At 56.1% G+C, this 115,343-nt stretch carries 100 protein-coding genes, 5 tRNA genes, 8 rRNA genes and 2 pseudogenes (1 of these 115 only partly in view); 45 read left to right on the top strand and 70 right to left on the bottom strand.

The genetic code is table 11. From position 1 onward, the window contains the following. From QMQ05_RS01120 to QMQ05_RS01105, 4 genes are all read left to right on the top strand, one after another. Positions 1-325: the 3' portion of an Lrp/AsnC family transcriptional regulator gene (locus QMQ05_RS01120; RefSeq protein WP_345472288.1), read on the top strand. The gene continues 161 nt to the left of window position 1, outside the view; the window shows 325 of its 486 coding nt (coding positions 162-486); the start codon falls outside the window, past its left edge; the stop codon is at positions 323-325. An 82-nt stretch (positions 326-407) separates the two neighbouring features. Further along, positions 408-821 (top strand): hypothetical protein, encoded by a 414-nt coding sequence (locus QMQ05_RS01115; protein WP_345472286.1) that lies wholly within the window; start codon positions 408-410, stop codon positions 819-821. After that, complete coding sequence (locus tag QMQ05_RS01110; RefSeq protein ID WP_345472284.1) at positions 814-2,262, top strand: sensor histidine kinase; 1,449 nt, start codon at positions 814-816, stop codon at positions 2,260-2,262. Before QMQ05_RS01115 ends, QMQ05_RS01110 begins: the two co-directional genes overlap by 8 nt. Next, positions 2,259-2,927, top strand: coding sequence for a response regulator transcription factor (locus QMQ05_RS01105; protein WP_334121012.1), 669 nt, complete (start codon positions 2,259-2,261; stop codon positions 2,925-2,927). The genes QMQ05_RS01110 and QMQ05_RS01105 overlap by 4 nt, the downstream gene beginning before the upstream one ends. A 17-nt stretch (positions 2,928-2,944) precedes the next feature. Here QMQ05_RS01105 and QMQ05_RS01100 read toward each other — a convergent pair whose 3' ends face one another. The 6 genes from QMQ05_RS01100 to QMQ05_RS01075 all read right to left on the bottom strand — a co-directional run bounded on the left by QMQ05_RS01100 (position 2,945) and on the right by QMQ05_RS01075 (position 8,451). Further along, positions 2,945-3,763 (bottom strand): polyphosphate polymerase domain-containing protein, encoded by an 819-nt coding sequence (locus QMQ05_RS01100; RefSeq protein WP_345472280.1) that lies wholly within the window; start codon positions 3,761-3,763, stop codon positions 2,945-2,947. Between the two features lie 167 nt (positions 3,764-3,930). Next, on the bottom strand, positions 3,931-4,443 hold the full coding sequence (locus QMQ05_RS01095; RefSeq protein ID WP_345472278.1) for a DUF4956 domain-containing protein: 513 nt from the start codon (positions 4,441-4,443) through the stop codon (positions 3,931-3,933). A 184-nt stretch (positions 4,444-4,627) separates the two neighbouring features. After that, positions 4,628-5,044: a DUF3151 domain-containing protein gene (locus tag QMQ05_RS01090; RefSeq protein ID WP_345472276.1), complete on the bottom strand. Its 417-nt coding sequence runs from the start codon at positions 5,042-5,044 to the stop codon at positions 4,628-4,630. Between the two features lie 2 nt (positions 5,045-5,046). Further along, the gene (fbaA, locus tag QMQ05_RS01085) at positions 5,047-6,069 is read right to left on the bottom strand and encodes a class II fructose-bisphosphate aldolase (RefSeq protein ID WP_058256052.1); all 1,023 of its coding nucleotides are present in this window, start codon (positions 6,067-6,069) and stop codon (positions 5,047-5,049) included. A gap of 197 nt (positions 6,070-6,266) precedes the next feature. Next, complete coding sequence (locus QMQ05_RS01080) at positions 6,267-7,688, bottom strand: M23 family metallopeptidase (RefSeq protein ID WP_345472274.1); 1,422 nt, start codon at positions 7,686-7,688, stop codon at positions 6,267-6,269. Between the two features lie 106 nt (positions 7,689-7,794). Next, positions 7,795-8,451, bottom strand: a complete 657-nt coding sequence (locus QMQ05_RS01075) for a TrmH family RNA methyltransferase (protein WP_058256050.1) — start codon at positions 8,449-8,451, stop codon at positions 7,795-7,797. Between the two features lie 198 nt (positions 8,452-8,649). Between QMQ05_RS01075 and QMQ05_RS01070 the strand changes: the two are divergent. The 4 genes and pseudogenes from QMQ05_RS01070 to QMQ05_RS01055 all read left to right on the top strand — a co-directional run bounded on the left by QMQ05_RS01070 (position 8,650) and on the right by QMQ05_RS01055 (position 11,721). Beyond that, positions 8,650-9,433, top strand: a pseudogene (locus QMQ05_RS01070) (HAD-IIA family hydrolase). A 97-nt stretch (positions 9,434-9,530) separates the two neighbouring features. Beyond that, positions 9,531-10,169, top strand: coding sequence for a TetR/AcrR family transcriptional regulator (locus tag QMQ05_RS01065; RefSeq protein ID WP_345472271.1), 639 nt, complete (start codon positions 9,531-9,533; stop codon positions 10,167-10,169). Between the two features lie 35 nt (positions 10,170-10,204). Further along, positions 10,205-10,996 carry an ABC transporter ATP-binding protein gene (locus tag QMQ05_RS01060; RefSeq protein WP_345472269.1) on the top strand — a complete coding sequence of 264 codons (792 nt, stop codon included), beginning with the start codon at positions 10,205-10,207 and terminating at the stop codon, positions 10,994-10,996. Continuing rightward, positions 10,996-11,721 (top strand): ABC transporter permease, encoded by a 726-nt coding sequence (locus QMQ05_RS01055; protein ID WP_345474588.1) that lies wholly within the window; start codon positions 10,996-10,998, stop codon positions 11,719-11,721. Before QMQ05_RS01060 ends, QMQ05_RS01055 begins: the two co-directional genes overlap by 1 nt. Before the next feature lie 153 nt (positions 11,722-11,874). On the opposite strand, the gene pyrE is transcribed toward QMQ05_RS01055, so the two are convergent. After that, on the bottom strand, positions 11,875-12,432 hold the full coding sequence (pyrE, locus tag QMQ05_RS01050) for an orotate phosphoribosyltransferase (RefSeq protein ID WP_345472267.1): 558 nt from the start codon (positions 12,430-12,432) through the stop codon (positions 11,875-11,877). A gap of 39 nt (positions 12,433-12,471) precedes the next feature. Here pyrE and QMQ05_RS01045 point away from each other — a divergent pair, with 39 nt between their 5' ends. Both QMQ05_RS01045 and nadE read left to right on the top strand, forming a co-directional pair. Beyond that, entirely contained in the window at positions 12,472-12,909 is a 438-nt protein-coding gene (locus QMQ05_RS01045) for a MarR family winged helix-turn-helix transcriptional regulator (RefSeq protein WP_058256043.1), read from the top strand. Between the two features lie 99 nt (positions 12,910-13,008). Then, the gene (nadE, locus tag QMQ05_RS01040) at positions 13,009-13,833 is read left to right on the top strand and encodes an ammonia-dependent NAD(+) synthetase (RefSeq protein ID WP_345472265.1); all 825 of its coding nucleotides are present in this window, start codon (positions 13,009-13,011) and stop codon (positions 13,831-13,833) included. 3 nt (positions 13,834-13,836) lie between these two features. Here nadE and QMQ05_RS01035 read toward each other — a convergent pair whose 3' ends face one another. From QMQ05_RS01035 to QMQ05_RS01020, 4 genes are all read right to left on the bottom strand, one after another. Then, the gene (locus QMQ05_RS01035) at positions 13,837-14,136 is read right to left on the bottom strand and encodes a winged helix-turn-helix domain-containing protein (RefSeq protein ID WP_058256041.1); all 300 of its coding nucleotides are present in this window, start codon (positions 14,134-14,136) and stop codon (positions 13,837-13,839) included. Further along, positions 14,133-14,573 carry a hypothetical protein gene (locus QMQ05_RS01030; protein WP_345472263.1) on the bottom strand — a complete coding sequence of 147 codons (441 nt, stop codon included), beginning with the start codon at positions 14,571-14,573 and terminating at the stop codon, positions 14,133-14,135. Before QMQ05_RS01030 ends, QMQ05_RS01035 begins: the two co-directional genes overlap by 4 nt. Then, complete coding sequence (locus tag QMQ05_RS01025) at positions 14,570-14,773, bottom strand: hypothetical protein (RefSeq protein WP_345472261.1); 204 nt, start codon at positions 14,771-14,773, stop codon at positions 14,570-14,572. The genes QMQ05_RS01030 and QMQ05_RS01025 overlap by 4 nt, the downstream gene beginning before the upstream one ends. A gap of 110 nt (positions 14,774-14,883) precedes the next feature. Beyond that, positions 14,884-16,026 (bottom strand): acyl-CoA dehydrogenase family protein, encoded by a 1,143-nt coding sequence (locus tag QMQ05_RS01020; protein WP_345472260.1) that lies wholly within the window; start codon positions 16,024-16,026, stop codon positions 14,884-14,886. Positions 16,027-16,098: 72 nt separating this feature from the next. Between QMQ05_RS01020 and QMQ05_RS01015 the strand changes: the two genes are divergently transcribed. Then, positions 16,099-16,602 carry a MarR family winged helix-turn-helix transcriptional regulator gene (locus QMQ05_RS01015; protein WP_345472258.1) on the top strand — a complete coding sequence of 168 codons (504 nt, stop codon included), beginning with the start codon at positions 16,099-16,101 and terminating at the stop codon, positions 16,600-16,602. Here the strand turns inward: QMQ05_RS01015 and mmsB are convergent. Both mmsB and QMQ05_RS01005 read right to left on the bottom strand, forming a co-directional pair. Further along, a complete protein-coding gene (mmsB, locus tag QMQ05_RS01010) occupies positions 16,597-17,493 on the bottom strand; it encodes a 3-hydroxyisobutyrate dehydrogenase (protein ID WP_345472256.1) in 897 nt (298 codons plus the stop codon). The two genes, QMQ05_RS01015 and mmsB, sit on opposite strands and share 6 nt — an antisense overlap. Next, positions 17,490-18,545 (bottom strand): 3-hydroxyisobutyryl-CoA hydrolase, encoded by a 1,056-nt coding sequence (locus QMQ05_RS01005; RefSeq protein ID WP_345472254.1) that lies wholly within the window; start codon positions 18,543-18,545, stop codon positions 17,490-17,492. The genes mmsB and QMQ05_RS01005 overlap by 4 nt, the downstream gene beginning before the upstream one ends. 103 nt (positions 18,546-18,648) lie before the next feature. Here QMQ05_RS01005 and QMQ05_RS01000 point away from each other — a divergent pair, with 103 nt between their 5' ends. Together QMQ05_RS01000 and QMQ05_RS00995 are read left to right on the top strand one after the other, a co-directional pair. Continuing rightward, positions 18,649-19,449: an exodeoxyribonuclease III gene (locus QMQ05_RS01000; RefSeq protein ID WP_334120993.1), complete on the top strand. Its 801-nt coding sequence runs from the start codon at positions 18,649-18,651 to the stop codon at positions 19,447-19,449. A gap of 2 nt (positions 19,450-19,451) precedes the next feature. Continuing rightward, the gene (locus QMQ05_RS00995; protein ID WP_345472251.1) at positions 19,452-20,306 is read left to right on the top strand and encodes a hypothetical protein; all 855 of its coding nucleotides are present in this window, start codon (positions 19,452-19,454) and stop codon (positions 20,304-20,306) included. 62 nt (positions 20,307-20,368) lie between these two features. On the opposite strand, the gene QMQ05_RS00990 is transcribed toward QMQ05_RS00995, so the two are convergent. The 4 genes from QMQ05_RS00990 to QMQ05_RS00975 form a co-directional block, all read right to left on the bottom strand. After that, a tRNA-Asp gene (locus QMQ05_RS00990) sits at positions 20,369-20,445 on the bottom strand. Positions 20,446-20,505: 60 nt separating this feature from the next. Next, a tRNA-Phe gene (locus QMQ05_RS00985) sits at positions 20,506-20,578 on the bottom strand. Between the two features lie 49 nt (positions 20,579-20,627). Next, positions 20,628-20,701, bottom strand: a tRNA-Asp gene (locus QMQ05_RS00980). A 57-nt stretch (positions 20,702-20,758) separates the two neighbouring features. Continuing rightward, positions 20,759-20,831: transfer RNA gene (locus QMQ05_RS00975), tRNA-Glu, on the bottom strand. Between the two features lie 133 nt (positions 20,832-20,964). On the opposite strand from QMQ05_RS00975, the gene QMQ05_RS00970 reads away from it, so the two are divergent. Both QMQ05_RS00970 and QMQ05_RS00965 read left to right on the top strand, forming a co-directional pair. Beyond that, positions 20,965-21,336: a metallopeptidase family protein gene (locus QMQ05_RS00970; protein ID WP_345472249.1), complete on the top strand. Its 372-nt coding sequence runs from the start codon at positions 20,965-20,967 to the stop codon at positions 21,334-21,336. Between the two features lie 536 nt (positions 21,337-21,872). Continuing rightward, a complete protein-coding gene (locus QMQ05_RS00965) occupies positions 21,873-23,567 on the top strand; it encodes an NlpC/P60 family protein (RefSeq protein WP_334120990.1) in 1,695 nt (564 codons plus the stop codon). 85 nt (positions 23,568-23,652) lie between these two features. On the opposite strand, the gene QMQ05_RS00960 is transcribed toward QMQ05_RS00965, so the two are convergent. Beyond that, positions 23,653-24,627, bottom strand: a complete 975-nt coding sequence (locus QMQ05_RS00960) for a universal stress protein (protein WP_345472248.1) — start codon at positions 24,625-24,627, stop codon at positions 23,653-23,655. A 169-nt stretch (positions 24,628-24,796) separates the two neighbouring features. Here QMQ05_RS00960 and QMQ05_RS00955 point away from each other — a divergent pair, with 169 nt between their 5' ends. Continuing rightward, complete coding sequence (locus QMQ05_RS00955; protein ID WP_334120988.1) at positions 24,797-26,248, top strand: NCS2 family permease; 1,452 nt, start codon at positions 24,797-24,799, stop codon at positions 26,246-26,248. Between the two features lie 90 nt (positions 26,249-26,338). After that, complete coding sequence (locus QMQ05_RS00950) at positions 26,339-26,848, top strand: DUF2087 domain-containing protein (RefSeq protein WP_334120987.1); 510 nt, start codon at positions 26,339-26,341, stop codon at positions 26,846-26,848. Here the strand turns inward: QMQ05_RS00950 and QMQ05_RS00945 are convergent. Both QMQ05_RS00945 and QMQ05_RS00940 read right to left on the bottom strand, forming a co-directional pair. Continuing rightward, positions 26,845-27,669 carry a spermidine synthase gene (locus tag QMQ05_RS00945; RefSeq protein ID WP_345472246.1) on the bottom strand — a complete coding sequence of 275 codons (825 nt, stop codon included), beginning with the start codon at positions 27,667-27,669 and terminating at the stop codon, positions 26,845-26,847. The two genes, QMQ05_RS00950 and QMQ05_RS00945, sit on opposite strands and share 4 nt — an antisense overlap. Continuing rightward, a complete protein-coding gene (locus QMQ05_RS00940; RefSeq protein ID WP_345472245.1) occupies positions 27,662-28,168 on the bottom strand; it encodes a GNAT family N-acetyltransferase in 507 nt (168 codons plus the stop codon). The genes QMQ05_RS00945 and QMQ05_RS00940 overlap by 8 nt, the downstream gene beginning before the upstream one ends. Before the next feature lie 206 nt (positions 28,169-28,374). On the opposite strand from QMQ05_RS00940, the gene QMQ05_RS00935 reads away from it, so the two are divergent. Continuing rightward, complete coding sequence (locus QMQ05_RS00935; protein WP_058256028.1) at positions 28,375-28,704, top strand: hypothetical protein; 330 nt, start codon at positions 28,375-28,377, stop codon at positions 28,702-28,704. 15 nt (positions 28,705-28,719) lie between these two features. Here QMQ05_RS00935 and QMQ05_RS00930 read toward each other — a convergent pair whose 3' ends face one another. Beyond that, positions 28,720-29,409: an O-methyltransferase gene (locus QMQ05_RS00930; RefSeq protein WP_334120984.1), complete on the bottom strand. Its 690-nt coding sequence runs from the start codon at positions 29,407-29,409 to the stop codon at positions 28,720-28,722. Positions 29,410-29,953: 544 nt separating this feature from the next. Here QMQ05_RS00930 and QMQ05_RS00925 point away from each other — a divergent pair. Beyond that, positions 29,954-30,703: a hypothetical protein gene (locus tag QMQ05_RS00925; protein WP_345472242.1), complete on the top strand. Its 750-nt coding sequence runs from the start codon at positions 29,954-29,956 to the stop codon at positions 30,701-30,703. A gap of 105 nt (positions 30,704-30,808) precedes the next feature. Here QMQ05_RS00925 and QMQ05_RS00920 read toward each other — a convergent pair whose 3' ends face one another. The 9 genes from QMQ05_RS00920 to QMQ05_RS00880 form a co-directional block, all read right to left on the bottom strand. Continuing rightward, on the bottom strand, positions 30,809-31,114 hold the full coding sequence (locus QMQ05_RS00920; protein WP_345472240.1) for a helix-turn-helix transcriptional regulator: 306 nt from the start codon (positions 31,112-31,114) through the stop codon (positions 30,809-30,811). A gap of 5 nt (positions 31,115-31,119) precedes the next feature. Continuing rightward, positions 31,120-31,488, bottom strand: a complete 369-nt coding sequence (locus tag QMQ05_RS00915; RefSeq protein ID WP_345472238.1) for a type II toxin-antitoxin system RelE/ParE family toxin — start codon at positions 31,486-31,488, stop codon at positions 31,120-31,122. 179 nt (positions 31,489-31,667) lie between these two features. Beyond that, complete coding sequence (locus QMQ05_RS00910; protein ID WP_334120980.1) at positions 31,668-31,985, bottom strand: thiamine-binding protein; 318 nt, start codon at positions 31,983-31,985, stop codon at positions 31,668-31,670. A 52-nt stretch (positions 31,986-32,037) separates the two neighbouring features. After that, positions 32,038-32,355 (bottom strand): AzlD domain-containing protein, encoded by a 318-nt coding sequence (locus QMQ05_RS00905; protein WP_345472234.1) that lies wholly within the window; start codon positions 32,353-32,355, stop codon positions 32,038-32,040. Continuing rightward, the gene (locus QMQ05_RS00900) at positions 32,352-33,053 is read right to left on the bottom strand and encodes an AzlC family ABC transporter permease (protein ID WP_345474586.1); all 702 of its coding nucleotides are present in this window, start codon (positions 33,051-33,053) and stop codon (positions 32,352-32,354) included. The genes QMQ05_RS00905 and QMQ05_RS00900 overlap by 4 nt, the downstream gene beginning before the upstream one ends. A 22-nt stretch (positions 33,054-33,075) precedes the next feature. After that, positions 33,076-33,762 (bottom strand): hypothetical protein, encoded by a 687-nt coding sequence (locus QMQ05_RS00895; protein WP_345472233.1) that lies wholly within the window; start codon positions 33,760-33,762, stop codon positions 33,076-33,078. 4 nt (positions 33,763-33,766) lie between these two features. Further along, positions 33,767-34,636 carry a glycerophosphodiester phosphodiesterase gene (locus tag QMQ05_RS00890; RefSeq protein ID WP_345472232.1) on the bottom strand — a complete coding sequence of 290 codons (870 nt, stop codon included), beginning with the start codon at positions 34,634-34,636 and terminating at the stop codon, positions 33,767-33,769. A 26-nt stretch (positions 34,637-34,662) separates the two neighbouring features. Beyond that, entirely contained in the window at positions 34,663-36,051 is a 1,389-nt protein-coding gene (gene xylB / locus QMQ05_RS00885; protein ID WP_345472231.1) for a xylulokinase, read from the bottom strand. After that, positions 36,048-36,884, bottom strand: coding sequence for a DeoR/GlpR family DNA-binding transcription regulator (locus QMQ05_RS00880; RefSeq protein WP_345472229.1), 837 nt, complete (start codon positions 36,882-36,884; stop codon positions 36,048-36,050). The genes xylB and QMQ05_RS00880 overlap by 4 nt, the downstream gene beginning before the upstream one ends. Positions 36,885-37,024: 140 nt before the next feature. Between QMQ05_RS00880 and QMQ05_RS00875 the strand changes: the two genes are divergently transcribed. After that, the gene (locus QMQ05_RS00875) at positions 37,025-38,338 is read left to right on the top strand and encodes an MFS transporter (RefSeq protein WP_345472227.1); all 1,314 of its coding nucleotides are present in this window, start codon (positions 37,025-37,027) and stop codon (positions 38,336-38,338) included. 29 nt (positions 38,339-38,367) lie between these two features. Then, positions 38,368-39,855: a mannitol dehydrogenase family protein gene (locus QMQ05_RS00870; RefSeq protein WP_345472225.1), complete on the top strand. Its 1,488-nt coding sequence runs from the start codon at positions 38,368-38,370 to the stop codon at positions 39,853-39,855. A 99-nt stretch (positions 39,856-39,954) separates the two neighbouring features. Here QMQ05_RS00870 and QMQ05_RS00865 read toward each other — a convergent pair whose 3' ends face one another. The 10 genes from QMQ05_RS00865 to QMQ05_RS00820 all read right to left on the bottom strand — a co-directional run bounded on the left by QMQ05_RS00865 (position 39,955) and on the right by QMQ05_RS00820 (position 55,762). After that, complete coding sequence (locus tag QMQ05_RS00865; protein WP_345472223.1) at positions 39,955-40,470, bottom strand: dihydrofolate reductase family protein; 516 nt, start codon at positions 40,468-40,470, stop codon at positions 39,955-39,957. A gap of 165 nt (positions 40,471-40,635) precedes the next feature. After that, a 5S ribosomal RNA gene (gene rrf, locus QMQ05_RS00860) occupies positions 40,636-40,752 on the bottom strand. A 152-nt stretch (positions 40,753-40,904) separates the two neighbouring features. Next, positions 40,905-44,023 (bottom strand): 23S ribosomal RNA (locus QMQ05_RS00855). 619 nt (positions 44,024-44,642) lie between these two features. Continuing rightward, positions 44,643-46,168 (bottom strand): 16S ribosomal RNA (locus QMQ05_RS00850). The 16S, 23S and 5S rRNA genes sit together here, the layout of an rRNA operon. A 625-nt stretch (positions 46,169-46,793) precedes the next feature. After that, on the bottom strand, positions 46,794-47,558 hold the full coding sequence (locus QMQ05_RS00845) for a hypothetical protein (RefSeq protein ID WP_345472221.1): 765 nt from the start codon (positions 47,556-47,558) through the stop codon (positions 46,794-46,796). 323 nt (positions 47,559-47,881) lie between these two features. Further along, a complete protein-coding gene (locus QMQ05_RS00840) occupies positions 47,882-48,892 on the bottom strand; it encodes an endonuclease/exonuclease/phosphatase family protein (RefSeq protein WP_345472219.1) in 1,011 nt (336 codons plus the stop codon). Positions 48,893-48,933: 41 nt separating this feature from the next. After that, complete coding sequence (locus QMQ05_RS00835; protein WP_345472217.1) at positions 48,934-50,586, bottom strand: thiamine pyrophosphate-binding protein; 1,653 nt, start codon at positions 50,584-50,586, stop codon at positions 48,934-48,936. A gap of 221 nt (positions 50,587-50,807) precedes the next feature. After that, positions 50,808-52,007, bottom strand: a complete 1,200-nt coding sequence (locus tag QMQ05_RS00830) for an RtcB family protein (protein WP_345472215.1) — start codon at positions 52,005-52,007, stop codon at positions 50,808-50,810. 583 nt (positions 52,008-52,590) lie between these two features. Continuing rightward, complete coding sequence (locus QMQ05_RS00825) at positions 52,591-54,261, bottom strand: flavin monoamine oxidase family protein (protein WP_345472213.1); 1,671 nt, start codon at positions 54,259-54,261, stop codon at positions 52,591-52,593. A 16-nt stretch (positions 54,262-54,277) separates the two neighbouring features. Continuing rightward, on the bottom strand, positions 54,278-55,762 hold the full coding sequence (locus QMQ05_RS00820) for an amino acid permease (RefSeq protein ID WP_345472211.1): 1,485 nt from the start codon (positions 55,760-55,762) through the stop codon (positions 54,278-54,280). Between the two features lie 131 nt (positions 55,763-55,893). On the opposite strand from QMQ05_RS00820, the gene QMQ05_RS00815 reads away from it, so the two are divergent. Beyond that, complete coding sequence (locus tag QMQ05_RS00815) at positions 55,894-57,477, top strand: PucR family transcriptional regulator (protein WP_345472209.1); 1,584 nt, start codon at positions 55,894-55,896, stop codon at positions 57,475-57,477. A gap of 78 nt (positions 57,478-57,555) precedes the next feature. Continuing rightward, positions 57,556-59,016 (top strand): HNH endonuclease, encoded by a 1,461-nt coding sequence (locus tag QMQ05_RS00810; protein WP_345472207.1) that lies wholly within the window; start codon positions 57,556-57,558, stop codon positions 59,014-59,016. A 60-nt stretch (positions 59,017-59,076) separates the two neighbouring features. Here QMQ05_RS00810 and QMQ05_RS00805 read toward each other — a convergent pair whose 3' ends face one another. Next, positions 59,077-59,871 carry a carbon-nitrogen hydrolase family protein gene (locus QMQ05_RS00805; protein WP_345472205.1) on the bottom strand — a complete coding sequence of 265 codons (795 nt, stop codon included), beginning with the start codon at positions 59,869-59,871 and terminating at the stop codon, positions 59,077-59,079. Between the two features lie 157 nt (positions 59,872-60,028). Beyond that, positions 60,029-62,860 (bottom strand): FAD-binding and (Fe-S)-binding domain-containing protein, encoded by a 2,832-nt coding sequence (locus QMQ05_RS00800; protein ID WP_345472203.1) that lies wholly within the window; start codon positions 62,858-62,860, stop codon positions 60,029-60,031. Between the two features lie 130 nt (positions 62,861-62,990). On the opposite strand from QMQ05_RS00800, the gene QMQ05_RS00795 reads away from it, so the two are divergent. Further along, the gene (locus QMQ05_RS00795) at positions 62,991-63,662 is read left to right on the top strand and encodes a GntR family transcriptional regulator (protein ID WP_345472202.1); all 672 of its coding nucleotides are present in this window, start codon (positions 62,991-62,993) and stop codon (positions 63,660-63,662) included. Between the two features lie 10 nt (positions 63,663-63,672). Here QMQ05_RS00795 and QMQ05_RS00790 read toward each other — a convergent pair whose 3' ends face one another. Further along, complete coding sequence (locus tag QMQ05_RS00790) at positions 63,673-64,215, bottom strand: hypothetical protein (RefSeq protein WP_345472201.1); 543 nt, start codon at positions 64,213-64,215, stop codon at positions 63,673-63,675. Positions 64,216-64,328: 113 nt separating this feature from the next. Between QMQ05_RS00790 and QMQ05_RS00785 the strand changes: the two genes are divergently transcribed. Further along, positions 64,329-64,901, top strand: coding sequence for a TetR/AcrR family transcriptional regulator (locus QMQ05_RS00785; RefSeq protein ID WP_345472199.1), 573 nt, complete (start codon positions 64,329-64,331; stop codon positions 64,899-64,901). Here QMQ05_RS00785 and QMQ05_RS00780 read toward each other — a convergent pair. The 5 genes from QMQ05_RS00780 to QMQ05_RS00760 all read right to left on the bottom strand — a co-directional run bounded on the left by QMQ05_RS00780 (position 64,891) and on the right by QMQ05_RS00760 (position 69,978). Beyond that, positions 64,891-65,346 (bottom strand): pyrimidine dimer DNA glycosylase/endonuclease V, encoded by a 456-nt coding sequence (locus tag QMQ05_RS00780; protein WP_345472197.1) that lies wholly within the window; start codon positions 65,344-65,346, stop codon positions 64,891-64,893. The two genes, QMQ05_RS00785 and QMQ05_RS00780, sit on opposite strands and share 11 nt — an antisense overlap. A 9-nt stretch (positions 65,347-65,355) precedes the next feature. Then, positions 65,356-65,769 (bottom strand): DUF779 domain-containing protein, encoded by a 414-nt coding sequence (locus QMQ05_RS00775; RefSeq protein WP_345472194.1) that lies wholly within the window; start codon positions 65,767-65,769, stop codon positions 65,356-65,358. A gap of 161 nt (positions 65,770-65,930) precedes the next feature. Further along, on the bottom strand, positions 65,931-66,962 hold the full coding sequence (adhP, locus tag QMQ05_RS00770; RefSeq protein WP_345472192.1) for an alcohol dehydrogenase AdhP: 1,032 nt from the start codon (positions 66,960-66,962) through the stop codon (positions 65,931-65,933). Positions 66,963-67,110: 148 nt separating this feature from the next. Further along, complete coding sequence (gene adh, locus QMQ05_RS00765; protein WP_345472189.1) at positions 67,111-68,634, bottom strand: aldehyde dehydrogenase; 1,524 nt, start codon at positions 68,632-68,634, stop codon at positions 67,111-67,113. A 123-nt stretch (positions 68,635-68,757) separates the two neighbouring features. Continuing rightward, complete coding sequence (locus tag QMQ05_RS00760) at positions 68,758-69,978, bottom strand: GAF domain-containing protein (RefSeq protein ID WP_345472187.1); 1,221 nt, start codon at positions 69,976-69,978, stop codon at positions 68,758-68,760. A gap of 219 nt (positions 69,979-70,197) precedes the next feature. Between QMQ05_RS00760 and QMQ05_RS00755 the strand changes: the two genes are divergently transcribed. The 6 genes from QMQ05_RS00755 to QMQ05_RS00730 all read left to right on the top strand — a co-directional run bounded on the left by QMQ05_RS00755 (position 70,198) and on the right by QMQ05_RS00730 (position 75,089). Continuing rightward, positions 70,198-70,536: an ArsR/SmtB family transcription factor gene (locus QMQ05_RS00755; RefSeq protein WP_345472184.1), complete on the top strand. Its 339-nt coding sequence runs from the start codon at positions 70,198-70,200 to the stop codon at positions 70,534-70,536. Between the two features lie 11 nt (positions 70,537-70,547). After that, on the top strand, positions 70,548-71,519 hold the full coding sequence (locus QMQ05_RS00750) for an SRPBCC family protein (RefSeq protein WP_345472181.1): 972 nt from the start codon (positions 70,548-70,550) through the stop codon (positions 71,517-71,519). Positions 71,520-71,578: 59 nt separating this feature from the next. Continuing rightward, a complete protein-coding gene (locus tag QMQ05_RS00745) occupies positions 71,579-72,280 on the top strand; it encodes a class I SAM-dependent methyltransferase (protein ID WP_345472180.1) in 702 nt (233 codons plus the stop codon). Positions 72,281-72,546: 266 nt separating this feature from the next. Then, the gene (locus QMQ05_RS00740) at positions 72,547-74,151 is read left to right on the top strand and encodes an ABC-F family ATP-binding cassette domain-containing protein (protein ID WP_345472177.1); all 1,605 of its coding nucleotides are present in this window, start codon (positions 72,547-72,549) and stop codon (positions 74,149-74,151) included. A gap of 75 nt (positions 74,152-74,226) precedes the next feature. Next, the gene (locus tag QMQ05_RS00735; protein ID WP_058257003.1) at positions 74,227-74,478 is read left to right on the top strand and encodes a hypothetical protein; all 252 of its coding nucleotides are present in this window, start codon (positions 74,227-74,229) and stop codon (positions 74,476-74,478) included. A gap of 20 nt (positions 74,479-74,498) precedes the next feature. Beyond that, on the top strand, positions 74,499-75,089 hold the full coding sequence (locus QMQ05_RS00730; protein ID WP_345472175.1) for a dienelactone hydrolase family protein: 591 nt from the start codon (positions 74,499-74,501) through the stop codon (positions 75,087-75,089). 84 nt (positions 75,090-75,173) lie between these two features. Here the strand turns inward: QMQ05_RS00730 and QMQ05_RS00725 are convergent. Further along, positions 75,174-75,249: transfer RNA gene (locus QMQ05_RS00725), tRNA-Lys, on the bottom strand. Between the two features lie 126 nt (positions 75,250-75,375). Between QMQ05_RS00725 and QMQ05_RS00720 the strand changes: the two genes are divergently transcribed. The 4 genes from QMQ05_RS00720 to QMQ05_RS00705 all read left to right on the top strand — a co-directional run bounded on the left by QMQ05_RS00720 (position 75,376) and on the right by QMQ05_RS00705 (position 79,203). After that, positions 75,376-76,041 carry a hypothetical protein gene (locus tag QMQ05_RS00720; RefSeq protein ID WP_334122874.1) on the top strand — a complete coding sequence of 222 codons (666 nt, stop codon included), beginning with the start codon at positions 75,376-75,378 and terminating at the stop codon, positions 76,039-76,041. Between the two features lie 62 nt (positions 76,042-76,103). Beyond that, positions 76,104-77,315 (top strand): MFS transporter, encoded by a 1,212-nt coding sequence (locus QMQ05_RS00715; RefSeq protein ID WP_345472173.1) that lies wholly within the window; start codon positions 76,104-76,106, stop codon positions 77,313-77,315. A gap of 239 nt (positions 77,316-77,554) precedes the next feature. Further along, on the top strand, positions 77,555-78,169 hold the full coding sequence (locus tag QMQ05_RS00710) for a hypothetical protein (protein ID WP_345472171.1): 615 nt from the start codon (positions 77,555-77,557) through the stop codon (positions 78,167-78,169). A 5-nt stretch (positions 78,170-78,174) separates the two neighbouring features. Beyond that, the gene (locus tag QMQ05_RS00705; protein ID WP_345472170.1) at positions 78,175-79,203 is read left to right on the top strand and encodes an inorganic phosphate transporter; all 1,029 of its coding nucleotides are present in this window, start codon (positions 78,175-78,177) and stop codon (positions 79,201-79,203) included. Here QMQ05_RS00705 and QMQ05_RS00700 read toward each other — a convergent pair. The 6 genes from QMQ05_RS00700 to pstS form a co-directional block, all read right to left on the bottom strand. Then, positions 79,200-79,397: a helix-turn-helix transcriptional regulator gene (locus tag QMQ05_RS00700; protein WP_345472167.1), complete on the bottom strand. Its 198-nt coding sequence runs from the start codon at positions 79,395-79,397 to the stop codon at positions 79,200-79,202. The genes QMQ05_RS00705 and QMQ05_RS00700 overlap by 4 nt on opposite strands. Beyond that, positions 79,397-79,861, bottom strand: a complete 465-nt coding sequence (locus QMQ05_RS00695; protein WP_345472165.1) for a hypothetical protein — start codon at positions 79,859-79,861, stop codon at positions 79,397-79,399. Before QMQ05_RS00695 ends, QMQ05_RS00700 begins: the two co-directional genes overlap by 1 nt. Before the next feature lie 214 nt (positions 79,862-80,075). Further along, complete coding sequence (gene pstB, locus QMQ05_RS00690) at positions 80,076-80,855, bottom strand: phosphate ABC transporter ATP-binding protein PstB (protein ID WP_058257010.1); 780 nt, start codon at positions 80,853-80,855, stop codon at positions 80,076-80,078. A 46-nt stretch (positions 80,856-80,901) separates the two neighbouring features. Then, on the bottom strand, positions 80,902-82,044 hold the full coding sequence (gene pstA, locus QMQ05_RS00685; protein ID WP_345472163.1) for a phosphate ABC transporter permease PstA: 1,143 nt from the start codon (positions 82,042-82,044) through the stop codon (positions 80,902-80,904). Beyond that, a complete protein-coding gene (gene pstC / locus QMQ05_RS00680) occupies positions 82,044-82,979 on the bottom strand; it encodes a phosphate ABC transporter permease subunit PstC (RefSeq protein ID WP_345472161.1) in 936 nt (311 codons plus the stop codon). The genes pstA and pstC overlap by 1 nt, the downstream gene beginning before the upstream one ends. A gap of 117 nt (positions 82,980-83,096) precedes the next feature. After that, entirely contained in the window at positions 83,097-84,209 is a 1,113-nt protein-coding gene (gene pstS, locus QMQ05_RS00675) for a phosphate ABC transporter substrate-binding protein PstS (RefSeq protein ID WP_345472159.1), read from the bottom strand. A gap of 217 nt (positions 84,210-84,426) precedes the next feature. On the opposite strand from pstS, the gene QMQ05_RS00670 reads away from it, so the two are divergent. Genes QMQ05_RS00670 through disA form a run of 3 tightly spaced genes read left to right on the top strand, consistent with a single transcriptional unit; the run spans position 84,427 to position 88,119 of the window. Next, the gene (locus QMQ05_RS00670; protein ID WP_345472158.1) at positions 84,427-85,581 is read left to right on the top strand and encodes an FUSC family protein; all 1,155 of its coding nucleotides are present in this window, start codon (positions 84,427-84,429) and stop codon (positions 85,579-85,581) included. A gap of 35 nt (positions 85,582-85,616) precedes the next feature. Next, positions 85,617-87,011: a DNA repair protein RadA gene (gene radA, locus QMQ05_RS00665; protein WP_058257015.1), complete on the top strand. Its 1,395-nt coding sequence runs from the start codon at positions 85,617-85,619 to the stop codon at positions 87,009-87,011. A gap of 34 nt (positions 87,012-87,045) precedes the next feature. Continuing rightward, complete coding sequence (disA, locus tag QMQ05_RS00660) at positions 87,046-88,119, top strand: DNA integrity scanning diadenylate cyclase DisA (RefSeq protein WP_434063163.1); 1,074 nt, start codon at positions 87,046-87,048, stop codon at positions 88,117-88,119. A 4-nt stretch (positions 88,120-88,123) separates the two neighbouring features. Here disA and QMQ05_RS00655 read toward each other — a convergent pair whose 3' ends face one another. Beyond that, positions 88,124-88,729: a hypothetical protein gene (locus tag QMQ05_RS00655; protein ID WP_345472157.1), complete on the bottom strand. Its 606-nt coding sequence runs from the start codon at positions 88,727-88,729 to the stop codon at positions 88,124-88,126. 38 nt (positions 88,730-88,767) lie between these two features. Between QMQ05_RS00655 and QMQ05_RS00650 the strand changes: the two genes are divergently transcribed. Continuing rightward, on the top strand, positions 88,768-89,724 hold the full coding sequence (locus QMQ05_RS00650) for an A/G-specific adenine glycosylase (protein ID WP_345472155.1): 957 nt from the start codon (positions 88,768-88,770) through the stop codon (positions 89,722-89,724). A gap of 13 nt (positions 89,725-89,737) precedes the next feature. Continuing rightward, entirely contained in the window at positions 89,738-90,538 is an 801-nt protein-coding gene (locus QMQ05_RS00645) for a DUF1206 domain-containing protein (RefSeq protein ID WP_345472153.1), read from the top strand. Here QMQ05_RS00645 and QMQ05_RS00640 read toward each other — a convergent pair. Further along, the gene (locus QMQ05_RS00640) at positions 90,535-91,044 is read right to left on the bottom strand and encodes an amino-acid N-acetyltransferase (RefSeq protein WP_345472151.1); all 510 of its coding nucleotides are present in this window, start codon (positions 91,042-91,044) and stop codon (positions 90,535-90,537) included. The genes QMQ05_RS00645 and QMQ05_RS00640 overlap by 4 nt on opposite strands. Positions 91,045-91,172: 128 nt before the next feature. Here QMQ05_RS00640 and QMQ05_RS00635 point away from each other — a divergent pair, with 128 nt between their 5' ends. The 4 genes from QMQ05_RS00635 to QMQ05_RS00620 are packed head-to-tail and all read left to right on the top strand — an operon-like array spanning position 91,173 to position 93,714. Then, a complete protein-coding gene (locus QMQ05_RS00635; protein WP_345472149.1) occupies positions 91,173-92,399 on the top strand; it encodes an MFS transporter in 1,227 nt (408 codons plus the stop codon). A gap of 57 nt (positions 92,400-92,456) precedes the next feature. Further along, the gene (locus QMQ05_RS00630; protein WP_434063187.1) at positions 92,457-92,801 is read left to right on the top strand and encodes a helix-turn-helix transcriptional regulator; all 345 of its coding nucleotides are present in this window, start codon (positions 92,457-92,459) and stop codon (positions 92,799-92,801) included. A 47-nt stretch (positions 92,802-92,848) separates the two neighbouring features. After that, the gene (locus QMQ05_RS00625; RefSeq protein ID WP_345472147.1) at positions 92,849-93,265 is read left to right on the top strand and encodes a VOC family protein; all 417 of its coding nucleotides are present in this window, start codon (positions 92,849-92,851) and stop codon (positions 93,263-93,265) included. Between the two features lie 2 nt (positions 93,266-93,267). Next, positions 93,268-93,714 carry an iron chaperone gene (locus tag QMQ05_RS00620; RefSeq protein ID WP_345472145.1) on the top strand — a complete coding sequence of 149 codons (447 nt, stop codon included), beginning with the start codon at positions 93,268-93,270 and terminating at the stop codon, positions 93,712-93,714. Positions 93,715-93,887: 173 nt separating this feature from the next. Here QMQ05_RS00620 and QMQ05_RS00615 read toward each other — a convergent pair whose 3' ends face one another. From QMQ05_RS00615 to QMQ05_RS00575, 9 genes and pseudogenes are all read right to left on the bottom strand, one after another. Beyond that, a complete protein-coding gene (locus QMQ05_RS00615) occupies positions 93,888-94,352 on the bottom strand; it encodes a hypothetical protein (RefSeq protein ID WP_345472143.1) in 465 nt (154 codons plus the stop codon). A gap of 209 nt (positions 94,353-94,561) precedes the next feature. After that, complete coding sequence (locus QMQ05_RS00610) at positions 94,562-95,446, bottom strand: hypothetical protein (RefSeq protein WP_345472142.1); 885 nt, start codon at positions 95,444-95,446, stop codon at positions 94,562-94,564. A 202-nt stretch (positions 95,447-95,648) separates the two neighbouring features. Further along, positions 95,649-98,163: pseudogene (locus QMQ05_RS00605) on the bottom strand (ATP-dependent Clp protease ATP-binding subunit). Between the two features lie 267 nt (positions 98,164-98,430). Next, positions 98,431-98,751, bottom strand: a complete 321-nt coding sequence (locus tag QMQ05_RS00600; protein WP_334123755.1) for a histone-like nucleoid-structuring protein Lsr2 — start codon at positions 98,749-98,751, stop codon at positions 98,431-98,433. Positions 98,752-99,059: 308 nt separating this feature from the next. Continuing rightward, on the bottom strand, positions 99,060-100,544 hold the full coding sequence (gene lysS / locus QMQ05_RS00595; protein ID WP_370736835.1) for a lysine--tRNA ligase: 1,485 nt from the start codon (positions 100,542-100,544) through the stop codon (positions 99,060-99,062). A 168-nt stretch (positions 100,545-100,712) separates the two neighbouring features. Then, complete coding sequence (locus QMQ05_RS00590) at positions 100,713-102,686, bottom strand: M13 family metallopeptidase (protein WP_345472137.1); 1,974 nt, start codon at positions 102,684-102,686, stop codon at positions 100,713-100,715. Positions 102,687-102,848: 162 nt separating this feature from the next. Further along, positions 102,849-102,965: ribosomal RNA gene (gene rrf / locus QMQ05_RS00585) — 5S ribosomal RNA — on the bottom strand. Positions 102,966-103,117: 152 nt separating this feature from the next. Next, positions 103,118-106,244: ribosomal RNA gene (locus QMQ05_RS00580) — 23S ribosomal RNA — on the bottom strand. A gap of 619 nt (positions 106,245-106,863) precedes the next feature. After that, a 16S ribosomal RNA gene (locus QMQ05_RS00575) occupies positions 106,864-108,389 on the bottom strand. Between the two features lie 982 nt (positions 108,390-109,371). Between QMQ05_RS00575 and QMQ05_RS00570 the strand changes: the two genes are divergently transcribed. After that, complete coding sequence (locus QMQ05_RS00570) at positions 109,372-109,815, top strand: MepB family protein (RefSeq protein WP_345472135.1); 444 nt, start codon at positions 109,372-109,374, stop codon at positions 109,813-109,815. An 18-nt stretch (positions 109,816-109,833) separates the two neighbouring features. On the opposite strand, the gene QMQ05_RS00565 is transcribed toward QMQ05_RS00570, so the two are convergent. The 4 genes from QMQ05_RS00565 to QMQ05_RS00550 all read right to left on the bottom strand — a co-directional run bounded on the left by QMQ05_RS00565 (position 109,834) and on the right by QMQ05_RS00550 (position 115,096). Further along, positions 109,834-111,033, bottom strand: a complete 1,200-nt coding sequence (locus QMQ05_RS00565; protein ID WP_345472134.1) for a type II toxin-antitoxin system HipA family toxin — start codon at positions 111,031-111,033, stop codon at positions 109,834-109,836. Beyond that, a complete protein-coding gene (locus tag QMQ05_RS00560) occupies positions 111,030-111,230 on the bottom strand; it encodes a helix-turn-helix transcriptional regulator (protein ID WP_345472133.1) in 201 nt (66 codons plus the stop codon). Before QMQ05_RS00560 ends, QMQ05_RS00565 begins: the two co-directional genes overlap by 4 nt. Positions 111,231-111,701: 471 nt before the next feature. Continuing rightward, positions 111,702-111,818: ribosomal RNA gene (rrf, locus tag QMQ05_RS00555) — 5S ribosomal RNA — on the bottom strand. 152 nt (positions 111,819-111,970) lie between these two features. After that, positions 111,971-115,096 (bottom strand): 23S ribosomal RNA (locus QMQ05_RS00550). Positions 115,097-115,343 lie beyond the last annotated feature (247 nt).

Raw genomic sequence — 115,343 nt, 5'->3', positions numbered from 1 at the left:
GCGCGTCAAGGCTCTTCACACCGCCGGAGTCATCACCGGTTATCACGCGGCCATCAATGAGAAACTGCTCGGTGTGTCGGTTAATGCGATGGTTTCTATATTGGTCTCGCCTTCTGCACGTGACCGTCTGCTCGCTTCAGCAAAGTCTCTGCAGCAACTTCCAGAGGTCAAAGAAGTCTTCGTACTCGGCGGATCACCTGATTTGTTGGTCCGGGTAGCCACCAGAAGCATCGAAGATCTACGCACATTTGTTGCTACCCACTTGGGGGCCAACCGGGCGTTCTCTTCAACCCAAACGGCAATCATTTTTGAGCATCTGAGCTAAGCGCTTGCTCTAAATTTGGCTCCACACGTTCCGACTCGCGTCTCTCATCTGGATCTCATGTGTATCCGGAACAATGAGAAGCATGGGAAAGGAAACATTGCGCCGCGTTATGGCTTCACTGGCTGTCATAGCGGTCCTCTGTTTAGCCGTGGTCGGAGTCAGCCGTGTCTTAGGTGGTCCCTCGGATCAAGATCTTGGTGAGGGGTTTACTTTCAAAGAAGTTCCGCCCTCTCCGACCAGCGGTATACCTAATCGGCCGACACAGTCACCAAGTACCTCGGGATCCAAAACTGCAGAAGCAACTGCTAGCCCGACCCCCGCTGAAGAAACCAGCACTCCGCCAAAAACAGCAACGCCAACACCGTCGCGCACTGCCCCACCTAAAAAGACCGTCACTCCGTTGCCACCCTCGGGTACTCATACCTACGATGACGACGATGATGATGATGAGCTTGATGACGATGATGAGGCCGACGAACTAGATGACGATGACTAAGGCGCCCGAGCGGCGGTGGTCAATTCGTGCTCGAGTGCTCACCGGAATGCTGCTTCTGGTCGGTTTGGCGCTGGTGGCTGCCGGTACTGCCAGCTTTGCAGTACAACGACTCGAACTCAGTGAAAGGCTGGACGAGTCCCTTTCTCGTTCCGTTAAAGAATTCAAGGTACTCACGGAAACCGGAGTTGATCCCCAAACTACAAAGTCTTTTACCCATGCCGAAGACTTGTTGTATATCGCCATGCAACGCACCCTGCCCTCCCCAAAGCAAGGCATGCTCGCCTTAGTGGGTGACAAGGTACGGTGGACCGCGCCGGATATCGTAGGCACCAGGTTAGAAGACGATCCGGAATTCACCGCGTGGGCTTTCCAAGTTCAAGACAGTAATCGTATCCGTATCGGCACGGTAAAAACTGAGGTCACCACCTACCGCGCAGTGGTAGTTCCGGTGAGCTTACCCGCCGACCATGAGCGTGGCTCCTTCGTCTTGGCGTATGACTACTCTGCCGAGGCAGTCGCCAATGACCGGAACTTCATGATCTATATTGCCGTCGGAGCCTCGGTCATGCTCGTGGCGGCCCTGGCAGCATGGCTGATTGTGGGCAGAATGTTGGAGCCGATCCGCAAACTGCAAACTACGGCGCAACAGATCTCCGAGACCGACGTTTCGCAACGCATTGAAGTCTCCGGAAACGACGAATTCGCTGATCTGACTGTGACGGTTAATGAAATGTTGGATCGTCTCGACGGTGCCTTAAGTTCTCAACGTCAGTTGCTAGACGATGTGGGGCATGAGCTTCGCACACCAGTGACCATCATTAATGGCCACCTAGAGCTGATGGATCCTCATGACCCTCAGGATGTGCAGCAGAGCCGAGATATCGCAATGGACGAGTTGAACCGGATGTCTGTACTGATCAATGATCTGGTGACTCTTGCCAAGTCCAACCGCACGGATTTCCTACAGACTGAACCAGTCCAGGTGGGCAAGCTTCTTGACGACATCCTGGATAAGGCACGTGGTCTGGGACAACGTCAGTGGCGCATTGACTACCGAGCCGAAGCAACCGTCAGGTTGGATCCCATGCGCCTGACCCAGGCCATGTTGCAGCTCTGCGCCAATGCCGTGAAATTCTCTGAAGATGAAAGCCGCATTGCTTTGGGCAACGAGATTCTACGCGACGCTAATGGGGAGACGACCCTACGTTGGTGGGTTGCTGATGCCGGCGCAGGGATCCACTCAGATGACCTCGACCGCATCTTTGAGCGCTTTGGACGAGGACAGAATTCGGCGCGCTCTTCCGGTTCCGGACTGGGCCTGGCCATTGTGCAGGCCATCGCAGAGACGCACGGAGGACGTGTCTGGGTAAGCTCGGAACCCGATCAAGGTTCCACGTTCTACATTGATTTGCCACTAGCAACGGGAAGCAAGGAAGCATGAGCCAAATATTAATCGTAGAAGATGAACCTCGTATTAGCTCTTTCGTAGCCAAAGGCCTGCGTGCTGCTGGGTTGACTTCTTCCATCGCTGAAAGTGGCCACGATGGGTTCACTCAAGCTCTCAATGGGGAACACGAGTTAATCATCTTGGATCTGGGTTTACCAGATGAAGACGGTTTCTCGGTCTTACGCAGATTGCGGGCTGCCCAAATTACCACCCCGGTCATTATTCTGACCGCACGCGGGAGCGTTGAAGATACGGTTGCAGGATTGCAAAATGGTGCCGATGACTACATGGCCAAGCCCTTCCATTTTGATGAGCTGCTTGCCCGAGTCCGGCTGCGGTTACGCACCGACGACAGCACCCCGGAAGTCTCTTCCCTGTCTCATGAGAACCTGCACATGGACCTACTTCGCCGAAGAGTCACCGTTGATTCGGTCGAGGTAGATTTATCTGCCCGTGAATTCGCGTTAGCCGAAGCCTTCCTACGCAATCCTGGCCAGGTGCTGAGCCGTGAGCAATTACTCTCACGGGTTTGGGGCTACGATTTTGATCCCGGTTCAAACGTCGTTGACGTTTATGTCCGTTACCTTCGCAACAAGCTCGGCTCCTCGCGTTTCGAGACTGTCCGAGGGTTCGGCTACCGGCTAGCTGCCGTCAAATAGCTAGCCGGAGCCACGCCCTAGCTCACCCCCACTTCTGGGACAAAGCGTTGTTGCAACAACCTACTCCACCGGTTGGCAGGAAGTTGTGGATTCAGTAATGCCACACCGATGCAATACTTCGACATCGACACTTCTCGAATGCCTAGATCTGCCAGGGCCCTGTCCGAGGCCCCTCGACCATCAGCTGACTTCGTTTCAACAACGATGAGGTCCGGACCGCTGATGCGTCGTTGATCGTTTGCGTATTCCAGCTCAACGTCACAGGTTAGTCGTTCGGAATCGACGGGATTAACGAAGGTCGCTCTTGTATAGGCACTTTCGAGCACCGGCTGTAGTTCTGGGACTTGTTGCCCGTATTCACTGTCCAAAACTGTACTCAGAAATTCAAGATTGTCGTCGGTCAACTCCCCAGCATGGTTGAGTCGCTGTTGGATTCGGTGTTTCACCGTTGCTCCCCGCAAACCCTTGGTCTTGATCTCAAACATCGGCAGCCCAGTATCCGCGTAGGTCCTTGAACGGACCTTATAACGTCTGTGGCGTCCCTGCCGGTGCGCCCGATATTGGTCAAAATCTTCGGTATCAAAATACACAGATTCATACCGAAAGATCCGTCGAGCATCAATCTGCATGATCTTGAATTTCTTCCCTAGACGTTCTGATAACTGAGTGAACTGCTCCGGGGTCAGCAAGAATTTCTTATCAACACGCGTCTGAAGTGCAGCTTCGGAAACAACCTCTTTCAAACTGATTGGTTCACGGTCGGCCACCGCGTCTTCTAGGGCCGCACGGGCCATTGCCGAATCCTCAGCTTGCGTGAGGCTATCCAACGTAGACATTTAGGACCACGTCTCCTGCTTGGTCCCATGTTGCCTCGAAGAATTTTGACTTAGTCTTTGGTCTTTGGCCAGTTCGTAGGTACCCGTGTAGTTCTCTGCATGATTCTCGATGCTTTCCGCCTTGCTTGATGCGCCAGCGTGAGTGCGGAAGCGGACATCGACGATGGTCAGGTCACGGACCATGTCCAGTTCAACCACCACCGTGCGAAGAATTTTGGCATCCAATAGTTCTTCGAGCGCAGCATGTAGGTCTGTTGTCTTCGGGTAGGCCTTTCCAAGGTGACCGTCTGACGTTCAGTGCGTGGGGCGAAGCTAGGGTGATCCGCCAAGAACATCACCAGTACCAATGCTGCGGTGGCCGAAGGGGCCAGCCAGGCAGGCTCTGGGTGTAATCCGTTGACCAAACCTATGGCCAAAGAAATGAAGTAGTAGGCTACTTCTTCTTGTGTCAGAGTGTCCGAGCGAAGACGAATGATGGAAAGGATGCCGAAGAGTCCTAAGCCCAACCCCATACCCGCCCCGCTGCCAGAGAGCAGCAGCGTTACGGCGAAGATCCCCATGCTCAACGCGATGTAGGCAAGTACTAGGTCTCGTCGGAAGTGACGACGAAAGTAGACGAAGTACACCAACACGGTGATGCCAACGATGTTTGATGCTAGTCCTGTCCAGAACGACAACATTCTTATCCCTCTCTAAAGTGTGAAGCGATGATCCCTTCTAAGTGAACTTTAGGTAAATGAAATGAAGAGAGAAGTAGAACCAGATGAGAATGCGTTCATCTTTCCAACCGATGTCCCCACCTACGGCAAACGGCGGCCCGCCTCAAAATGAGACGAGCCGCCGTTGTGCGGTATTGATGCTGACTTACTTGCCAGCTTCGATTTCAGCCTTGGCCGAAGCATCCGAATCGTTCAGGAACTTTCCAATGCGATCCACTTCTTCAGCCTCACCGATGGCTGCGGCCGCACGGCCCAGCGCATAGAGCGAGCGTAGGAAGCCGCGGTTAGGCTCATGGCTCCAAGGAACTGGACCCTGTCCACGCCATCCGGCTTTACGCAACGTGTCCAGACCGCGGTGGTAGCCCACACGAGCAAACGCGTAAGACTCCACGGTGCGACCTTCACCGTGCGCTTCATCGGCCAGCAGTGCCCACACCAAAGAAGAGGAAGGGAACTTAGCTGCCAAATCCACTGGCTCATCGCCAGCTTCAAGGCGGGCTAGGACCTCAGATTCTTCGGGGAGCAGGGTTTCTGGAATGCCCAGCAGGTTTTCGCCGACCATATTTACTTCAGCGACTTTCCGGCCGAGCCCAGCTGACGAGCAGCTTCTACGATACGAGCAGCCATGGACTCTTCAGCCTTGGCACCCCAAACACGTGGGTCATAGGTCTTCTTGTTGCCGACTTCACCGTCGATCTTCAGTACGCCATCGTAGTTGCTGAGCATGTGGCCAGCTACTGGGCGGGTGAATGCGTACTGGGTGTCGGTGTCGATGTTCATCTTGATGACACCGTAGGAAACAGCATCAGCGATTTCCTTCTCGGAGGAGCCCGAACCGCCGTGGAATACCAGGTCGAATGGGTTTTCCTTGCCGATCTTGGCGCCAACCTGAGCCTGGATGTCCTTAAGGATCTCCGGACGCAGCTTCACGTTACCTGGCTTGTAGACGCCGTGGACGTTACCGAAGGTCAGTGCGGTGATGTAGCGGCCCTTTTCGCCGGCACCCAGTGCGTCGATGGTTGCCAGTGCATCTTCAACGGTGGAGTACAGCTTGTCGTTGATAGCGTTCTCAACACCATCTTCTTCGCCACCTACGGCGCCGATCTCTACTTCGAGGATCTGCTTGGCAGCTGCGGTGCGTGGCAGTAGTTCTGCAGCGATACGCAGGTTCTCTTCAAGGGTCTCTGCCGAGCCGTCCCACATGTGGGAGTTGAAGAATGGGTCGCGGCCTGCAGCAACTTCTGCTTCCGAAGCTGCCAGCAGTGGCAGCACGAAGCCATCGAGCTTGTCAGCTGGGCAGTGGTCGGTGTGCAGGGCGATGTTGACGCCGTAGTTCTTGGCTACTTCGCGGGCGAAAGCTGCGAAGCCCAAGGAACCTGCGACCATGTCCTTAACGGAGGCGCCGGACCAGTAGGCGGCACCGCCGGTGGAGACCTGGATAATGCCGTCTGATTCAGCTTCAGCGAAGCCACGGATTGCGGCATTCAGGGTCTGTGAGCTGGTCACGTTCACTGCTGGGAAGGCGTAGCCGCCTGCCTTGGCAGCGTCGATCATGGCATTGTACTTATCGGGGGTTGCGATAGGCATGCTTCACTCCTGGTGATTAGCGAGGTTTCGCGTCTCCATTGACGGCGGTTCGCCATCCATCCTATCGCCTAGGTCACTATCTCTAGCTAAAATCTCATATCGTGACACGGTCATGAAGCACTATTTGCAATGACGACGGCCGCCTGAAAGCGAGTAGTACACTCGCCGCAGACGGCCGTAGAACAGAGCGTTGATTCTTATTCAGTGATTGACGCCGACAGGCTGGCACTTCCTGAACTGCTTGCGGAAGTATCAGTCGAGGTCGAACTCGAACCAGAAGAAGATGCTCCCCCAGTGGATTCGGTTGATCCTGTCGATTCCTTTCCAGATGGAGAATGCGTCTTCGTCGAGTCAGAACCGGTCGACTTTTCCGTTCCCGATTCTTCGGTCGACCCACCTGGAGGAGTCGACGAATCTCCTGTCGGTCCTTCAGTCGATGGATCCTGTGATGGTGCTTCCGTTGGCGAAGGCTTCTGCGTAGGCTTCGTGGATGTTGACGGAGTATCCGACGGAGTCTCAGATTCATTCTCGGATGGCGAGGTGGATCCGCTCGGGCTCTTTGAACTACTTGGGCTCTTTGAACTACTTGGGCTCTTCGAAGCGCTTGGGCTTTCACTTTCACTCTGACTTGGACTTGGTTTTGTCGTCTTCGTCGGGCTTGGCTTCGGCGCAGGAATATGTGGGGTGTTGTTCTCGGGAACGATGATGTCCGGATCCGGTGCGTTGTTGGACTGACCGGAGTTCTGTGAGCCGTTGCCCTTAGGTGCGCTGTTCGCGTTGACGGTCAGGCGCTGCGAATCGATCATGGCCTGACGCTGTCCTGGGATCAGCGGCAGGTAGTTGCGAGGGTCATGCCAACGCCCATCAATAATGACCTCAAAGTGCACGTGACAGCCGGTGGAGTTACCAGTGGTTCCGGCCAGGGCAATCAATTCACCCTGCTTCACCTGCTGGCCAACCTTGGCGATGAGCTTGGAGTTATGGCTGTACCCGGTTTGCACGTTGTAGCCGTGATCAATGGTCACGCGCATGCCGGAGTGTCCGGCCCACCCTGAAACGGTGACAGTTCCGTCCTCAGAAGCGTAAACAGGAGAGCCGCAAGAAATTGGGTAGTCCTGGCCGATATGGATCTGGTTACCGGGGCCCGTGGGGTTTGCGCGCCAACCGTAAGGACTGGAAATTCGGCGGCTTGTCACCGGGTGCATCAGCTGCAAGTCACCGGGAAGTTTGCCTAGTTCGCCCACCGTGCCCGCGAGCAAAGCGGTTGATTCTTCATTGGAACTGCTGCTTGTTTCGGTGCTCTCCGCAGCATCTTTCACCATGCCTACGGGGCGTCCATCAATGGCAAGCTCCTTGCCCGAACCACCGAAGGCGTTCAGTGGCGCGTCACCACTGACAAAGACCGGGCCGTCTCCGATTGAATAGTCAGCGACGGCTTCCATCGATACCTGGACATCACCCTGGCGTGAATCAGCGGGCTGCGCCACGATCGGAATCGCCAACGCTGCGGTAAGCCCCAAGGCTGCCACAATCGAGGTCGACCAGATGACCACGGGATTCTTGCGTCGGGGCAGCCCGAGCAGCAATAAGTCGTGGTTCACTTGATGACGTCGCTTCACGGCCACTCGCTCCCAGATCACATTTTCATAACCGATTAACAGCGTAGGCCTAAAAATCCAACTAATCCAGATGCTCGACTAATACTCTTGAGTATTAATTTCCTCGTTAACCTACCGTTTGCCCAAAAACGTGTCTGCGGATCCATGCATGCATGGCAATTCCGGCAGCAGAGGCCGCGTTAATGGAGCGCGTAGAACCGAATTGTTCAATTGACAAGGTGTCCTTAGCCGCCGCATGAACTTCCGGACTTAAACCGGGTCCTTCTTGGCCAAACACCAAAACGCAGTTCTTTGGAATGTCATAAGTTTCCAGCGGCACGGAATCCGGGAAGATGTCGATTCCCAAAATGGTGAGCCCCTCAGACTCAGCCCAGGTCACGAAATCCTCCACGGTTGGGTGATGACGCACGTGCTGGTAACGATCTGTAACCATGGCGCCGCGTCGATTCCATCGACGGCGTCCAATGATATGTACTTCTTTAGCCAAGAAAGCATTGGCGCTACGGACCACCGTGCCGATATTCATGTCATGCTGCCAATTTTCAATGGCGATGTGGAAGTCGTGGCGGCGCTCATCTAGGTCGGCAATGATGGCGTCCATTTTCCAGTAACGGTATTTGTCGGCAACATTGCGTCGGTCACCCTCGGCTAGCAGCTCCGGATCATACTTATCATCGGTCGGTAGCTCGCCTTCCCAGGGGCCCACTCCGATGACATGCTGCTCGCTGGGGTCGTTAACTGGCTCATGCGTTTCTTGATTCACGCTATTAAGCGTAGTTCTTTCTCATCGTGCCCTTGTTCACGGCGCAATCGCCCAAGTCTGTGTAGTCTTTCTAGTAGCAGGGGAATCTTTCAATGCAGATAGCTCCCACCACAATTTCATCAGGGAGGACTTCACCTCGTGACGACTACCAACCGCGCTGCTCGTACCGTCCATGACATCAAGTGCTGGCTTACTGATATGGACGGTGTTCTCGTCCACGAAAATCAGGCAGTTAAAGGCGCCGCAGAGTTGATGGGGTACTGGCGTGAAAACAATCTGCGTTTCCTCGTCCTGACCAACAACTCCATCTTTACCCCTCGTGACCTTCGTGCCCGTTTGTTGGCCTCAGGCTTGGACGTTCCAGAGGAAAACATCTGGACCTCAGCCATGGCCACTGCGGAGTTCTTGGCTCGTCAACGTCCAGGTGGTCGCACCTTCGTGATTGGCGAGGCGGGCCTAACCACCGCGTTGCACGAAGCTGGCTTCATCATGACCGACCAGAACCCTGACTACGTCGTTCTGGGCGAGACCCGCAACTATTCTTTCGAAGCGATCACCAAGGCCATCCGCCTCATCGAAGGTGGCGCCAAGTTTATCGCCACCAACCCTGATGCAACGGGACCATCTGCCGAAGGCCTCCTGCCTGCAACCGGTGCGATTGCTGCACTGATCTCGCGTGCAACCAACCGCGAACCATATGTTGTCGGCAAGCCAAACCCTATGATGTTCCGCTCCGCGTTGAACCGGATCGATGCGCATTCGGAAACCACCGCAATGATCGGTGACCGTATGGACACCGACATCGTTGCAGGCATGGAAGCTGGTCTGCTGACCGCTCTGGTCTTCACCCGGCATCACTTCCCGAGATGACATGGACACTTTCCCATTCCGTCCTGACCTGCAGTACCCATCCGTCGCAAACCTGCACGCGGAACTGGCTAAGGGCGCACAACCGGCACAGGCCCCCGCAGCAAAGAAGTAACTCTCCACACCCAAGAATGAGGTCGGGCGTCTGCCCGGCCTCATTCTGTTCCTCAGCGCACCAACCAATCGGCCTACCCGCGTCGTATGCTAAAGCAGTGAGTGAGCCTGTACCCAACGAAGTTCCCGGAGCCCGAAAACGCGGACGCCCTAAGGGAAGCACGACTGGATCAACAAGAATCAAGATCCTCAAAGCCGCGTCCAAAGAGTTTGCCCATGCCGGCTTCGAAGGGACGAGTCTGCGTTCGGTAGCCCGCAGAGCTTCAGTTGATCCTGCCTTGGTACACCACTACTTCAAGGATAAAAGCGACCTGTTTATCCAGACCATGAACATCCCGGTCGATCCGGGAGATGTCGTTGGTCAGGCCATCAATGCACCCTTAGATGAATTGGGTTACGCACTAACCAAGGCTCTGATTACCACCTGGCAAAAACCCGCTTTTCGGTCGCCCGCGGTGGCCATGGTGCGCGGACTAATCTCCAGTAATACTGCCGCGAAAATCCTGAAACCCTTCATCCAGAAGGAGATTTTCTCGCGCATTGGCTCGCGCCTGCCTGAAGAGTCTGCCGAGGAACGGATCGCTCTGGTGGCTAGCCAATTTATTGGCCTGATTATCACCCGTTATGTTGTTTCCTTGGAGCCCATAGCTTCCATGAGCGAAGATCAGCTCATCGAACTGGTTGCTCCCACCATTCAGCGTTATCTCACCGAAGATCTTCCGCTTCAAAAGCATTGACTTGCCTGCCGTATGGGTCTCTAATTCATTATGTGATGAATAAATCAGTATGCATCGACGTGCAAGATCTCAGCGTCAAGAGAGGCAAAAGTCTGGTCTTGGACCAGTTGAGCTTCCAGCTTGAAGCGGGCAAAATCATCGGCCTTCTGGGCCCCAGCGGAAGTGGTAAGAGCACACTCCTGCGCAGCATCGTTGGCAACCAGATCATCACCAGCGGTTCGGTCACCGCGCTCGGCCAGTCAGCCGGAAGCAAATCCTTAAGACGCAAGGTCGGCTACATGACTCAGGCAGCCAGCGTCTATGACGACTTAACGGTTAGACAGAACATCACCTATTTCGCCAATATTCTTGGGCTCAGCACCGATGAAGTGAATCGTGTCATCCAAGGTACAGATCTTGCTGAGCAGGCATCACGCTTGGTCATCGATCTTTCTGGTGGCCAACGCAATCGTGTCTCCTTGGCTATTGCCCTCCTCGGCAACCCAGAAATCGTCATCCTTGATGAGCCCACTGTCGGGCTTGACCCAGTACTGCGCGCGGATCTTTGGGATCTCTTCGCGCGCCTAGCTTCCACCGGAATCTGCTTGGTAGTTTCTAGTCACGTTATGGACGAGGCCATGCGTTGCGATCAAATCTTGCTACTCCGCGAAGGAAAAATACTCGCCCAGCTATCGCCCTTCGAGCTCATGAAACGTACTGGCGCGACCGATCCTGAGGGAGCTTTTTTGAAACTCATTGATTCAGGAACTTCAGATCCGCAAAGTGACGCACCATCCGCCCCAGTTTCAGCGCCTCGACACCGCGCCACAGCGGAAGAGAGCAAATGATGCGCAGAACATTAGCCACAGCAGGCAGGGTCTTGAACCAAGTACGTCATGACCCGCGCACCATTGCTTTAATGCTCGTGGTCCCCAGCCTGCTGATAGGCCTGATTGCTTGGATATTTACCGATACTCCAGCTTTCCAGCGGATCGGCCCGTCCATGATCGCGCTGTTTCCTTTTGTGGTGATGTTTCTCGTGACGAGCATTGCCACACTTCGGGAACGACGCAGTGGCACACTTGAACGGCTTCTGAGCCTGCCGTTGGCCAAGGGAGAATTCATCTTTGGCTACGCGCTAGCTTTCACTCTCATTGCCATCGTTCAAACCCTCATCGCCACAAGCTTCGCGATCTGGGTTTGTGGTCTAGAAATATCGGGAAGCTTCTGGCTGCTTTTCGCCGTTGCCGCGCTTGATGCACTGTTAGGGATCAGTCTGGGGCTCATGGCCAGTGCTTTCGCCCGCACCGAATTCCAAGTCGTGCAATTCATGCCGGCCCTCGTGATCCCGCAGTTTTTGTTAGCTGGAATTATTTTGCCCAGGAATCAGCTCCCTTCGGTCCTCGAATCTATTGGAGACTGGCTGCCGCTCTCCCACGCCATCGACGCCCTCTCGGACGTCGCGGCGGGGACAACAGATTCTGCTACTGGAATCAGCATGCTGGTAATCGTCGCGTGGATCGCGGTGGCACTTCTTGTTGGCTCGTTGACCCTACGCCGGCGAACTGCCTGACTACTATCCAATAATTACGGGTGTGTCCATCACTCGTCCTTCTCCGACTTCGCGGAGCTGTTCATACCTCTCCTGCACCGCGCAAAAACTAAAGCACAAAACCCACCATTGCAGACATTCACAATGATGGGTTTCGCCAGGATATCTTGCTGTTTACAGGCCCAGCTCGGTCTTGCCGTAGGCAAACAGGTAAGGAACTCCAGCTTCAGCTTCGATGCGTTCCTTAGCCCCGGTATCGCGATCCACGATCACGGCAACGGCAATCACGTTGCCACCGGCCTTGCGCACGCCTTCAACTGCAGTCAACGCCGAGCCACCGGTGGTGGAGGTATCTTCCAGCACGATCACGTCGCGTCCTTCAACGCTTGGCCCTTCGACCTGACGACCCATGCCGTAGGACTTCTGCGCCTTGCGCACAACGAAGGCGTCGATAGCGCGATCCTTAGCGCGGGCAGTGTGCATGATGGCGGTGCCGACCGGGTCAGCTCCCATGGTCAAGCCACCAACATTGGTGAATTCAAGATTTGCTTCATCGAACAGATCAAGCATGACTTCGCCGACCAACCCTGAGGCTTCCTGGTGCAGGGTAACTCGACGCAAATCGATGTAGTAGTCAGCTTCCTTGCCCGAAGACAAGATGACCTTGCCGCGCACAATGGCTAGTTCTTGGATTAGTTCTTTTAGTCGCTCACGGGCGCTGGTTTCGCTCATACCCTCGATTCTAGTCGGCATCATCGCTAGGCTGATTTTATGAACGCACAACGCCCCTTGGGTTACTGGTTAAAATTGGTGGATTCGCTGATTGACGAGCAGTTTGCAGCGACCTTAGAAGAGCATGGCGTGACACGCCGGCAATGGCAGGTGCTAAACCTGCTGGAACAACGTCCCGCCACCGAAGCGCAGCTCAATGCCGGCCTGTCGCCATTCTTTGCTTCAGAGGATGAGCCTCAGACCTTGAGCGAGCATCTGGCGGAGCTGGTGGAGTCAGGGTGGGTGACCACGAACGACGCAGAATATTCAATCACCGACCGCGGCCATATCTCCCTACTCAAACTCAGCGAGCTGGTAGAAAAGATTCGCACCCAGTTCGGCCAAGATCTCGACGGCTCCGAATATGACGCCGTCGTACAGACTCTGGAAAAGATGGCTCGCAATCTCGGTTGGGCACCGGAAGAAGAACAAGAGTAAACGTCAAACGCTACAGGGTATGTTGAGAACAGATTAACTTTCGAGGCAAACGCTGTATTCGGCGTTCTCGTCTCGTGCCCACTGCCTAGGATTAATGTCATGCGTGAATTGCAAGCAGAAATCATTAAAGAGTTGGGTGTACGCCCAGAAATCGACGCCGCGCAGGAGATCCGTCGTCGCGTCGACTTCCTCAAGGACTACCTCGCCGCCACCGGGGCTAAGGGTTTTGTTTTGGGGATTTCTGGCGGAATTGATTCCACCCTAGCCGGGCGCCTAGCGCAGCTGGCAGTCCAGGAAGTCCGCGAAGCCGGGGGCGAGGCACGTTTTGTTTCGGTACGCCTGCCACATGGGGTGCAGCACGATGCCGATGATGCTGCCGCGGCTATGGACTTTATTGGCGCCGACGAGCAATTTGAAGTTAATATCGCCAAGCCGGTCGCCGCACTCGACGAAGCCTTGGCCGATGCTGGACACCCGAAGATCAGCGACTTTAACCGTGGAAATGCTAAGGCACGCACCCGCATGATCGTGCAATATGCCATCGCTGGGGACCGTGGCATGTTGGTGTTGGGCACTGACCATGCGGCTGAATCCGTCACTGGGTTCTTCACCAAGTTTGGCGATGGCGGAGCTGACCTGTTGCCGTTGGCTGGACTGAACAAACGACAGAACCAGGCCCTGCTCCGTGAATTACAGGCCCCTGAACTGCTGTGGGCTAAGAAACCAACTGCTGACCTACTTGATGGCCAACCTCAACGCGCGGATGAAGAAGAACTCGGCCTGAGCTATGAACAGATTGATGACTATCTTGAGGGCCGTGAAATTGCTGTAGCGGCGGCCGAAGCCATTGAAAAACGCTTCCTTACTTCACGCCATAAGCGCGCAGTACCCGCCACCTACTGGGATCAGTGGTGGCGGGCCTAGAAGTTACATCAAGCCGGTGATTTCTTTCAGCGCTTGAACATGTTGTGCAAAGGCCTTGTGCCCGGTCGAAGTAAGCTTCGCCCAGGTACGAGGCCTTTTGCCTACGTACCCTTTTTTGATCTGGACATAGCCTCCGGCCTCCAGTGCGCTCAGATGTCGTGAAAGTACCGAGTCTGACGCACCAAGGGCTTCCTTGAGTGATTTAAAATCAGCCTCATCAACGGCTTGAAGAGATCCCATGATTGAAAGTCTGAGCGGGTTCGAAAAGTCATCGTTGAGCCGGTCGCGGGCATGAGCAATCATTTCCGTACCATCGCAATTCCGGTCACGCACAATGGTGCGGCGACGACAACACCGATGAGCAGCACGGTGGGCCACGCAAACGGTCCTGCGCTCATTATTGCCAGGGCTACCGCGTAGAGCACCATGCTGGCCACAAAACCTCGCAGGTACATTTTTGAGAATCCCCGCGGAAGCGAACGATACAGCTTTCCGTAGGCCAGCGACATTGCGATAACAGCTACGGCGAACAGGGAAATGATAACGATGAACCCAGCGAAGTTCTCATCGGGTCGGTAGATCTGCAAGAGAGCTGCAAGTCCTCCGATAAGAAGACCGAGCACGATGCAATAGGTCCCCATCAACTTTGCCCCGTATCCGGAGGCCTGATCCATGGCTTGCTGGGCCTTGCCCAGCGCAGCTAGTTGCTCCGCAGGATTCAGCTCCTTTTCCGAGTTCATTTGATTTCACCCTTGCTTGACTTGCGCTGACGCTGAGCCATGATGCTGGTCATGGTCATGGTGACCGCCAGGAACACTCCCAGGCCGACGTAGAGCAGAATTGTTTGTCCGGTGAAGTACACGCTCAGGGCGAGAGCAAAAAATGCGACTCCAGCCAAGATGATCGATGCGATGCACCAGGTGTTGAACGTTGCCTTCATGGTCTTTCTCCTTTGCTGTGAACCTTTGAACACCTCAACTCTAACAAGTACTTTCCAGATTGGAAAGTACTTGTTAGAAATTTTTTATTTGCTCTCCGGATCACTGCACACTAGACAAAAGCACTCACTCCAGTCAGCGCTCTGCCCACAATGAGCGAGTTGATTTCATAGGTGCCCTCATAGGTGTGCAGGATTTCGACATCACAGAACACCTTCCCCATTTCAAAATCACTGACCACACCATTGCCACCCATCAATGCCCTACCCAACGACGCAGATTCTCGCGCAAGCCGCGTTGCGGTGGACTTAGCCATGGCCGCATCAACCATCTGCAAGTCGCCACGCTCCTGCTTACGCGCAATATCACTCATCATGGATAGACAGAGGCTGAGGTTTCCTGCGATCTGCGCTAATGACTGTTGAATCAGCTGGAAGGAAGCAATGGGCTGGCCGAACTGCTGACGTTCAAGGGCATAGGCCTTGCAAATATCAAAAGTTGCCATCATCGCACCCACCGCCTGCCACCCGACCCACGCGCGGGATTGCATCAACAGCCCGTTAGCGGAAGAAAAACATGAAGCGCCAGGAAGCTTATTGGCCAGTGGGATACGTACCTGATCAAAGGTGATGTCCGCATTTTGTATGATTCGCAAACCGATCTTGTGTTCAATCTTGGTTGCGCAAAATCCGGGACGATCGGATTCCACGAGATAGGCTCCGAGCTCACCACTTTCTGCATCCTTGGCCCACAGTAAGGTGAAGTCGCTGAAGGTTCCCATGCCAATCCATCGCTTGGCGCCACTAATGACATATTCGTCACCGTCACGCTTAACGGAGCATTGGACTCCCCCGGCAATATCCGAACCGTGCTCGGGTTCAGTCAGGGCAAATGCGCCAAAGGCATCAAAAGCCGTGAGCTTGGGCAACCATCGAGCGCGTTGCTCTTCGGAACCGAGCTCATCGAGCATTCCGACCACCAGCTCATTGTGGATGCCCACCACCGAAGATAGTGAAATGTCCGCACGGGCGATTTCCGCGTGTATAAGGCCTCGCAAAAGATGCGAACACGACTCTAACTGGAGTCCTGCCAACCCTTGCTGGGCAAGTAGCTTCACCAGCTGAGCTGGAAACTCTTCGCGGTTCCAGTATTCGATGGACTGTTTACGGATCTTGTTCTGCACTAGTTCTCGCACTTCCAGCAGGCGTTCATGTTCGCGATCGCTCAGCTGTTGTGTCACTCCTAATAGGTCCATTGGGGTTCTCCTTCCAAACCTTAGGAAGTCCAAGTATATTGTTGGACTAGATCTTTTTATGGGGGTATATAAATGACTTCACCATTGCCACGCGACCCTATTGCGCAGGCCCGGGAACAGTGGATTTCACATGGATGGACAGCTCAAGCTGATTCCATGGCGGCTATCACCGCGGTAATGCGTACTGCTTCGATCTTTTTGCAACGGGCCGACGCCATCCTTAAACCGCACGGCCTAACCTTTGCCCGATTTGAGGTCCTTGCCCTCTTGGGATTCTCCAAGCGAGGCTCCCTGCCTATGAGTCAGGCCAGTGATTTGCTTCAGGTGCACGCCACCAGCCTGACCAACTCAGTTGACCGCTTGGAATCCACCGGCCTGGTGCGCCGCGTTGCGCACCCTACCGATGGCCGAACACGCTTGTTAGAGCTCACCAGTGAGGGCCAAAAAGTCCTCGATCTGGCTCGCAACGATCTCAATGAGAGTCTTTTTGCCCAGAGCAACCTCTCTGGACATGACGCAACCGAGCTCTTCGAGATTCTTGCGCGTTTCCGAAAAGCCTCGGGAGATTTTCTATAACGTACCCTCTCGAATGGCATTAATGATCCCCGAAAAGTCCGTGCCTGCATTGCCTTCATCGCTGAACTTTCGGTACAGGCTCGCAGCCAATGCTCCAAGCTGAGCATCCGTAGTAGTGTGCTCCAGCGCGCTGGTTGCCAAACCTAAATCCTTGGCCATCAACGCAGCAGCAAACCCTGGCTGATATTCGCGATTAGCCGGCGAGGTGGGCACCGGACCAGGTACTGGGCAGTTAGTAGTCACCGCCCAGCACTGCCCCGAGGCTGAAGAAATCACATCATAGAGGGCCTGGTGCTCCAGTCCTAAGCGCTCTCCGAGCACAAAGGCTTCGGCGGCACCGATCATCGAAATCCCCAACAACATGTTGTTGCAGACCTTGGCGGCCTGCCCCGCGCCATAACCACCGCAGTGCACGATTCTCTTTCCCATGTGTTCAAGTAGTGCAGTAATCTCCGCCAGATCTTCATCTTGTGCGCCGAGCATAAAGGTCAAGCTTCCAGCTTCTGCGCCGACGACTCCACCAGATACCGGTGCATCGGCGCTGCGATGACCGGCCGCCACCGCAAGTTCAGCGGCCTGCCTAGCTTGGGCGACATCGATGGTGGAACATTCTAGAAAAAGCGTATTGGGCTTGGCGCTTTGCAAAAGATGCTTCTCATACGCCTCAAGGACGTGTTTTCCGGAGGGGAACATCGTCAGAACTACATCTACATCAACCGCGGCGTCCTCTTGGGTATCCACCGTCTCAATCCCTGCTTCCTGCGCGGCTTGAACGGCAGCGGGGACCACATCGAATCCCTTTAACTTGTAGCCGGCACGATGCAGATTGATGGCCATGGGCAGACCCATATGTCCCAGGCCCAAAAAGCCGATGACTGGCTTGTCACTCATAGTTGACTCTTTTCTTCGAGGCCCGCACCTAGCAGGGCGTAATTCAATTCGGCACCGGGAAGTGGACCAAGATGTCTCTGGGTTCTTTGTTCATGGCTCAATCCGGGTATGACATCTACCCAGTGGGGTGTCCGGTCTTTGTCGATCACTGCTGCCCTGATGCCTTCAGCAAAGTCAGGGTCATCTAATCGGTGCAAGGCTGCTCGGAATTCACGTTGCAAATCCTTGCGCAGGTCATCACCTGCGAGTCGAATAAGCTCGCCCGTCAGCCATACTGAGCTGGGACACACGGTGCGTAGCGTCTGGGCCATCTCTTGAGCCTGCGGAACATCGCTACTTTGCAGGGTCAGGAGTACGGTGCGCAGATTCTCCTCGTCAAAGACCTGCACCCATGACTCATGTAAGAAACCCTGTTCAGGGTCTTCCGCATACCGGTCGATGACGTTCTGGGCCGGTTCGTGCTCCAGTTCTTCGAGTAATTGCGGGAGTTTCTGCTGCGGCACATATGTATCGGCCAAACCAAGCAGGATTGCATCGGCTGCACCAAATGTGGTTCCGGTCAGTGCTGCCAAGCGGCCGGCAGCACGTGGCGCCTTCGCTAATAGGTGGGTACCTCCGACATCAGGGAAAAATCCGATCCCAACTTCTGGCATTCCGCATCGACTGGTATCAGTAACGATGCGATGGCTTCCATGAGCAGAGATGCCTATTCCACCGCCCAAGACAATGCCGTCCATTAACGCAATGTACGGTTTGGGATACTCACTAATGAGGGCGTTGAGCTGGTACTCAATACGCCAGAATTCTTCAGAAGAACCGGTACGTTCTCGAATGTCCTGGTAAATGGCAACGATGTCACCACCGGCACACAGACCACGTTCCCCCGCTCCCTGTACTGCTACCTGGGAAATTTCAGGATCCTCACGCCAACTGAGCAAGGTCTCAAGAAATATCTGGCACATGTCGGTATTGAGGGCATTGAGTGCCCGAGGTCGGTTTAGCGTGATCAGACCCAGCTGGCCGCGACGTTCGGTCAGGATTTCAGGCAACATTGCCTCCTATTAGTGATTAGCGTCACCTTCTAGAACACGAATATACTCGGACTTCCAAGTAAATTGAAGTGGCGTCAGTCAGCAAACTTGATAGGTTGAACTTGTGAAGATTGCAACTTGGAATGTGAACTCGCTACGAGCCCGCGCCGACCGCGTTGAGGACTGGTTGCGACGCACCGACGTAGACGTCCTGGCCATTCAGGAAACAAAATGCAAAGACGAGAATTTTCCGTGGGAATTGTTCGAGAACAATGACTACGAGGTCGCCCACTTTGGCGTCAACCAGTGGAATGGCGTGGCCATTGCCTCTCGCGTAGGTCTGGAGAACGTGCAACGCACGTTCCCCGGACAGCCAGAATTTGGCAAGGGTGGAAAGAACCCGATTCAAGAGCCACGCGCTATTGCTGCAACCTGCGGAGGGGTTCAGGTGTGGAGCTTATATGTTCCCAATGGACGCGCCCTCGATGACGAACACATGGCCTACAAGCTCAACTGGCTAAATGAACTCAAGGAACGCTCCGGGCAGTGGCTGGCCGAAAACCCTGAGGCCCAGATCGCTTTGATGGGTGACTGGAATATTGCCCCGAAGGATGAAGATGTCTGGGATATCGATTTCTTCATAGAGAATAAGCTCACGCATGTTTCAGCTCCTGAACGTGCTGCGTTCACGGCTTTTGAGGACTTGGGCTTCAGTGATGTGGTCCGCCCCTACACCGAAGGCCAATATACCTACTGGGATTACACCCAGCTGCGCTTCCCCAAGGGCGAAGGCATGCGTATCGATTTCTCCCTCACCTCCCCCGCGCTGACCGCACGGGTCACTTCGGCAAGCATTGACCGCGAGGAGCGAAAGGGTAAGGGAGCCAGCGATCACGCACCGGTAATTGTGGAGCTCTCAGACTAACTATGACTACAAAATTGACTGGGCCCATCAGTGAGCTCACCTCGGCCACGGCATTCCTGCGTGTTTATGAACCGCTGGATACCTTTGAAGATTGGGCCCAGTCGATCATTCTTCGCACGCCACAGCGCACCGCCCAGCAATGGGACACGTTTGAAAATGAGCGGCTGTGGCAGCGCACGCTACGTGGCGTGTCCGATCCGTTTCCCCACAATGAGCCCGAGTTCTTCCGCTCCATTAAGACTTTGGATTATCAGGGTACGGAGCACACCCGCTATTGCCCCGGACAGTTGCAGGCTCGCAGCTTGTTAGCAGCGGAGCAAGCGGAAGAAGCTATCCGACCTGAAGTCTTCGACCTTCTAGTACCGCCGGCGTCCCGGAAAGCCAATGCACAACGCGTTGATCCAGACCGTCTCGCTGGAGACTTGACTCATCTGCATACCCGCACTTCTTCTTGGGGCATTCCGCTCAGCTGGTTTGCTCTGTTCCGCGAAGACGATGAGCACGAAGTGATCCATGACGGTGATCAACTCAAGACCGTGCGCATGTATATAGGTTTCGACCAAGCCGTTGAGCGGTTGGCGTGGGCTGTTCAAACTTTGGTGACGCACGCACCGCAGTCACAACTTTTTGAGGAGCTAGGAAGCCTTGGAAGTTGGCTTGAGTCCTTTGATAGCCGCGCCGTCATTGAACTGGACTACGGACTCTTGGCCGAAATCGTTTGGCCTGACGACTCACCTAATGACCTTTTAGATGGTCTGCAGGCCTTGGATGATGGCGATATGACCGGTGCGGCTGCTGCATATCGCCGACTAAGCAACCGTTGGTTGGGTCCGCGCCACTTAGGGCGAGCCAACTAGTGTGCGGAAGTAAATAACAGCAGAAACAGCAAATGCTCCGGGAAACCGGAGCATTTGTTTAATGGCGACCCTGACGGGACTTGAACCCGCGACCTCCGCCGTGACAGGGCGGCGCGCTAACCAACTGCGCTACAGGGCCTAGTGTTTTGAATAACCTTCAATACACACAGGAAAACCCTCGGTAAACCGAGGGCCTGCGTGGCTCCGACCGGCGTCGATCCGGTGACCTTTCGATTTTCAGTCGAACGCTCTACCAACTGAGCTACAGAGCCTGGCACCACTTAGTGGACACCAAATTTACTAATAGATTAGTAAATTGAGCGACCCTGACGGGACTTGAACCCGCGACCTCCGCCGTGACAGGGCGGCGCGCTAACCAACTGCGCTACAGGGCCTTGCTTTCGCAAGCCAATGGATTTTATCCATCTAACAACTAGTGAACTAGTTGTTTGTACCCCCAACGGGATTCGAACCCGTGCCGCCGCCGTGAAAGGGCGGTGTCCTAGGCCGCTAGACGATGGGGGCCTAAGTCGCTTCGGTTTCTTGCGTCTCCGTAGCGGACTCCAATAACTATACGTGGGTTTTTTTGTTTCGCAAAATCGGCCACTTGGTCCGTTTTGCCAGCCCCAAACTGACACTCCGCAGCTAGGCTGAAAACATGCTTTTAGAGATGAGCGATGACGAGTTTGAGCGGCTAGTTGAGCAAGCTATCGACGCCATCCCACAGGAAGTTTTCGCAATGATGGACAACGTCATTTTCTTCATCGAAGACGAGTACACGCCACAGCCCGGAGAGCCTAAAAACCTTGAGATTCTGGGGTTATACGAGGGTGTTGCACTCACGGAGCGAGATCTAGACTGGAGCGCTGGCGCGCTTCCTGACCGGATTACGATCTTCAAAAATCCAACACTCCGAGCCTGCCAAAACAGCGAAGAAGTTGTTCGCGAAATCGGCATCACGGTCATGCACGAGGTGGCCCATCACTTCGGTATCGACGACGAAAAATTGCACGATTTAGGGTGGTCCTGAGCGCAATTTTCAAAAACTTCTTTTGAGATCCGCCTCACAATTTGCGTCATATCTGCTGGCCAGAGCGGATTTCAAAGAGAGGCAGACCACATCGAATCATCGCGCGAAGTTGCGAATCAGCTTCGCCCATTCGGCCTTCGATTCAGGCGCTCTTAAAACGATCCCTTTTAAAGGCACCTTTTTATGCGGCGCTTCAACACCAGGATGATCCACCTCTATTTACGGCAACCACCTCGTTACCTAAGCTTCACGAAAAGAGACGCTAGATAACGACTCCCAATGTGAGCCAAAAAAATTTTCCAAGGTTTCTTTCAGGAAAATCGGCCCCTCTTATCTCACGTTCTCTCAGATCACCCCGCATAACCGCAAGTGAATTACACGTTTGGGATTTATGTGACTGGTGTGAACAGTGTTGCCAAGGATGTTCCAGTTAGCATAATGTGCTATTTGGAGTCTTGTCCTAATCGTGATCTTTCCACCGTTGGAAGTCACGGTTTCAACGCTCCCTGTCATCCAAGAACTTAGTGAGGAACGATATGGCTACTCGCCACACGCTCGGTGTCGCTGCTAGCACACTGGCCTTAGCGGCATCCTGCCTTGTAGGTGCTCTGCCCGCATCCGCATCAACTTCAACTACGTTCCCCGCATCTGTCTCCATCGCAGCTGCACCAAGTGCCTCAGATCTGCCAACCGATGCAGAGATCCAAGAGGCCAAGAAGAGCAAAGACTCCACCAACGCCATGATCGCTCGCATCGAGGCATCCCTGGAGTCAAGTCGCGCCGAACTGCAGCGGGTTGAAACAGAAGCTGCTCAGGCACAAGAATCACTGCTCTCCGCCGGCGAAGAACGCGATCTGCGCACCGCCGAAGCCGAGAAGGCAGTCAAGCAGCTCGATTACGCAAAGACTTACCTAACTCAGAGCCGCAAGGAACTGGGAGCCATCGCTTCGGATATCTACCGCAACGGTGCCAGCAACTCCACCCTTGGTCTTCTGCTGGATGACAGCAACGAAGGCGACCTCTTCTACAAGGCCGCCACCATGGACGCGCTGAGCCAACAGCAGGTCACCTCAGTCAACACTGCTTCTGAGGCAGAAGCCCTGGTTACCGCGTGGCAGGAATATGCTGACGCAGCTCAGAGTGCTTCTGAGGAAGCTGCAGCTAATTACGATGCTGCTGCCGCCACTGCTAACAGCACCCTGAAGACCTACGAGTCCGCTGTAGAGCCTGAGAAGAAGCTACGCAACGAACTCATCGGACACCTCTCCACCTTGCAGGAGCAGGAAGAAGCTGAAGTTCGCAAGGCTGTAGAGAAGAAGGAAGCCGAGGAACAGCAGGCGGCCCTTGATCAGGCCATCGCTACCGAAGACACCACTGAAGTTCCAGAAGAAAAGCCTGCGGCTGTTCAGCCACTTGCAGTAGCTGAACCACAGGAACTCGAACCGACCGAATCTGAAGATGAGTCGACGGTTAAGCCAAAGGCAGTAGAGCTCCAGACTGTCACTCCGACCGCCATGCCTGAGCTTCCAAGTGCTGAGCCAACGCAGTCTGCTGAGCCAACGCCAGAGCCAACCAAGAGCGCAGAGCCTACTCCTGAACCGACGAAGTCTGCCGAGCCTACGCCGGAGCCGACTAAGACCGCAGAGCCTCAGCCAACCAAAACGGCGGAGCCAAAGCCAACCAAGACGGCCACTCCTACGCCGACCAAGACCGCTGAGCCAAAGCCGACCAAGACTGCTACTCCTAAGCCAACTAAGACGGCGGAGCCAAAGCCAACCAAGACGGCTACTCCTAAGCCAACCAAGACCGCTGAGCCAAAGCCAACTAAAACGGCCGAACCAGAGCCAGAAACCGGTCGCAGCTACTCGGCTGCCATCGCTTGGGCTTTGAAGACCGCGGATGATCCGAGCAAGTACTACGTCTACGGTGGCAACGGCCCTAACGCTTTTGACTGCTCGAGCTTCTCGCAGCGCGCATTTGGTCAGTCGGGCATCAGCCTGCCACGCACCTCGACCCAGCAGTTCTTCAGCGCCCCACAGTATGTGTCGCTGAGCAACCTGCAACCTGGCGACCTGGTGTTCTCCACCTCTAACGGCGGATCATCGTTCTACCACGTAGCAATCTACATCGGTAACGGCAACGTTGTTCACGCTCGTAACCCAAATGCCGGCATTTCGGTGACGCCATTGAGCTGGGTCAACAACCTGTACTCAAAGGCAGCTCGCTACTAAAGGTAGCCAGTCACCTGCACTAACGAAGGCCACGCACCGTTTGGTGCGTGGCCTTCTGCGTACCTACCTTAGAGAACAGCTTTCGCTACTGCTCCTGGGCACGGGTGTCGAAGTTCTTTCGGTCCTCCAAGCGTGGATCCTCGGAATCAGGAACCACCATAACCGGTCCCTTGGAGTGGTGCAGTACACCCTGCGAGGTGGAGCCGAGCAACATGCCGGTAAAGCCACCACGACCTCGTGAACCGGTTACCGTCAACACAGCATGTTCGGACTCGCGGATCAGTATCTCAACCGGAGGTCCGGAGACCACGTCGGTTTCCATCTTCAGATCAGGATAGTGCGAACGCAGCCACTTGGTGCCCACGCTCATCTGGTACCGTACATCCTCCAAGACGGCTTCCTGATCAACGGTAGCTGGCATCCAGGCCAGCGCCGCTCCCACCGGAGGCACCGCACAAATCAGCCGCAACGTCAGGTCACTGGCGATCGCCGCCTCAGCAGCAGCTAGCACCGCTGAGCGTGCCCGGTCAGATCCGTCCACACCGACCACGATGCACTTTCGATCATTGACGGAGTCCGCAGGAGCTTCCTGTTCCTTCGACATGCATAGAGGCACAACGACCGTCGGGCACTTCGAGTGGGCCGGCAACGCCGAGGACACCGAACCAAGCAGGCGCCCCACAAAGCCGCCGCGCCCGCGAGTCCCGACGACAACCAGTTCAGCGTCCTGGCTCAAGTCCAGCAGGACTCCTGCAGGATCGCCCGATTCAATGTAGGTGCGGATCTGTGCAGTACTGCCTTCAAGATCAGCATGGGCCTGCCGAACAATCTCTTCGGCACCGCCTCGAATCAAGTCATCATCCAAGGTTGAGTAACCAGCGTCCATCGAGGACGCGGCAAAAACCGGGATGGTGTAGGCAGAAACGATATTCAGCACGCTGCCACGGCGTACCGCTTCACGTTCGGCCCAACGTAAAGCACATTTACTTTGCGCCGACCCATCAACGCCGACAACAATTCCTTCGATCTTTTCTGCTGCGACTGGCGCTTCATCACTCATCTGAATCGCTCCTTCATAACTCCAGATCAACATGGGTGTGATTTCCCTTACCTCCAATGTACTTGCTTTGGCAGTTCTTGGTGTGAGTTGGGTCTAAAGATTTTTAATTGCGCCTAGTTAGCTGAGAATTCAATATCAATCAGCCACGAAAACGACATAGAATTTTTCCATGTCCTCCTCCACAAACACCGCGCCCGGGACTTCTGCGGCCGCGCGCATCGACCGATACTTCAAAATTTCGGAACGACGTTCTACGTTCTCCACCGAAGTTCGCGGCGGTATCGCCACATTCTTCGCGATGAGCTACATCGTCGTCCTTAACCCACTGGTACTCTCCGGGGCCGACAGCTCCGGCGATGTACTGGGCATCCAGCGCGTTGCCGCGGTCACCGCTTTCGTGGCCGGTGTCCTGACCATCATCATGGGCATCTGGGCACGTCACCCCTTCGCCATGGCCACCGGCCTTGGTGTTAACGCTTTTGTGGCCATCACCGTAGCCACCAATCCGGAACTTACCTGGGCCGATGTCATGGGTCTGGTACTCATCGCCGGTGTCGTGATGTTTATTCTGGTGCTCACCGGTTTTAGAACCGCGGTCTTTAACGCTGTTCCGGCGGGCCTGAAAACCGCCATCGTGGTGGGCATCGGTATGTTCATCGCGCTGATCGGTCTGGTGAACGCTGGCTTCGTACAGCGTGTTCCGGACGCCGCGAACACCACCGTCCCTGTGGGGTTGGGCTTTGACGGCGAGCTAATGGGCTGGCCAATCCTGGTCTTCATCATCGGCCTGCTGCTGACCATGACCTTGGTCGTGCGCAAGGTCAAGGGCGCGATCCTGATCGGCATCGTCGTCTCCGCGATCCTGGCCAACATCCTTGAAGCCACCTTCCACATTGGTGAATTTGAGACCGGTAGCTGGTCCCTGGTGGTTCCTTCCATGCCGGAGTGGACCCTTCCTGACCTCTCGCTGATCGGCAATGTCAGCCTTGTCGGGGCCTTTAGCAAGCTCGGCTTCACCGCCGCATCGCTGTTGGCCTTCGTCATCCTGCTCTCGATCTTCTTCGACGCCATGGGCACCATGGTGGGCCTGGCTTCCGAGGCAGGCACCATGGACGAAAACGGGCAGATCCCCGATGTGGACAAGGTCCTGATGGTTGACGCTGCCGGCGCTATCGTCGGTGGCGGCACCTCAAGCTCCTCGGCGCAGATCTTTGTGGAGTCCGGCGCCGGTATTGGTGAAGGTGCACGCACCGGCCTTGCTTCGGTGGTCACCGGCCTGCTGATGATCGTAGCCATGTTCTTGAGCCCACTGATCTACCTGGTGCCTTTCGAAGCTGTAGCTCCGGCACTGGTCGTAGTTGGTTTCATGATGATCACCCAGGTCGCCAAGATCGACTGGAACGACTGGGGTATTGCACTACCAGCCTTCCTGACCTTCACCTTGATGCCATTCACCTACTCGATTGCCAACGGCATTGGTGCAGGGTTCATCTCCTACGTCTTCATCCGCGCAACCCAGGGTCGTGCCAAGGAGATCCACCCATTGATGTGGGTCGTCTCAGCGGCCTTCGTGCTGTTCTTCGGTATCGGACTCATTGAGATGTGGGCCGGGGTTAAGTAGCCTCTAGCTTCATCCGACAGCCCGTCATGACCTTGTCATGGCGGGCTGTTCGCGTCTTCTCCCACGGCAGTGTTGGTTAGGATGAGGAACATGAGCGATGCACAGAAGAGCACAGGTCAGTGGGTTCAGGTGGCTGCCGGGCTAAAAAATGCGAGCATGCGCCAGCTGTTAGGTGTTGTACTCGCCGGGGACAGCCTGCCTGAAGAGCTGAGTAAAACTCAGCAAAAAGACCTGGCTCGCTGGGAAAAGATCGGGTTACTTCGCAACGACGAGCATGGCTGGTCTCTGAATCATCAACTGCTGGATCAGACCCTGGCATCGGCCAGTGCGCACAAGGCCGATCGTAGTGGCATCCAAAGATTTTTCACCGGCGCACGGTTGCACACCCTACCGGCTAAACCCGGGGACCGGCACGAAGTGCTGGTGTACATTCGCGATGCGGTGATCAGCGGCGATGAGCAGCTGCGCGAAGAGCAACTCAATGAACGGCTTCGGGTCTTCCACCCCGACGTCGCACTGCTACGCCGCTACCTGGTTGATCATTCGTTGTTGCTGCGCGCTACCGATGGCTCCAGCTACCGGTTGGGCTCTGCAGCCTAGGAGATCGGGGTGGCACCGGTCGCAAATTTTTGCACCACGGAGCCAGAGACCAGCTGTGCTGGCAGTGGTGCGGTACGCAGATTACGCTCAAAACCCGCACCGAGCGAAAGCGGTTCATTGCTGGCCATAAAGACGATGTTGCCGTACCGTCGCCCCTTGAGCATTGGTGGGTCAGCAATCATCGCCACGTGTTCAAAAACCTCGAGTAGGGTGGCAGCTTCGGCTTTGGCCCCGGCCAGATCCGCGGTGTCGCCACAGTTCATGATGTACACGCCACCCTGATCCAGTACCCGTTGGGCCTGGCGGGCATAGTCCACCGTGGTCAACTCTCGCGGAGTAGTACTTCCGGCGAAGACGTCGCGGATAATCACATCGCGGCTGCCATCGCTCAGGGTGGGGAGCACCTGGCCAGCATCCCCCACGCGCAGTCGCACCAGCGGGGCCCGCGGCACGTCGAAAGAGGTGCGAACGAGTTCGGCCAGTTTGGCATCTAGTTCCACCACGACTTGCCGCGCGTTGTCGTAGCTTGCCGCGACCCAGCGAGCCATGGAACACCCGCCGCCGCCTAGATGTAGTACACGCAGTTTGCGGGCGCGCCCATCAAACTCATCGGCAGGGAAACCGTAGCTAAAAATCGGTTCCATCCAGCGCATATATTCGAAGTCCAGGTACGTCGGATCGTCCAGATCGACGTGTGATGATGGGACACCGTTAATTTTGAGAATGTAGCGGTTGCCGCCGTAGGGGTCCGCCTCAATGATGGCGCTGCCCGTGTCAATCGGGAATTCGCCGAGCAACACGTCTTTTGCGTCTTTAGCCATGTGCGCGCACCATCCGTCGCTCGGTGAGTCCCTGCCAGGTGCCAACCAGTGCTTCGGTGGTTCCATCGGCGGTGAACCCGTGTTTTTCAAAAAATCGTTGTGCCCGGTCGTTGCCTTCAATGACCCAGACCAGGGCGTCACGTTGGCCGAGCACTACTTCCATGAGGTGAGCGCCCAGTCCGCTACCGTAATACGCTTCGAGCACGTAGAGCATGCCCAGTTCGATGCCCACGCCGGCGTCCTGATCCTCTTCAATGGTGGGTGTGCCCCCTGCGAGCCCAATGATTCGGCCCTGAGCATCTTCAGCGATGAAGAATTGTGCTCCCGAGGCAAGGCCACGTTCCCACCAGGCAACCTGGCCGTCGAGTTCTTGCTCGTGGTGAGTGAAGAAGGCTGGCTCGCGTAGATCGGCATATGCTTCACGCCAGCATTGCAGTTTCATCTCAAGTGCTTCGCGCACATCGTGTTCGGTAGCCAGGCGGATTCGATAGTCGTTCATATGTGGCACATTTATACCCTACGGCAGTGCACTAATCTATTCCTGCCAACGCTCCCGGTACCCCTCCTACTTAAGTACGATTGCGGACTGTCAAAGTGTTTGAAAAAATACTTGTATTGGTTCGATCTATATGGGGCAGAAAAAGAGGCGAGAGTTTGCATCAAAATACGAAGTACGCGTGTTTAACCGCAGGACTCGTAGGCTCTTTGACCCTCACCATCAGCCTCTCCTCGACACTTTGGGTGATCCTCCTTGGCTGCATTATCTTAGCGGCCGGCTTCAGTCTGCTTTCCAAGCTTGAACGCTTTTGGGGACCAGCAGCTCCGGAGCATTACTACTACATCGTTCCGATGCTGATTGGACCAGTTGTCGCTGGTTTGGTTCGTAACACCGTGTACGCACTGTGGGTCGGTGCACCCGTCGCCTTAATCTGCGCCCTGGCAGTTCACTACTTCATCATCAAGTCTCCGCCGTTCAAGCACGAGGAAGACGCGGAATTTGAACAAGACATCCACGAGAACCACACAACGCGCTAACTGAAAACCGCTCAGTTACACAACCCTTGCCAGCGCAAACCCGTCCCAGCCCTTGGCTCCTAAAGTTTGCAGCGCGGTCACCGAAACCTGCGGATGGTCTCGGAGCCACAACAGTGACTCCTGAACCCCACGCACATCAGCTTCTTGATTACCCAATTGGCTTGGATCATCCAAGATGGCACCACCACGCACCACATTGTCCAGGACCAGCACCGTGCCCGGGTGCGAGAGTTTCAGCGCGCGCTCAAGGTAAACCACGTTATTGCGCTTGTCCGCATCGATAAAGATCAAGTCGAAGGCTTCGGCGCGTTTACTAATGAGAGTGTCCAAGGTTCCTTGGGCTGCCCCGAGTTTGATCTCGACTCGATCAGCTAGCCCGGAACGTTCCAGATTCTCTCGCGCGACTGAGGCATGTAACGGTTCAAATTCGCAGGTGATGACCTTGCCTGAAGCGCCGACACCCAGCGCCAACCAACTCGTGGAATAGCCACCGAGGGTCCCGATCTCCAGCACCCGGCGAGCGCCAATCATCTCGGTGAGTAATTGCAAGAACTTACCTTGGCCTGCACTGACTTCAATCGCAGGTAAACCAGCAGCTCGCGCGTGCTCGCGCCCCTTTTCTAGCGATTCAAGGTGAAGCCCGAGGGATTCCTCGAGGTACTGTTCAACCGCACCGGCCTCTCGGTCGGTTGAATGGTGAGTCATGACAATGCACTTCCCTGACTATCGTTGATGGCCTTTTCAAGCCGCTGAAGCTTCCCGTCGATCTCGCCTTGGTGACGTGCTAAACGACGTAGAAGTCCTCATCCTACTCTCCCTCGATTTCGGTGAACATCGTACTTCTAAGATTAGGGTAGCTATAAGCACAGACCCGCAGCAGTATGCCCACACGCATCGCAGCACCACTGAGGTGAGAAAAGCTCCGTAAAGACGCGGGGACGCCCTTCTCTCCTGCGTCGGACTAGAAATATGGTGACACTTACCGTAGCCAAGACAAAAGTACTGGCGACCACGGAAGTAGTTCTCGACGCTCCGTTCAAGGCCATGCATGATGGAAGAGAGGGAACTGCGGCTCAGCCACCACGCGTTTCACCTCGTGACGGTACGAGTGCTACACGAAGAATAACGGTACGGGCTACTGTGAGCTGAAGAACCGTGCCGAAGTTGCTCGCAAGCAATCCGCTGTGAAGTGTCGCGTCTTCTAAAACACGGACTCGAGAAAGAATCGTCTACAGAAGGTAGGAAAAAGATGTCTTCGGATTGTTCTGAGCCGATGTTCATTGGCGTGTGGGGTGCCCAAACTGGCCTATTGAACACGCCGCTGCCCGTTGACCCTTTCGGGTTCCTGGTCGACTACTCACAAGCGACGTGGGGCCCAGATGGTTCGGGAGCCCACCGAGCCTGGTCAACAAATGACGCAGGCGACTGGACAGGATTCGGAGACTCAGGGATTCCTCCTACGTTCTGGTTTCAGGTAGGCGTGCCGTCGTCGTCAGATGCTTACCCCTTGCCATGCTATCCACTGGCCGTCATGTCCGACATTTTTCGACGAACCGCTAATGCAACCGCGCTGACGCGAGTTGATTTCTCTGTACCACTGCACCAGCTGGAAATTTCTAGCACCGCAGCGCTGCCTTCTCGAAAGCTGGACTGGTTGTCGGGCTCTGATGCCTTGGCAGAGAGTACCGCAAAGGCGTCGATCGAGATTCAGTCGGGCATGGAAAACGCGTTCTGCGATGATGTACTCACAGCGCTGAAAGAAGTACTGGCCGATTGCTCGGACAGCGACCTTCAGTTCCACAGGAGCACTTCAGGTGAGCCAGCCGTCGTGTCCGACGGGATTTGGCAGGGCCCGGGCCGGTCGTTCTTGACGACATCTGCATCCGTATCGATCGGCTCTCTACCTCGTATCGGCTGGCGTACAGGACTGATCGCCGAGGCCCTCGCTTCTCGTGGGGTCAAGGATCCGGTCTACATCTCCTGGCGGCTGGAGCACTGATCGACCTGACAGGCGTTCCGCGCCGATCTGAATAACGCGATCTTGAAATCGCAGCTTTCAGTACGATAAGGGCCCCTTATCGTTCGGCCGCAGGCCGTCTTCCGGCTACGCTACCTGCACGCGCTGGTCACCCATCACGTACTCGATGGCCAGCCCGCCGCCGACGGCTTCGAGGTAGCTGCGGATCGTGCCAATCTTCGTGCTGTCCAGGTCACCGCGCTCGATCTTGGACACCTGGCGCTGCCCGACGCCGATGCGCTCGGCCAGCTGCGCTTGCGTGAAGCCTGCCTGCTCGCGCAGCTCACGCAACCGGTAGGCTCGCACCTCGGCGAGCATGCGCTCCTTGTGCGCCTCGACGCGCGCGCGGTCCACGGGGTGCTCGTCGAGGAAGTCTTTCAGGGTCATGGCCATCGTGATCATCGTCCTCTCTGTCTCTGCTGCGGCTTCAACGCCTTCAGATGGTCGTCAAACAAATCGTCGGCGACCGGGATGTTCTTCTTGTACCAGCGGGTCCAGTTGCCTGCCTTGTCGCCGGCGATCAGCAGGATCGCCGAACGCTCGGGATCGAAGGCGAACAACACCCTCAGTTCCGACCGGCCCGTCGAGCCGGGCCGCAGCTCCTTCATGTTGCTGTGCCGAGACAACGTCACCGTGTCTACGATGGGTCGTCCAAGCTGTGGACCTCGATCCTCAAGTAGCTCGATGGCGGCGATGACCTGCTCGCGTGATCCTTCGTCCAGTGAAGTCAGCCAACCCGCGATCAGCTCGATGTCGACGCTCCACATGCCACCAGTATAGACCGTGCAGGGTCTACGGGCAATGCAATTCAGCCACCATGGGCAATAAGAATCAGCCCGCGCCTTACGGCAACGGGCTGATCATGATGTCACAAATCTAACACGGTCATTCGCCCAGAACGATGATCACGAACACCTCGGTGATATACCCTTCGACTGAGCGCAGGCTACTGCCCTTCGCCACTGGCAATGGCACGTTCCAAACGCTGAAGCTTCCCATCGATCTCGCCTTGGTGCCCCGGACGAATATCGGCTTTGATCACCAGGGAGATCCTTGAACCAAACGGTGCGACGGCTTCAGTCGCGCGCTTAACTACGTCGAAGACTTCGTCCCATTCGCCCTCAATTTCGGTGAACATGCTGGAAGTCCGGTTAGGCAACCCAGAATCGCGCACGACCTTCACCGCTTCAGCCACGGCATCGTGCACCGAGCCGTCGGGGTTACTACCGGTACCGGAGGGGGCTACAGAAAAAGCTACAATCATGTCTCTACTTTCCCACCCGAATCCCGGCTTGTCATCTGTGCCCAGCAGCTCTTCAGGCGGCAAGCCCCGTAGCACGCAACAAGATCGCGGCAAGTGCCCCGACCAACACCACCACCAGATACGGTGCCTTAAAGACCAAGGCGATAATCGCAGCGCCCAAGGCACCGACACGAGCATCAATGACTAATTCTTGGCCCGAAGTGAAGGCATTCACGGTGACCAAGGAGGCCAGCAGCGCCACGGTCAGTGTCGAAGCCACATGGGACATGATCGGAGAATCGAGGACCTTGCGGGGAACAAAGTAGCCACAGAGTTTGATGGCATAGGCACTGAGGCAGGCTGCTAAAACCCACCAGCTCAATTCGCTCATTGTTCCTCCTGCCCCGGTTCTTGCTCCACGCTACGCAGTCGCCCATGTTCCGTCGCATTGGGCACCTTGCCGGAGGTAAAGACCGCAAAAATTGCAGCGCATACCGCGGTGATCAAAATGGGCATTCCCGGTGCGCTGACGGGCACCGCGAGTGCGGTCAGCACGGCGGCGGCCAGGGCGATCATGACCGGCTGAGCGGATTTCAGTCGCGGCCACAGCAGGCCAATGAAGGCCGCCACCGCTGCACCATCCAATCCCCACACAGCAGGATCCCCCATTTGCTCACCCAATAACGCGCCGAGCACGGTAAAGAGGTTCCACAGGATATAGATCCCGGTGCCGGCGGTGATAAACCCGCGACGCTTCTCAGCCATGCGGGCCTGGCCCAGGCTCACGGCCGTAGATTCATCAATGGTCAGCTGCGCCATCCACGGAACCTGCCGGCCTTGTGGACGCAGGCTCTGTTTAATCTGCATCCCATACACGGCATTACGCACGCCCAACAACGAGGCGGCCGAAAAAGCTGCAGACCCCGCCCCACCACCGGAAATTACCCCAATGAATGCAAACTGCGATCCACCGGTAAACATTAGGGCGCTCAAGGCCACGGTTTGCCAGAGGTTCAGCCCGGCGGCAATGGAGAGGGCGCCGAAGGAAATCCCATACAACCCGGTAGCGATCGAGATGGACAGACCCATCTTGGTCGCGGGGGTCAAAAACTTAGTCACTATGCTTGGCCTCGTAGCGCACCTTGTAGACTCCACGCTTGACCTTGGCCTCGCCGATGATGAACCCGGTGAGTTGGTCAACGTGGCTTACATGGGTCCCACCACAGGGTTCAGCATTAATGCCAGCAATGCTAACGGTCCGCACACCCTGGGCATCCATGACACTACTAATCGCCCCTCCCTGGGCCACCAGTTCATCAACCCGTTGTTGCAGCCAGGCCTTGGCAGCAGCGCGCTGCTCTTCCTCAGCCAACGGAAGATCAATGCTCTGCGGGTCAAAATCTAGGCGGGCTTGTCCCGGAAAGTGCGAATGTCCTCGGTGCTGCCAGCCCCGTGCTTCCCCAGCAAAACCGAGGATATGCCCGGCGGTGTGCAAGGCAGCATGCTGCAGGCGCACCGCGCGATCGATCTGCGTGTGCACCTGGGCTCCCACCGGCTGCTGTGCTGCCCCACGCAGGATGACCAGCCCGTTATCAAGACGTTGCACTTTCACCGGTTGATCATCAACGCTGCCCTCATCTTCGGGCTGACCACCACCGCGCGGGTGGAAAATGTTCGGGCTCACCGCCAGCCACGGGCCTTCGTCATCGGCGCCGGTAGCGATCACGCTGGCCTGCGCTTCAAAGGCGTAGGTGTCTTCCAGGTACAGGTTGAACTGCTCGGTTGCTTGGGCGATCATTTCTCTAGTACTGCTCCAATTCGCCGCGAAGTTCAACAGGTCGGTTGCTGGTCAGCTCCCCGACGCCCAACTCGATCAGGTATTGCGCGTCAGCCGCACGATCCACCGTCCAGATCCTGGCTTCTCGTCCTTCGTCCAGCCATTGGCGCACCAGGTGCTCATTGGCACGGGTCCACGCCACTCCGGAACCGATAATCCCGGCCCCACCAGCGTTAATCAGCTCAATGCCTTCGGCCACCGAACGGTAGAGCACCGAATACACCGCGGCCCGGCCAACCTGTCCCGAGTCCAAGAGCTCTTTCAGATACGCGGGATTAACCTCGGTCATCAGCTGGCATAACAGTTTTGGATTCACCGTTCGCCCCAGGTAGCGCAGCGAGTTCGGTTCAAAGCTCATCAGCGTCACCGAGATCTGCCCGGCACTCCCGGCCTTACCGGTTTCCGGGTCAAAATGATGGGCTTGCAGCACCTGCAACACCCGATCTTCGAGCATGAGCCCATAAGGGCTGGGATGCTTGATCTCCACGGCCAGTCCCACCGGCTTGCCGCGCTGCTCGATCAGTTCCAACAGCTCATCTAGGCTCAGTAGCTGCTCGTTTTCAGCCCCGTATTCGGCCGGGATTTCTGCCGGCACCACCCCGGTGAAGTCCAGTGCTTTGAGCTGTTGCAGGGTGTAGGCAGCAACCAACCCGGAGGCATCGGAGGTGCGGTCTACGGTGGGATCGTGATGGCACACCACTTGACCGTCCATGCTCAGGTGGACATCGCACTCGATCCCGTCCGCTCCCTCGTCAATGGCCTGCAGATAGGCGGCTCGGGTATTCTCCGAGTATTTATGGGAACTGCCGCGATGGGCGAAAAAGAGCGTATCCATAGTTCCTACGCTACGCGATACCCGCCCTATTTCCACCCTTCTGTCGCGTCACGTAGCGACGCGTAATGAGCGTAAATTTCCGGCCGTTCCTGGGCCTCGTATCGGGTCGACGCCGCAATATTCCACACCGGTGGTTCATCTTCACCGCTCAGCGCCCAGGCTGCCTGCCGAGCTGCCCCAAGGGCCACATATTCTGCGGTGCGTGGAACCTCCACTGCCACCCCAAAAACCTCGGGCGCGATCCTGCGTACCGCTTCGGCCCCGGCCCCTCCGCCGATGAGCAGGATCCGCGCGGTGGCCTGATGGGTATTGGCTTCCAGCGCGGCCACCGCGTCCTTCATGGAACACAGCAGTCCTTCCACATAGGCGCGGGCGATCTGCTCTCGCGTGGTGGTGGTGCGCAATCCTTGCAACAGACCGGTGGCTTCGGGGCGGTTGGGGGTGCGTTCCCCACCGAAGTAAGGCAACAGCACAACCCCGCCGGAACCCGGTTCGGCAGCCAGTGCCATATCGGAGAATTCTTGTTGCCCGACCCCGAGCATGCGCGCACCAAAATCTAAGACCGGTGCACCATTCAGGGTGCAGGCCAGCGGCAGGTATTTGTTGTTGGCGGAGACAAACCCGTTGACCATTCCGGTGCCATCATGCACGCTGTGCTCCACTACGGCCGAAGCTACCCCGGAGGTTCCGATGGAAATGCAGACATCCCCGGGTTGCAGGTCCAGCCCTAAGGCGGCGGCCATATTATCTCCGGTGCCAGCAGCAATAGCTGCCCCGCTGGCAGTACGCCCCACCACTTCGTTGGCTTCTGCCAGGCGGGGCAGTTTCACCGGATGGCCCAAGGCACTGGCAGCCAGTTCTGGCAGGAAGCGGCGGGCCGCCGGGTCGTAGTATCCGGTGCCCGAAGCATCCCCGTGGTCGCTGACCGCCTGCCCGCGTCCACTTAAATGCCAGGTCAGGTAGTCGTGGGGTAGCAGGACTTCGGTGGTGCGTTGCGCGTTGTGCGGTTCATGATCGCGTAGCCAGCGCAGTTTGCTCACGGTCAGTGAGGCCACCGGAACGCTACCGATCTTCTGAGCGCTGGCCTGGGCCCCACCGAGTTCCTCGGTCAGTTCGGCGGCCTGCGGGGCCGAGGACGTATCGTTCCACAGCATGGCTTCGCGCACCGGAACCCCGTGCTCATCCAGTGCCACCATGCCGTGCTGTTGTCCTGCGATGGAGACCGCTGCGGCGCGGGGCAACAGCTCTTCGGTGGCCTCTTCCATCGCGGTGATCCAGTGTTGCGGATCTACTTGGGTGCCTTGGGGGTGCCGCTGGCGGGCTTCGGCCACCACTTCGCCGGTGGCCGCGTCAACCAGTAGGGCCTTGCAGGACTGTGTCGATGAGTCGATGCCTAAGACATAGGTGGGGGTCATGAATGCGCCTTTGCAGAGGTGTTGACAATGTGGATGCGTGGGCCGAGGGTCCTAAGCTGGCTCATCAATTTCGGATCGAGTTGGTCGTCGATGACCACGTCGTCGATTTCGGATAGGTCCATCACGTGGTAGATGCCGGCGGACTCGTATTTGCTGGAGTCCACTACCAGGATTTTGCGCCGCCCCATCTTCAGTAGAGCGCGCTTGGTGCGGGCTGCCTCAGCATCCGGATGCAACAGTGCCTGGTCTTTGATCGCGGTGGTGGAGACAAAGACTGCGTCGGCCATCAGCCGCTCGGCCTGTTCCACCACAATCGAGCCGAGGAAGGAGTCGGTTTCGGCGTAGTACTGCCCGCCGAGCCCGACCATGTCGATGTGCGCCATGGCGGATACCGCCCCCATTAGCGCGAGCGAATGGGTGATCACGGTGGAGGGTTCGCGTTCTTCGAGGTAGTCACCCAGCGCACCAACGGTGGTGGAGTCATCCAGTGCGATCACAGAGTTACGTTCGATCAGTTGCGCGGCGGTGGCGGCTAGCTGCCCTTTGATTTCGGAGTTCAGGTGGCGACGCAGGCGGACATCGCGTTCGGCTAGGCGGGCGGTGATGGCGCGTGCCCCACCACGGATGCGTTGCAGCCGTCCTTCTTTGGCCAGTACGTCGAGGTCACGGTGGATAGTCATGGCGCTGACTGCGAAGATTTCGGCCAACTCCTCGACCCGGCAGCTGCGGGCCTTATTGACGTGCCCGGTGATTTGTTCGCGGCGCGCTTCGGGAGGCAGTCCCTGGGCGAGGCCGGGAACATCGTTCTTAACATCAGGTTCGTTATTTGCCACAACTTCGATGATAGATGCCGGGCGCAAACTCACAAAACATCAACTTTTCCAAGTTTTTAACAGAAAATATGTTGAATTTGTTTGTTTGGTGTTAGATTGGTTCAATCGATCACCCGGCAAGGCTGTCGCAAAGGAGCGCCATGACATCGACCCCAGTGCCCGCACCCAACTCACTGTTAGAGAAACTCGGGCTACCACGCCCACTACTGTGGGGATTTGTCGGCCTGATGATCTTCATGATCGGCGACGGCGTAGAAACCAATATCCTCGCCCCTTATCTGACCGGCGACCACGGTTTCTCCATTCCGCTAGCCGGAACCCTGGTCACCATCTACGGCGTAGCCGTCGCAATCGCCGCATTCCTCTCGGCCTCGCTGTCCGATCTATGGGGCCCACGCAAGGTCATGATGATCGGCGCCGGCATCTGGATCGTCTTCGAACTACTCTTTTTGGGCGTCGCGCTGAATACCTCGAGCATGCCGCTGATCTTCATCACCTATGCGCTGCGCGGCTTTGGCTACCCCTTCTTCGCCTACGGATTCCTGGTCTGGATTTCTGCCACCGCCAATGCCAAGCGCCTGGCGGTAGCCATCGGCTGGTTCTATGTCGCCTTCAGCGCCGGTCTACCCACCCTCGGTGCCCTGACTGCCAACGCCACTCTGGAAATTTTCTCCCTGAGCTACTACCAAACCCTCTGGGTATCCCTAGCGCTGGTGGTCATCGGTGCTGGGATCGCACTGATCGGCGTCAAGGAAAAGACCGGACGAGCCCCCTTGGTCAGCAACCCGGAACAGGTTTTCCAGACCATGAGCTTTGGGCTACGCCTGCTGATCAGTAACCGCAAGGCCCTGATGGTGATGCTCACCCGTACCATCAACTCGGTACCCACCTACGGCATGGCAATCTTCTTCCCAGCACTATTCACCGACCGCTTCGGCTGGAGTGTTGGCCAGTTTTTGATCCTGACTACCGTGATCTACGCGGTCAACATCCCCTTTAATCTCTTCTTCGGTGCCCTGGGCGACAAGCTGGGCTGGTCCAAGGTGGTCGTTTGGTTCGGCGCCGTACTCTGCGCGATCTCCATGGCAGCGCTCTACCTGGTTCCCGCCTGGGCCGTGGATCATGGGTACGCCTTCGCCTACCCACTGACCCTGCTCATTGGTGCGATCTTCGGCATCGGGTTGGCCGGCTTCGTGCCGCTTTCGGCGATCGCCGTCTCGCTGGCTCCCGAACATCCCGGAGCAGCCATGGCCTCCTATAACCTCGGCATCGGCGCCGCCGTCTTCGCCGGCCCGCTGCTCGTCGCCCTGCTATACAACGTGCTGGGAGCTGCCGGCATGGTCTTCCTCTTCGCCGCCCTCTACCTGGTCGCCGCGCTCATGTCGCACTCCCTGCGCGGAACCCAACCAGGCTTTCACGGCGTAGCACCCTCACCAGCAATCGCCACCCACTAAGCCAGATCCTGAGAAAGGAACCTAGAACTATGAAACTGAACAACCAGACACTCAGCCAGCTCGATCCACAGGTGGGCATCCCCCGCTATGACCGCAGCAAAGCTACCGCAGGCATCGTCCATTTCGGAGTGGGTGGCTTCCACCGCGCCCACCAGGCCATGTACCTGAACCGCCTGATGAATCAGGGCAAGGCGTTGGACTGGGGAATCATTGGCATGGGCGTCATGGAATCCGATCAGCGCATGCGCGATGTACTAAACGCCAGCGACGGGCTCTACACCCTCGTGGTGAAAAATCCTGACGGCTCCCGCGAGGTTGAGGTCATCGGCTCGATCCTCCAATTCCTCTACGCCCCCGATGACCTCACCGCAGCCATCGAACAGCTAGCCGATCCGGCGATCCGCATCGTCTCACTGACCGTCACCGAAGGTGGTTACAACGTCCACCCCGTGACCGGAGAATTCGACCTCAGTAATCCCGCCATCGCTGCGGACCTAGCCAATCCACAGGCCCCACGAACCACTTTCGGGTTGATCAGCGCCGGGCTGAAGCTACGTCGTGAACGCGGACTCGCGCCGTTCACCGTGATGAGCTGCGACAACATTCAGGGCAATGGCGAGGTCGCGCACAAGATGTTTGGTGCCTTCGCTAGCGCGCTGGATCCCGAATTCGGTGATTGGGTCCAAGAGAATGTTTCCTTCCCGAACTCCATGGTGGACCGCATTACCCCGGTCACCACCGATGCCGATCGGGCTGACGTGGCTCAGAACTACGGCATCGATGATGGCTGGCCGGTAGTCTGCGAAGACTTTGAGCAGTGGGTGCTCGAGGACAAGTTTGTGGCCGGTCGCCCACCCTATGAAGAGGCTGGCGTACAGCTGGTCGATGACGTGGTGCCCTATGAACTGATGAAGCTGCGACTGCTCAATGCCACCCACCAGGGCCTGTGCTACTTCGGCCACCTCGCCGGCTACCGTGCGGTGCACGATGTGGCACGCAACGAACTGTTCGCCCAGTTCCTGCTGAGCTACATGAAAAAAGAAGCCGAGCCTACCCTCCGCGCCCTGCCCGGGGTAGATCTGGATGCTTACCAGCACAAGCTCATCGAACGTTACAGCAACGAATACGTGGCCGATACCGTGGCCCGACTCTGCGCTGACTCCTCGGACCGCATCCCCAAGTGGCTAATGCCTGTAGTGCGTGAAAACCTCGCCGCCAACCGCGATGTCACGCTCTCGGCCGCCATTGTCGCTAGCTGGGCTCGCTACGCCGAGGGCACCGATGAGGATGGCGCGACCATCAACATCGTTGACCGCCTCGCCGAGGAAGTCCACGCTACAGCGTCCAAGCACCACGAAGATCCACTGGCCTTCCTACGTCAGCGCGACCTCTTCGGAGATGTGGTTGATGATGAACGTTTCACCACACCGTACCTGAAGACCTTAGAGTCCCTGCATGAACACGGATCTCTGGCGACCCTGGCTGAACTGACGGGACAGCAAGCGACCGCCCGCTAAATTATTCTTTACTGCCAAAGCCGGCCCGCTCGTGGAGTTTTCCACGAGCGGGTCGGCTTTATCGTGCGCGACGATAGTGCACCGCGATCACACCGTTACTCAGGTTCTGCGTTCCCGCAGTTCCATACGACGCTCACTTGGTAGCCCCAGTGTGTACAGTCGGGGACCATGACCGGCGATGATGGGATGGATAAGGAAGCGATATTCGTCGATCATCCCGAGGCGATCCAACTCAGTTGCGAGCTTGTTGCTTCCTAGCAGCACGCCCTTCGGTGTGCTTTCGACTAGCGCGTGGACTGCGGTTTTTAGATCACCGCTAAGGTGGCGACTATTTTTCCACGGGAATTCAACGCGTTGCGTGGAGACCACATATTTAGGTTTGTCTTCAATCATCATTGCCCAATGGCGCATTGCCGCAGGCGCTTCGATTTCTCCACTGGCCACTAGCGGCCAGTATTCTTCCATCATTTCGTACGTAGTACGACCCCACAGCATCGCTCCGTGTTGATCCATTAGGTCAGTAAAGTACTCATGGGTCTCATCGTCAGCGATCCCCACCCGATGATCAATACATCCATCCAGGGTGACATTGATGGCGAACGTTAGATGACTCATTGAAGAGTCCTCCTCGAGCAACAACGAATAGATGCGTTGACTCTAGAACTGCCTCGAACAGAGCGTCAAGAGATGCCAGATAGTCGCCAGCAACCTTGTTGGTTAAACAGGTGAGGCCCTGAACACCATAGTGTCCAGGGCCTCAAACCATATTCTTTAGGTTAAGTCCGGCGGTGACCTACTCTCCCACACCCTCACGAGTGCAGTACCATCGGCGCAATGGGCCTTAGCTTCCGGGTTCGGTATGGGACCGGGCGTTTCCCCCACGCTATGACCGCCGTAACAATCACGAAGCACACAAACCATTACTCTTGGTCATGTTTCCGGTGTTAAAACTTATCTCATGTTTTTATGGTTCGAGGTTGTTGTCTCGTAACCGCATAGTGAACGCGAACAGCATACTAACTTTGCTAGCAAATTATTGTTTTATAGTTGTGTTGAAAGTCATCGGCCTATAGTACAGTCAGCTACACAAGTCTTCAGTCCTTGCTTCCACATCCTGCCTATCAACCCAGTGGTCTAGCTGGGGGCCTCACACACAATAGTGCATGAAATCTCATCTCGAAGCAGGCTTCCCGCTTAGATGCTTTCAGCGGTTATCCCTTCCCAACGTAGCTAATCAGCGATGCACTTGGCAGTACAACTGACACACCAGAGGTTAGTCCGTCCCGGTCCTCTCGTACTAAGGACAGCCCTTCTCAAATTTCCAACGCGCGCAGCGGATAGGGACCGAACTGTCTCACGACGTTCTAAACCCAGCTCGCGTACCGCTTTAATGGGCGAACAGCCCAACCCTTGGGACCTACTCCAGCCCCAGGATGCGACGAGCCGACATCGAGGTGCCAAACCATGCCGTCGATATGGACTCTTGGGCAAGATCAGCCTGTTATCCCCGAGGTACCTTTTATCCGTTGAGCGACGGCCCTTCCACGAGGTGCCGCCGGATCACTAGTCCCGACTTTCGTCCCTGCTCGAGCTGTCACTCTCACAGTCAAGCTCCCTTGTGCACTTACACTCAACACCTGATTGCCAACCAGGCTGAGGGAACCTTTGGGCGCCTCCGTTACATTTTAGGAGGCAACCGCCCCAGTTAAACTACCCATCAGGCACTGTCCCTGAACCAGATCATGGTCCGAAGTTAGGTGACCGATACAGCCAGAGTGGTATTTCAACGATGACTCCACCTGAACTAGCGTCCAAGCTTCAAAGTCTCCCACCTATCCTACACAAGCTGCACCGAACACCAATACCAAACTATAGTAAAGGTCTCGGGGTCTTTCCGTCCTGCTGCGCGTAACGAGCATCTTTACTCGTACTGCAATTTCGCCGAGTTCATGGTTGAGACAGCGGGGAAGTCGTTACTCCATTCGTGCAGGTCGAACTTACCCGACAAGGAATTTCGCTACCTTAGGATGGTTATAGTTACCACCGCCGTTTACTGGGGCTTAAATTCCAGCTTCGCATTACTGCTAACCAGTCCTCTTAACCTTCCAGCACCGGGCAGGAGTCAGTCCGTATACATCGTCTTGCGACTTCGCACGGACCTGTGTTTTTAGTAAACAGTCGCTTCCCCTGGTCTCTGCGGCCCACACCCGCTCACAACTGCAAGAGCTGATCACGAGGCAGGCCCCCCTTCTTCCGAAGTTACGGGGGCATTTTGCCGAGTTCCTTAACCATGATTCTCTCGATCGCCTTAGTATTCTCTACCTGATCACCTGTGTCGGTTTGGGGTACGGGCGGACTGGGACCTCACGCCGATGCTTTTCTAGGCAGCATAGGATCACCGAATCACCCCACAAATGGGGCGCCTATCAGGTCTCAGAAACATGAGTGGCGGATTTGCCAACCACTCTTCCTACACCCTTGGACCAGGTCAATTCCATTGCCTGGCTCGGCTACCTTCCTGCGTCACACCTGTTAATACGCTGACCTCACTGCATCGGTTCCCACAACACCACACAACAAACAACCCGAAGGTCATCACGCCATGATCCGTCATGGTTAGCATCCACAGCTCAGTATGGGCGGTCCTTCGCCGGTACGGGAATATCAACCCGTTATCCATCGACTACGCCTGTCGGCCTCGCCTTAGGCCCCGACTAACCCAGGGCAGATTAGCTTAACCCTGGAACCCTTGATCATTCGGCGGACGGGTTTCTCACCCGTCATTCGCTACTCATGCCTGCATTCTCACTCGTATAGCGTCCACCGCTGGTTTCCTACCACCGCGACTTCACCCGCTATACGACGCTCCCCTACCCATCCAAACACCCAATCGAAACCGGGTTAATATTGAATGACGCAACTTCGGCGGTGTGCTTGAGCCCCGCTACATTATCGCGCGAATCACTTGACCAGTGAGCTATTACGCACTCTTTCAAGGGTGGCTGCTTCTAAGCCAACCTCCTGGTTGTCACAGCAACTCCACATCCTTTTCCACTTAGCACACGCTTAGGGGCCTTAGTTGGCGTTCTGGGCTGTTTCCCTCTCGACTATGAAGCTTATCCCCCACAGTCTCACTGCTACGCTCTCACTTACCGGCATTCGGAGTTTGCTAAGGTCAGTAACCTTGTAGGGCCCATCGCCTATCCAGTAGCTCTACCTCCAGCAAGAAACACGTAACGCTGCACCTAAATGCATTTCGGGAGAACCAGCTATCACGAAGTTTGATTGGCCTTTCACCCCTACCCACAGCTCATCCCCTCCATTTTCAACTGAAGTGGGTTCGGTCCTCCACACGCTCTTACACGCGCTTCAACCTGGCCATGGGTAGATCACTTCGCTTCGGGTCTAGACCGTGCCACTCAAACGCCCTATTCAGACTCGCTTTCGCTACGGCTACCCCACACGGGTTAACCTCGCGACACAGCACTAACTCGCAGGCTCATTCTTCAAAAGGCACGCCATCACAACCACAAGTGGCTGCTCTAACGGATTGTAAGCACACGGTTTCAGGTACTATTTCACTCCCCTCCCGGGGTACTTTTCACCATTCCCTCACGGTACTGATTCACTATCGGTCATCAAGTAGTATTCAGGCTTACCAGGTGGTCCTGGCAGATTCACACAAGGTTTCACGGGCCCCGTGCTACTCGGGTATCAACACTAGAACGGCAGACACGCATTACACCTACGGGACTATCACCCTCTATGGTCCGGCATTCCAACCGATTCACCTATACGCCTGCACCTCATCCCACCAGCAAGATAGCACTGGTACATGTTGACCCCACAACCCCGATGATGCAACGCCTATCCGCTATCACACACCAACCGGTTTAGCCCCATCCGCGTTCGCTCGCCACTACTAACGGAATCACTATTGTTTTCTCTTCCTGCGGGTACTGAGATGTTTCACTTCCCCGCGTTCCCTCCACACAGCCTATACATTCAGCTGCAGGTCACACCACATAACATGGTGCGGGGTTCCCCCATTCGGAAATCCTGGTCTCAACGTCCGGTTATCGACTCCACCAGGCTTATCGCAGATTCCCACGTCCTTCATCGGCTCTTGATGCCAAGGCATCCACCGTGCGCCCTTAAAAACTTCAACACAAAATCAAAGTTCCCAAAAATAATTGAGCAATAAAACAATCTAACAAAATCACACAGACAAGACTCAAACACCCAACAACCCCAGGAAAAGGATCATCAGACTCATCTCATCTGCAAGATGCTCGCGTTCACTATACAGTTCCCAAACAACAACCCCACACCCCCACAACAACACCCCAAACCAACACCAACCCAAAGGCCAGTATCAATCCACCAGGACATCACCGCAGCAAACACAGGACAAACACCGAAACACCAAGAACCCCAACACCACAACAACAACCCCAAAGGATCATCACCACGGTATTAGAGGCTTGTTGCCTCAAAACCCAACAGCATGCCAAACCATACAAACCACACACCACTCACACACCACGTTCCAACACCACCAACAACAACCCCCAAGAGGACCATCATCACCAGTGCGTACTAACAGCACACAAACACCATGCAGCCACAGCCAGTACCCCACACACACCACACAACCCCCATATAAAGGACTGATCAGGCATGCATGCTTTCCAGTACTGAGTTCATTGATATTCCACCCATGAGCAACCCACCCGTACAACACTCGTGCACAGACATGGGCAACCAAAAAATGGTTAGCTCCTTAGAAAGGAGGTGATCCAGCCGCACCTTCCGGTACGGCTACCTTGTTACGACTTAGTCCCAATCGCCAGTCCCACCTTCGACGACTCCCCCCACACAAGGTGGTTAGGCCATCGGCTTCGGGTGTTACCAACTTTCGTGACTTGACGGGCGGTGTGTACAAGGCCCGGGAACGTATTCACCGCAGCGTTGCTGATCTGCGATTACTAGCGACTCCGACTTCATGGGGTCGAGTTGCAGACCCCAATCCGAACTGAGACCGGCTTTTAGGGATTAGCTCCACCTCACAGTATCGCAACCCATTGTACCGGCCATTGTAGCATGCGTGAAGCCCAAGACATAAGGGGCATGATGATTTGACGTCATCCCCACCTTCCTCCGAGTTGACCCCGGCAGTCTCCCATGAGTCCCCACCACTACGTGCTGGCAACATGGAACGAGGGTTGCGCTCGTTGCGGGACTTAACCCAACATCTCACGACACGAGCTGACGACAACCATGCACCACCTGTGAACCAGCCCCGAAGGGAAAGACCATCTCTGATCCGGTCTGGCACATGTCAAGCCTTGGTAAGGTTCTTCGCGTTGCATCGAATTAATCCGCATGCTCCGCCGCTTGTGCGGGCCCCCGTCAATTCCTTTGAGTTTTAGCCTTGCGGCCGTACTCCCCAGGCGGGGCACTTAATGCGTTAGCTACGGCGCGGAAAACGTGGAATGTCCCCCACACCTAGTGCCCAACGTTTACGGCATGGACTACCAGGGTATCTAATCCTGTTCGCTCCCCATGCTTTCGCTCCTCAGCGTCAGTAAATGCCCAGAGACCTGCCTTCGCCATCGGTGTTCCTCCTGATATCTGCGCATTTCACCGCTACACCAGGAATTCCAGTCTCCCCTACATCACTCTAGTCTGCCCGTACCCACCGCAGATCCGAGGTTGAGCCTCGGACTTTCACGGCAGACGCGACAAACCGCCTACGAGCTCTTTACGCCCAATAAATCCGGATAACGCTTGCGCCCTACGTATTACCGCGGCTGCTGGCACGTAGTTAGCCGGCGCTTCTTCTGCAGGTACCGTCACTCTCGCTTCTTCCCTACTGAAAGAGGTTTACAACCCGAAGGCCGTCATCCCTCACGCGGCGTCGCTGCATCAGGCTTGCGCCCATTGTGCAATATTCCCCACTGCTGCCTCCCGTAGGAGTCTGGGCCGTGTCTCAGTCCCAGTGTGGCCGGTCACCCTCTCAGGCCGGCTACCCGTCGTCGCCTTGGTGAGCCATTACCTCACCAACAAGCTGATAGGCCGCGAGTCCATCCCCCACCGATAAATCTTTCAACAACCCACCATGCGGTAAGAAGTCATATCCGGTATTAGACCCAGTTTCCCGGGCTTATCCCAAAGTCGGGGGCAGGTTACTCACGTGTTACTCACCCGTTCGCCACTAATCCACCCTGCAAGCAGGGCTTCATCGTTCGACTTGCATGTGTTAAGCACGCCGCCAGCGTTCATCCTGAGCCAGGATCAAACTCTCCATAAAAAACAAAAAGCCACCGAAACCCCTCGGAAAATAAGGGAGAATCAATGAAAAAATCCTGGCGAATAAAAAACACTCAAGAACACTACACGGGGGTGTAATGCCTCAAGCAAATGTTATGTATTCACCAAATAAAAATAATTCGGTATCAACAAACTTGGCACACTATTGAGTTCTCAAACAACAAACACTTACCGGTTCTTTACCCACCATTTCAGGCGGTAATATCGTCCAGCGTTATATTCAAATCTTATCACCGTGAATTTCTGAAAGTCAAATCAATTGTTTGTGATTTGAATCAGTATTCTTGGTTCCCATTCTTCAATGATTCTTCCACAGTGACCTGTGTAAAACCGTTGATTTTCTGGGGTTTTGCCTCCGATTTGCATCCGGTTATTTGTTCCGTTTTGCTCTCGGCGACAAGGAAAAACTATACACAGGTTTTGGGGGTGGTGCAAATCGGGGACCTTGTTTTTCTGGGTGACCGTGCACACTTAATGACCGACGCGTTCCTTAATCCCCGGTTTCTCGCGGTTTAAACCCAAAAAGCGTCCGATAAAAACAGCTAAAACTATTCTTATCGGACGCTTCCCGGTCGCTTTCAGCCGCTCCGCGGAGGACTATCTTGCTATTCTTCTACGATTTCGGCTTCCAGAATCCGTGGATCATCCAACGGCAAAGCGCTTGGCACCACCGTAGGGATGCCAGCAAAAGCATCGGCGGCGTTTTCGATCACTCGTTTGGCAAGGTAACGGTTACCCGCTCCACCAATGACCGCGCCAACACCAAACGGAACCAAACGTCCAAGAACACTGGCAGCCTGGGTACCGATGATCTTGTGCAAGAACTTCGTCTGCATTGCGCGTTGGATACTCGCGTAGAAGCTGGTGGGCTTATTAGCACCGAAGGCCTTAGCCCATCCCTTCACCGGGCCTCCGCCACGACCGGCTGCCTGAGAGGTTAATCCGGCAATCATGGAACTGCCTTCTTCGCCCATCAAGATGCCCATGACCAACACACGAGAATGGTCGGGATTTTCGATAGCGATACCGTGCAGTTCTGCCAAGCTCTGAGCATAGAGGGCGGACGCTTCAAGGAACCCTAGGGTCGCTGCCACGGAAAGACCCAGCGCAACTCCGGTGCCGATAGCTGGGACCGCAGCCGTACCACCAACCGCTGCTCCCGATCCGGTGGCGATACGCAGGTAGTCCCGTTCAACGATGGCAGCCAGTTCAGCGGTGTCTGCTTCCGGGTGCTTTTTACGAAGGCGCTTGATGTACGCCAGTACCAACGGCCGTTGCACACCGATGCCCTTCAGAATGGCCTGCTGCACGCCGGAACGAGGCTTGCCATCTTTGCCAATGAAAGTCATCGAAATTGGATCGTTTTTCATGATGCCCCCAGCTTATCTATATGACCCTGAAAGTTACCTTGATACTGCCGGGAATTATTCTCGGCTACCAGCGGCCACGAAAGCATGTGGAATCTCTTCCACAGAAGCCGGTCGATACAAAGCTACAAACCAACGGGCACTTATGATCAGCCGAAAGCCCCACCGATAGTTTCGGATGCCAGATGAAGCGGACTAGATCGCCCTGCGCGAACAGTTGGAGATGGCGATAACTGCGCCCAATGAGTTAGTTGGTAGAGCTTAGAACTCGACGTCGGTCCAGATTAGCGATCCCGGTTCTTCACCAGAATCCGGAATTGCTTCACCTAGTGCGGTTCGCTCTGTTCGATACGTCCCTGGCCAGTAATCTGCCATGAGGAATCAGGGATCAAGTAGCTCCCCGAATCGTTTAATGCATCCTCACGTGCAAAGCCATTGAGGAATGACTTTATGCCATTTTCAGAAGAATCCTGAAGATCCAGCGCACCGGCTACGACAAACTTTTCATCGCCTACGCCTGCAGCTGGGCGTCCGTTATCGGTAAGGACGTAGTCCTTTCCAGCGATGTAATCTGAAATGACTTTCAGTTCATCATTGTGGCGGGCTTGGGAAAAATCTTCGTTCTCCCCTTCAGGCTCGGTCTGCGTGGCGACCACATGGACTTGCTGTCCACGGAACTCTATGGGGATATCCCATAATCCGGTGTTCATTACCGGGATGGAAGCAGCCAGCACGCCTGATAAACCAGTATGGTTCTGCTGACCGTTCTCAACGTCTTGCCATTTAAGTTTTGAAACGGCGGTAATCTTCGTTTCGTCCACTGGGTACTTGGAAAGCACCACCACGGAGCCTTGCTCTTCAAAAGCACCTTGGCCCCAGGCGTCTTCGGCACTGCCGATCACACCATCAGAGTTCAAATCAGCACCGCTCTGCATACCCTTAGAGCCAACGGCAAGGTAAGAATACGGATAGTTAACGTCAAGACGATTATCTGCAACGTTATTCAGGTACTGATCCTTGAAAGTATCAACTGCACCCTGCTCGGCATCCATATTAGTTAGGACAACAACATCGGCATCGGCTGCGGAAATACTGTCGGCCACCTGATTGGCCTGCAGGTTGTTTCCACCCATCAATTTTGCCTCTAAACCACCAGAAGACGCGGCGGTGAGGTTGGCCTGAATGGTAGCCACACGCAAAGAAGACTGCGAAAACAGTTGGGTTGGCGCTTCGGCTCGATCACTAGAGCTAGTCGGTACAGCAAAGGCAGCGGTTGCCGGGAGGATCAAAAGTGCTCCCAAACTCAGGCTAGCTGTTCCGACTAAAATCTTGCGCACGGGTCAACCCTACGCCGTACCCCAACTGTTTTGCCAGCGTCTTAATCGGATTGTAATGACAGTGTCGCGGCTGCTTTCTGGTTGGCAGCAAGCACTTCTTCCATATAAGGGGCACGGATCCGCGTGGATACGCGGGCATCAACCAGACACACGCCACGAGCACCGTCGGCCACCCATTGCGTGAGCCCTGTCATATCCGAGAGTTTCTCTACGCGAATACCTGTGGCACCCATGGACCTGGCGATGCCCGCAAAGTCGACGGTCGGGATCAGCATCGGGTCTTCGTGCAGGCCAATCGAACCATATTGATGGACTTCCGCCCCGTAGGCCGAGTCGTTGTAAATCACGATCACACCGCTGTCGATGGTGCGGATGATGGATTCGAGATCAGCCAACCCCATTAAGAACCCGCCGTCTCCCGCAGCCAGAACAACCGTACGTCCTTGGGCTGCAGCACCGGCGCCCACCATCGAGGCGATCCCCAACCCAATGGACTGGTAAGCGGTACCCACACAGGTCAGCGAACGTGCCCCGGTCGTCGACCAGTACATCGGCCCCCAACCAATAAAGTGTCCACCGTCTTGCACCAAGACTCGATTGGCCGGCAAAATCTTCTCCAATTCTGAAGCCACACGACGCGGATCCAGCAGTCCGTCCTCGACCACATCATCGCCGACCGGGCGGCTACGCAGATCACTGAGATCAAGCTCTGCACACCAATTGCTTTGTGCGTCCTTCACGGTATCCAGCAATTCTGTTGCCGCACTTTGGGCATCGGCGGTAGCGAAGTAGTCCACGCGAGCATTGGTGGCAGCCGTCCCCAGATCAATCTGAATCAGTGTTGCCGACTGACTGATGAGCTCACCAAAGCGCATGGTGAACTGGTTCAAGGAAGCACCCAAGACCAATACGGTATCGGCCTGAGCGATGATGCGAGCATTGGCTTCGGTGGCAAAGCCCCCGGTAATACCCAAATCGAACTCGTAGTCCAACAGGTCACGGGCCAACAAGGTTCCCGAGGTGGTGGCATCCAGCTTTTGCGCCAACGCCTTAACCTGTTCGGCGGCATCAATCGAACCACGGCCATAAAGAATATGGGTACGCTGCGAAGCATCGAGCTTCGCCGCGATCTGAGCCAGTGCGGCGGACTCTAACCGTGGAACGGCTGGCGCGCTAGCCAGTGAGCCAAACTCGGGAAGTTCTTCTGTCGGCGCTTCGAGCGCTGCCAGATCATAAGGAATAGCCAGAACCACCGGGGTTTGCTCGCGCAGTGCATGCGCGGCCGCTTCGAGAGCGATACTCCCCGGGGTGTGCCGGTCCACCACATAACGAGGCGCTCGAACGCCCGAATCGATGGCCGCTTGGTCCACGTCCCAGGCACGCAATCCCGTGCTGGGTGCATCCCCGGTGACAAAAAGTAGCGGAGTCTTAGCCGCTGCTGCTTCGGCCAGTGCAGTCACAGCGTTCGTATAACCGGCACCGTAGGTAGTGGTGGCGATGGCCAGTTTGTTCGCAATGCGGAAGTACGCATCGGCGGCCGATACCGCTGCCGACTCGTGGCGGACGGCGGTGTAATCAAATCCCGCACGTACTGCGGCGTCAAGGAAGTGTGCGTTGCCGTTTCCCATCAGTCCGAAGATCTGTGGGGCAACTGGTTTAAGGGCGTGGGCAATGGCAGCGGAAACGCTAGACATTATGGACTCTTTTCAAAAAATGATGCTGAAGAAAATTCCATATATGTCTGCCGTTACCAGTTGCTTCTTGGCAACGGGTATCGCCCCTTTTGAGAGCGCCGGAAACCACAAGACTGTGACTCCTGACTCAATGATGATAGGGCACTAACACCACTTTACGCTAGACGAAGGACGACGTTGGCTTCCCGTGTATCACGGTTTGTGCCAACGCCGCCCTGCATCTAGCCCTTGACGCACAGGATGGTCCGCAAGTGTCCGACGACCTCCACCAGATCCTTCTGAGCTTCAATAACCTGGTGAATGTCCTTGTAGGCTGCGGGGATCTCATCCACCACCCCGGCATCCTTACGGCATTCGATACCCGTGGTCTGCTGGGCAAGATCGTTCGCCGAATACATCCGCTTCGCCTGACTACGGCTCATCCGTCGTCCTGCACCATGCGAAGCCGAGAAGTACGATCCCGGGTTTCCACGACCGCGTACAACATAGGACCCGGTTCCCATCGATCCAGGGATCAACGCCAGATCACCGGCACCAGCCCTAATGGCGCCCTTACGGGTGACCAAGAGGTTCCGCCCATCGATCTGCTCTTCATTCACGTAGTTGTGGTGCACGTTAATCGGAGCATCAAACTGAACATGCAGAGCCTCAAAGTGGTTCACCACCGCATTCTTGAACAACGCAAGCATCAGCGCCCTCGAGGCGGCGGCGTACTCCTGCGCCCACCACAGGTCATGCTTATAGGCATCCATCTGTGGTGTACCTTCAAGGAAGACCGCCAGTTCCCTGTCAACGAGTCCCCGGTTGTGGCTCAATGACTTGGCGATACTGATGTGCCGATCGGCCAAGGTCTTACCGATATTGCGCGAACCGGAATGCAGGGTGATCCACACGCGGTCCTCCTGATCCAGGCACAGCTCCAGGAAGTGGTTGCCTCCGCCGAGCGTTCCCAACTGTCCAACGGCCTTGCTCTTCAGCTTCTGCACCTTCTCATCCAAGGAGCCGAACCTGCCAAAGAGCTTGTCCACGCCGGCCTCCATGCCGAAGCGACGCAGCTTTGGTAGCTCATCGTGCGCGTTGAAGCCCACCGGGATCGCGGATTCTACGCTGGCGCGCAATAGGTCGAGATCCACCAGCTGGTCCGCTCGGATACTCGTGCGCACCGCCGCCACACCACATCCGATATCAACTCCTACCGCGGAAGGTGAAACGGCCTGGTTCATCGCGATGACGCTACCGATCGTCGCGCCCTTACCGACATGGACATCGGGCATGACACGCACCCCGTGCACCCAGGGTAGTGCCGCAACGCGGCGTAGCTGCTGGAGCGCTGCCTGTTCTACTTCAGTTTCGTCGGCCCACATCTGCACGCGGTCCCGGCTGCCGGTCAGGGCTACCGGGAACGCTGTTGAACGATTCATTATTTTTCCTCTCTTAGGAATTCAATGCGGATAAATTCTTCTCAATTTTCGTTTTTTGGCACGACAATTAGTCCCATGCAAAACAATTGAATGGAAAACAAAAAAGGAGCCAATGAACCATGTTCATCGACTCCCAAAGGATTCACTTTCCCGTGACTAGCATTCGCCTACTTGGCGATAGCTACCCTCACCCCATCGGAGTGAGTACAGGTCAAAGCATAATTTATCCGCCACTATTGGCGAGTAAAAGTCGATGCGCACATGGCTTCTCAAACCCGAACCGATCGAGTCGGCGGGGTTCACTTTTGCCATTGTTCAGATTCTTGAAGCTGACGGCTTGCAGCTGATGCTGCTTTCGTTGTTCATTTTTCTGCAACGTCGCCATCTCCCTTCAAGATTTTCAGCGATCGACAATTACTGTATTTACAGTAATGTACTTTCTGTTAAATATCCACTCGAAACCAAAACATTCTTAAAGCAATGCTGATTGATCTACAGCAATCAAGTTTGACTGCACTTTAAACCAAGAGTCCCGCGCACCATTTCGGCACACGGGACGTTTGGGTTCTCGGTTACTGAGCTACTACAGCGCCTTGGGACCAATCTCGGCCAGGAACAGACCCGGGCCGGGATTGGCCTGCGCGTCCGATCCACCCAGGTGCTTCACGACGCCCCACAGGGCGTTCAACCCCGTGGTCACCGCACCCTCGGCCCAACCGGCAGTCCACGACACATCATCACCGGCAAGGAAGATGCCACGATGTTCGGCAGGCATCTGCTGCTGATCGAAGTGGGTGTACAGGCGCTGCTGGTAGCGGTAGTGGCCGGGCAGGTTGGCCTTAAACGCGCCCATGAAGTTCGGATCGGACTCCCAAGACACGGTGATTGGCTGACCGACGATGTGGCTGCGGATATCCACGCCCGGGTAGATCTTTTCCAGCGAGTGCAGCATGAGCTCCATGCGGCGCTGCGCCGAAAGTGAGAGCCACTTGAGCGCGTCATCGTTCCAGGTATAGGAAAGCAGGATGACCGCTGGCTGATCATCACCGTTATCCAGCAGGTAGGTGGCGCGGTTCAGTCGATCGGTGAGCGTCATGGACATGAGGTATTCACCGGTGATCGGGTCGCGGTCCTTCCAGAAGGGGCGGTCCACCATCACGAAGGTTTTGGAGGACTGCATGTAGTGGCTGCGCTCGATCGCGGTCCACAGTTCCGGCGCAAAAAGTTCTTCATCAGTGTCGATCCCGGTGGACAGTAGCCAGGACTGCACGGTGGAAACTACGGCACCAAATTCTTGAGTGCGACCAAAACGTTCGGTCACCTCAATGGTGTTCGCCCCGTTAAAGCCCGGGTTCTCGGTGCGGTAAACCTTGGATACCGCACCGCGTGGGGCTCCGCCGTGCAACGAGGACAGCGAGGTGCCTGCTGGCCAGTGCGCCATCTTTTCCGGCGCATGGTTGAACAGTGCTTCGGGGAGCTTGGCCGCGCCGCCGGTGATGCCTCGGTGATAATCGTCGGCATCGGTGTAGACCACGCGCAGGATTTCTAGAATCGAGTTCGGAAAGTCGGTGTCCCAACCGCCGGAGCCAAAACCAACCTGGCCAAAAGCCTCGCGGTGTTCAAAACCGGCCTCCTTAAAGGCCTTCGAGTTGGCGATAAACCCGTAGAAGCTTTCCTCGTCGAACTCTTCAAGGATCGAGTTCCACAGCTCCTTGATGCGCTGGGTGTCTCGCTCGCGGATGGCCTGCTGCATCTGCTCAAAGTGGGCATCTTCGCGCAATGCCTGCTTCCACGCGTCGGCTACTTCCTGGTAGAAAACTGGCAGGTCGGCCGGGTCTTCAACGTAGATCTTTTGCCCCTTCAGCTCGATCACGGTGGAATCGGTAGGCTCAGCCAGCGGGTTCGGGAAGTCATAGGTCTCCAGGCCCAGCAGCTCGATGTAGTGGTAGAGCGCCTTACTGGAGACCGGGAAGCGCATGCCACCTAAATCGCAGGTGATCTGTGGAGCTGCAGCGAAGCTGGCGGTACGCAGGCGGCCGCCGATCTGATCGGCCTCGTAAATTACTGGCTTGAGCCCCAGCTTCATCAGTTCGTAGGCGGTCACCAGGCCGGAAAGTCCGGCGCCGATCACTGCCACTTCGGTGCCGTAGAGCGATTCAGGCACCGAACCTAGGCCGGCGTCACTGTCCAGGTAGTGGTCGTAGCTGAACGGGAAGTCCGGGTTGAGCATGGTGATGGGGAGGTTGTTGTTCATGAAACTTCCTGCGTAGTTACTTGCGATTATTCAGGTGAGAGTCGATATATTCTTGCTTGCTCAGCGCTCCGAGTACCGAGCGTCGGCGCCCATAACCCAGGTAGATACCGATGCCCACGACCATCCAGGCCCCGAAGACCAGCCAAGTGTGCCAGCCCAGCTGGCTCATCAAGAACAGGCAGGCGGCCACACCGAGGATCGGGGTGATGGGGTAGAGCGGCACCTTGAAGGTACGCGGTGCCAGCGGCTGCTTACGGCGCAGGTACATCACCGAGACACCCACCAGCGCGAAGGCGAATAGGGTGCCGATGCTCGTGGCGTCGGCCAGTGCACCCAGTGGGATGAAGCCGGCGGTGATCGCCACCAGAATACCGGTGATCAGGGTGCCGATCACCGGGGTTCCGGTGCGCGGTGAGACCTTGCCGAAGGCGGCCGGCACCAGTCCGTCGCGGGACATGGACAGCAGGATACGGGTCTGCCCGTAGAGCACGGTGAGTACCACCGAGGCGATGGCCAGTACCGAGGCCAGCGCGAAGACCAGCACCAGCCATGGCTGCCCGGTGATTTCGCCGACGATCTGCACCAGGGCTGCTTCGGTCCCTTCAAACCAGGTCCACTCACGCGCGCCGATCGCCGAAACGGCGACCAATACATAGGTCAGGGTGACGATCAGCATTGAGAGCATAATTGCCCGGGGTAGATCGCGCTTGGGATTTTTGGCTTCTTCACCAGCCGTGGAGGCCGCGTCAAAACCGATGTAGGAGAAGAACACGCTGGAGGCCGCCGCGGTCACCCCGGCAGCACCCATGGGCAGTAGGGGTTCGAAGTTGCCGGCGTTGAAGGCGCTGAAGGCAACGATCGAGAAGAAGACCAGGATGCCGGCCTTGATGATGACCACGATGGTGTTCACGATGGCCGATTCGCGGGCCCCGCGCACCAGCAGCAAGGTCGCCAGTACCACCACAATCAGCGCCGGCAGGTTCACCACGCCACCTTCGGCCGGTCCCCCGGCGAGCGCGTCGGGTAGTTGCAGGTTGAAGGCGCGCAATGCCTCGTTGACGTATTCGCCGGCGCCTACCGCTACGGCCGCCACGGAGACCGCGTATTCCAGGACCAGGCACCAACCGCAGATCCAGGCGATCCCTTCGCCCATGGTCGCATAGGAATAGGAGTAGCTGGAGCCGGCTACCGGGACCATGCCCGCCATTTCCGCGTAGGACACGGCAGAAAGCAATGCCGTCACACCGGCGATCACGAAGGAGATCCAAATCGCTGGCCCGGCGATCGGCACGGTCGCCCCGAGGATCACCAAAATTCCGGTGCCCATGGTGGCGCCGACGCTGATCATCGTCAGCTGCCACATGCCGAGGGTGCGGCGCAGCGTGCCGCCGGAGGAGTTCGCTTCGGCGTCGCCGACCATCTGCTGGATCGACTTACGCCGCCGTAGCTGCGGCCCAAGGCCAGTGGCTGGTCGCGGCCTGGCGCTAGTGGTGCTGTTCATCTCGGGTCCTCGCTGCACTGTGGTTAATAGGGCACTGTGGTTAATAGGGCACTGTGGTTTTTCTTCCGCCTTCAAGCCTAAATCTGTGACCCGGCTCTCAATATGGAAGTTTTGAACTAAAATAGTGTCTCATGGGACATTCCGCACCATCGCCATCCGCGCTCACCGACGAGCCCACCGGCATCACCCTGAGCCGTTTTCTCCGTCAGCTACCTCCAGAAATCACCCTGCTCCACGACGCGGGCGATCGCCGGCTGCGTTGGGTGGAAGCTAGCGATATGGACGATCCCACCGATTACCTGCTCGACGAGGAAATGATCCTCACCAGCGGTTTCCCGTTGCTCGGCCACGAAAATGATCCCGAAGAAGTCCGCGCGTTCATCGCCCGCCTCGCCCAGGCGAAGGTCAGCGCGCTAGGTTTTGGGCTCGAACCCTACTTCACCGAAGTTCCCGCAACGGTCCTGGACGCGTGCCGCGAGAACAATCTACCCCTGCTGGAAATCCCAGCCACCGTTCCCTTCGCCGCCATCGGCATCGCTTTCGCGCAGCTGCTCGAAGCAGATAGCGCCGCCCGGCTACGCACCAGCGCCGAAGCACACCGCGCACTGATGCGCTGCCTGACCCACGCCGACCCCGAGGCCCAACTGATCGCCACCCTATCCCAGCGGCTCAAGGCCAGCGTCCGACTGCTCGACGCGCAGGGACAAGTCCGCCACGAAGCCTCGCTCGCCCAGAACGCCACCCCGAACCACGATCTAAGTTCTGAACTTTTCACCCAAGCATCGAACAGTCAGAAATTCGCCATGCGCAGCGAAGATTCACTGGTTGATCTCGCCTTCCCGCTGCGCGCCACCATCGCCGCAGGGCCACACGCTCCGGTGCTCGGCGTACTATCCGTCGGCTTCGCGCGCACCCCGTCAGCCTCCGACCACAACCTGATCACCACCGCGCTGGGGCTGCTCGACGTTCTGGCTCGTCAACGCGTGACCAGCTCATCGACCGCCGAACAGCTCGCCACCACTGTGCTTCTGCGCCAACGCACGCCTCTTGATCCCCACACCCTGAATCTCCTGCGCAACAGCCTCGGATCTACCACCGCAGACTCGGTCCGCGTTGCGGTCATTTCCCCATTGAATAACATCGCCGATCAGAATCCCGACCTCCATCTTCCCCACCTTCAGACGCTTCTTGCCACGGAACTAGTGGCTTTAAACGCCGATCACTTCGTGGCGCTGACCAACACCGAGCCAACCCACGAGTTGTTCGAACATCTAAAATCTTCCGGCTACCTCGCCGGATTTAGCCTCCCGGAACCGGCCGACCGCCAACTCGGCGAAAAGTTGCCTGATCTACTAGCCCAGGCCACCGGCCTACTCCCCCAAATGCGCGAAAAACGCCAAAGCCTTGACGCCACAGCCATCCCGCGCTCGTTCGCTTCCCTCCTGCCGCCCGAAGCTGGTAAACAGCTCGCCGAAGAGCTACTCGCCCCTTTACTTGCTCTCCCAGAATCCCGTCGCGACCTGTATCTTGACGTGCTTCGCGGGTGGTTAGAAGCCAATGGCTCCTGGGATCAAACCTCAAAAAACATCGACCTTCATCGCAACTCAGTGCGCCGCCATATCGCCACCATCGGCGAGATCCTCAACAAAGACCTCAACCACGCCGCGGTGCGCCAGGACCTCTACCTCGCGCTATCCTTCCTCGCCAACCCCTAAGCAAAACCACCGTGAACCTCGGTAAAGTTTTCCACAATATTCGAAGACATATTCGAGCTAGCGGAGTATAATTGAAATATGTCCGAAGCAAAGGCGCAGGAGGGCAGCCTACCTCCAGCAGGAGAACCAGGGGATTTCGAAAGCCACTGGCTCGCACTGCAAAAAGATCTGACGTGGATTCAAGACCACGGCAGCAAAGCCGATTGTCTGCAGGCCATTGAAAGACTTGAATCCCTCGTTGCTGTCGCCCGTTACCAGCAGGCTTGCCTTGCTCACCAAACCGAGAAGGAATTTATTCGCGATCATGAAGAACGCGGTGTCAATCTCGATGACCAAACCCGAGGCGCCGCAGGTAGCGTCGCTATCGCCCGCAAACAATCCCCTACCGGATTCCGCAACTACCTAGTCAACTGCCGAGTCTTACACGAGGACACACCTAACATTGCGGCGGCCTTTTCACGCGGCGAATTTACCGAATCCCAAGTAATGACAATCCTCACCGAGTTGCAGACCGTCAAAGCATTACGACGTACAGAATTTGATGCGCTCTTCGCTCAGAACCCAGACATGTTTGAGTCCATGGGACGAAATCAGATCAAAGATACGGTGCGGAAGTTTGCGCTCTCCTTCAATTCTGATCCGGTGTCTAAAGAGCACAAAACCGTTGAGGAAAACCGGTTCGCTCGTATGGAGATCGATGATAAAACCGGCGCCGTGAACCTTACGGCACAGTTCCCACTACTTCCTGGCATGGGGCTGAGGAACTATCTCTACGAGGAATCTCGCAAGCTCAAGAAAAAGGGTGACAAGCGAACCCTCAAGCAGATCAGAGCGGATATTCTCTTCAGCTACATGATGATCGGCGAGCCTTCAAAGATGCCTATCAATTTGCAGGTTGGCGTCATCATGACTGACCGAGCATTATTTCAGGGCGAACGTGAACCGGCTCTTCTTGAAGGCTACGGATACATCCCCGCACAGGAAGTGCGCGAATGGATCGGTGGCCATCAGATCGAGAACGAACTTACATTTGAAGAGATGGAAGCAAAGCTCACACCGGAACACATCGAACAAATCGAAGTGCTCACCGAGCTCTCTAGGATCTACACCGCTCCCGGGGACCAAGACCTGATAAGCATGGATTCCAAAGCTCGGATCTTCCCGCAGAAGCTCAAGAAGTTCATCAGCATTCGAGACCGACATTGTCGAACACCTTTTTGCGACGGAATCGTTGAAGAAGCAGACCACGTAAAGCAGTACGCGAAGGGTGGAAAGACCACCGCGCGCAATTGCTGTGGTCGTTGCGCCCTCTGCAACAAGACCAAGCAGGCCGAAGGCTGGTTCGAATACACGATGCTGAAAGATGATCACGCGATGTTGATCAACCCAGTATCCGGGATGTCATATCGGTCCACAGCCCCGCCGGCAACTGGATACGCTCACAAACCTTTTCCTCAGCTCGCCGCCGATTCACAATGGTTCAAAGAACTCAAGGACAAGTTGAACCGGAACGATACCCCGGAAGCCACCGCAGCCTAAGACTCTAGGATGTTCCCGGACGACGCTGCGCCTTGCGGGAACATCCAGCAAACTACTTCATTATTTCGATAGCCACTGTGCATAGAGATCTCGCCGCGCTTCAGCGAGGTACGGAACTTCCGATTTGATTTGCTCCAAAGTGCTCACATCGATGTCAGCGGTAAGAAGTTCCGTACCAGATCCAGCTTGCGCCAAGATCTCTCCGTCAGCACCGGCGATCACGCTAGTTCCGGCCAACTCAAACCCAGCTTCAGTTCCGCTGTGGTTTGCATAGGCGATGAACAGCTGACTCTCCATGGCACGAGTAGGGACCAGACGAGTGCACACCTGCTCATAACCACGTCCCATAGCGGTGGGAACTAGCAACAATTGCACCGAACGTCGCGCGGCTTCACGGACAATTTCTGGGAATTCCACATCAAAGCAGATCACCATACCCAACGTCAGTCCCGCATAGTCGAAGGACGCAGGAGGATTAGTTCCAGCGACAAATACCTCGTGCTCTTCAGCGCCGAATAACTGAACCTTCTGATAATGGGCAAGCTTGGCCCCACGTTCATCAAGGAATGTTGAAGTGATCAGCCACCCATCCGCAGTGATCTCCGGCAGTGAGTAGACCAACGCGATCGAGTGCTCCGCCGCGATCTGCGACAATCGTTCACGCACTGAAGGCAACAACGCGACATCCAGAGAATCACGTAAAACATAAGGAGCATAGCCGACCGCAAAAAGCTCAGAAGTGAGCAAGATCTTTGCCCCATTTTCGGAAGCACTCTGCGCAGCACGATCGATAGCGTCGAGATTGCGCTCAATCCCCAAGACCTCTGCCTCGTCCTGCAGTACAGCGATGCGCATGTGGCTCCTTCCGAGCATCAGTGATGACTAGGTTTAACCCTATTCCGAAGACACCACTCACTAGTTAGGGTATTTGGCACCGGAGCATTGTAGATAAGTGCTTTTCGCACCAAGAGCAGTGCCGCCCAGACTGAGTATCTGGACGGCACTGAAATTGTTACTTGGATGCCGCTTCAGCCAAGAGTTCAACTACGTGACGGTACTCTTTACCGGTAGCTCGCGACATCCCCAACTCGCAGGTTCGGTTGCATGAAGCATGCGCTTCGGCATCAAGTTGGCGGACCTCGGCAGCTTCACGCGCGGTGGCCGAGTCGGTCAGTTCTGGATGCAGCATGCCACGGTCTCCCGCGAATGCGCAGCAGCCCCAATTCACCGGGGTATTCACGGCCTGGGCAACAGTCTCCGCGATCTTCTGCAGGTCAGGGTTGAGGCCCATTTGCGTCGACGAGCAGGTGGGGTGCAAGGTCAGTGAAGAAATCTTCTCAATTTCAGGCAGCTTGTCTAGCAAATGCTTGGTCGTGAAAGCCAGCAAGTCAACGACCTCGTACCCGTGCTCTTCTAGGGTGTGCGCAAAGCCTTCGGTGCAGCTGGAAGCATCGGAGATCACCGGTAGGTTCTTTCCTGGCATGGCAGAACGCACTTCTTCCAGGACGCGCTGCGCCATGACATCGTGCCCATCAGCGTATCCCTTGGAAGTCCACGGGGTACCGCAACAAGTAGATTCGATGCCTTGGGGAACAAATACCGAAACGCCAGCAGCATGCAACAGCTTGGTGAAGGCCGCGGAGACACCCTCACCGTCCCCGGCGGGACCGAACATCGAGTTCACACAGGCCGGCAGGTAGATGGCCAGTGGTTCAGTTCCTGCAGCGCCTAAGTTACCGGACATTGGTTTACGAGCTTTGCCACCACCGGGCAGGTCCGCATCATAGCGAGGCATGACATCGGTGCTGATGACCTTGCGGGCAACGTCGGTCACCCCTCGAACCAGCGGCGCAGGGAATTTGTCGGCAACACTCAGGGCCATCGATCCAACACGCGTGGCAGGGCCCCATCCCTTGGCGGCGCCCTTGAAGCCTGCCGCCAACACGGGATGCGCATCTTCGCGGCGCAGGCGCTTGACCAGCAGGCCGGTGTTGATACCTACTGGGCATGCGGTGACACACATGCCATCAACGGCGCAGGTCTGTACGCCGTTGTATTCGTAGTCGCGTTCCAGCTCAGCTGCCAGTTCGGTGTTGCCTTCAGCCTCGGCCTTGGCGATCGCACGGCGCACCACGATGCGCTGACGTGGGGTCAGGGTCAGGTCTTTGGAAGGGCAAACCGGCTCACAATAACCGCATTCCACACAGCGATCAGCTTCAACTTCGATGGTTTCGTTAAGTTTGATATTGCGGATGTGCGCGGCGTGGTCTTCGTCGATGATCACGCCAGGGTTCATCATCAGGCGTGGGTCGCAGGCAGCTTTGAGTTCTAGGTGAACTTCGTAGAGTTCATCGCCGTATTGCGCACGGACAAATGGAGCCATGGCGCGACCGGTGCCATGTTCTGCTTTGAGGTTGCCGCCCTTGGAGAGGATCAGTTCCACCATCTGGTCATTGAAAGAGTTGTAGCGGTTCAGCGCCGCGTCGCCTTCAAAACGATCGGTGAGCATGAAGTGGATGTTGCCGTCCTTGGCGTGCCCGAAGATCACCGAATCTTCGTAGCCGTACTGGGTGAACAGTTCCTGCAGGCTGCCACAGGTTTCGGCCAGTGATGCGACCGGGACGACCACGTCTTCGAGCAACGCGGTGGTTCCCGAAGCTCGGGCGCCGGCCACCGAGGCGTAGAGCCCCTTGCGGAATTTCCAGGCGGCTTGGCGGTTGGTGGCATCCTGCGAAAGTAGTGCTGGCGCACGCAGCGCGGCAGAATCCAGCAGGTGTTGGCCGGCCGTTTGCAATCCGCTGAGTTCTTCCGCCGTGTCGGCGTGATATTCGACGAGCAGTGCAGCCTGTTGATCCACGTCAAAGCCCATAATTGCCTCCGGAACACCGGGCAGTTCCTGGCCCACACGCAGTGAGGTGGAGTCCATGAGTTCCAGGGTGGCCGCCCCGGAATCGAGCAATTCTGGCAGCGCACGGGTAGCTAAATCAAGGTTGTCAAAGACGGCCAGGGTGGCAATGGCCAGTTTGCGGATGGGCACGGTGCGGAAGACCGCTTCAGCGACAAAGGCCAGGGTTCCTTCGGAGCCGATGATCAGGTGCGCCATCAGCTCGGCTGGGGTGTCGTAGTCCAAGAACGCGTTGATGCCGTAGCCCATGGTGTTTTTCAGCGCGAAGTGCTTCTGAATTTTGGCGACCGATGATGGGTTATTGCGGACGCGCTTGAGCAGTCGGTCAAGGGTGGCGACCAGTTGTGGCTCGGCGGCGGCCAGCTGGCGGTCGGCATCGGGATCGGCGGTGTTAATCATGGTGCCGGAGGGCAGCACGAAGGTCATGGATTCCAGGGTGCGGTAGGTATTAAATTCGGTACCGCAGGCCATACCCGAAGAATTATTCGCGATGACGCCGCCGATGGTGCAGGCCGCTTCACTTGCTGGGTCAGGGCCCAGCATGGTGCCGTAGACGGCCAAGCGCGCATTGACCTGTCGGACCGTGGCTCCGGGCTGAACGCGGACGCGCGCACCATCATCGAGCAACTTGATATCGCGGAAATTACGGCGTACGTCGATCATCAGTCCATCGCCACTGGCCTGACCGGCTAGTGAGGTGCCACCCGAGCGCAGGGTGACCGGTTGGTTATTGGTGGCGGCCGCGCGCAGTAAGGCCGAGACTTCAGCAGCGTCTTTGGCTAGGATCACCGCCTGCGGGGTGTACAAGTAGTGGGATGCATCCGAGGCGTAGGCGACCCGGTCGATGGATCTGGTTTTAACGCGGCCCGGTTCGCTCACGAGGTCGAGAATTGTAGGGGAAACCGTGGGTTCTCCGAGTGCTGGCGTGCTCAATGCCATGGTGCGCTCCTGTGCGGTGGGCAGGTAATACCTGCCAAGAAAGAAAATTGTCTAACAAGTACACAGCTCATCATAGTACGATTCATGGGATACTTGTGAAGTTATTTTCTGCCCGCTCGAAAGGACCAAGGTGGCAGCCCGTTTAGGAGTAGTTTCGGTGGTGCAGGCCGTGATCGCCTCGTTGCGCACTCGAATCTTCAGTGGCGAGCTGACCCCAGGCACCCCTTTGGGCGAGGTGGAGGTGGCGGCGCACTACCAGGTGGCTCGCCCCACAGCCAAGGCCGCATTGGAAAATTTGGTGGCCAGCGGACTGTTGACCCGCAACGCCCATCAAAGCGCCAAGGTGACCCGGCTGAGTGCAACCGATGCTCGAGATATTTACCGCACCCGCGCAATTATCGAGGCCGAGGCGGTACGGCTATTGGCCAGCACCGGGCAGGTCCCGGAAGCCGCACGCCAAGCCAACGCGGAAATCACCGCGCTGAGCGACGCTTCGCCGATTCAGATCGTTGATCCCGACGTCCGCTTTCACGCAGCTCTGGTTCAGGCCTTGGAGTCATCGCGCACCAGCGCCATTTACGAGCAGCTCAGCGACGAAATCCGCTTGTGCATGACCCAGGTTCAGGACGCGACCCTGCTCAATACCGCCGACATCGCCGCCGAACATGCCCGACTGCTAGAGAAAATCATCGCCGGCGATCAAGAAGGTGCCGCCGAAGTTTTGGCCCAACACCTATCCAACGCCAGCACTCGACTTGCCGAGCACCTAGATAGCTTGAGCGCAGGCCTCCAGCGGGCATAAAAGCTCCCGGCTATCCCTTTCGCAGCTTGAGGCTCAGGCGAATGGCGGAAACCAGGAAGAATATCGCTCCGAGCAGAGCATAACCGGCCGGACCGGTCATCATCGCTTGACCGGCAATCCCCTGGGTCAGGAATCCTGCGCCGGCAAACACCGAAATGCCACCCGAGAGCATTTGTGCGACCTGGCCTCCCGCAGCGCGGTTGCGGATCGCGGTAATCAGCTGCGGAATGCCGGCGATAATCGCCCACACGCCCCAGACGGCGAGTGCTGCCGCCAGCGAGGTTGAGGAACTAATTCCCAGCGCGATGGCCACAAGCACGCTGACCGCGATCGAGAGCCACTCACTCATTTTCGCGCGGTCCTTTTCGGGGTTGGCGCGCATTTGCCAAAGTACCACGCCAGCATCAAACAGTGGGTAGAGCACCAGAAGCACGGTGAGTAGCGCCGTGGGTTCAACGTGTTTTGCGGCGGTTGCGAACATCAGCCCCACCCAGAGCACAGCGAAGGCGAAGCGGGTGAAATAGAGATTGCGAAGTTTATGGGAGTAGCTCATGGCCAGCTTTCGGTCGATGGAAGCGAAACTAGTAGAGTTACTAGTTCGTCTACATGGTTAAGGTAGACTACTTCGTATACCAGCGCAAGAGTTTGAGGAATCGAAAGGGAACCATGCCAGCCAAAGCAACTGCAAAATCCACCCGCCAGAGGATCCTCGACGCGACCAACAAGCTGTTCTATGCGCAGGGCATTCGGGCCACTAGCGCGGATAAGATCATCGAAGAAGTCGGCATCACCAAGGTCACCTTCTACCGTCATTTCCGAAACAAAAACGACCTAGTGGTTGCGTATTTACAGGCACAAGCGGAACAAGAGAGCGCTTGGTTTACCAGCATGCACAATCCGCAGGATCCGACCGGCACCCTAGAGGCCATTGCGGCCGGAATTGGCACGGCCACCTGCAGCCCAGGCTTTCGTGGGTGCGCGTTCATTAACGCGGCCGCAGAATATAGCGATCCGCAAGATCCGGTGCGGGAAGTTGTCGAGGCCCACCGGAATTGGATGCTTGATGAATTTGCATCCATTGCCGCTGATGCCGGAGCGCAGGATCCGCGAGCACTGGCACGTCAATTCATGATGTTGCGCGACGGCGCCATGGTCAACGGCTATTTAGGTCAATCGCAGGAAGTTGCCGATGACCTTGCGCAGGCTTTGAGCGCCGCACTTTCGGTGGCTATCGCCTAAGAGCCTGGGCATCCTTCTCCCAGGCCTCAATTTCACCGGGCACCAGGGAAAAGAGCGGGTGTAGCTGCGCGCGATCAACCTCTGGAAGATTCCCGAGTCGTGCCGGGTCTCGAACTTCAAGCTTGCGCCGCAAGTGCTCGAGTTCGAACTCGAGTTGACCGGTGGTGACCGGGATCGTCAGAGCAATTTCACCCATGGAGCGGTAGAGAATTTTACTCTGATCAAAGTTATATCCCCGGGCGCGGGATTCGTCATGGAGGCCACTCAGGTAGCTGCCGATGGCTCTGAGGGGATCAGGTTGGGCCTTAAATCGCGTCAGTTGCGGATGCTCACTGTAGCCACGGGTTTCACCGGCAAGCACTTTTTGCGCCAGAAGGGTTTCACGCCAGCACGCCACTAAACCCTTGGCATCAAGCAGGGACGGATGAACTGACCACAGGCGCATACTGCCAGTCTAGTGCTCCGGGAATTCAATGATTTCGCTACGGATCAAAAAGCGCTTGCCCTCCGGGGACTCAACAGAGAACCCAGAGCCCCGACCGGTCACCACATCCACGGTGAGCTTGGTGTGTTTCCAGTATTCAAACTGCTCTTTAGACATCCAGAATTCGATCTCGCCGAGCAGCGAACCGGCGCCGTCGTCCAGCGGGAGCAACCCGAGCAGAATATCGGAGCCACCGGTGCGGAATTCCCCGGCCGGGTAACACATTGGGGAGGACCCGTCACAGCAGCCGCCGGATTGGTGGAACATCAGCGGGCCGTGAATTCCCCAGAGTTTGCGCAACAGTTCCACGGCTTCGGGGGTGAACGCAACTCGTGAGAAACCCTCTCCGGGAATGGTGGCTTTGGTTTCGGTCACGGTACTCATGGTTCACTCCTGCACTTCTTCGTGGGCTAACTTCTTGGTGGGTTAACGGCCGTTGTGGCCAGTGTCCTCTTTTTACTCCAGGTAGTCCATGCTGGCCAAGAACACGCAGTGCTCGGGCCGGAACGCCGAAAGGGGGCAGCGTCCGGCCCGAGCACTGGGGCCTATTTGGTTCCGGTGTAGTCAATCACGACGCGACCATCGATCTTGGCATGGCGCATTTCGTCAAAGACCGCATTAATATCTTCGATCGGACGGGTGTGGAAGGTCGGCTTAATCTTGCCTGCCGCGTAGAAGTCCAGCGCTTCGATCATGTCCTGGCGGGTGCCGACGATCGAACCGCGAATGGTCAGACCCTTGAGCACAATGTCGAAGATCGGTGCCGGGAAATCGCCAGCTGGTAGGCCGTTGAACACAATGGTTCCACCACGTCGGGTCATGCCGATCGCCTGGCCGAAGGCCTTCGGGTGTACCGCGGTCACCAACACTCCGTGGGTTCCGCCGACCTTCTCCTGGATGACCTCGGCAGGATCTTGCGCGAAGGCGTTCACGGTGATTTCTGCGCCGTGCTTCTTAGCTAGGGCCAGCTTGTCATCTGCGACGTCGATGGCGATCACTCGCATACCCATGGCGACGGCGTACTGTACGGCAATATGCCCGAGTCCGCCGATACCTGAGATGGCGACCCATTGACCTGGCTTGACCTCGGTCATCTTCAGACCCTTGTACACCGTCACGCCGGCGCAGAGTACCGGGGCGATTTCATGAGGGTCCGAACCTTCAGGGATATGCGCCGCAAAACGGGCATCAACCAGCATGTACTCGCCGAAGGAACCATCCACCGAATAGCCACCGTTGGTCTGGGACTCACACAGCGTTTCCCAACCGGTACGGCAGTACTGGCAGTGGCCACAGGCACTGGCCAACCAGGCGTTGCCGATCAGGTCGCCCACGGCGACTTCGGTGACCCGGTCGCCAATTTTCTCGACAATTCCGACACCCTCGTGGCCTGGGATCAGTGGAAGTTTTGGCTTGACCGGCCAGTCACCTTCAGCGGCGTGGAGGTCGGTGTGGCAGACGCCGGAGGCGATCAGTTTGACCAGCACCTGGCCGGGACCCGGCTCGGGAATTGCGGTGTCCTTTACCTGAAATTCTTCGCCGAAGCCTTCAACTATTGCAGCTTTCATCGTGCTCATGTACTTTGTCCTTTGCATGGGCTTCGAAGGTGCGAGGCAGTTGGCGATACCCGGGAATTGAGACCAATCGCGTCCCGGGTACTACCGTGATTGACCCCGCACCTTCGAGGTCTACGTGTTTTTGATGTTGTTTGGGGCAGTTTTCGGCTTAGAAGAAGCCGAGCTTGTTTTCCGAGTAGGACACCAGCAGGTTCTTGGTCTGCTGGTAGTGGTCGAGCATCATCAAATGGTTCTCACGTCCGATGCCGGAGGACTTGTAACCGCCGAAGGCCGAGTGTGCCGGGTAGGCGTGGTACTGATTGACCCAAACGCGGCCGGCCTGGATGGCCCGACCTGCGCGGTAGGCAGTATTACCGTTACGACTCCACACACCCGAGCCCAAACCGTACAGGGTGTCATTCGCGATGGAGATCGCGTCGTCGTAGTCCTTGAACTTGGTCACCGCAACCACCGGGCCGAAGATCTCTTCCTGGAAGATGCGCATGTCATTGGTGCCCTCGAAGATGGTCGGCTGCACATAGTAGCCACCGGAGAGCTCTCCACCGAGATCGGCACGACCGCCCCCGAGCAGGATCTTGGCGCCTTCAGACTTTCCGATGTCCATGTAGGACAGGATCTTTTCGAGCTGATCGTTGGAGGCCTGGGCACCCATCATGGTGTCGGTGTCCAGCGGGTTGCCCTGCTTGATGGCCTTGGTGCGGGCGACAACATCTCCCATGAAGCGGTCGTAGATGCTTTCCTGTACCAGTGCACGCGATGGGCAGGTGCAGACTTCGCCCTGGTTCAGTGCAAAGAGGGTGAAACCTTCCTGAGCTTTGTCGTAGAACGCGTCATCCTGGGCCGCAATGTCCTCGAAGAAGATGTTCGGGGACTTGCCACCGAGTTCAAGGGTGACCGGAATCAGGTTCTCGGAAGCGTACTGCATGATCAGGCGGCCGGTGGTGGTTTCACCGGTGAAGGCGATCTTGCGGATGCGCTTGTTGGATGCCAATGGCTTACCGGCCTCGACGCCGAAACCGTTAACGATGTTGACCACACCGGCAGGTAGCAGGTCGCCGATCAATTCGAAGAGCACCAGGATGCTGACCGGGGTCTGTTCGGCTGGCTTGAGTACGATCGCGTTGCCGGCGGCCAGTGCCGGGGCCAGCTTCCATACGGCCATCAGCAGTGGGAAGTTCCAAGGGATGATCTGGCCGACCACGCCTAGTGGTTCGTGATAGTGGTAGGCGGTGGTGTCGTCATCGAGCTGTGAGAGGCTGCCTTCCTGGGCGCGGATGGCACCGGCGAAGTAGCGGAAGTGATCCACAGCCAGTGGCAGGTCGGCGTTGAGGCATTCGCGGATGGCCTTGCCGTTGTCCCAGGTTTCGGCCACCGAGAGCATTTCGAGGTTTTCTTCGATGCGGTCAGCGATCTTGTTCAGAATCACTGCGCGTTCAGCGGGGCTAGTCTTGCCCCAGGCTGGTGCGGCGGCGTGGGCTGCATCGAGCGCAAGTTCAATATCTTCGGCGGTGGAACGGGCCACCTCGCAGAAGGCCTTTCCGGTGACCGGGGTGATGTTTTCAAAGTACATCCCCTTGACCGGGGCGACCCACTGTCCACCGATGTAGTTTTCGTAGCGCGATTTAAAGTTGACCAATGCGCCGTCGGTGTTGGGGTTTGCGTAAACGCTCATGGTTACACGACTCCTTCGTCAGTGACTGCTGCCGGGAATTCTGCTGCCCGACCTCTTGAGTGTGACTCTAATCACAGCAACGTTGCAGGTAGGTTGCAACGTGATGCAACTGGTTGCATCTAGTTAGGATTCGAGCTCTTGAATCTCCGCGACGATCAAGGAACGGGCCGGGGAACTGGCCGGAAGTTCGCGCAATGCGGCACGCAGCAGCCCGGAATCGGCCAGCTGGCGGCCAAGATTGAGTAGTTGTTGGGCGGAGCCGCGGTCCATGACTAGCTCGCGGAGTGCCGCTTCGGCGCGGTAGCGCAACACGAGGATGCCAGGAGCCTGGGATCGTTCAAGCATGCCCGGAGAGTAAAGCTGCAACGCGGATTCAATGTCGCCATTTTCTAGTGCCCGCCACAAGCGGCCGATGGTCGTTTGAAGTTCCCATTGCAGGCGGTAAGGGCGAGAGGTCAGGGTCCGCCCGGGCGTACCCGCCAGAACCTTGCGCAACCGGACCATTTCGGCGCGCACGGTTCCTTCGGCGGCCGAGTCTGGTCGTTCAAAGAGTTCTTCTACCAGTTGCGCGCTAGTCAGGCCATCGCGGTGCTGGGCCAGCAGGGTCAAAATCTCGGCATGGCGCAGGGAAATGGGGTGAGATCCCAAGTGGGCGCCATCCGGTCGGCCCAAATCAAGGTAGTCAGGGTCGGCGACGACTCCCGCGCCGGGCAGCAGTAATTGCGTTTCGGCGGCCATGACGGCTGCCTGCAGTAGCGGCAAGGAATGCGCCGCGATAGCTTCAGGTCCTCCGGTCAGATCGATGGCTCCGATCACCTGGCCACTACGCAGATCCCTGATGGGTACAGCTGAACAACTGTACTGCTGGGCCTGCTCATAAAGGTGTTCAGCGCCAGAAACCTGAGAGCCGGACCCGGTGGCCAAGGCCATCCCGGGTGCCGAGGTTCCCACGGATCGCTCCGCCCAATCGGCACCAGCCATAAAGCCCACGTGCTCTGCCTGGCTCATGGAGCTACTGCTTCCCGCGACCCATAACAAGGTTCCGCCGGCATCGGCCAGGGCCACCAGAAGATTGGCGTCGGTCGCTGCGGGAACCAGGAGTTTTTCAAATACCGGCCAGATTCGCTGCAGTTCACTACGTTCACGGGCAAGACGCAGGCGATCGTTACTGAGCACCGGAGGGCCTTGCACCAAACCATCTTGAGCTAGCGAACGTTTCCATGATTCACGCACATCAGTACGCAGTGGCAGATCGCCAATTCCGGCTTCTTGGGCGGAAAGCAGCTCACGCGCTTGTTGCGCTCGACGAGTTGTGTTGGACCAGTCAATGGCGGACGTACCCATTACTCCTTCTTCACCTCGTCGGAAAGCTGATTTTGTGCGGTCTCACAAGACTAGGCGAACACTGGAGAGTTGAGAAGAGCGGAGGGTGGATACGGAGAATAACTATCTGACAAATCCACTGAATTTCTCGAGTTTTTCGGGTGACTTATCGACCTATTTATCAAAAACTTAAGCCAACCCCTTTACTCATGGTTCCACCGGGGCGTAATATACAACCAAATGGTTGTATATGAGTTGAGCGAAGAACAGACGAACAAGGTCTTCCGCGCCTTGGCAGACGCCACACGACGAGACATCGTGCGGCGGACGCTTCGCGGCGAAGTCAGTGTTTCTGAACTTGCGGCACACTACGACATGTCTTTTGCAGCAGTGCAAAAGCACGTGGCAGTACTAGAAGCTGCTTGCCTGGTCACAAAAATCGCACGTGGTCGCGAACGCATCGTTCGTGGGCAGCCGGAGACCCTCCGGCAAGCACAAGTACTACTGACCTCCCTCGAAGATATTTGGCGCCAGCGCATCAGCCGGCTCGATGACTTCCTTGCCGAGACAGAGAACTAAGGAGCAAGACCATGCCCGTCACATCCGTAGTCAAAGATCCCGAAACCCTCTCGCTGACCGTGCACGCAGAATTTCCGGTGCCGGTATCCCGTCTCTGGGATGCCTACCTTGATGCCCGACAAATCGAAAAATTCTGGGGGCCGGTCGAATACCCTGCAACCTTCACCCGCCACGACGCCACCGCAGGCGGCCGATCCAACTACCACATGACCTCGCCAGAAGGTGAAGAACACCATGGATACTGGATCTGGCACGAAGTGGTTGAACACAAGTTCTTCGAAGTCAGTGACGGCTTCGCGCACGCCGACGGCACCGAGAACACGGCGCTGCCAGTTAACCGCATGGTATTCACCTTCGACCCAACCCCCGAGGGAAGCAAGCTGAGCGTGAGCGCCCTGTTCGAGACCGTAGAAGACCTAGAAAAGGTCGTCGCTATGGGCATGATTGAGGGCACCCGTTCGGCCATGAGCCAGATCGAACAGGTACTGGCGGATCTGCGCGACTACGCGCAGAACTTCAGCACTGAGACTCAGATCCTCTCCGATACTCAGGTGCGCGTCACCCGCCTGATTCGCGGTTCGGTGGCGCAAGTGTGGCAGGCCCATCACGATGAACAGCTCATGAAACGCTGGATGCTTGGTCCAGATGGCTGGGAAATGACCGAATGCATCACCGCTAAGCAGGTTGGTGAGACCTACCGCTACTGGTGGGAACCGGTAGCAGCCGACGCCGGGACAGGATTTGGTTTCACCGGCACCGTTTTGGAAATTTTGCCGACGTCCTATTCAAAGACCACGGAGCAAATGATCGACACCGATTACCCCGGGACCGTCAACGAACTCACCCTAACTCCCAATGACGGCGGCACCCTGCTGACCGTGCTGATCACCTATCCGGATGCACAAACCCGAGATATGGTGCTTGCCACCGGAATGACCGACGGCATGGAGGCCAGCTACGCACGGCTCGAATCCATTCTTTAGAGGGCGATTCGCCCCACACCCGGCGCCGAGGCGCGCGCAAATATGAAACACTTAGACCCATGAGTTCTCACAATGCGCGCGCAGGCCTGGATAAGAAGGCCGATCAGGTTCAGGACATGTTTGACAAGCTGGCTCCACGCTACGACTTGCTCAATACCTTGATGACCGGTGGCATTGTGAACTACTGGCGCAAGATCACCACCGAGGCCATCGCCCCGAAGCCCGGCGAGCGCATCCTCGATCTGGCTGCAGGCACCGGTACTTCCTCGGTTCCATTAGCCGAGGCCGGTGCAAAGGTCACTGCCTGCGATATGTCCCACGGAATGCTAGCCGAGGGACGTAAGCGTTACCCACAGCTGGACTTTGTTTATGGTGACGCCCACGAGCTTCCCTTCGAAGATGACAACTTTGACGCAGTGACCATTTCTTACGGCTTGCGCAATATTGACGACACCGAGAAAGCTCTTTCCGAGTTGCGTCGTGTGACCAAGCCGGGCGGACGCATCGTGGTCGCCGAATTCTCCACCCCTACCGTGGCCCCCATCAAGGTGGCCTACCAGCAGTTCTTGCCACGGGTTATCCCAGCGTTGGGCTACCTGGTCTCGCCAAATCCTTCGGCGTACGCTTACCTGGCTGAGTCCATCGCGGCCTGGCCAAATCAGGAAGACCTGGGTGCAAAGTTCGTCAATGTTGGCTGGAAGAACGTGGAATACCGCAATCTGACCGGCGGAATCGTGGCGGTACACCGCGCATGGAAGTAGTTCCTCGCTAAGTTTTAGCTTTTCGTCTCGCACCGGGTTATCGGTGCGGGCCGAAACTTCTTTAACGACGAGCACGGCAAGATCCTGTTACACTCAATGCCATGGATACCTACTAAGCCAGCCAATGACCCTGCGCCCGTCACTTATGGCGCAACCTGATCATTTTGGCTACCGGCTACGGTATCCGTTTTTGGTTCCCCTGTGGGTTGAGCCAGCTTTTTGATTCCGCCAGTCGGCAGCCTCTTCACCAAAAGTGGGAGGAATACATGTCTTTGACTCCACCAATTACCCTGCACAACCTAAGTTTCGAATGGCCTTCCGGGCAGCGCGCACTCACTGACCTGGATGGCACTTTTCCTTCCGGACTCGTGGGTCTGACCGGTCGCAACGGGAGCGGAAAATCCACGCTACTGAAACTCATTGCCGGACGCTTAACACCAACAAGCGGCTCAGTTGAGGCCAGTGCCCCGATCGGCTACCTGCCACAAATGATCACCTTGGAAAAGGACGCGACGGTGGCGCAGTTGCTGGGAGTTGACGCAGTCCTGACCGCGTTAAAAGCTATTGAGGCAGGCAGTGTCGAACCGGCTGATTTTGACGCGGTGGGTGATAACTGGGATGTGGAAGCACGCGTTGAGGCTGAACTGAACCGTCTGGGCTTGGGACAGGTGAGCCTAGATCGCAAAGTTGGTTCGCTTTCCGGCGGAGAAACGATGCTGCTGGCGGTTCTTGGACTGCGTTTGGCAGGTCATGAAATCACCCTGCTTGATGAGCCCACCAATAATTTGGATCAGCCCACACGAGCGTTGCTCTACGACCTGGTGCAATCGTGGAAGGGAACCCTGATTGTGGTCAGCCACGACCTTGAACTCTTAGAACTCATGGAACACACCGTTGAGCTGCATGCAGGGGAACTTCGTGTATTTGGCGGTCCATACAGCGCTTACCTTCAACAGTTGGACACCGAGCAACAGGCCGCCCAACAGGAAGCCAAAACGGCTCAGGCGACTTTGAAGGTAGAGAAGCGTCAACGCGTTGAAGCTGAAACAAAGTTGGCGCGCGCTAAACGCAAAGGCCGGGCCGAGCAACTCGGGGGCAATATGCCCCGAATTCTCGCGAACTCGCTCAAACAAAAAGCGGAATCCAACGCCGGCAAGATGCGTTCCGGGTTGGATGGAAAGGTAGAAAGCGCGCAGGCGAAGGTTGATGCTGCGGATAAGAAAGTCCGAACAGTAGAGCACATCAATCTGGACTTGCCTGACCCGCAATTGCCTGCAGGTAAAAATGTCGCCATCATTTCTTCGCAGACAACCCAGCAGATCATTCAGGGTCCTGAACGTGTGGGACTGATCGGACCGAATGGTTCGGGCAAGAGCACCCTGCTGCGGCAGATGATCTCCGGTGACCCAACCCGTTCGGGGCTCAAGGGTGAAATCTATCTTGATCGGGTCGGTTTTTTACCCCAACGTTTGGTTGGTCTGGATGATCAGGTCAGCACCATGGACAATGTTGCTGCGGTCGCCCCTTCGGCAAGCAGTGGGGAAATTCGCAATATGTTGGCCAGGCTTTTATTGCGTGGAGCCAGTGCGGATCTTCCTCTCGGATCCCTCTCCGGTGGTGAGCGGTTCCGTGTTTATCTGTCCACCTTGTTGTTGGCCGAGCCTCCTGCGCAATTGCTCATCCTCGATGAGCCAACCAATAATTTGGATATCGATAGTGTGCGCCAGCTTGCTGAAGCACTCCAGGCGTATCGTGGTGCGTTATTGGTAGTCAGCCACGACCAGAGGTTCCTAGAACAACTCAACCTTGACTATTATCTAGAAATTTCAGCACAAGGAACCCTCACTAAGTCCTACCCCAACCCGGTTTGATCACCGGCAGGCGGTGTGCTTCCGGTTTAGACTTGAGCAAAGCACACCGCCGCGGATCTCGAAAGCAAGTGGAACATGTCCTATCCCCAGCGCACCGTTGAAGTAGTAAAGACCGGTCTGGTTATTGACCAGTCGGCGACCTTGCTCTGGAGCGACATCAAACGTGCCTTCATTTACGAGACCGAATCCGAACAAGAAGTCCTCACCTGCGCAGAGTTCATGCTGGTTGAAGGCTACAGCGTAGAAATCAACAGCCAAATGCCCGGCTGGGACACCGCTCTTGAACACCTGCCCCAACGCATCAACAACCTCGTCGACGAACGCTAGCGACCTCTAGGAGTACGCTCATGGCCACCATCGTTTTGTTTCACCACGTCCAAGGTCTCACCCCAGGCGTTCAGGCAATGGCGGCAGAATTACGTGCCGCCGGGCATACCGTACACACGCTGGACCTGTTTGCAGGCAAGCTTCCCAAAGATCTCGAGGCCGGCATTCGCATGGCTAACAAACTTGGCGAAGACAAGATCCAAGAACGCGTTGATAAGTTGTTTAGCAAACTGCCCGACGAGCTGGTCTACATGGGCACTTCGTGGGGTGCCGCATTAGCTCAACAGTGTGCGCAGCAGCGTCCGGGAACGGTGGCCGCCGTCTTGCTGGAATCATTTGTTGATCTCGATGCTGAATGGAGCTTCGGGCCGTGGCCAGAGAATGTTCCGGTACAGATTCACGGCATGGACGAAGACCCTTTCTTTGCCAAGGAAGGCGACTTGGAAGCCGCGCAGAACTTCGTAGAAGGCGAAGGAAAAGACGTGGCGCAGCTGTTCACCTATCCGGGAAACAAGCACCTGTTTACCGACAGCTCGTTGCGTTCCCATGACCCTGAAGCTCGCGCTTTGGTGATGGGGCGCGTGATTAAGTTCTTGGAACCGTACGTGTAACCTGCGTCGCGAGAACTGAACTTGCGAACTTCGCAGCAAACTCAAAAACTGGATCCGACTCGAAAGTCGGATCCAGTTTTCTTTTGGTGCGCCCTGCGGGGATCGAACCCGCGACCAATGGATTAAAAGTCCAGTGCTCTACCAGCTGAGCTAAAGGCGCACGGCACAAGGCCAAAATCCATACTACCTGATGGAAGCGCGTGAGTATTAATCGGCGGTGAGAGCGGGCCAAGCGACGCAAAATCCGTTAATGGAGCGCCAAGGTGCAGCGAGTATTCTTGAGCCCATGAGAGGTGCACGCGCAGGATCAAAAGTTGCCCAGGTAGCAGGTTTTCGTCATCACAAACCACGCCCATTTGCTCCCGAAGAATTCGAGCCCTACGAAGGTGGGGCCGATCCGGCGCGCGTGTCTGAAGCCGCCCATCTTTCCGCCCAAGCCTTTGTACGTCGCGGCATTGAGAACAACGACCCAGAAGTCTCAAACCGACTGATCAAAGTCGCTGAGAGTGAAGGCTTAGAAGTACTTGCCGAGTTATGGAGTGAAGCCCCGGCCCGCTCCCTACCTGGTGCATTGTGGCGATTGTATGCCGTTCGCGCTGCAACCATGAGCAAACCGGAGATGCATTCGGCGCGTTTCCAAGCTGGCGCTCACCGTGCGCAGGTAGAACGCATTGTTGCTGGGGTCGCCGAGCCACCGACGGCCGAAGAGCTCAAAAAGATGACCGATTCGATTCTTTCTGGCGCTTTCGACGGTGACTTTGCTCACGCACTAGAACGCACCGCCGCCTATTGCCGGGTACTGGTTCTGGGGATGACCGAGCATGCAGACGCCGCCGATCTGTCCAATAGTGAGCGCGGTACCAAGCTCACCGGACAGGCTCGCGCGCTAAGCAAAACTGCGGAGGACTTGGAAGCCTGCGCCCGCTTGTGGCGCCAAGACGCATTGGACTAAAAAACTACGTCACAGTCCTAGGATGGGTGAGGAACTAATCCCAGATATTTAGGCAGGTGCGTGTGGGCGCTGGATCAAAAGCGGATTCTTCGGGGATTATGCGATGGTTATTGATTCTCATCGCCACGGGACTACTCTCCCAAGCAGCACTTAACCTCATCCGCCCGGTCACCACCTACAAACTCATCTCCTTTGGTTCAGGCTCCTTCACCGTTGGTGCGGTGACCGCGGCCTACGCGATTTTGCCGTTGTTTACCGCCATGATGTTGGGGCGGGTCAGTTCACGCATCCGCCGTATCCGCTTCCTCATGGTCGCCGGCGTCACGCTGATTGCCGTGGGTGGATTAGGCATTGCACTCTCACCCAACGCGGTCACGGTGGCTTTGGCCAGCGCGGTATTGGGTCTGGGGCATCTAATGTTCACCATCGGTGGGCAATCATCCATCGCCCGCTACTTTCCGGATAGTGATCTCGATAAGGGCTTCGGATGGTTTACCGCCGCCTACGCCGCGGGGCAGTTTATTGGCCCGCTGATCGCCGGGCTGGTGTTGGGCACCGGGACTGATGCGCACTCGGCGCAACGAATTTCAGATATTGGGCGGGCCCTGTGGATCGGTGTGGGTTGTTCACTCATCGCCGTCCCTTTCTTATTACCTAGCTGGCAGCCACGTACCACCAAGAGTGTGGCCTCGGCGCCGGCCGCGCGCTCGACGGCATCTATTGGTTCGATCCTGCGGGTCAAGGGCATGGTCTCGCACATGTTTGCGTCACTGACCTTATTGTCGATGTTGGACATCCTGACCGCCTTCCTGCCACTGGTTGCCGAGAAACATGGCGTCACACCAGCAGCAGTTGGTGTGCTTTTGGCCATTCGCGGTTGCGCGTCGGTGGTCTCCAGATTGTTCATTCCCAAGCTCTCCTCGCACTTTGATCGGCGACAAATGCTGGTGGCGAGCTTGTACATTTCGGGTGTAGCCATCGCTCTAGCCCCGATATTTATCGATGTGCTGTGGGTCGCCGGGCTGGCATTGCTCATCGGTGGGTTCTTCTTGGGACTGGGACAGCCGATGACGATGACAATGATTTCCACCTCCGTGCCCACCGTGGATCGTGGTTCAGCATTAGCGGTGCGACTGATGGGAAACCGGCTCGGACAAGTAGCTTTGCCGGTGATTTCAAGTTCGGTGGCTGCCGGTTTGGGGCCTGCTGGTGCCATTTGGTTCTGTTGCGCGCTGTTGTGCCTCAGTGGTGCGGAGAAGAATCTGCGGCGTTAGCGTGAGAAAACGCACGCGTCGTGCGCTGTGGTTGACAGCAGGGGCATGGGGCGAGAAAACTAGATAACGGTGTCGGGCCGCTGGTAACCCCGGGCTCCAAAATTCTGCCGCTTCGAGCGGCCTTCCGCCGAGAGGCGTTCCCGGTCCGACATCATCAATACCCCGGCGTTAACTTCCACGTCGTAAACTGTTCTGCAGTTGGTACCAACAGCAGTCGATCCGAATGGTGCGCCCAAAAAGTGAAGTTTCAGGTCTTTCCTTCCGCCTCGCGTGGCATTGAGCTACTCCGCTCGCTGACCACCACGATTCGTGGTTCAGTTGAGAGCGTGGCCGAAATGATCGGCAGCCCGAGTACACGTACCGAGCGACTGCGCGATTTGGCCAGTGCCGAGGCCGAGGCCTCCGATTTATTGCATGCGGTACTGACCCACTTGCGTACCAGCTATATCAGCCCGTTGCCCCGCGAGGACATGTATGCGCTCTCCCGCTTCTTGCACGCGACCCTGGAGCATTTGCGCGGTACCGGTGAGCTGATTATGACCGTTGGTTCCACTCCCCTTTCGGAACGTTCCTCCGAGCAGTTGGAATTGATCTCACAACTTGCCGAGTTGGCCTCCGATGCGGTGCAACGCCTGAACAACCTTGATGACTTGGAAGATCACTGGATGCAGATGCTGCAGTTTTCCAAGCGTGCAGCACGAACCCATCTGGTGTGGGGCAATGAGATCGCAAACTTTTCCAAGGCCAGCACCATCCATCGGCACCAGCAGGTTGCCGACCAATTGATGCTCACCGTTAATACCCTGCGCCAATTCGCTGACCACCTCGGTCGCGTCTTGGTCAAGGAGTCCTAAAACCCATGACCCTCATTTCGGTCCTCACTGCGATTGCCGTGGTCTTGACCCTGGCTTACGGCACGCTCAATGGTATGCGTGACGCTTCCACGGCGGTGGCGGCATCCGTCAGGACCCGCGCGTTGCGACCGGCCATTGCGGTGTCGGTGGCGGCTTTTTTCGCTTTCCTTGGCACCATGGCGACCTCGGGTTTGAGTGTGGCCCTGGTGCAGGAGCTGAACTTCAATGTACCCTCTGGGGTTCTGGGCCTGAAACTGCTGATCAGTAGCCTGCTGGTGGCCGGTATTTGGGCTATTTACTGTTGGTGGCGTGGTCTGCCGATTAGCTCCACCCATGCGCTACTTTCCGCGGTGGTTGGTGGTAGTGGCGCTTCGGCTTTGATGGGTGATGAGTCGATCAGCGACGCGTGGGGATTGTTGCTCTCCTCGGTGATTCTTCCGATGGTGCTCGCCTCGGTCATTGCCTATGTGCTCTCCTACTTGCTGGTGATTCCGGCGACCAGAATGCTGCGGCACAACACTTCTCGGTCGGTTAATGAGGGTTCACGTGCCGGGCAGGCCATGGCCGCAGGTGCCGTGGCTCTGGGACTAGGGCTGCAGGATGGTCAGCGTACCGGCGCACTGCTGAGCTTGGTACTCATTACCGGGCACGTGATCGATCCGGGGCCGCTGACCCTCGCCATCCAACTCTCGGCCGCGTTTGCCTTGAGCTTTGGAGTGCTGCTGGGCGGTTGGCGGATCACCTATACCCTGGGCCGCCGCCTAGTGAACTTTGATCCCTTGCGCGGCATGATCGCCCAGGGTGTGGCTGCTGGCATGCTTTTTGTTGGTTCCCTCGTATTACACCTGCCACTATCAACCACGCAGTCGGTAACCAGTGGCATTGTCGGCGCAGGCCACAATCAAGCCTTTGAGTCGGTAGTGTGGCGCAATGTGTTCCGTGTTGTGCGGCATTGGCTTTTGACTCCCGTGGCCTGCGTGGCCGGTGGCGCAATCCTGACCTTGGCTGTCAGGCCACTCTTCCTTGCTGGCTAGTCCTGCTCAGGAATGAAGAGGTCTTCAATCTGGCAGGCGAACAGCGCAGCAAGCTTGAACGCCAGTGGCAGGGACGGGTCATAGCGCTCTTTTTCTAGGGAGATGATGGTCTGCCGGGAAACGCCGAGCTCATCGGCTAAGGCCTGTTGGGAGTATCCGCGTTCCTTGCGATACTCGCTGAGGTTATTCTCCATTAGCTCTGTGCCCGTTTGATGAACAGGTAACGTAGCGCAAAATCCGCCAGAACAACCAGCAGAATGCCCACTAGGGTCAGCCCCAGTGAAACGCTGACCTGAACGAAGGAAAATAACGCTGCTCCCAGGCCACAGATAATCAGCAGATCTTGAAATACACCGATCGCAGCTTTGTCGTACCACTGGCTCTCCACCGAAATTTCAGGATTCTTGGTAGTGCCCTTCACTCTGTCACGATCCACTAGGAGGGCCCAGCAGGCCGCACTGAGCACTGGTAGCAGGCACGCGGTCATGACGACTGCCACCAGGGTGAACTGTTCTGAGGCGTTGAGTCGGGCGAAGAGTAGGCCTGCACCGACGGAGAACACTAGGCCGATGCCTAGGCTGGCACCGATCAAGGTGGCTGAGCTACCGCCAAAGCGAGAGATGCCCCACCGAGTTTTGGGTGATGCCTTCGTTTTCATGGTGTCCACTCCTTGGGATTGGTCTTTACACCACCCTAATGACAAGCACCCTTTACAGTCAAGCGTGCTTTACATACCCGATTAGAGGCACAGCTTAAAAACCAGCGGCGCACTAACATAGTGCGCCGCTGGCGGTGATCCCCTCCAGGATCCCCGGAAGACCCCCCTTCCGGTTCGTCTATCGCCGACTCAAAGGTGGCGATATCCGAAATCTTTATCCGAAGCGTCCGGAGACGTAATCTTCGGTGGCCTTCTGCTCTGGGTTAGAGAAGATGGCGGTGGTGTCATTGAACTCGATGAGCTTGCCCGGCTTACCGGTACCCGCAATGTTGAAGAATGCGGTCTTGTCACTCACACGAGCAGCCTGCTGCATATTGTGGGTCACGATGACCACGGTGTAGTCGCTCTTCAGTTCGTTGATCAAGTCTTCGATAGCCAAGGTGGAAATTGGATCCAGTGCCGAGCAAGGCTCGTCCATGAGGATCACGTCCGGCTTCACCGCAATGGTGCGGGCGATGCACAAACGCTGCTGCTGACCACCAGAAAGACCGGAGCCTGGCTTGTCCAGACGATCCTTGACTTCGTTCCACAGGTTCGCGCCGCGCAGCGACTTCTCCACCAGATCATCGGCGTCTGAACGCGAGATCTTGGTGCCGTTCAGCTTCACACCGGCGAGCACATTGTCCTTGATGGACATGGTGGGGAATGGGTTCGGGCGTTGGAAGACCATGCCGATCTGGCTACGTACGGTCACCGGGTCAACACCGGCACCGTAGAGGTCATCTCCATCCAGCAGTACCTGACCCTCAACACGACCACCAGGGATCACTTCGTGCATGCGGTTCAGGGTGCGCAGGAAGGTCGACTTGCCACAGCCCGAGGGGCCGATGAATGCGGTGACCGACTTGGGCTCAATGTTGATCGAGACACCTTCAACGGCCAGGAACTTGGAGTAGTAGACGTTCAGATCATTGACGTCGATGCGTTTTGCCATGATTTATCCTTGAAAAATTTAGGTGGGTCAGGGACGGAGCCTTAGCTCAACGGCCCTTCTTAGGAGCGAAGATCGAAGCGACCAGGCGGGCGATCAGGTTCAGTGCCATCACCATCAGGATCAGCAGCAGGGCTGCTGCCCAGGCACGCTGTACCGATGGGTCAACGTTGGTCGGGCTGGTCGGGGTCAGGATCTGGTAGTAGATGAAGGTCGGCAACGTAGACATCCAGTTGGCAAAGACATTCATATTGATGTTGCTGGCGATACCGGCGGTGACCAGGATCGGAGCAGTCTCGCCAATCACGCGGGCGATAGCCAGGGTGACGCCCGAGGCGATACCGGAGATCGCGGTCGGGATAACCACCTTCAAGATGGTGCGCCAGCGACGCACGCCCAGGGCGAAGGAGGCTTCACGCAGTTCATTCGGAACGATCTTGAGCATTTCCTCGGTGGAGCGAACCACGGTCGGGATCATCAGCACGCTCAAGGCCACCGCGGCGACAATACCCATACGGGCGTTAGGGCCGAGGATGATGCCGAACAGTGCGGCCGCGAACAGACCTGCCACGATCGAAGGGATACCGGTCATCACGTCTACGAAGAAGGTGATGGCCTTGGACAGGGCCTTACCCTGACCATATTCGACCAGGTACACCGCGGTGAGCATGCCCACCGGAACCGAGATCAAGGTGGCCCAGAGGGTGATCAGCAAGGTGCCCATCACCGCGTGGTAGGCGCCGCCGACTACTGGCTCGCCGTTAGCTACGGTCTGGTTATCAACCGCACCGGTCACACCGTTCATCGAAGTGAACAGGAAGTGGCTGTTGATACCCGGCAGGCCCTTCTGGAGCACCGTGTAAAGTACCGAAGCCAGTGGGATCAGGGCGACGATGAAGGCCGCGTAGATCAGGTAGGTCCACATGGCGTTCTTACCGCGACGCTTGCCTTCGACCACGGTGGTGATGACCGAGGCGGCGATCAGGAAGATGATCGCCGAGTAGATGGCGAAGCTGGCAACGTTGAAGCCGGTCAGCGTGGAGGCAGCAGCACCGAGCACGATGGAGCCGGCAGCAATAGCCCAGATGGCCCACTTTGGTAGTTTGCCCTTGGCCAAGGAATTGCGCTTACGCACCGGTGGGGTGGAATTGCTATTGGCCTTATTGTTCAGGTTAGTTGTGGTGGCGCTCATCAGTTAGCTCCCGAGAATTCCTTGTGACGAGCGATGATGCCACGGGCGATCATGTTCACCAGCAAGGTGATCAGGAACAGGACCAGACCGGCAGCAATCAGCTCCGAGAGACGTAGCCCAAAGGCTTCGGGGAAGTTCAACGCGATTTCCGCGGCGATGGTTTGGTTACCGGTCTTGATCAGCGATGGGATCAGGTTACCGGTGGAGAGTACCAGCGCCACAGCCATGGTTTCACCCAGCGCGCGACCCAGACCCAGCATGACAGCCGAGATGATGCCCGGGCGGGCGAAAGGGATCACGGCGGTGGTGATCATTTCCCAGCGGGTGGCGCCCAAGGCGAGGGCGGCTTCCTCGTGCAGCTTTGGAGTCTGCAAGAAGATTTCGCGGGACAGGGAGGTGATGATTGGTAGCACCATCACGGCCAGCACAATGCCGGCGGTGAGCATGGTCTTACCGGTCTGGCTGGCAGGACCTTCGAAGATCGGGATGAATCCCAGGTACTGGGCCAGCCATTCGTAGCCTGGGACCAGTGCCGGTGCCAGGACCATGTAACCCCAAGCGCCGTAGATCACCGAAGGGATCGCGGCGAGCAGGTCGATCAGGTAGCCCAGTGGGCCAGCGACCTTACGTGGAGCAAAGTGTGAGATGAACAGTGCCACACCGATACCGATCGGGGTAGCAACAAGCAGAGCAATTGCTGCTGCGATGATGGTGCCGATAACGATCGGCCAGATGTAAGCGAAGAATCCTTGGCCGCCGGAAATCTTTGCCGGATCGGCGAAGAACGTCGGAAGAGCCTGGATCAGCAAGAAGACTGCAACCGCGAAAAGAGTAACAAGAATCAGCACACCGGCAGCCAATGCGGCACCGGAGAAGATCTTGTCACCTGCGCGGCCTGAAGTCGATGACTTGCTTGTCAAAGCATTGGTAGTCATGGCTAAAGCCTTTACGAAACGGGGTGAAGCAGTTTTCACTGCTGGGGGTGGAGGGGTGTTGCTGGTGCGGGTGGGTTAGCCCCACCCGCACCTTGTACCGGTAAACCGGTAGGAGAATTACTGAGCTACGGTGATCGAGTCGATCGCCTTGGTAGCCTTCTCGGCAATGCTGGTCGAGATTGGGGCGTTACCAGCCGACTCCTGAGCGGTCTTCTGACCCTCATCGGAAACTACGTAGTTACCGAAGGCCTTGACCAAGTCAACGGTTGCCTGATCCTTGTAGGTGCTGCAGTAGATGTGGTACGAAACCAAGACGATTGGGTAGGTACCAGCTTCGGTGGTGTCGCGCTGCAGTTCCAGTGCGAGGTCGTTCTCGGCTGCACCTTCAACTGGGGTTGCGGTATCCAGAGCCTTAGCAGCAGCCTCGGCCGAAATCTTGGTGTAGTCGTCGCCAACCTTGACGTTCACGGTGGACAGGTTGCCCACTGCGGAGAAGTCAGCGTAGGTGATTGCGCCGTTGGTGGAGGTGGTGGTCGAAACCACGCCGGAGGTGCCCTTAGCGTTTTCCGACTGGATGTCGCTTGGCCAGTCACCGGAAACGTCGTAGGTCCAAACGTCAGCAGCAGCTGCCTTCAGGTACTCAACGAAGTTCTCAGTGGTGCCGGACTCATCGTTACGGTGAACAACGGTGATGGCGGTATCCGGCAGGTCCACATCTGGGTTCTGCTTGGCGATAGCCTCATCGTTCCACTTGGTGATTTCCTTCTTGAAAACCTTGGCGATGGTGTCGGCATCCATGTTGATTTCGTCAACGCCATCAAGGTTGAAAGCGATAGCGATTGGCGAAACGTAAGCTGGGATGTTGAAGGCGCCGTCTGGGCCGCAAACTTCCTTAGCCTTTTCTGCTTCTTCTGGCTTCAGCGAAGCATCCGAGCCAGCGAACTGTGCGCCACCAGCCAAGAAGGCTTCGCGGCCTGCGCCCGAGCCATCTGGCGAGTACTGTACGTTGGCGCCGGAGTTAGCTGCCTTGAAGCCGGTGATCCAAGCTTCCATGGCAGAGGTCTGACTGGAAGCGCCGATGCCGGTCAGGGTGCCGGTTACGCCCGAAGCTGCGGAGCTGGAGGTGCTCTCAGAGCTGGTGGCGGTTGGGCTGTCTGAACCGCAAGCGGTCAGTGCGATTGCTGCGACAGAAAGGACGGCAGCTGCACTGCCAAGGCGATTGAGCTTCACGAGTTGTACTCCCCATGTTGAAATACGTGTTGAATGAAAACCTTCAGCGGAGTCGTCCCCGCTTCATCTATGACGTTAAAGAGCCAAGGTAACCAGTTCCCCCGGCAAAGGTGAACAAGAGGTTAACAGCTTCTACGTAGGCTAGTGATCCTGCTCACTCAAGCAATATGGGTGCATGTTCATCGGTCTCAAGGCCAGTCCGTGGGAGACTGTGCCTATGGCTAAAGGGAGCACTTCGGGGAGCACTTCGCAGCGAATGCCGGCAAAACTGGCTGGATTTTTAGCTGCACGGAACCGCTCAGGACTGGTGCGCGCCCGCAATTCGCTACCAAGAATCCTGCGCATGACCCTCGGCGCTATCGGTGCCTTCTGGATTGCAGAAAGCATCTGGGGGCACACCCAACCAATCTTTGCTGCCACCAGCGCACTGATCTCCCTGGGCTTTGGCGCCTCCACCACGGTACGCAAAACCGCCGAAGTAGCTTTGGGCTGCACCCTCGGGGTGGCAATGGGCGATACCTTGATGCATTGGTTCGGGCAGGGAATTTGGCAGGCAGCACTGGTGATGTCACTGAGCTTAGTCATCGCCCGCTACCTAGATTCCGGAGCAATCTTCTCCACCCAGCTAGGAATGCAGTCAGCCCTGGTGGTGTTATTGCCGGTCAGTGTTGACGGGCCCTTTGCCAGATCCATCGACGCATTAACTGGCTCGCTACTGGCCCTGCTGGTGATCATCGTGTGGCCCAGTGACCCGCGCCGTACCCCGGTGGCAGCACTCAGCGACCTACTGAAAGAACTCTCCGAAGCGATTCTGGAGTGCTCCTGGGCCATCCGTGATGACGACCGTCGTTCCGCGTTCCACGCCCTTATTAAAGCCCGCGCAACCCAAAAACACTTGGACAAGCTGCCCGGTGCATTTAGTGCTTCCAAAGAAATCGCCATGATCTCCCCGGTGGGCCGTCGCCACCGCCACGAACTGAACCGGCTCTCGCAACGCTATAACCACTACGACTGGACCGCCCGTAACCTCCGTGTTTTTGCCCGTCGTCTCGCTTCGGTACTCACCAATAGTGCACTGACACCCGAGGGCGCCGAGGCGCTGGCCCCACTGCTGCGTGAGGTCTCGGAAGCAGCCAATTCCCTGGCCCATTCGGTACGTGAACCAAGCCTTGCCGGGCAGCTTAAGTACGAGAAGGCTGCCGTAGTACAGCTTGAAAGCGCTGCCGCGCAGCTTGATCCCCAAGCCCTGGGAGTTGAAGGCCTGCAGGGTGAGGGCCTAGTGCTTTTGTTGCGGCCGATGATTGTGGACCTCTTAGAAGCGGCAGGGCGCGATCACGAGGACGCCGTCGCGGCGCTACCCAAGCTGTCTTGAGCAATTTTGTCGGCCCGGCTCGATAGCATGGGCCTATGGCCAAAACCTCCACACGCAGCAAGTCTTCACCAACATTCAAATGTTCGGAATGCGGTTGGAGCACCATCAAATGGGTGGGACGCTGCGGCGAGTGTCAGGCCTGGGGCACCGTTGAAGAGGTAGGCGTCGTCTCAGCGCGCACCGTTGCCGCCGCCAAGGTAGCGCACCCGGCCAAACCCATCGCACAGATCGACGGCTCCGAGGCAGCCTTCCGACCCAGTGGGGTTTCTGAACTAGACCGCGTCCTGGGTGGCGGTCTCGTTCCGGCCGCTGCCATCCTGCTGGCCGGCGAACCGGGCGTTGGCAAGTCCACCCTGCTCTTAGATGTGGCAGCCAAGGCCGCACAAACCGGGCTTCGAGTGCTGTATCTGACCGGCGAAGAGTCAGCAGCCCAGGTCAAATCCCGCGCCGAGCGGATCAACGCCATTGCCGACACCCTCTATCTGGCAGCCGAAACCGATCTGGCCTTGGCTTTGGGACAGATTCAAGAAATTGATCCGCAACTGTTGATCTTAGACTCGGTGCAGACATTCTCCTCGGCAGAAGTTGATGGCGCTGCCGGCGGTGTTTCACAGGTACGTGAGGTCGCTGCCTCGATTATTAACGCTGCTAAAACCCGAGCCATGTCCACCATCATGGTGGGGCACGTAACCAAGGAAGGTTCGGTAGCCGGCCCACGCTTGCTCGAACACCTGGTGGATGTGGTTTGCCAGTTCGACGGTGAGAAGCATTCACGCCTACGCATCCTGCGTGCACTGAAAAACCGTTACGGTGCCACCGACGAGGTGGGCTGCTTTGATTTGAATGAAGACGGCATCGAGTCACTGACCGACCCGTCCAAGCTTTTTGTCACCCGCACCCGCAATCCGGTTCCGGGCACCTGCATTACCGTGACCTTGGAGGGACGACGCCCCCTGGTGGCTGAGGTACAGACCCTACTCTCACGCAGCAACGCCCCGGCGGCCCGGCGTGCGACCAGCGGATTGGATGCGGCCCGCGCACAGATGGTGGTTGCGGTCTTGCAGGCCCGCGCGCATATGGACCTGTCCTCCATGGACTCCTACATCGCCACGGTCGGCGGGGTGAAAATCGCCGAGCCTGCCTCGGATTTGGCCTGCGCGCTAGCCTTGGCCTCCTCGATGAACGAATTCCCTCTGCCACAGGACTTTGTGGCCTTTGGCGAGGTGGGGTTGGCCGGTGAAGTCCGCCAGGTGCCTGAGATCTCTCGGCGCATTACCGAGGCCCAACGTTTGGGCTTCTCCTTTGCCATGGCCCCAGCCACCCCCGAACCGCTGAAAAATATCCCCGACGGGATCCGTGTTTTCCAAGTGGAGAACATTGCCCAAGCCCTCGATATTGCCTTCACTCAACGGCAGAAACCGGCACGATAAACTTAAGTGTTGTCGCCCGCCGAAAGGACGCACCTTGAAAATGAACCCATCCCCCGGATTCCTTGCCATCCTGGCGCAAATCGCTCCAGGCACCGAGCTCGCCCAGGGACTCGAGCGCATCCAACGCGGACGTACCGGTGCGCTGATCGTGCTGGGACATGACAAGGTGGTTGAATCCATTAGCTCCGGCGGCTTTCGGATCAACACCGATTACACCCCCACACGTATTCGTGAATTAGCCAAGATGGACGGGGCGATCATCCTTGATGGCACCGCCCGCCAGATCCTGCAGGCCGGGGTGCAGCTGATGCCCGACGCGCAGATCGACACCCAGGAATCTGGCACCCGTCACCGTACCGCAGAACGTGTGGCCGCGCAGACCGGTTTCCCGACCATCTCGGTGTCGCAATCCATGCAGACCATCACGCTCTATGCTGCCGGCGAGCGCCACGTGCTGGAACCGGCCGAACGTCTACTAGCTCGAGGCAACCAGGCGATCGCCACCCTTGAACGCTACCGTCACCGTTTAGATCAAGTCACCAGCGCCCTGTCCGCAGCGGAAATCGAAGATGTGGCCACCGCCCGTGAAGTCCTTGCGGTATTGCAGCGCACCGAAATGTTGCGTAGAACCAGCGAAGAAATCTCCCGCTATGTTCTGGAATTGGGCATGGATGGGCGTCTTTTGGCCGCACAGCACGCAGAATTGCTCTCCGGAATCCAGGTGGATAACCAGCTACTGATGCGCGACTACGCACAGGCAGAAGGCCAAGAGCTGGATATTGATATCGCTTTGGAGCGGCTACATGAAGTCTCTGATGCGCAACTGATCGATCTTGACGGGCTCACTAAGATCTTGTTCCCGCAGGGCACCATTGGGCACGATGATCAACTCACCCCGAAGGGTTACCGGTTGCTCTCGCAAATTCGGACGGTGCCTAAGGCTGTGGGTGACCGGATGGTCGCGTCCTTTGATAATTTGCAGTTGCTGATGGCTGCTTCCACCACCGCGTTGATGGAAATTGAAGGGGTGGGCGAACAGCGTGCGCGGTCCATCCGCGAGGGGCTGGCCCGCATGGCCGAGTCCTCGCTGCTAGACCGCTATATCTAAGGAATTACTCCAGGGTGAAGCTGACCGGCTTAGATTCAAATTCGCCAATGGCTGCGGTGAACTTGTAGGTACCCGGGCCCGGCTGTACGCTAACGGCCTTGCACCCCGGGGCTGAGCGCTCCCTGTTCCAGGTAAAGCGGGCATTTTCCTTTTGCCCGGCAGCGAAGGTTAGTGACACGTCTTCGCCGTCCTGCAGGCAGTCCACGGTGGAGAAGACCCTGTCGCTGCCGCTGGAGATCAAGAATTCTTGCTTATTGGTGCCGACGTTGATGTCGCATTCGCGCTTCGAAGTGTTTTCGACGGTCAAGATCAGTACCGGCTCTTTACCCGTGGCATAACTCTTAGCGTCGGTCGTGGCGGTGACCTCTACCTCGTCAGATTTACACTTTTTAGCCGCATCTTCTTCCGATTGCGTGCTTTCGGCTGGCGCGCTGGTTTGCGCGGTAGCCTGAGGGGCCGCTGAACCTTCTTGATCTGATGAGAAGAGTCCGGCAATGGCAATGACACCCCAGATGATCAAGCCCACCAGTACCACGGCGATCACCGCAACGGTGATGCGCCGGCGCCGATAGACGCTGGCCGGAAGCTTTCCCCCTGATGTATTGCTCATGGCTTAAGGCTAGTTCATTCACGGTCTCGATCCCGGTAATGGCAGGGGAATCGGGGCCATGGAGCCTCGTTAGCTACAGTAGTGTGGTGCAACAAATCCATCACCGTATTAATCATTGGTATCTGCAGAACTCCCGCGACCTGCCTTGGCGTCGAGAAGGCGTGGGTGGTTGGGAAGTAATGGTCAGTGAATTTATGTTGCAGCAGACCCCTGTGGTTCGTGTTTTGCCGGTCTGGGAAGAATGGATGCGCCGTTGGCCCCGTCCTCAAGACCTCGCCGCCGAACCATTATCCGAAGCGCTGAAGGCCTGGGGCCGATTGGGTTATCCGCGACGGGCTCAGCGCCTGCATGCGGCAGCGGTGGAAATCACCACCGAATATAACGGTGAGGTGCCACGCACCGAAGAGGCTTTGCGCGCACTACCCGGTGTTGGGGACTATACCGCTGCGGCCATTGCCTGTTTTGCTTTTGGTGAGCCTACGGTCGTGGTTGATACCAATATCCGCAGGGTGCATGCCCGACTCTTTGGCGGCATGGCACTTCCTGAACCCAGCCCACGGGCCAGTGAGTTCGCCCGTGCCAAAGACGTGCAACCAGCAGATCGAGCTGCAGCAAATCTGTGGAATGTCTCGGTCATGGAACTTGGCGCGCTGGTATGTACTGCCCGTAGCCCAAAATGCGATGCCTGCCCGGTCTTTGAGCAGTGTGCCTGGATTGCTGCCGGGCAGCCGGCGCCACACTACACTCCCAAGGGCCAAGCATGGAAGGGTACCGACCGTCAGGTGCGCGGTGCCATCATGGCGGTTCTAAGAGAGCATGATCATCCAGTACCGCAGGATTCTTTCCTCAGCGATCTGGGCCGGCAAAGTCACGCCACCTATGTGGCACTTGAAAAATTGCAGTCCGAATCTAGTCAGCGTGAGCGGGCCCTGGCTGGATTGCTTAAGGATGGTCTAGCAGTGCTCGAAGATGACGGCGTGCGCTTGCCATCCTAGTTATGCTTAGCGCATGAATTCTTCTGTTGATCCGGCAAAGGCCGCCCATCAGGCTGCGCGGCACCCGTGGTTCGAGCGTCTGGCCCGCTTGGGTTACGTCGCCAACGGTATCTTGCACGCCACCATGGGCGTGTTGGCCGCGGTGGTGGCCACCGGTGGGCAGGCGCAGGCCGATCAAAGTGGAGCCATGCGAGCCTTGTCCGCGCAACCTTTCGGCATCGTACTGTTGTGGATCTGCGCTATTGGTGCCCTGGTGCTGGGCTTGTGGTCGCTGGCGCAAATGCTACTGCCCGAGAAAGAACTGCGGGACCGACTCAAATTTTCGGGTACCGGCATCGTTTTTCTGGCCGTAGGGTTTACCTTCACCCGATTCGCTCTAGGTGATCCCAGTGATTCGGGAGAAACCGCGACCAGTTTGAGCGGTGAACTGATGAAGTCTGTGGCCGGGCGCGCGGCTTTGATCGTTTTTGGGGCGGTGTTGTTGGTGATGGCCGGGTATTACATCTACAAGGGCGTGAGCAAAAAGTTCCTGGATGATCTTCATGGCTCCAGCCGAAACGAGATTTCTTCAGCTATCCGCTATTCCGGGATGATTGGCTACCCAGCCAAGGGGCTGGTGTTGGGCGCCTTGGGTTTGCTGTTCATCGTGAGCACCCTCCAAGGTGATCCCGAGGAAGCCAGTGGTATCGATGGCGCGCTCAAAGCGGTCCGGGACCAAACTTTCGGTTCGGTGGCGCTAGCGATCATCGCCGCGGGCCTGATCGTTTATGCCCTGTACCTTTTCTTGCGCGCGCGTTATGACCGGATGGACTAGTTCAGGGCGATAATCATTCGAGTATTGCCCAGCGTATTGGGTTTAACCCGGGCGAGGTCCAAGAATTCAGCGACGCCCTCATCCCTTGAGAGCAAGATTTCTTGGTACACCGAAGGGTCTACGGCACTTTGATCTGCCATCACGCTAAATCCTTGGCGTTCAAAGAAGGCAACCTCAAAGGTCAGGCAGAAGACCCGAGCAACACCGACAGCCTTGGCACGGCGTAGCAGTTCTTGCAGCAGTAAGTGCCCCACGCCCTTGCCACGGACCGTATTAGAAGTGGCCAGAGTGCGGATCTCAGCAATGTCTTCCCAGATCACGTGCAGGCCTCCACAGCCAACAACATTTCCGTCCGCGTCTTGGGCTACAACGAATTCCTGAATTGATTCGTAGTAGGTGACCGCTTCCTTATCCAGCAAGATGCGTTCTTCGGCCAGGGGTCGCACAAGATCGCGAATGGCCGGTACATCACTGGTTTTGGCGGAGCGGACGGTAAAAGTATTCACCTGTTAAATCCTATGCCTGTTGGTGTGCAGATTCTAAGCCGTTGCTAGATATGTCATAGTGTCCAAGAAGCGAGAATGACTATGCAAAACTTAGCTAGTAGCACGCGAGCACGAAGCTAAGGATGAGGATGAAAGTCAAAGAAGCACGCCCCGGATTTGGGCTGCTGTCCATCCTGCTAGCTGCCGTAGGTATCGCACCACTGCTCAACTATGGGCTGAGCGCCACCAGTGATCTGGTGATCCGGGACTTGGGTCTTAGCGAATCACAATTCGGCCTGCTGGCTACCGCCTGCTTTGGCTGTGCGGCGATCGGCAATGTGGCTTTTGGGAAGTTCTCCGACAGGCAACCGGATTCCCGTTTGATGCTGATCATCTTTGGTACCGCGGCTTTGGCTATGGCCCTGGCTGCAGTGGACGCTGGCTATGTAATGCTCTTGGTAGCCTCTGGAATTGCCGGTTTTGCGCAGTCATTTCCCAATGGCGTGACCAATCGAATCTTGGCCCAACGTGTTCCCAGCGCACAGCGCATCACCTGGACTGGGATTAAGCAGTCTGGAGTTCAGGTCTCTCAATTGGTCGGTAGTCTCGGGTTCCCGATGCTGGCTGCGGTGATCGGCTGGCAAGGTGCTTCCTTGGCCGGAGCAGTGCTGGCCGCTGCCCTGGCGTTCTTTGCACTTCGCATCGTTAATGCCACACCCTTCCTCACTTCCCCGGCTCCCAAGAAGAGCAGCCCGGTCACTGCAAAAACAAGCACACCAGTAGCCGACGAGGCCAGTTCCACCCGGTTCATCATTTACGCGCTATGCCTCTTCGGGTTCATCAACGGTGTCGGGGTGCAGGCAACCAATGTTTATCTGGCGCTCTTTGCGGTGCGTGAACTGGACTTCTCTCTGGTCGCTGGTGGACTGACTGCGGCGGTGGCCGGCATCGTGGGAGTCAGTGCGCGTGTTGGTTGGGGGCGCATGATGTCCCGTGGAGTTGCGGCGCCCAAGTTACTGCTCTTGCTGGCGGTTTTGGCCATGTGCGGTGGCGCAACCTTCTTGCTCGCTGGGCAATTACACTCATCGATTCTGTTGTGGGTTGCAGTGGCATTGCATGGCGCTTCGGCGCTGGGTGTCTCGGTGGTTTTGATGGCGGCACTGCTTCGCGTGGTTCCGGCCAATCGTTTAGGCAGTGCTAGTGGTCTAGTTTCAGCTGGGCAATTTGGTGGCTTCACCGTAGGGCCTTTGGCCATGGGACTCTTGGTAGGTTCTGCTGGTGGTTTCACGGCAGGATGGATTTGCGTCATCGGCGTTTATCTCTGTTGCACGGTGCTGGGCATCTTCTTGGTGCTGCGCGCAGCACGGAGGGCCTAAATCGTGGATACTCAAGTTCTGAAAGTTTTAGCGCATCTGCGACGGGCCAAAGATCTGATGGACCGTAACTATGATCAACCGCTGGATGTCCCGGCGATGGCCAGCAAAGCGTTAATGTCTCCGGCACATTTTTCACGCGAGTTTAAGCGCGTTTATGGGGAGACACCCTATTCTTATCTGCTGACTCGTCGAATTGAACGGGCCATGCATCTTTTGCGTTCAGGGGTGACGGTCACCGATACCTGCATGCAGGTGGGTTGGAGTTCTTTGGGGTCCTTCAGTTCACGTTTTACCGAGGTGGTGGGTGAAACGCCGACCGCTTATCGGGAACGTGCGCACCAGGACTCTGAACAGATCCCGGCCTGCATCGCCAAGATCTTATTGCGCCCCTCCAGATTCTGAGCAGTTTTGAAGAAGCACGTGTTGCGCTGCCTGCATAGGCTTTAGTCATGACAAAGATTTCAGTTCAATACATTCCCGTGACCGTGCTCGATGTTGATGAGGCGTTGACCTTCTACCGTGATGGCCTGGGCTTGGCCGTGGTCTCGGACGTGGCTAATGCTGGCTTCCGTTGGGTCAGCCTTGCGGTGCCTGGCCAAGAAGGCTTGAACCTGGTGCTCTCCGCTCCAGGAGCTGGGCGCTCCGATGAGGATGCACAGGCTTTGGCTGAGCTTGTTGCCAAGGGCGCCTTGGGCGGTTTGGTGCTTAGCGTTGATGAGTTGGATCCCCTGTTTGAATCCTTGAGCGCTTCGGGCGCGGAGGTTCTCCAAGAACCCATGGATCAGCCTTGGGGACCCCGCGATTGTGCCTTCCGTGATCCTTCGGGAAATATGGTGCGAATTAATCAGGCAGTGAAGGGGCAGTAAAGATGAGCAGTGCAGAACAAGAGGGATTCAGCGCCGCCGAGAAGGCCGCCATGAAAGAACGTGCCGCCGAGGTACGTGCTCCCAAGAAGCGGATGACCAAGGCAGAAAAGGCTGCACAGGCTCGCAAAGACGTTGAAGAGAAGATCGCTTCATTTGAAGGTAACGACAAGGTACTCGCCGAAAAGCTGCATCAGATCATTACCAGCACTGCCCCAGAATTAGAGCCGAAGACTTGGTATGGCATGCCCGCCTATGCTTTGGACGGCAAGATCCTCTGCTTCATTCAGGACGCCAAGAAGTTTGATGCCCGTTACCTGACCTTCGGGTTTAACGATGTGGCACAGCTTGATGAGGGCACGCTCTGGCCCACTTCTTTTGCGATCACCGCACTGGATGAGAAGCTCGAGAAAATGATTGCTCAGTTAGTCAGCAAGGCCGTCGGACGCTAAGCCCATTTTCAGGCAGACCCTCGCACGCCAGCTCCGGCGTCGGGGGTCTATTGTTTTTGCCTGTTCTCATGTGCGAATTCTCTTTCTGAAAACGTCGCACATTGAACCACTGCGTTGATCAGAAATGTGAACGACAGGCCTGCAGCTATCCCCTTTTACATAAAGTGCTGTCCTCAAGTGCTCAAGGATTCGGGTTCGGCGCGAGGTAAAGCCCGAACCAAAATGCCGGCAGAAACTGCAAAAACCAAAAGTAGTCCTAGCAGTCCCATTCCAATCGGGAGCGAACCGCTCTCTTCCGCTTCGCGCCCCAGCACAGCCAGCATCATGGCAATACCTAGCCCAAGGATGCCGAAACCCGCGGATAAAAAGCAGACCACGATTGATTTTGGTCCGGGATACCAGTGGCCCAAAGAAGTGAAGTCGCGGTAGGCAAGGATGCCAATTAGCAGACTGAGCGTTGCAACCAGTCCAACGATCAGCACCGTCACCGACAATGGGCTATAACCAACGCCATCGGTTCCCGCATGCCGAGCAAGGTGCTCAGGTAGCAACGGGCTAAGCAGTAGGAAGAGTACAACATAGACGAGCACAGACACGGACGAGATGGTGATGAGCTTTCCCGAACGTTTGGCTGCCATGACCATACCCTACAACAGGTGGATTCCCGGACAGCTTTCTTTGTAATTGCCGTTCACAACGAAAACGTCATGAGAATCCGGAATCTGACCAGGCTCATAGCTAAAGCCCTCGGCCGTCGTACAGGTTGAAAATACTAAGACTCTCCCGGATCATTTCAGTGCATGCTCTGGAACGATACGAATGCTCTTACAAGCTAATTTTCGATTTTCTATCGTTGCCCCTCGACAGGGACATACTCCTCATGGACTACATGTTCTGACCCAGGAAGGCTCGGATGATATGGAACTACGAGCCAGTCGGCCCAGTCAGCCGGACGCGTAGGCCAGGCATCCACGAGCCATTTGGGCGGTTTCGTGGCATAAGCAACTGTGACTCGCTCAGCCGCCAGGTCCCAGAAAGAAGCTCCAGGATCAAACAGACGAACACCCTCCAAGTACAGGAACTTAAAAGGTATACATTGTGAGGACTTCACGATGCCCTTGAGCAAGGACACCGAGACAAAACTAACTAACTCAGGCCATTGAACTGACGGAGGAGAAACACAAACTGTACCGGAGCGCTCAACGCTGAATTCATCTATGGTTGGTAGGTTTTCCCAAGCAGATCGAGTTTTCGTCTGAGTCAATTTTCCCAATGTAACGGTACTTAGTGCGCCGGGCGCCACTCCTAGAATGTCAATTGGAGCACCTTCAAGTTCCAAAGATCGCAATTCAGGACTTTGAACTAAGCACTCGGTCACACCTTCAACATACTTTGTAATGACCCGTACCAATGAAGGCGTAGCTGCATGGCCTAGTTCTTCGCGAAGCACTTGGTTCTTCGCGTCGATGTTAATTACTTTCAAGTTATGGAAATGGCTTATCCCTGTGAGGTCAACGATCGGTTCCGCGTTGTTTTGCTCATCAAGCACGAAGTCGATGAGGCCCGTATCCGGGTGAACACGATGAATCTCATCGGCAAAACAGCCATTCTCGGGCAGTTTCCGAATTCGGACGCAGGTAAGTTTCTCGGTCCGGCCGCGTCCAAATCGGATATTTTCCCGCTGAGCATTCCAAACGAGACCTGTTTGAGATTCGAACCGTTCGGACATCATTTCCCGTTCTCATCTGGCCGGACTGACTTGCGATTCTTGCAAGACGATACCACGCGTTCCGGCGCGAGAAGTAGAGTACGCTCCTTGCGTTAGGAAACCTCGCCAAATTGCGTAACCACGCTGGCGAAAGTGAAAAGTTAAGCGCCAAGGGCGTCAGACTCGCAGTTCTGCGACTCTGACGCCCTTGGCGTGAGCTTACTTATTAGCTTTCCAGCGCAGCCGGAGCTGGCTCGCCTTCTAGCTGGCCCTGTCCACCTTCAGCGTGGAAGACGAACTTCTGGTCCGCTCCTTCGCCTTCGACGTCCACGGTGACCTTCTGTCCTGCGGTGATCTGACCGAAGAGGATTCGCTCGGAGAGCTGATCTTCGATGTCGCGCTGGATGGTACGGCGTAGTGGACGGGCACCCATTGCTGGGTCGTAGCCACGCTGTGCCAACAGGCTGCGAGCAGCCTGGGTCAGCTCGATGGTCATCTCGCGTTCCTTCAGGCGCTTGGCCAGACGGCCAACGAACAGGTCGACGATCTCTTCGATCTCTTCCTGGTTCAGCTGCGGGAAGACCACGGTGTCATCAACACGGTTCAGGAATTCTGGGCGGAAGTGCTGACGTAGCTCTTCCTGCACCTTGGCCTGCATGCGCTCATAACCGGTCTTGGTATCCGCGGCCGACTGGAAGCCGGTCATGACACCCTTAGAGATGTCGCGGGTACCGAGGTTGGTGGTCATGATGATGATGGTGTTCTTGAAGTCCACCACGCGGCCCTGGGAGTCGGTCAGGCGACCGTCTTCCAGAATCTGCAGCAGCGAGTTGAACAGGGTCGGCGTGGGCCTTTTCAACCTCATCGAAGAGTACGACGGAGAACGGACGACGACGGACCTTCTCGGTCAGCTGTCCGCCTTCTTCGTAGCCGACATAGCCTGGAGGGGCACCGAAGAGACGGGAAACGGTGTGCTTCTCCGAGTATTCGGACATATCCAGGGTGATCAGCGCGTCTTCTTCACCGAAGAGGAACTCTGCCAGTGCCTTGGCCAGCTCGGTCTTACCCACACCGGTTGGACCGGCGAAGATGAACGAGCCGCCTGGACGGTTTGGATCCTTCAGACCGGCACGGGTGCGACGGATCGCCTGGGAGATGGCCTTGATAGCCGAATCCTGACCGATCACACGCTTGTGCAGTTCTTCTTCCATGTTCAGCAGACGTGAGGACTCTTCCTCGGTCAGCTTGACCACTGGGATACCCGTGGAGTTAGCCAGAACTTCAGCAATCAGCTCTTCGGTGACCTCGGAAACTTCATCCATGTCACCGTTGCGCCACGACTTTTCCTTCTCGTTGCGCGCTTCGATCAGCTTGGACTCCTTGTCGCGCAGCGAGGCTGCACCTTCAAAGTCCTGAGCGTCGATCGCGGCTTCCTTCTCCAGGCGAACGGTCGCGATCTCCTCGTCCATTTCCTTCAGGGCAGGAGGTGCGGTCATTCGCTGAATGCGCAGGCGGGCACCGGCCTCATCGATCAGGTCCACTGCCTTATCTGGCAGGAAGCGATCCGAAATGTAGCGGTGAGCCAGCGTTGCGGCAGCCTGTAGCGCACCATCGGTGATGGTCACGCGGTGGTGTGCCTCGTAGCGGTCACGCAGGCCACGCAGAATCTGCGTGGTCAGCTCGACAGATGGTTCCTTAACCTGAATCGGCTGGAAACGACGCTCGAGCGCTGCATCCTTCTCAATGTTCTTGCGGTACTCATCCAAGGTGGTCGCACCGATGGTCTGCAGCTCGCCACGAGCCAACATAGGCTTGAGGATCGATGCAGCATCGATAGCGCCTTCGGCGGCACCGGCACCCACCAGGGTGTGGATCTCGTCGATGAACAGGATGATGTCACCGCGGGTGCGGATCTCCTTGAGAACCTTCTTCAGGCGCTCTTCGAAGTCACCACGGTAACGTGAACCTGCTACCAAGGAACCGAGGTCCAAGGTGTACAGCTGCTTGTCCTTGATGGTTTCTGGGACGTCGCCGCGAACGATCGACTGAGCTAGACCTTCAACAACGGCGGTCTTACCCACACCAGGTTCACCGATGAGAACCGGGTTGTTCTTGGTGCGGCGCGAGAGGACCTGCATGACGCGTTCCATCTCGTGCTCGCGACCGATCACTGGGTCAAGCTTGCCTTCGCGGGCTGCAGCGGTGAGGTTGCGGCCGAACTGGTCCAGTACTGCTGAACCGGCTGGGGTACCTTCCTGCTGGCCGCCCGAGCTGACACCAGCGGAGGCAGTTTCCTTACCACCCTGGTAGCCCGAGAGCAGCTGGATAACCTGCTGGCGCACGCGGCCCAGGTCAGCCCCGAGCTTGACGAGCACCTGCGCGGCGACGCCTTCACCCTCGCGGATCAGGCCGAGCAGGATGTGCTCGGTTCCAATGTAGTTGTGGCCCAGCTGCAATGCTTCGCGCAGCGATAATTCCAAGACTTTCTTGGCGCGAGGAGTGAACGGGATATGACCGGAAGGCGCCTGCTGGCCCTTGCCGATAATCTCCTGAACCTGCTCACGTACGGCACCCAACGAAATATTCAGCGACTCGAGCGCTTTTGCGGCTACACCGTCACCTTCGTGGATTAGGCCGAGCAGCAGGTGCTCGGTGCCGATGTAATTGTGGTTGAGCATGCGCGCCTCTTCTTGGGCGAGCACGACAACTCGACGGGCACGGTCGGTAAATCTCTCAAACATCTTCGGCACACTCCTTGCTTACCAATAATTCGATGCTACGCATCAAGCGCCATCAATGCGCCCTTGTTCGCCACGGGGATAACCCAATTAGCTCTGCGCGGACAACTGGCCATCGCTAGCTCTCACAAATAAAAGCTATTCAGTTGTTGCACAAACACTATTATCTTCAACCAAATTAAATTGATATATCGCGACAGTCGTTATAAACAAATGAGTCGGCACATTGAATGTGCCGACTCAATTGAAGTCTACCTACGACCAAGCAAATTACTTTGCGCGGTTGCGTCCACCTTTACGCATAGCAGCGTTGTAAGCTTCAACAACATCCGCATTAAGGCGCCCGCGGGCATTGACCTTCATATTATTTTCTTTTGCCCACGCGCGAATTGCTGGAGCTTCACTAGTTGCGGTCTGCTTCGACGAGCGAGCAGCCTCTACATAGGTTTCAAGAGCCGCATGGAATTGCGCAGCGTGCTCATCATTCAAATCAATTTCGAAGTGCTGACCATTAACGCTAAAAGCAATTGACTCGGTAGCTTCGCTACCATCAATATCATCAATCAGGGCAATTTGAACCTGACGTGCCATCCGGGGATTCCTCCGAGCTTGAATTTACTGAACCACTTGGTTTACACCAACGAGTCCTTTTCAGTCTTCAAGCTTATACAAATAGCAACATAGAATTCTAATTCTCATCAGAATTCACAAGGTTCTTTCAGGAATACTCTAATTCTCGTTCGACGGATTATTGGAATCCATGCGATTTTGAATAAGCGCATCCGCTTCAACCTCAGCCTGACGCTCTTTTCGGTCCGCGTTTGTAATAGCTTTCATCACGTACCAAAAAAGCAAGGCCAGACAGATAGTCGGAACAATTGCCTCAATATATGGCATTTCTATGCCTCCGGCTTTAGCAGTGGGAAGAGAATGGTTTCGCGGATACCAACGTTGGTAAAGAGCATGACCAATCGGTCAATACCCAGACCAATGCCACCCATTGGTGGGGCACCGTATTCCAGAGCGCGCAAGAAGTCTTCATCAAGCTGCATCGCTTCTGGGTCGCCACCTGCAGCCATCAGGGACTGCTCGGTGAGGCGCTCACGCTGAATCACTGGATCAATCAGCTCAGAGAATGCGGTGCCGCGCTCCATACCGCCGATAATCAAGTCCCAAGCCTCGATGACTCCTGGCTTCGAACGGTGCGGGCGGGCCAAAGGCTGAGCCAGTGGCGGGTAATCGCAGACGAAGGTTGGGTCGATCAGAGTAGGCTCAACGATTTCGCCGAAGAGCTCGATCACGAGCTTCTGAGCGCTCCACGCTGGATCAATCTTGACCTCATGCTTGGCAGCAACTTCGCGCAGCACCGACGCATCGGTTTCTGGGGTGATTTCAACACCTACAGCTTCAGACAGGCCAGGGTAAACGCTCAACCAGCGCCATTCGCCATCCAGGTTTGCGGTACCGCGTGGGGTCTCGATCGTGCGGCCAGCACCAATAGCATCGGCAGCATTGAGGATGATTTCCTTCATGCGATCAGCCATCACGTACTGGTCTGCATAAGCTTCGTAGCATTCCAGGGTGGTGAATTCTGGAGAGTGGGTCGAGTCCACACCCTCGTTGCGGAAGATACGTCCCACTTCGAAGACGCGATCCACGCCGCCGACAACACAGCGCTTGAGGTACAACTCGGTAGCGATGCGCAGGGTCATTTCCTGATCAAAAGCGTTCAGGTGAGTTTTGAAGGGACGAGCCGATGCGCCACCGTGGACCAGCTGCAACATTGGGGTCTCAACCTCAACGTAGCTGTGGTTTTCAAGGGTATTGCGTACGGCCCGAACAATCGCGGCACGCTTGTAGACCATCTCGCGAGCTTCGTTGCGGACGATCAGGTCGGCGTAGCGCTGACGAACGCGGGTTTCCTCGTTCAAGTCGGCGTGCAGCACTGGCAATGGGCGCAGGGCCTTGGAAGCCATTTCAAAGCTGTCGGCCATGATTGAAAGTTCGCCGCGGCGTGAAGAAATCACCTTGCCGCTGACAAAGACATGGTCGCCGAGGTCAACCAGGGACTTCCACTGCGCCAGGCGCTCTTCACCGACATTAGCCAGCGAGAGCATGACCTGCAGACGCACGCCTTCACCCTTGGGGCCACCCTCCTGCAAGGTCGCGAAGCACAGCTTGCCGGTGTTGCGCATGAAAACGATGCGTCCGGCTACTCCGACGACGTCTTCGGTTTCATCGCCGGCTTCGAGGTGTGCGTATTTATCGCGGATTTCCAGCAGTGAGTGGGTGCGGGCCACACCCACAGGGTAGGCTTCCTCACCCTTGGCCAGGAACTGGTTGCGCTTGTCAGTGCGGACCTGTCGCTGGTCGTTGGGATCAATGGTCTGAGCGGAATTAATTTCGGAAGTCACAATAGTCCATTCTACGTGTCATTGCGCGCGGATAAAGCCCATCATGATCAGACTTACACCCCGAAGCCTCGCGCAACTAAAAAGGCAGGGCACCGAAAAACGAACTTTTTCGATGCCCTGCCTGAAGACCATGGTTTTCTACCAGATCTCTACTCGCTGTTCTGGATCCAACCACATTCCATCCCCCGGCTTAGTGCCGAAAGCTTCGTGGAAGGCATCGAGATTCTTCGGAACCTGATTGCAACGGAATTCGCCCGGTGCGTGGGGGTCGGTGCGCACTCGAACCACAGCGGTTTCTGGACGGATGAGGGTTCTCCAGCATTCGGCCCATGAGTAGAAGAAGCGCTGGTCGCCGGTCACCCCGTCGATCACTTCGTCCTCGGTGATGCCACGGGCTTCAAGCTCGAGCTTGTAGGCCTTGTAAGCGATGCCCAGTCCACCGAGGTCACCAATGTTTTCACCCAGGGTCAGGGCACCGTTGACGTTGTGCTCTGGGGCTTCGGTGGGCGAGAGTGCGTTGTACTGTTCCACCAGCTTGCCGGTGAGCTTCTCGAAGGATGCTCGGTCATCATCGGTCCACCAATTGGTCAGCTGGCCACTGCCGTCAAACTGCGACCCTTGATCGTCAAAGCCGTGCCCGATCTCGTGGCCGATCACCGCTCCAATGGCGCCAAAGTTTGACGCGATATCCCGGTCAACATCAAAGAATGGCAGTCGCAAGATGGCGGCCGGGAAAGCAATCTCATTCAGCAATGGATGGTAGTAAGCATTGACGGTCTGTGGGTACATGAACCACAGTTCGCGGTTGACGCCGTCGTCGATCTTCTTCAGTTCACGCTTAAACTCGAACTCGTTGGCGGAAGCCAGGTTGGCGATGACATCTGATTCATCGGTGACAATCGACGAGTAGTCGATCCACTCGTTGGGGTAGCCGATCTTCGGGCGGAACTTTGAGAGCTTGTCCAATGCTTTTTCGATGGTCTCTTGGCCCATCCACGACAGCTCACCAATGGAGATGCGGTATGCCTCGATGAGGCGCTGTACCAACTGGTCCATCGCATCTTTGGCTTCAGGCGGGAAGTTCTTGGCCACGTAGAGCTGACCAATGTCTTCACCCACGGCGCCTTCGGTAAAGGAAACGCCGCGCTTCCAGCGGTCCTTAATCTGTTCGACGCCGCCGAGCTTGGCGGAGTAGAAAGAGAAGTTCTCGTTCACGAAGTCGCTGGAGAGGTATGGTGCGAAAGATCGAAGCACCTGTACGCGTAGCCAGTTCTTCCACGCGTCCAGTGGCTGTTCAGTAATGAGACCGGAGAGTCCCTCGAGGTAGCTTGGCTGCCAGAGAACTACTTCTTCGTAGTACTTCGGATCAATGCCGGCACCGGCAAGCCAGGTCTTCAGGCCGCCGAAGAGCTCGAAGAGTTGCTGGCCGGTCATGAGATTGTAGCGAGCCTGAGCGTCACGGACCTTCACACGGTCCCAGTGGTACTGGGCAATAGCGGTCTCGAGGTCAACTACACCTGCGGCAGCAGTCGCTGCGTCAGCAAAGCCACCGAGGCTCAGTAGACGCCCCAGGTGCTCACGGTAATCGGCCACCGTTTCTGCCATTTGTTCGTCATGGTAGTAAGACTCATCAGGTAGGCCCAGACCACCCTGGAGGAAGGTCAGGAGGTTACGCTCTGGATTACCCGCGTCATTCATGGCTCCGATCTCAACGAAGCCGCTGATGCCCTTGCGATAGAAGGATCCGGAGAGCTCGAGCAGTCCTTCAACACTTTGAATTTCGGAGATGGCCTCGAGATAGCCGGCGATTGGGGCAGCTCCGCGTTCTTCGATAGCTGCTTCATTCATGAACGAACCGTACAGATGTGCAATACGCTGCGTGGCACCGTCGGTCGCGGTCCCTGATTCGTAGGCTTTGACTGCTTCTTTAATAATGGCGTGCACTGCGTCTTCTGCTTGATCACGCAGTTCCATGAAAGAACCGTAGATTCCTTGATCCCCTGGGATCGTAGCGGTTTCGAACCATTTACCGTTGCTGTGGCGGTATAGGTCGTCCTGAGGACGAATCGAATCGTCTCGGTAACGCAGCGGACTCGTTGTCTCGGTGGTCAAGGCGGGGCTCCCTCGATAGCAGATCTGGTTTTACCTACTACACACTGTAACCAGTTCCCCGATGAAAAAGAGCTCGAGCGCCGTGGGTGCGCGGACGGCTTAAACAGGTGAGGCCCTGAACACCATAGTGTCCAGGGCCTCAAACCATATTCTTTAGGTTAAGTCCGGCGGTGACCTACTCTCCCACACCCTCACGAGTGCAGTACCATCGGCGCAATGGGCCTTAGCTTCCGGGTTCGGTATGGGACCGGGCGTTTCCCCCACGCTATGACCGCCGTAACAATCACGAAGCACACAAACCATTACTCTTGGTCATGTTTCCGGTGTTAAAACTTATCTCATGTTTTTATGGTTCGAGGTTGTTGTCTCGTAACCGCATAGTGAACGCGAACAGCATACTAACTTTGCTAGCAAATTATTGTTTTATAGTTGTGTTGAAAGTCATCGGCCTATTAGTACAGGTCAGCTACACAAGTCTTCAGTCCTTGCTTCCACATCCTGCCTATCAACCCAGTGGTCTAGCTGGGGGCCTCACACACAATAGTGCATGGAAATCTCATCTCGAAGCAGGCTTCCCGCTTAGATGCTTTCAGCGGTTATCCCTTCCCAACGTAGCTAATCAGCGATGCACTTGGCAGTACAACTGACACACCAGAGGTTAGTCCGTCCCGGTCCTCTCGTACTAAGGACAGCCCTTCTCAAATTTCCAACGCGCGCAGCGGATAGGGACCGAACTGTCTCACGACGTTCTAAACCCAGCTCGCGTACCGCTTTAATGGGCGAACAGCCCAACCCTTGGGACCTACTCCAGCCCCAGGATGCGACGAGCCGACATCGAGGTGCCAAACCATGCCGTCGATATGGACTCTTGGGCAAGATCAGCCTGTTATCCCCGAGGTACCTTTTATCCGTTGAGCGACGGCCCTTCCACGAGGTGCCGCCGGATCACTAGTCCCGACTTTCGTCCCTGCTCGAGCTGTCACTCTCACAGTCAAGCTCCCTTGTGCACTTACACTCAACACCTGATTGCCAACCAGGCTGAGGGAACCTTTGGGCGCCTCCGTTACATTTTAGGAGGCAACCGCCCCAGTTAAACTACCCATCAGGCACTGTCCCTGAACCAGATCATGGTCCGAAGTTAGGTGACCGATACAGCCAGAGTGGTATTTCAACGATGACTCCACCTGAACTAGCGTCCAAGCTTCAAAGTCTCCCACCTATCCTACACAAGCTGCACCGAACACCAATACCAAACTATAGTAAAGGTCTCGGGGTCTTTCCGTCCTGCTGCGCGTAACGAGCATCTTTACTCGTACTGCAATTTCGCCGAGTTCATGGTTGAGACAGCGGGGAAGTCGTTACTCCATTCGTGCAGGTCGGAACTTACCCGACAAGGAATTTCGCTACCTTAGGATGGTTATAGTTACCACCGCCGTTTACTGGGGCTTAAATTCTCAGCTTCGCATTACTGCTAACCAGTCCTCTTAACCTTCCAGCACCGGGCAGGAGTCAGTCCGTATACATCGTCTTGCGACTTCGCACGGACCTGTGTTTTTAGTAAACAGTCGCTTCCCCCTGGTCTCTGCGGCCCACACCCGCTCACAACTGCAAGAGCTGATCACGAGGCAGGCCCCCCTTCTTCCGAAGTTACGGGGGCATTTTGCCGAGTTCCTTAACCATGATTCTCTCGATCGCCTTAGTATTCTCTACCTGATCACCTGTGTCGGTTTGGGGTACGGGCGGACTGGGACCTCACGCCGATGCTTTTTCTAGGCAGCATAGGATCACCGAATCACCCCACAAATGGGGCGCCTATCAGGTCTCAGAAACATGAGTGGCGGATTTGCCAACCACTCTTCCTACACCCTTGGACCAGGTCAATTCCATTGCCTGGCTCGGCTACCTTCCTGCGTCACACCTGTTAATACGCTGACCTCACTGCATCGGTTCCCACAACACCACACAACAAACAACCCGAAGGTCATCACGCCATGATCCGTCATGGTTAGCATCCACAGCTCAGTATGGGCGGTCCTTCGCCGGTACGGGAATATCAACCCGTTATCCATCGACTACGCCTGTCGGCCTCGCCTTAGGCCCCGACTAACCCAGGGCAGATTAGCTTAACCCTGGAACCCTTGATCATTCGGCGGACGGGTTTCTCACCCGTCATTCGCTACTCATGCCTGCATTCTCACTCGTATAGCGTCCACCGCTGGTTTCCACCGCGACTTCACCCGCTATACGACGCTCCCCTACCCATCCAAACACCCAATCGAAACCGGGTTAATATTTGAATGACGCAACTTCGGCGGTGTGCTTGAGCCCCGCTACATTATCGGCGCGGAATCACTTGACCAGTGAGCTATTACGCACTCTTTCAAGGGTGGCTGCTTCTAAGCCAACCTCCTGGTTGTCACAGCAACTCCACATCCTTTTCCACTTAGCACACGCTTAGGGGCCTTAGTTGGCGTTCTGGGCTGTTTCCCTCTCGACTATGAAGCTTATCCCCCACAGTCTCACTGCTACGCTCTCACTTACCGGCATTCGGAGTTTGGCTAAGGTCAGTAACCTTGTAGGGCCCATCGCCTATCCAGTAGCTCTACCTCCAGCAAGAAACACGTAACGCTGCACCTAAATGCATTTCGGGGAGAACCAGCTATCACGAAGTTTGATTGGCCTTTCACCCCTACCCACAGCTCATCCCCTCCATTTTCAACTGAAGTGGGTTCGGTCCTCCACACGCTCTTACACGCGCTTCAACCTGGCCATGGGTAGATCACTTCGCTTCGGGTCTAGACCGTGCCACTCAAACGCCCTATTCAGACTCGCTTTCGCTACGGCTACCCCACACGGGTTAACCTCGCGACACAGCACTAACTCGCAGGCTCATTCTTCAAAAGGCACGCCATCACAACCACAAGTGGCTGCTCTAACGGATTGTAAGCACACGGTTTCAGGTACTATTTCACTCCCCTCCCGGGGTACTTTTCACCATTCCCTCACGGTACTGATTCACTATCGGTCATCAAGTAGTATTCAGGCTTACCAGGTGGTCCTGGCAGATTCACACAAGGTTTCACGGGCCCCGTGCTACTCGGGTATCAACACTAGAACGGCAGACACGCATTACACCTACGGGACTATCACCCTCTATGGTCCGGCATTCCAACCGATTCACCTATACGCCTGCACCTCATCCCACCAGCAAGATAGCACTGGTACATGTTGACCCCACAACCCCGATGATGCAACGCCTATCCGCTATCACACACCAACCGGTTTAGCCCCATCCGCGTTCGCTCGCCACTACTAACGGAATCACTATTGTTTTCTCTTCCTGCGGGTACTGAGATGTTTCACTTCCCCGCGTTCCCTCCACACAGCCTATACATTCAGCTGCAGGTCACACCACATAACATGGTGCGGGGTTCCCCCATTCGGAAATCCTGGTCTCAACGTCCGGTTATCGACTCCACCAGGCTTATCGCAGATTCCCACGTCCTTCATCGGCTCTTGATGCCAAGGCATCCACCGTGCGCCCTTAAAAACTTCAACACAAAATCAAAGTTCCCAAAAATAATTGAGCAATAAAACAATCTAACAAAATCACACAGACAAGACTCAAACACCCAACAACCCCAGGAAAAGGATCATCAGACTCATCTCATCTGCAAGATGCTCGCGTTCACTATACAGTTCCCAAACAACAACCCCACACCCCCACAACAACACCCCAAACCAACACCAACCCAAAGGCCAGTATCAATCCACCAGGACATCACCGCAGCAAACACAGGACAAACACCGAAACACCAAGAACCCCAACACCACAACAACAACCCCAAAGGATCATCACCACGGTATTAGAGGCTTGTTGCCTCAAAACCCAACAGCATGCCAAACCATACAAACCACACACCACTCACACACCACGTTCCAACACCACCAACAACAACCCCCAAGAGGACCATCATCACCAGTGCGTACTAACAGCACACAAACACCATGCAGCCACAGCCAGTACCCCACACACACCACACAACCCCCATATAAAGGACTGATCAGGCATGCATGCTTTCCAGTACTGAGTTCATTGATATTCCACCCATGAGCAACCCACCCGTACAACACTCGTGCACAGACATGGGCAACCAAAAAATGGTTAGCTCCTTAGAAAGGAGGTGATCCAGCCGCACCTTCCGGTACGGCTACCTTGTTACGACTTAGTCCCAATCGCCAGTCCCACCTTCGACGACTCCCCCCACACAAGGTGGTTAGGCCATCGGCTTCGGGTGTTACCAACTTTCGTGACTTGACGGGCGGTGTGTACAAGGCCCGGGAACGTATTCACCGCAGCGTTGCTGATCTGCGATTACTAGCGACTCCGACTTCATGGGGTCGAGTTGCAGACCCCAATCCGAACTGAGACCGGCTTTTAGGGATTAGCTCCACCTCACAGTATCGCAACCCATTGTACCGGCCATTGTAGCATGCGTGAAGCCCAAGACATAAGGGGCATGATGATTTGACGTCATCCCCACCTTCCTCCGAGTTGACCCCGGCAGTCTCCCATGAGTCCCCACCACTACGTGCTGGCAACATGGAACGAGGGTTGCGCTCGTTGCGGGACTTAACCCAACATCTCACGACACGAGCTGACGACAACCATGCACCACCTGTGAACCAGCCCCGAAGGGAAAGACCATCTCTGATCCGGTCTGGCACATGTCAAGCCTTGGTAAGGTTCTTCGCGTTGCATCGAATTAATCCGCATGCTCCGCCGCTTGTGCGGGCCCCCGTCAATTCCTTTGAGTTTTAGCCTTGCGGCCGTACTCCCCAGGCGGGGCACTTAATGCGTTAGCTACGGCGCGGAAAACGTGGAATGTCCCCCACACCTAGTGCCCAACGTTTACGGCATGGACTACCAGGGTATCTAATCCTGTTCGCTCCCCATGCTTTCGCTCCTCAGCGTCAGTAAATGCCCAGAGACCTGCCTTCGCCATCGGTGTTCCTCCTGATATCTGCGCATTTCACCGCTACACCAGGAATTCCAGTCTCCCCTACATCACTCTAGTCTGCCCGTACCCACCGCAGATCCGAGGTTGAGCCTCGGACTTTCACGGCAGACGCGACAAACCGCCTACGAGCTCTTTACGCCCAATAAATCCGGATAACGCTTGCGCCCTACGTATTACCGCGGCTGCTGGCACGTAGTTAGCCGGCGCTTCTTCTGCAGGTACCGTCACTCTCGCTTCTTCCCTACTGAAAGAGGTTTACAACCCGAAGGCCGTCATCCCTCACGCGGCGTCGCTGCATCAGGCTTGCGCCCATTGTGCAATATTCCCCACTGCTGCCTCCCGTAGGAGTCTGGGCCGTGTCTCAGTCCCAGTGTGGCCGGTCACCCTCTCAGGCCGGCTACCCGTCGTCGCCTTGGTGAGCCATTACCTCACCAACAAGCTGATAGGCCGCGAGTCCATCCCCCACCGATAAATCTTTCAACAACCCACCATGCGGTAAGAAGTCATATCCGGTATTAGACCCAGTTTCCCGGGCTTATCCCAAAGTCGGGGGCAGGTTACTCACGTGTTACTCACCCGTTCGCCACTAATCCACCCTGCAAGCAGGGCTTCATCGTTCGACTTGCATGTGTTAAGCACGCCGCCAGCGTTCATCCTGAGCCAGGATCAAACTCTCCATAAAAAACAAAAAGCCACCGAAACCCCTCGGAAAATAAGGGAGAATCAATGAAAAAATCCTGGCGAATAAAAAACACTCAAGAACACTACACGGGGGTGTAATGCCTCAAGCAAATGTTATGTATTCACCAAATAAAAATAATTCGGTATCAACAAACTTGGCACACTATTGAGTTCTCAAACAACAAACACTTACCGGTTCTTTACCCACCATTTCAGGCGGTAATATCGTCCAGCGTTATATTCAAATCTTATCACCGTGAATTTCTGAAAGTCAAATCAATTGTTTGTGATTTGAATCAGTATTCTTGGTTCCCATTCTTCAATGATTCTTCCACAGTGACCTGTGTAAAACCGTTGATTTTCTGGGGTTTTGCCTCCGATTTGCATCCGGTTATTTGTTCCGTTTTGCTCTCGGCGACAAGGAAAAACTATACACAGGTTTTGGGGGTGGTGCAAATCGGGGACCTTGTTTTTCTGGGTGACCGTGCACACTTAATTTCTGCACGGTTGTTTCGAATCTACATGTCGCTCATTAACCAGTGGCAATTATCAGCAAGAGGCTAAGCAGATGATAGTTATTTACCGCTACATGCTGCACATGATCACTCAACTTCGCCAATTTAACAGAGGGCTCGCTTGCGCAGTTCACATACTCGTACAGTGAAGACTGCGCCACGATGCTGCCCTACCGCAAGAAGATAGACATCTCTCCTTCTGACTATCGTTCGGGGACAAGACTCATCAGCGCAATCAAACACTGCTGGGTATGGGACGCCTTCAGAGAACTGAAGCAACGCAAGGGGCCCAGCGGCATCATCTAGGCCAGCACAGTCCGTCGCTCGAGAAGATACACGTTTCTTTGTAGGTGCCGAGACTAGATACCGTAAGAAGCAGCGCCACTGCTGAGCTTCAGGTCGATGCATGGTGCGCACCTATATAAACACTGTCATTCATGATGAATGAGAACAACCAGGAAGAGTGCATTGACCTACACAGCATTAGATCGCTATTGCCACCTCATGGAAGAACATCACGGTGAGGTGGTTGCCGATGAGCAACAGAGCGATTACCAATCCGGTGTAACCGAGATCGGCGATCAACTATGGCGAATCAGGACTGCAAGGATCACTCCAACCAAGCCAGGTGGTTTCGTCGCCCTATGGCGACGTGACAAGAATGGAACGACCGCGCCATTTGAATCCGAGGAGGGAGTGCAAGGCGTATTGGTCTTCATCGAGGACGCAGATCAGTTTGGCGTCTTCCGTTTCACACAACAGCACCTCGAACAACTGGGCATCTTCGCTTCAGCCTCTGCACCAGGTAAGCGGGGATTCCGTGTATACCCATCATGGGTCACTGGACTCAAAGGACAAGCGAAGAAGAGCCAAGACAATCAGCTAAGCGCGTTCACCATACTAGTGAGCTGAGGCCGGCTCATTACCCAGCTATTCCAGCTCCATCCGACGGAATCGTAGTTCCCGTTCTGTACCGCGAAGCGGCGACCCCTCAAAAGGTAGCTCCTCGAGCTTCACAGACAGAGCGGCTTTCAAGGCTAGCTGGTTAGCGGACTGCGTAGCGCGCTTGGCTAGTCCAAGCTCTCCTGCAAGTTCCGCCCAGTGTTTGGCCTTCAGGTTCTTCGCTTTTCCTGCGACGGTCAGCGCCATAGTGTCATCACCGTAGAGCAGGGTACAAGGAATGTCGTACATAGGCGCAATGCTGAAACGTCCCTGGCCGTTGGCGAGAATCGAAATGTTCTTTCCATGCAAGTCGCCGTTGCCAGTCAACCACGCAAAGACGAACTGAATATATAGATTGCGTTTGGCCAATACCGGAGCCTGACACTGCGCTGCTAGAGCTTGGATAACTTGTTCCGTAGTTACGGCGTATTTACTTGCTGGCGGCAGGTTCAGCACCTGCATGGCATCTTCCAAGGGGAAACGAATCATAGAATTCTCTGGCCCGGCACCAGGTATACGATCAAACCGCTCGACCAGTAGCCCCGGGATCCCTTTTGAATCGGTGACTAGCTTGCTATTGGCCACTGGCAGTTTGAGTGCTGTTGCTGCTCTAAGATGCAGTGCTTCGTTAACCACCAGATGCGGATGATCTCGAGGGTCAAGCTTTAGCAAGTAGGCATTGTTTTTGAATTCCACTGGCGTAGTCAGCATAGTTGCGCTGATCTTGTCTTGAACGCCTGGGATCGCATGGCGGTCTAGGGTTCTGGAGAGCACAGAGAAGTCGAGCTCCGATGTCCTAGAGAATTCTGCAACTACAGGAGTCGCCTCCAACTTCGAGCCCGCTGGGACAACACGGACATTGCCAGGAGTATCCGACCCAACTGCCATCAACAGTGTGAGTTCATCTGAGAGACTGGTCTTCGTAGCGTCCTTGAGGACGGTAAGCCTGTGGCCTTCCGGCAATAACCCAGAGAAGAACGACGGCAGTGCGCCGCCCGGTCCAACGTACAGTTCATCGATAGCCGGCAAAGAAGTAGCAATCGCTGAACCGCCATCGGCGCGATAGTTCTCGTCGTATTTGAATGCGACGCTTCCGTCAGGCTGTCTCGTTAGATGCCCTGCTAGGTTTTCATTGCAATAGACGTCAGCTTGAGTGACTAACTTAAGTTCTTGGAGTGATACCGTCATTCGGTCACGACGATTCGCAGGCCCAGTACATCAACCACCGAGAGTACTGCCTCGATGGAAGGATTTCCTGCACCACGTTCTATAGAACGTAAGGTACGTTCAGAAATACCCGCCAGTTCCGCCAATTGTTCTTGCGTCAACCCGTGGCTCTTCCGGGTTCGCTGCAAAGTGGCTCCCAGCTCCGACGCTGAATTCATAAACGATCCTCTTCCGGCAGCATTTCGCCGATCTGTTGCTTTCTGATCCCTATCATTCATGAGAATTGCAAATTCGGCAAGAATTTACCGGAATGGTGCGATAACAGTGCCTCAAAAGCCCCTAATAGGAAAACCAGCAATAGATTGCCGGTTGAGGAACAGTCGGCTCGTGACACAGGCTCTCGCCAATATTTCATGATCATGCACCAAGGAGCGGCAGCTGTAGACGGCAGCACTCATTGAGACAGATTCCCTCTCACTAGACACGGAGAGGGATGGTGAAAGAAATGGAAGAGTGAGACCCCAAGAAACACATCTCAGTACCAGGCAAGCCACTACTGGCGGCTGTCTTTGTATTCTCTTCCAGCAGGCCGGCAGCACTAGTACTGAACTTCCCGGCCGTGTTGCTTAAACAGGTGAGGCCCTGAACACCATAGTGTCCAGGGCCTCAAACCATATTCTTTAGGTTAAGTCCGGCGGTGACCTACTCTCCCACACCCTCACGAGTGCAGTACCATCGGCGCAATGGGCCTTAGCTTCCGGGTTCGGTATGGGACCGGGCGTTTCCCCCACGCTATGACCGCCGTAACAATCACGAAGCACACAAACCATTACTCTTGGTCATGTTTCCGGTGTTAAAACTTATCTCATGTTTTTATGGTTCGAGGTTGTTGTCTCGTAACCGCATAGTGAACGCGAACAGCATACTAACTTTGCTAGCAAATTATTGTTTTATAGTTGTGTTGAAAGTCATCGGCCTATTAGTACAGGTCAGCTACACAAGTCTTCAGTCCTTGCTTCCACATCCTGCCTATCAACCCAGTGGTCTAGCTGGGGGCCTCACACACAATAGTGCATGGAAATCTCATCTCGAAGCAGGCTTCCCGCTTAGATGCTTTCAGCGGTTATCCCTTCCCAACGTAGCTAATCAGCGATGCACTTGGCAGTACAACTGACACACCAGAGGTTAGTCCGTCCCGGTCCTCTCGTACTAAGGACAGCCCTTCTCAAATTTCCAACGCGCGCAGCGGATAGGGACCGAACTGTCTCACGACGTTCTAAACCCAGCTCGCGTACCGCTTTAATGGGCGAACAGCCCAACCCTTGGGACCTACTCCAGCCCCAGGATGCGACGAGCCGACATCGAGGTGCCAAACCATGCCGTCGATATGGACTCTTGGGCAAGATCAGCCTGTTATCCCCGAGGTACCTTTTATCCGTTGAGCGACGGCCCTTCCACGAGGTGCCGCCGGATCACTAGTCCCGACTTTCGTCCCTGCTCGAGCTGTCACTCTCACAGTCAAGCTCCCTTGTGCACTTACACTCAACACCTGATTGCCAACCAGGCTGAGGGAACCTTTGGGCGCCTCCGTTACATTTTAGGAGGCAACCGCCCCAGTTAAACTACCCATCAGGCACTGTCCCTGAACCAGATCATGGTCCGAAGTTAGGTGACCGATACAGCCAGAGTGGTATTTCAACGATGACTCCACCTGAACTAGCGTCCAAGCTTCAAAGTCTCCCACCTATCCTACACAAGCTGCACCGAACACCAATACCAAACTATAGTAAAGGTCTCGGGGTCTTTCCGTCCTGCTGCGCGTAACGAGCATCTTTACTCGTACTGCAATTTCGCCGAGTTCATGGTTGAGACAGCGGGGAAGTCGTTACTCCATTCGTGCAGGTCGGAACTTACCCGACAAGGAATTTCGCTACCTTAGGATGGTTATAGTTACCACCGCCGTTTACTGGGGCTTAAATTCTCAGCTTCGCATTACTGCTAACCAGTCCTCTTAACCTTCCAGCACCGGGCAGGAGTCAGTCCGTATACATCGTCTTGCGACTTCGCACGGACCTGTGTTTTTAGTAAACAGTCGCTTCCCCCTGGTCTCTGCGGCCCACACCCGCTCACAACTGCAAGAGCTGATCACGAGGCAGGCCCCCCTTCTTCCGAAGTTACGGGGGCATTTTGCCGAGTTCCTTAACCATGATTCTCTCGATCGCCTTAGTATTCTCTACCTGATCACCTGTGTCGGTTTGGGGTACGGGCGGACTGGGACCTCACGCCGATGCTTTTCTAGGCAGCATAGGATCACCGAATCACCCCACAAATGGGGCGCCTATCAGGTCTCAGAAACATGAGTGGCGGATTTGCCAACCACTCTTCCTACACCCTTGGACCAGGTCAATTCCATTGCCTGGCTCGGCTACCTTCCTGCGTCACACCTGTTAATACGCTGACCTCACTGCATCGGTTCCCACAACACCACACAACAAACAACCCGAAGGTCATCACGCCATGATCCGTCATGGTTAGCATCCACAGCTCAGTATGGGCGGTCCTTCGCCGGTACGGGAATATCAACCCGTTATCCATCGACTACGCCTGTCGGCCTCGCCTTAGGCCCCGACTAACCCAGGGCAGATTAGCTTAACCCTGGAACCCTTGATCATTCGGCGGACGGGTTTCTCACCCGTCATTCGCTACTCATGCCTGCATTCTCACTCGTATAGCGTCCACCGCTGGTTTCCACCGCGACTTCACCCGCTATACGACGCTCCCCTACCCATCCAAACACCCAATCGAAACCGGGTTAATATTTGAATGACGCAACTTCGGCGGTGTGCTTGAGCCCCGCTACATTATCGGCGCGGAATCACTTGACCAGTGAGCTATTACGCACTCTTTCAAGGGTGGCTGCTTCTAAGCCAACCTCCTGGTTGTCACAGCAACTCCACATCCTTTTCCACTTAGCACACGCTTAGGGGCCTTAGTTGGCGTTCTGGGCTGTTTCCCTCTCGACTATGAAGCTTATCCCCCACAGTCTCACTGCTACGCTCTCACTTACCGGCATTCGGAGTTTGGCTAAGGTCAGTAACCTTGTAGGGCCCATCGCCTATCCAGTAGCTCTACCTCCAGCAAGAAACACGTAACGCTGCACCTAAATGCATTTCGGGGAGAACCAGCTATCACGAAGTTTGATTGGCCTTTCACCCCTACCCACAGCTCATCCCCTCCATTTTCAACTGAAGTGGGTTCGGTCCTCCACACGCTCTTACACGCGCTTCAACCTGGCCATGGGTAGATCACTTCGCTTCGGGTCTAGACCGTGCCACTCAAACGCCCTATTCAGACTCGCTTTCGCTACGGCTACCCCACACGGGTTAACCTCGCGACACAGCACTAACTCGCAGGCTCATTCTTCAAAAGGCACGCCATCACAACCACAAGTGGCTGCTCTAACGGATTGTAAGCACACGGTTTCAGGTACTATTTCACTCCCCTCCCGGGGTACTTTTCACCATTCCCTCACGGTACTGATTCACTATCGGTCATCAAGTAGTATTCAGGCTTACCAGGTGGTCCTGGCAGATTCACACAAGGTTTCACGGGCCCCGTGCTACTCGGGTATCAACACTAGAACGGCAGACACGCATTACACCTACGGGACTATCACCCTCTATGGTCCGGCATTCCAACCGATTCACCTATACGCCTGCACCTCATCCCACCAGCAAGATAGCACTGGTACATGTTGACCCCACAACCCCGATGATGCAACGCCTATCCGCTATCACACACCAACCGGTTTAGCCCCATCCGCGTTCGCTCGCCACTACTAACGGAATCACTATTGTTTTCTCTTCCTGCGGGTACTGAGATGTTTCACTTCCCCGCGTTCCCTCCACACAGCCTATACATTCAGCTGCAGGTCACACCACATAACATGGTGCGGGGTTCCCCCATTCGGAAATCCTGGTCTCAACGTCCGGTTATCGACTCCACCAGGCTTATCGCAGATTCCCACGTCCTTCATCGGCTCTTGATGCCAAGGCATCCACCGTGCGCCCTTAAAAACTTCAACACAAAATCAAAGTTCCCAAAAATAATTGAGCAATAAAACAATCTAACAAAATCACACAGACAAGACTCAAACACCCAACAACCCCAGGAAAAGGATCATCAGACTCATCTCATCTGCAAGATGCTCGCGTTCACTATACAGTTCCCAAACAACAACCCCACACCCCCACAACAACACCCCAAACCAACACCAACCCAAAGGCCAGTATCAATCCACCAGGACATCACCGCAGCAAACACAGGACAAA

Origin of the sequence: Glutamicibacter sp. B1 (assembly GCF_039602135.1) — a bacterium.
In the GTDB taxonomy this organism is placed as follows: domain Bacteria; phylum Actinomycetota; class Actinomycetes; order Actinomycetales; family Micrococcaceae; genus Glutamicibacter; species Glutamicibacter ectropisis.
Note: the sequence above shows the minus strand (reverse complement) of the source record. Positions and strands in the feature narration are given on the sequence as shown.

Bases quoted from the DNA above. Each gene is read 5' to 3' on its own strand.
- QMQ05_RS01115 (WP_345472286.1), top strand. From the start codon at position 408: ATGGGAAAGGAAACATTGCGCCGCGTTATGGCTTCACTGGCTGTCATA.
- QMQ05_RS01110 (WP_345472284.1), top strand. From the start codon at position 814: ATGACTAAGGCGCCCGAGCGGCGGTGGTCAATTCGTGCTCGAGTGCTC.
- QMQ05_RS01105 (WP_334121012.1), top strand. From the start codon at position 2,259: ATGAGCCAAATATTAATCGTAGAAGATGAACCTCGTATTAGCTCTTTC.
- QMQ05_RS01100 (WP_345472280.1), bottom strand. From the start codon at position 3,763: ATGTCTACGTTGGATAGCCTCACGCAAGCTGAGGATTCGGCAATGGCC.
- QMQ05_RS01095 (WP_345472278.1), bottom strand. From the start codon at position 4,443: ATGTTGTCGTTCTGGACAGGACTAGCATCAAACATCGTTGGCATCACC.
- QMQ05_RS01090 (WP_345472276.1), bottom strand. From the start codon at position 5,044: ATGGTCGGCGAAAACCTGCTGGGCATTCCAGAAACCCTGCTCCCCGAA.
- fbaA (WP_058256052.1), bottom strand. From the start codon at position 6,069: ATGCCTATCGCAACCCCCGATAAGTACAATGCCATGATCGACGCTGCC.
- QMQ05_RS01060 (WP_345472269.1), top strand. From the start codon at position 10,205: ATGAATAAATCAGTATGCATCGACGTGCAAGATCTCAGCGTCAAGAGA.
- QMQ05_RS01055 (WP_345474588.1), top strand. From the start codon at position 10,996: ATGCGCAGAACATTAGCCACAGCAGGCAGGGTCTTGAACCAAGTACGT.
- pyrE (WP_345472267.1), bottom strand. From the start codon at position 12,432: ATGAGCGAAACCAGCGCCCGTGAGCGACTAAAAGAACTAATCCAAGAA.
- QMQ05_RS01045 (WP_058256043.1), top strand. From the start codon at position 12,472: ATGAACGCACAACGCCCCTTGGGTTACTGGTTAAAATTGGTGGATTCG.
- nadE (WP_345472265.1), top strand. From the start codon at position 13,009: ATGCGTGAATTGCAAGCAGAAATCATTAAAGAGTTGGGTGTACGCCCA.
- QMQ05_RS01035 (WP_058256041.1), bottom strand. From the start codon at position 14,136: ATGATTGCTCATGCCCGCGACCGGCTCAACGATGACTTTTCGAACCCG.
- QMQ05_RS01030 (WP_345472263.1), bottom strand. From the start codon at position 14,573: ATGAACTCGGAAAAGGAGCTGAATCCTGCGGAGCAACTAGCTGCGCTG.
- QMQ05_RS01025 (WP_345472261.1), bottom strand. From the start codon at position 14,773: ATGAAGGCAACGTTCAACACCTGGTGCATCGCATCGATCATCTTGGCT.
- QMQ05_RS01020 (WP_345472260.1), bottom strand. From the start codon at position 16,026: ATGGACCTATTAGGAGTGACACAACAGCTGAGCGATCGCGAACATGAA.
- QMQ05_RS01015 (WP_345472258.1), top strand. From the start codon at position 16,099: ATGACTTCACCATTGCCACGCGACCCTATTGCGCAGGCCCGGGAACAG.
- mmsB (WP_345472256.1), bottom strand. From the start codon at position 17,493: ATGAGTGACAAGCCAGTCATCGGCTTTTTGGGCCTGGGACATATGGGT.
- QMQ05_RS01005 (WP_345472254.1), bottom strand. From the start codon at position 18,545: ATGTTGCCTGAAATCCTGACCGAACGTCGCGGCCAGCTGGGTCTGATC.
- QMQ05_RS00995 (WP_345472251.1), top strand. From the start codon at position 19,452: ATGACTACAAAATTGACTGGGCCCATCAGTGAGCTCACCTCGGCCACG.
- QMQ05_RS00970 (WP_345472249.1), top strand. From the start codon at position 20,965: ATGCTTTTAGAGATGAGCGATGACGAGTTTGAGCGGCTAGTTGAGCAA.
- QMQ05_RS00965 (WP_334120990.1), top strand. From the start codon at position 21,873: ATGGCTACTCGCCACACGCTCGGTGTCGCTGCTAGCACACTGGCCTTA.
- QMQ05_RS00960 (WP_345472248.1), bottom strand. From the start codon at position 24,627: ATGAGTGATGAAGCGCCAGTCGCAGCAGAAAAGATCGAAGGAATTGTT.
- QMQ05_RS00955 (WP_334120988.1), top strand. From the start codon at position 24,797: ATGTCCTCCTCCACAAACACCGCGCCCGGGACTTCTGCGGCCGCGCGC.
- QMQ05_RS00950 (WP_334120987.1), top strand. From the start codon at position 26,339: ATGAGCGATGCACAGAAGAGCACAGGTCAGTGGGTTCAGGTGGCTGCC.
- QMQ05_RS00945 (WP_345472246.1), bottom strand. From the start codon at position 27,669: ATGGCTAAAGACGCAAAAGACGTGTTGCTCGGCGAATTCCCGATTGAC.
- QMQ05_RS00940 (WP_345472245.1), bottom strand. From the start codon at position 28,168: ATGAACGACTATCGAATCCGCCTGGCTACCGAACACGATGTGCGCGAA.
- QMQ05_RS00930 (WP_334120984.1), bottom strand. From the start codon at position 29,409: ATGACTCACCATTCAACCGACCGAGAGGCCGGTGCGGTTGAACAGTAC.
- QMQ05_RS00925 (WP_345472242.1), top strand. From the start codon at position 29,954: ATGTCTTCGGATTGTTCTGAGCCGATGTTCATTGGCGTGTGGGGTGCC.
- QMQ05_RS00920 (WP_345472240.1), bottom strand. From the start codon at position 31,114: ATGGCCATGACCCTGAAAGACTTCCTCGACGAGCACCCCGTGGACCGC.
- QMQ05_RS00915 (WP_345472238.1), bottom strand. From the start codon at position 31,488: ATGTGGAGCGTCGACATCGAGCTGATCGCGGGTTGGCTGACTTCACTG.
- QMQ05_RS00910 (WP_334120980.1), bottom strand. From the start codon at position 31,985: ATGATTGTAGCTTTTTCTGTAGCCCCCTCCGGTACCGGTAGTAACCCC.
- QMQ05_RS00905 (WP_345472234.1), bottom strand. From the start codon at position 32,355: ATGAGCGAATTGAGCTGGTGGGTTTTAGCAGCCTGCCTCAGTGCCTAT.
- QMQ05_RS00900 (WP_345474586.1), bottom strand. From the start codon at position 33,053: ATGGGTCTGTCCATCTCGATCGCTACCGGGTTGTATGGGATTTCCTTC.
- QMQ05_RS00895 (WP_345472233.1), bottom strand. From the start codon at position 33,762: ATGATCGCCCAAGCAACCGAGCAGTTCAACCTGTACCTGGAAGACACC.
- QMQ05_RS00890 (WP_345472232.1), bottom strand. From the start codon at position 34,636: ATGGATACGCTCTTTTTCGCCCATCGCGGCAGTTCCCATAAATACTCG.
- xylB (WP_345472231.1), bottom strand. From the start codon at position 36,051: ATGACCCCCACCTATGTCTTAGGCATCGACTCATCGACACAGTCCTGC.
- QMQ05_RS00875 (WP_345472227.1), top strand. From the start codon at position 37,025: ATGACATCGACCCCAGTGCCCGCACCCAACTCACTGTTAGAGAAACTC.
- QMQ05_RS00870 (WP_345472225.1), top strand. From the start codon at position 38,368: ATGAAACTGAACAACCAGACACTCAGCCAGCTCGATCCACAGGTGGGC.
- QMQ05_RS00865 (WP_345472223.1), bottom strand. From the start codon at position 40,470: ATGAGTCATCTAACGTTCGCCATCAATGTCACCCTGGATGGATGTATT.
- QMQ05_RS00845 (WP_345472221.1), bottom strand. From the start codon at position 47,558: ATGAAAAACGATCCAATTTCGATGACTTTCATTGGCAAAGATGGCAAG.
- QMQ05_RS00835 (WP_345472217.1), bottom strand. From the start codon at position 50,586: ATGTCTAGCGTTTCCGCTGCCATTGCCCACGCCCTTAAACCAGTTGCC.
- QMQ05_RS00830 (WP_345472215.1), bottom strand. From the start codon at position 52,007: ATGAATCGTTCAACAGCGTTCCCGGTAGCCCTGACCGGCAGCCGGGAC.
- QMQ05_RS00825 (WP_345472213.1), bottom strand. From the start codon at position 54,261: ATGAACAACAACCTCCCCATCACCATGCTCAACCCGGACTTCCCGTTC.
- QMQ05_RS00820 (WP_345472211.1), bottom strand. From the start codon at position 55,762: ATGAACAGCACCACTAGCGCCAGGCCGCGACCAGCCACTGGCCTTGGG.
- QMQ05_RS00815 (WP_345472209.1), top strand. From the start codon at position 55,894: ATGGGACATTCCGCACCATCGCCATCCGCGCTCACCGACGAGCCCACC.
- QMQ05_RS00810 (WP_345472207.1), top strand. From the start codon at position 57,556: ATGTCCGAAGCAAAGGCGCAGGAGGGCAGCCTACCTCCAGCAGGAGAA.
- QMQ05_RS00805 (WP_345472205.1), bottom strand. From the start codon at position 59,871: ATGCGCATCGCTGTACTGCAGGACGAGGCAGAGGTCTTGGGGATTGAG.
- QMQ05_RS00800 (WP_345472203.1), bottom strand. From the start codon at position 62,860: ATGGCATTGAGCACGCCAGCACTCGGAGAACCCACGGTTTCCCCTACA.
- QMQ05_RS00790 (WP_345472201.1), bottom strand. From the start codon at position 64,215: ATGAGCTACTCCCATAAACTTCGCAATCTCTATTTCACCCGCTTCGCC.
- QMQ05_RS00785 (WP_345472199.1), top strand. From the start codon at position 64,329: ATGCCAGCCAAAGCAACTGCAAAATCCACCCGCCAGAGGATCCTCGAC.
- QMQ05_RS00780 (WP_345472197.1), bottom strand. From the start codon at position 65,346: ATGCGCCTGTGGTCAGTTCATCCGTCCCTGCTTGATGCCAAGGGTTTA.
- QMQ05_RS00775 (WP_345472194.1), bottom strand. From the start codon at position 65,769: ATGAGTACCGTGACCGAAACCAAAGCCACCATTCCCGGAGAGGGTTTC.
- adhP (WP_345472192.1), bottom strand. From the start codon at position 66,962: ATGAGCACGATGAAAGCTGCAATAGTTGAAGGCTTCGGCGAAGAATTT.
- adh (WP_345472189.1), bottom strand. From the start codon at position 68,634: ATGAGCGTTTACGCAAACCCCAACACCGACGGCGCATTGGTCAACTTT.
- QMQ05_RS00760 (WP_345472187.1), bottom strand. From the start codon at position 69,978: ATGGGTACGTCCGCCATTGACTGGTCCAACACAACTCGTCGAGCGCAA.
- QMQ05_RS00755 (WP_345472184.1), top strand. From the start codon at position 70,198: ATGGTTGTATATGAGTTGAGCGAAGAACAGACGAACAAGGTCTTCCGC.
- QMQ05_RS00750 (WP_345472181.1), top strand. From the start codon at position 70,548: ATGCCCGTCACATCCGTAGTCAAAGATCCCGAAACCCTCTCGCTGACC.
- QMQ05_RS00745 (WP_345472180.1), top strand. From the start codon at position 71,579: ATGAGTTCTCACAATGCGCGCGCAGGCCTGGATAAGAAGGCCGATCAG.
- QMQ05_RS00740 (WP_345472177.1), top strand. From the start codon at position 72,547: ATGTCTTTGACTCCACCAATTACCCTGCACAACCTAAGTTTCGAATGG.
- QMQ05_RS00735 (WP_058257003.1), top strand. From the start codon at position 74,227: ATGTCCTATCCCCAGCGCACCGTTGAAGTAGTAAAGACCGGTCTGGTT.
- QMQ05_RS00730 (WP_345472175.1), top strand. From the start codon at position 74,499: ATGGCCACCATCGTTTTGTTTCACCACGTCCAAGGTCTCACCCCAGGC.
- QMQ05_RS00720 (WP_334122874.1), top strand. From the start codon at position 75,376: ATGAGAGGTGCACGCGCAGGATCAAAAGTTGCCCAGGTAGCAGGTTTT.
- QMQ05_RS00705 (WP_345472170.1), top strand. From the start codon at position 78,175: ATGACCCTCATTTCGGTCCTCACTGCGATTGCCGTGGTCTTGACCCTG.
- QMQ05_RS00700 (WP_345472167.1), bottom strand. From the start codon at position 79,397: ATGGAGAATAACCTCAGCGAGTATCGCAAGGAACGCGGATACTCCCAA.
- QMQ05_RS00695 (WP_345472165.1), bottom strand. From the start codon at position 79,861: ATGAAAACGAAGGCATCACCCAAAACTCGGTGGGGCATCTCTCGCTTT.
- pstB (WP_058257010.1), bottom strand. From the start codon at position 80,855: ATGGCAAAACGCATCGACGTCAATGATCTGAACGTCTACTACTCCAAG.
- pstA (WP_345472163.1), bottom strand. From the start codon at position 82,044: ATGAGCGCCACCACAACTAACCTGAACAATAAGGCCAATAGCAATTCC.
- pstC (WP_345472161.1), bottom strand. From the start codon at position 82,979: ATGACTACCAATGCTTTGACAAGCAAGTCATCGACTTCAGGCCGCGCA.
- QMQ05_RS00670 (WP_345472158.1), top strand. From the start codon at position 84,427: ATGGCTAAAGGGAGCACTTCGGGGAGCACTTCGCAGCGAATGCCGGCA.
- radA (WP_058257015.1), top strand. From the start codon at position 85,617: ATGGCCAAAACCTCCACACGCAGCAAGTCTTCACCAACATTCAAATGT.
- QMQ05_RS00655 (WP_345472157.1), bottom strand. From the start codon at position 88,729: ATGAGCAATACATCAGGGGGAAAGCTTCCGGCCAGCGTCTATCGGCGC.
- QMQ05_RS00650 (WP_345472155.1), top strand. From the start codon at position 88,768: ATGGCAGGGGAATCGGGGCCATGGAGCCTCGTTAGCTACAGTAGTGTG.
- QMQ05_RS00645 (WP_345472153.1), top strand. From the start codon at position 89,738: ATGAATTCTTCTGTTGATCCGGCAAAGGCCGCCCATCAGGCTGCGCGG.
- QMQ05_RS00635 (WP_345472149.1), top strand. From the start codon at position 91,173: ATGAAAGTCAAAGAAGCACGCCCCGGATTTGGGCTGCTGTCCATCCTG.
- QMQ05_RS00630 (WP_434063187.1), top strand. From the start codon at position 92,457: ATGGACCGTAACTATGATCAACCGCTGGATGTCCCGGCGATGGCCAGC.
- QMQ05_RS00625 (WP_345472147.1), top strand. From the start codon at position 92,849: ATGACAAAGATTTCAGTTCAATACATTCCCGTGACCGTGCTCGATGTT.
- QMQ05_RS00620 (WP_345472145.1), top strand. From the start codon at position 93,268: ATGAGCAGTGCAGAACAAGAGGGATTCAGCGCCGCCGAGAAGGCCGCC.
- QMQ05_RS00615 (WP_345472143.1), bottom strand. From the start codon at position 94,352: ATGGCAGCCAAACGTTCGGGAAAGCTCATCACCATCTCGTCCGTGTCT.
- QMQ05_RS00610 (WP_345472142.1), bottom strand. From the start codon at position 95,446: ATGATGTCCGAACGGTTCGAATCTCAAACAGGTCTCGTTTGGAATGCT.
- QMQ05_RS00600 (WP_334123755.1), bottom strand. From the start codon at position 98,751: ATGGCACGTCAGGTTCAAATTGCCCTGATTGATGATATTGATGGTAGC.
- QMQ05_RS00565 (WP_345472134.1), bottom strand. From the start codon at position 111,033: ATGACGGTATCACTCCAAGAACTTAAGTTAGTCACTCAAGCTGACGTC.
- QMQ05_RS00560 (WP_345472133.1), bottom strand. From the start codon at position 111,230: ATGAATTCAGCGTCGGAGCTGGGAGCCACTTTGCAGCGAACCCGGAAG.